Origin of the sequence: Pseudomonas sp. 8Z, assembly GCF_902506535.1 — a bacterium.
In the GTDB taxonomy this organism is placed as follows: Bacteria; Pseudomonadota; Gammaproteobacteria; order Pseudomonadales; family Pseudomonadaceae; genus Aquipseudomonas.
In genome coordinates, this window is the sequence record NZ_LR733827.1 from 788,133 (window position 1) to 897,628 (window position 109,496).

Annotated in this window: 126 protein-coding genes and 1 pseudogene (2 of these 127 cut by a window edge); 50 read left to right on the top strand and 77 right to left on the bottom strand. The window is 60.9% G+C overall.

Annotated features, from left to right (window positions below):
- From AERO9A_RS16355 to hemN, 4 genes are all read left to right on the top strand, one after another.
- On the top strand, positions 1-280 hold the end of the coding sequence (locus tag AERO9A_RS16355; protein WP_159972982.1) for a heavy metal translocating P-type ATPase. The gene continues 2,117 nt to the left of window position 1, outside the view; 280 of the gene's 2,397 nt are visible here — the last part of the coding sequence; its start codon lies off the left edge, out of view; the stop codon is at positions 278-280.
- A gap of 72 nt (positions 281-352) precedes the next feature.
- On the top strand, positions 353-559 hold the full coding sequence (gene ccoS, locus AERO9A_RS16360; protein ID WP_159972983.1) for a cbb3-type cytochrome oxidase assembly protein CcoS: 207 nt from the start codon (positions 353-355) through the stop codon (positions 557-559).
- Positions 552-1,235: a sulfite exporter TauE/SafE family protein gene (locus tag AERO9A_RS16365; protein ID WP_159972984.1), complete on the top strand. Its 684-nt coding sequence runs from the start codon at positions 552-554 to the stop codon at positions 1,233-1,235. Before ccoS ends, AERO9A_RS16365 begins: the two co-directional genes overlap by 8 nt.
- A gap of 213 nt (positions 1,236-1,448) precedes the next feature.
- Entirely contained in the window at positions 1,449-2,831 is a 1,383-nt protein-coding gene (gene hemN, locus AERO9A_RS16370; protein ID WP_159972985.1) for an oxygen-independent coproporphyrinogen III oxidase, read from the top strand.
- A gap of 39 nt (positions 2,832-2,870) precedes the next feature.
- Here hemN and AERO9A_RS16375 read toward each other — a convergent pair whose 3' ends face one another.
- Positions 2,871-3,317, bottom strand: a complete 447-nt coding sequence (locus tag AERO9A_RS16375; protein ID WP_159972986.1) for a hypothetical protein — start codon at positions 3,315-3,317, stop codon at positions 2,871-2,873.
- A gap of 151 nt (positions 3,318-3,468) precedes the next feature.
- On the opposite strand from AERO9A_RS16375, the gene fnr reads away from it, so the two are divergent.
- Positions 3,469-4,203, top strand: coding sequence for a fumarate/nitrate reduction transcriptional regulator Fnr (gene fnr / locus AERO9A_RS16380; RefSeq protein ID WP_159972987.1), 735 nt, complete (start codon positions 3,469-3,471; stop codon positions 4,201-4,203).
- Between the two features lie 92 nt (positions 4,204-4,295).
- Positions 4,296-4,844: an adenine phosphoribosyltransferase gene (locus AERO9A_RS16385; RefSeq protein WP_159972988.1), complete on the top strand. Its 549-nt coding sequence runs from the start codon at positions 4,296-4,298 to the stop codon at positions 4,842-4,844.
- Positions 4,845-5,061: 217 nt separating this feature from the next.
- Here AERO9A_RS16385 and AERO9A_RS16390 read toward each other — a convergent pair.
- Positions 5,062-5,240 (bottom strand): annotated as a pseudogene (locus AERO9A_RS16390) (IS30 family transposase); the annotation flags it as partial.
- Between the two features lie 262 nt (positions 5,241-5,502).
- Positions 5,503-6,204, bottom strand: a complete 702-nt coding sequence (locus AERO9A_RS16395) for a TetR/AcrR family transcriptional regulator (RefSeq protein ID WP_159972989.1) — start codon at positions 6,202-6,204, stop codon at positions 5,503-5,505.
- Here AERO9A_RS16395 and AERO9A_RS16400 point away from each other — a divergent pair, their 5' ends adjacent.
- Both AERO9A_RS16400 and AERO9A_RS16405 read left to right on the top strand, forming a co-directional pair.
- Positions 6,205-7,086 carry an SDR family oxidoreductase gene (locus AERO9A_RS16400; protein WP_159972990.1) on the top strand — a complete coding sequence of 294 codons (882 nt, stop codon included), beginning with the start codon at positions 6,205-6,207 and terminating at the stop codon, positions 7,084-7,086.
- Between the two features lie 230 nt (positions 7,087-7,316).
- A complete protein-coding gene (locus AERO9A_RS16405) occupies positions 7,317-7,709 on the top strand; it encodes an MAPEG family protein (RefSeq protein ID WP_159972991.1) in 393 nt (130 codons plus the stop codon).
- 548 nt (positions 7,710-8,257) lie between these two features.
- Here AERO9A_RS16405 and AERO9A_RS16410 read toward each other — a convergent pair.
- The 9 genes from AERO9A_RS16410 to AERO9A_RS16450 all read right to left on the bottom strand — a co-directional run bounded on the left by AERO9A_RS16410 (position 8,258) and on the right by AERO9A_RS16450 (position 14,328).
- A complete protein-coding gene (locus tag AERO9A_RS16410) occupies positions 8,258-9,022 on the bottom strand; it encodes an Imm52 family immunity protein (protein ID WP_159972992.1) in 765 nt (254 codons plus the stop codon).
- Between the two features lie 151 nt (positions 9,023-9,173).
- On the bottom strand, positions 9,174-9,935 hold the full coding sequence (locus AERO9A_RS16415) for an Imm52 family immunity protein (RefSeq protein WP_159972993.1): 762 nt from the start codon (positions 9,933-9,935) through the stop codon (positions 9,174-9,176).
- 35 nt (positions 9,936-9,970) lie between these two features.
- Positions 9,971-10,663, bottom strand: a complete 693-nt coding sequence (locus AERO9A_RS16420; RefSeq protein ID WP_256665984.1) for an Imm52 family immunity protein — start codon at positions 10,661-10,663, stop codon at positions 9,971-9,973.
- A 45-nt stretch (positions 10,664-10,708) separates the two neighbouring features.
- A complete protein-coding gene (locus tag AERO9A_RS16425; protein ID WP_256665985.1) occupies positions 10,709-11,476 on the bottom strand; it encodes an Imm52 family immunity protein in 768 nt (255 codons plus the stop codon).
- A gap of 11 nt (positions 11,477-11,487) precedes the next feature.
- Positions 11,488-12,063 carry a Tox-REase-5 domain-containing protein gene (locus tag AERO9A_RS16430; protein ID WP_306109806.1) on the bottom strand — a complete coding sequence of 192 codons (576 nt, stop codon included), beginning with the start codon at positions 12,061-12,063 and terminating at the stop codon, positions 11,488-11,490.
- 292 nt (positions 12,064-12,355) lie between these two features.
- Complete coding sequence (locus AERO9A_RS16435) at positions 12,356-12,721, bottom strand: hypothetical protein (protein WP_159972995.1); 366 nt, start codon at positions 12,719-12,721, stop codon at positions 12,356-12,358.
- Complete coding sequence (locus AERO9A_RS16440) at positions 12,714-13,226, bottom strand: DUF4123 domain-containing protein (protein ID WP_178111183.1); 513 nt, start codon at positions 13,224-13,226, stop codon at positions 12,714-12,716. Before AERO9A_RS16440 ends, AERO9A_RS16435 begins: the two co-directional genes overlap by 8 nt.
- A 47-nt stretch (positions 13,227-13,273) precedes the next feature.
- Positions 13,274-13,675, bottom strand: a complete 402-nt coding sequence (locus tag AERO9A_RS16445; RefSeq protein WP_159972997.1) for a PAAR domain-containing protein — start codon at positions 13,673-13,675, stop codon at positions 13,274-13,276.
- Positions 13,672-14,328, bottom strand: coding sequence for a hypothetical protein (locus AERO9A_RS16450; protein WP_159972998.1), 657 nt, complete (start codon positions 14,326-14,328; stop codon positions 13,672-13,674). Before AERO9A_RS16450 ends, AERO9A_RS16445 begins: the two co-directional genes overlap by 4 nt.
- A gap of 212 nt (positions 14,329-14,540) precedes the next feature.
- Between AERO9A_RS16450 and AERO9A_RS16455 the strand changes: the two genes are divergently transcribed.
- A complete protein-coding gene (locus AERO9A_RS16455; protein ID WP_159972999.1) occupies positions 14,541-15,329 on the top strand; it encodes a transporter substrate-binding domain-containing protein in 789 nt (262 codons plus the stop codon).
- Positions 15,330-15,499: 170 nt separating this feature from the next.
- Here AERO9A_RS16455 and AERO9A_RS16460 read toward each other — a convergent pair whose 3' ends face one another.
- Both AERO9A_RS16460 and AERO9A_RS16465 read right to left on the bottom strand, forming a co-directional pair.
- On the bottom strand, positions 15,500-15,694 hold the full coding sequence (locus AERO9A_RS16460; protein ID WP_159973000.1) for a DUF1289 domain-containing protein: 195 nt from the start codon (positions 15,692-15,694) through the stop codon (positions 15,500-15,502).
- The gene (locus AERO9A_RS16465) at positions 15,678-16,013 is read right to left on the bottom strand and encodes a hypothetical protein (RefSeq protein WP_159973001.1); all 336 of its coding nucleotides are present in this window, start codon (positions 16,011-16,013) and stop codon (positions 15,678-15,680) included. The genes AERO9A_RS16460 and AERO9A_RS16465 overlap by 17 nt, the downstream gene beginning before the upstream one ends.
- Before the next feature lie 362 nt (positions 16,014-16,375).
- Here AERO9A_RS16465 and codB point away from each other — a divergent pair, with 362 nt between their 5' ends.
- The 3 genes from codB to codA are packed head-to-tail and all read left to right on the top strand — an operon-like array spanning position 16,376 to position 20,114.
- Positions 16,376-17,647: a cytosine permease gene (gene codB / locus AERO9A_RS16470; protein WP_159973002.1), complete on the top strand. Its 1,272-nt coding sequence runs from the start codon at positions 16,376-16,378 to the stop codon at positions 17,645-17,647.
- Positions 17,644-18,867 (top strand): PucR family transcriptional regulator, encoded by a 1,224-nt coding sequence (locus AERO9A_RS16475; RefSeq protein WP_159973003.1) that lies wholly within the window; start codon positions 17,644-17,646, stop codon positions 18,865-18,867. The genes codB and AERO9A_RS16475 overlap by 4 nt, the downstream gene beginning before the upstream one ends.
- An 11-nt stretch (positions 18,868-18,878) precedes the next feature.
- Entirely contained in the window at positions 18,879-20,114 is a 1,236-nt protein-coding gene (gene codA / locus AERO9A_RS16480; RefSeq protein ID WP_159973004.1) for a cytosine deaminase, read from the top strand.
- Between the two features lie 196 nt (positions 20,115-20,310).
- On the opposite strand, the gene AERO9A_RS16485 is transcribed toward codA, so the two are convergent.
- The 3 genes from AERO9A_RS16485 to yegS form a co-directional block, all read right to left on the bottom strand.
- A complete protein-coding gene (locus AERO9A_RS16485) occupies positions 20,311-21,117 on the bottom strand; it encodes an MOSC domain-containing protein (protein ID WP_159973005.1) in 807 nt (268 codons plus the stop codon).
- Between the two features lie 62 nt (positions 21,118-21,179).
- Positions 21,180-22,112, bottom strand: coding sequence for a chemotaxis protein CheV (locus AERO9A_RS16490; RefSeq protein WP_159973006.1), 933 nt, complete (start codon positions 22,110-22,112; stop codon positions 21,180-21,182).
- A gap of 97 nt (positions 22,113-22,209) precedes the next feature.
- Entirely contained in the window at positions 22,210-23,124 is a 915-nt protein-coding gene (gene yegS / locus AERO9A_RS16495) for a lipid kinase YegS (RefSeq protein ID WP_159973007.1), read from the bottom strand.
- 174 nt (positions 23,125-23,298) lie between these two features.
- Between yegS and AERO9A_RS16500 the strand changes: the two genes are divergently transcribed.
- Together AERO9A_RS16500 and AERO9A_RS16505 are read left to right on the top strand one after the other, a co-directional pair.
- Entirely contained in the window at positions 23,299-23,997 is a 699-nt protein-coding gene (locus AERO9A_RS16500; protein WP_159973008.1) for a pirin family protein, read from the top strand.
- An 81-nt stretch (positions 23,998-24,078) separates the two neighbouring features.
- On the top strand, positions 24,079-25,116 hold the full coding sequence (locus AERO9A_RS16505) for an AraC family transcriptional regulator (protein WP_159973009.1): 1,038 nt from the start codon (positions 24,079-24,081) through the stop codon (positions 25,114-25,116).
- Positions 25,117-25,207: 91 nt separating this feature from the next.
- Here AERO9A_RS16505 and AERO9A_RS16510 read toward each other — a convergent pair whose 3' ends face one another.
- The 14 genes from AERO9A_RS16510 to AERO9A_RS16575 form a co-directional block, all read right to left on the bottom strand.
- Positions 25,208-25,879 (bottom strand): DNA-3-methyladenine glycosylase I, encoded by a 672-nt coding sequence (locus AERO9A_RS16510; RefSeq protein ID WP_159973010.1) that lies wholly within the window; start codon positions 25,877-25,879, stop codon positions 25,208-25,210.
- A 123-nt stretch (positions 25,880-26,002) separates the two neighbouring features.
- Positions 26,003-27,061 (bottom strand): 3-deoxy-7-phosphoheptulonate synthase, encoded by a 1,059-nt coding sequence (locus AERO9A_RS16515; protein WP_159973011.1) that lies wholly within the window; start codon positions 27,059-27,061, stop codon positions 26,003-26,005.
- Positions 27,062-27,529: 468 nt separating this feature from the next.
- Positions 27,530-28,510, bottom strand: a complete 981-nt coding sequence (gene argR / locus AERO9A_RS16520) for a transcriptional regulator ArgR (RefSeq protein WP_159973012.1) — start codon at positions 28,508-28,510, stop codon at positions 27,530-27,532.
- A 78-nt stretch (positions 28,511-28,588) separates the two neighbouring features.
- Positions 28,589-29,353, bottom strand: coding sequence for an ABC transporter ATP-binding protein (locus AERO9A_RS16525; RefSeq protein ID WP_159974078.1), 765 nt, complete (start codon positions 29,351-29,353; stop codon positions 28,589-28,591).
- Positions 29,354-29,381: 28 nt separating this feature from the next.
- Positions 29,382-30,080, bottom strand: a complete 699-nt coding sequence (locus AERO9A_RS16530) for an ABC transporter permease (RefSeq protein ID WP_159973013.1) — start codon at positions 30,078-30,080, stop codon at positions 29,382-29,384.
- On the bottom strand, positions 30,077-30,766 hold the full coding sequence (locus AERO9A_RS16535; protein ID WP_159973014.1) for an ABC transporter permease: 690 nt from the start codon (positions 30,764-30,766) through the stop codon (positions 30,077-30,079). Before AERO9A_RS16535 ends, AERO9A_RS16530 begins: the two co-directional genes overlap by 4 nt.
- Positions 30,767-30,907: 141 nt before the next feature.
- A complete protein-coding gene (locus tag AERO9A_RS16540; protein WP_159973015.1) occupies positions 30,908-31,681 on the bottom strand; it encodes an ABC transporter substrate-binding protein in 774 nt (257 codons plus the stop codon).
- Between the two features lie 541 nt (positions 31,682-32,222).
- Positions 32,223-33,542, bottom strand: a complete 1,320-nt coding sequence (locus AERO9A_RS16545) for a dicarboxylate/amino acid:cation symporter (protein WP_159973016.1) — start codon at positions 33,540-33,542, stop codon at positions 32,223-32,225.
- A 347-nt stretch (positions 33,543-33,889) separates the two neighbouring features.
- Positions 33,890-36,085, bottom strand: a complete 2,196-nt coding sequence (locus tag AERO9A_RS16550; protein WP_159973017.1) for an OsmC domain/YcaO domain-containing protein — start codon at positions 36,083-36,085, stop codon at positions 33,890-33,892.
- A gap of 176 nt (positions 36,086-36,261) precedes the next feature.
- The gene (locus AERO9A_RS16555) at positions 36,262-37,647 is read right to left on the bottom strand and encodes an ATP-binding protein (RefSeq protein ID WP_159973018.1); all 1,386 of its coding nucleotides are present in this window, start codon (positions 37,645-37,647) and stop codon (positions 36,262-36,264) included.
- Complete coding sequence (locus AERO9A_RS16560) at positions 37,644-38,321, bottom strand: response regulator transcription factor (protein ID WP_159973019.1); 678 nt, start codon at positions 38,319-38,321, stop codon at positions 37,644-37,646. The genes AERO9A_RS16555 and AERO9A_RS16560 overlap by 4 nt, the downstream gene beginning before the upstream one ends.
- A 132-nt stretch (positions 38,322-38,453) precedes the next feature.
- Entirely contained in the window at positions 38,454-38,771 is a 318-nt protein-coding gene (locus AERO9A_RS16565) for a hypothetical protein (RefSeq protein WP_159973020.1), read from the bottom strand.
- A 113-nt stretch (positions 38,772-38,884) separates the two neighbouring features.
- Positions 38,885-40,057 (bottom strand): MFS transporter, encoded by a 1,173-nt coding sequence (locus AERO9A_RS16570; protein WP_159973021.1) that lies wholly within the window; start codon positions 40,055-40,057, stop codon positions 38,885-38,887.
- Positions 40,058-40,147: 90 nt separating this feature from the next.
- Positions 40,148-40,612, bottom strand: a complete 465-nt coding sequence (locus AERO9A_RS16575; RefSeq protein WP_159973022.1) for a TlpA disulfide reductase family protein — start codon at positions 40,610-40,612, stop codon at positions 40,148-40,150.
- A gap of 30 nt (positions 40,613-40,642) precedes the next feature.
- Between AERO9A_RS16575 and AERO9A_RS16580 the strand changes: the two genes are divergently transcribed.
- Complete coding sequence (locus tag AERO9A_RS16580; protein ID WP_159973023.1) at positions 40,643-42,049, top strand: PilZ domain-containing protein; 1,407 nt, start codon at positions 40,643-40,645, stop codon at positions 42,047-42,049.
- 9 nt (positions 42,050-42,058) lie between these two features.
- On the opposite strand, the gene AERO9A_RS16585 is transcribed toward AERO9A_RS16580, so the two are convergent.
- Positions 42,059-43,294: a virulence factor BrkB family protein gene (locus AERO9A_RS16585; RefSeq protein ID WP_159973024.1), complete on the bottom strand. Its 1,236-nt coding sequence runs from the start codon at positions 43,292-43,294 to the stop codon at positions 42,059-42,061.
- Between the two features lie 203 nt (positions 43,295-43,497).
- Between AERO9A_RS16585 and arsC the strand changes: the two genes are divergently transcribed.
- From arsC to AERO9A_RS16605, 4 genes are read left to right on the top strand one after another with little or no spacing between them, the layout of a single operon-like run.
- Positions 43,498-43,851 carry an arsenate reductase (glutaredoxin) gene (gene arsC / locus AERO9A_RS16590; RefSeq protein WP_159973025.1) on the top strand — a complete coding sequence of 118 codons (354 nt, stop codon included), beginning with the start codon at positions 43,498-43,500 and terminating at the stop codon, positions 43,849-43,851.
- The gene (gene wrbA / locus AERO9A_RS16595) at positions 43,848-44,444 is read left to right on the top strand and encodes an NAD(P)H:quinone oxidoreductase (RefSeq protein WP_159973026.1); all 597 of its coding nucleotides are present in this window, start codon (positions 43,848-43,850) and stop codon (positions 44,442-44,444) included. Before arsC ends, wrbA begins: the two co-directional genes overlap by 4 nt.
- A 1-nt stretch (position 44,445) precedes the next feature.
- Positions 44,446-44,856 (top strand): DUF2069 domain-containing protein, encoded by a 411-nt coding sequence (locus AERO9A_RS16600; protein ID WP_159973027.1) that lies wholly within the window; start codon positions 44,446-44,448, stop codon positions 44,854-44,856.
- Positions 44,856-45,557, top strand: coding sequence for an alpha/beta fold hydrolase (locus tag AERO9A_RS16605; RefSeq protein WP_159973028.1), 702 nt, complete (start codon positions 44,856-44,858; stop codon positions 45,555-45,557). The genes AERO9A_RS16600 and AERO9A_RS16605 overlap by 1 nt, the downstream gene beginning before the upstream one ends.
- Positions 45,558-45,806: 249 nt before the next feature.
- On the opposite strand, the gene hda is transcribed toward AERO9A_RS16605, so the two are convergent.
- The 3 genes from hda to AERO9A_RS16620 form a co-directional block, all read right to left on the bottom strand.
- Positions 45,807-46,511: a DnaA regulatory inactivator Hda gene (gene hda / locus AERO9A_RS16610; RefSeq protein WP_159973029.1), complete on the bottom strand. Its 705-nt coding sequence runs from the start codon at positions 46,509-46,511 to the stop codon at positions 45,807-45,809.
- Positions 46,508-47,590, bottom strand: coding sequence for an AI-2E family transporter (locus AERO9A_RS16615; protein ID WP_159973030.1), 1,083 nt, complete (start codon positions 47,588-47,590; stop codon positions 46,508-46,510). The genes hda and AERO9A_RS16615 overlap by 4 nt, the downstream gene beginning before the upstream one ends.
- A gap of 65 nt (positions 47,591-47,655) precedes the next feature.
- Positions 47,656-48,705 carry a DUF2066 domain-containing protein gene (locus AERO9A_RS16620; protein WP_159973031.1) on the bottom strand — a complete coding sequence of 350 codons (1,050 nt, stop codon included), beginning with the start codon at positions 48,703-48,705 and terminating at the stop codon, positions 47,656-47,658.
- 240 nt (positions 48,706-48,945) lie between these two features.
- Between AERO9A_RS16620 and purM the strand changes: the two genes are divergently transcribed.
- From purM to AERO9A_RS16635, 3 genes are read left to right on the top strand one after another with little or no spacing between them, the layout of a single operon-like run.
- Positions 48,946-50,004, top strand: coding sequence for a phosphoribosylformylglycinamidine cyclo-ligase (gene purM / locus AERO9A_RS16625; protein ID WP_159973032.1), 1,059 nt, complete (start codon positions 48,946-48,948; stop codon positions 50,002-50,004).
- A complete protein-coding gene (purN, locus tag AERO9A_RS16630; protein WP_159973033.1) occupies positions 50,004-50,648 on the top strand; it encodes a phosphoribosylglycinamide formyltransferase in 645 nt (214 codons plus the stop codon). Before purM ends, purN begins: the two co-directional genes overlap by 1 nt.
- A gap of 8 nt (positions 50,649-50,656) precedes the next feature.
- Positions 50,657-51,373 carry a DUF3108 domain-containing protein gene (locus AERO9A_RS16635; RefSeq protein ID WP_159973034.1) on the top strand — a complete coding sequence of 239 codons (717 nt, stop codon included), beginning with the start codon at positions 50,657-50,659 and terminating at the stop codon, positions 51,371-51,373.
- A 58-nt stretch (positions 51,374-51,431) separates the two neighbouring features.
- Here the strand turns inward: AERO9A_RS16635 and AERO9A_RS16640 are convergent, their stop codons facing one another.
- Positions 51,432-52,640: an ammonium transporter gene (locus AERO9A_RS16640; RefSeq protein ID WP_159973035.1), complete on the bottom strand. Its 1,209-nt coding sequence runs from the start codon at positions 52,638-52,640 to the stop codon at positions 51,432-51,434.
- 353 nt (positions 52,641-52,993) lie between these two features.
- Here AERO9A_RS16640 and AERO9A_RS16645 point away from each other — a divergent pair, with 353 nt between their 5' ends.
- From AERO9A_RS16645 to AERO9A_RS16675, 7 genes are all read left to right on the top strand, one after another.
- A complete protein-coding gene (locus tag AERO9A_RS16645) occupies positions 52,994-53,311 on the top strand; it encodes a YqjD family protein (protein WP_159973036.1) in 318 nt (105 codons plus the stop codon).
- Positions 53,312-53,321: 10 nt separating this feature from the next.
- Positions 53,322-53,681: a phage holin family protein gene (locus AERO9A_RS16650; protein WP_159973037.1), complete on the top strand. Its 360-nt coding sequence runs from the start codon at positions 53,322-53,324 to the stop codon at positions 53,679-53,681.
- Entirely contained in the window at positions 53,678-54,007 is a 330-nt protein-coding gene (locus AERO9A_RS16655) for a hypothetical protein (RefSeq protein ID WP_159973038.1), read from the top strand. Before AERO9A_RS16650 ends, AERO9A_RS16655 begins: the two co-directional genes overlap by 4 nt.
- Before the next feature lie 98 nt (positions 54,008-54,105).
- Positions 54,106-55,269 carry an EAL domain-containing protein gene (locus AERO9A_RS16660; protein ID WP_159973039.1) on the top strand — a complete coding sequence of 388 codons (1,164 nt, stop codon included), beginning with the start codon at positions 54,106-54,108 and terminating at the stop codon, positions 55,267-55,269.
- Between the two features lie 69 nt (positions 55,270-55,338).
- On the top strand, positions 55,339-56,670 hold the full coding sequence (locus tag AERO9A_RS16665; RefSeq protein WP_159973040.1) for a deoxyguanosinetriphosphate triphosphohydrolase: 1,332 nt from the start codon (positions 55,339-55,341) through the stop codon (positions 56,668-56,670).
- A gap of 6 nt (positions 56,671-56,676) precedes the next feature.
- The gene (locus AERO9A_RS16670; RefSeq protein ID WP_159973041.1) at positions 56,677-57,741 is read left to right on the top strand and encodes an FUSC family protein; all 1,065 of its coding nucleotides are present in this window, start codon (positions 56,677-56,679) and stop codon (positions 57,739-57,741) included.
- Between the two features lie 98 nt (positions 57,742-57,839).
- Positions 57,840-60,791 carry an HD domain-containing phosphohydrolase gene (locus AERO9A_RS16675; RefSeq protein WP_159973042.1) on the top strand — a complete coding sequence of 984 codons (2,952 nt, stop codon included), beginning with the start codon at positions 57,840-57,842 and terminating at the stop codon, positions 60,789-60,791.
- Positions 60,792-60,834: 43 nt separating this feature from the next.
- Here AERO9A_RS16675 and AERO9A_RS16680 read toward each other — a convergent pair whose 3' ends face one another.
- Complete coding sequence (locus AERO9A_RS16680; RefSeq protein WP_159973043.1) at positions 60,835-61,176, bottom strand: YggL family protein; 342 nt, start codon at positions 61,174-61,176, stop codon at positions 60,835-60,837.
- Between the two features lie 145 nt (positions 61,177-61,321).
- Here AERO9A_RS16680 and dacB point away from each other — a divergent pair, with 145 nt between their 5' ends.
- The gene (dacB, locus tag AERO9A_RS16685; protein ID WP_159973044.1) at positions 61,322-62,761 is read left to right on the top strand and encodes a D-alanyl-D-alanine carboxypeptidase/D-alanyl-D-alanine-endopeptidase; all 1,440 of its coding nucleotides are present in this window, start codon (positions 61,322-61,324) and stop codon (positions 62,759-62,761) included.
- Positions 62,762-62,845: 84 nt separating this feature from the next.
- Here dacB and rlmKL read toward each other — a convergent pair whose 3' ends face one another.
- Positions 62,846-65,029 carry a bifunctional 23S rRNA (guanine(2069)-N(7))-methyltransferase RlmK/23S rRNA (guanine(2445)-N(2))-methyltransferase RlmL gene (gene rlmKL, locus AERO9A_RS16690; RefSeq protein WP_159973045.1) on the bottom strand — a complete coding sequence of 728 codons (2,184 nt, stop codon included), beginning with the start codon at positions 65,027-65,029 and terminating at the stop codon, positions 62,846-62,848.
- A gap of 411 nt (positions 65,030-65,440) precedes the next feature.
- Between rlmKL and rmf the strand changes: the two genes are divergently transcribed.
- The gene (gene rmf / locus AERO9A_RS16695) at positions 65,441-65,656 is read left to right on the top strand and encodes a ribosome modulation factor (protein WP_159973046.1); all 216 of its coding nucleotides are present in this window, start codon (positions 65,441-65,443) and stop codon (positions 65,654-65,656) included.
- A 116-nt stretch (positions 65,657-65,772) separates the two neighbouring features.
- On the opposite strand, the gene AERO9A_RS16700 is transcribed toward rmf, so the two are convergent.
- Positions 65,773-66,795 carry a quinone-dependent dihydroorotate dehydrogenase gene (locus tag AERO9A_RS16700; RefSeq protein WP_159973047.1) on the bottom strand — a complete coding sequence of 341 codons (1,023 nt, stop codon included), beginning with the start codon at positions 66,793-66,795 and terminating at the stop codon, positions 65,773-65,775.
- 80 nt (positions 66,796-66,875) lie between these two features.
- Complete coding sequence (locus AERO9A_RS16705; protein ID WP_159973048.1) at positions 66,876-67,097, bottom strand: DUF2835 domain-containing protein; 222 nt, start codon at positions 67,095-67,097, stop codon at positions 66,876-66,878.
- A 138-nt stretch (positions 67,098-67,235) separates the two neighbouring features.
- Here AERO9A_RS16705 and AERO9A_RS16710 point away from each other — a divergent pair, with 138 nt between their 5' ends.
- A complete protein-coding gene (locus AERO9A_RS16710; RefSeq protein ID WP_159973049.1) occupies positions 67,236-68,111 on the top strand; it encodes a DUF6685 family protein in 876 nt (291 codons plus the stop codon).
- Here the strand turns inward: AERO9A_RS16710 and recX are convergent.
- From recX to AERO9A_RS16745, 7 genes are all read right to left on the bottom strand, one after another.
- Positions 68,108-68,575, bottom strand: a complete 468-nt coding sequence (recX, locus tag AERO9A_RS16715; RefSeq protein WP_159973050.1) for a recombination regulator RecX — start codon at positions 68,573-68,575, stop codon at positions 68,108-68,110. The genes AERO9A_RS16710 and recX overlap by 4 nt on opposite strands.
- 6 nt (positions 68,576-68,581) lie before the next feature.
- On the bottom strand, positions 68,582-69,625 hold the full coding sequence (gene recA / locus AERO9A_RS16720) for a recombinase RecA (protein ID WP_159973051.1): 1,044 nt from the start codon (positions 69,623-69,625) through the stop codon (positions 68,582-68,584).
- 140 nt (positions 69,626-69,765) lie between these two features.
- Positions 69,766-70,266: a CinA family protein gene (locus AERO9A_RS16725; protein WP_159973052.1), complete on the bottom strand. Its 501-nt coding sequence runs from the start codon at positions 70,264-70,266 to the stop codon at positions 69,766-69,768.
- A gap of 460 nt (positions 70,267-70,726) precedes the next feature.
- Positions 70,727-71,530 carry a DNA adenine methylase gene (locus AERO9A_RS16730; protein ID WP_159973053.1) on the bottom strand — a complete coding sequence of 268 codons (804 nt, stop codon included), beginning with the start codon at positions 71,528-71,530 and terminating at the stop codon, positions 70,727-70,729.
- A gap of 162 nt (positions 71,531-71,692) precedes the next feature.
- A complete protein-coding gene (locus AERO9A_RS16735; RefSeq protein ID WP_159973054.1) occupies positions 71,693-71,959 on the bottom strand; it encodes a hypothetical protein in 267 nt (88 codons plus the stop codon).
- Positions 71,956-72,360 (bottom strand): hypothetical protein, encoded by a 405-nt coding sequence (locus AERO9A_RS16740; RefSeq protein WP_159973055.1) that lies wholly within the window; start codon positions 72,358-72,360, stop codon positions 71,956-71,958. Before AERO9A_RS16740 ends, AERO9A_RS16735 begins: the two co-directional genes overlap by 4 nt.
- Complete coding sequence (locus AERO9A_RS16745; RefSeq protein ID WP_159973056.1) at positions 72,357-72,809, bottom strand: structural protein P5; 453 nt, start codon at positions 72,807-72,809, stop codon at positions 72,357-72,359. Before AERO9A_RS16745 ends, AERO9A_RS16740 begins: the two co-directional genes overlap by 4 nt.
- Positions 72,810-73,017: 208 nt before the next feature.
- On the opposite strand from AERO9A_RS16745, the gene AERO9A_RS16750 reads away from it, so the two are divergent.
- Complete coding sequence (locus AERO9A_RS16750; RefSeq protein ID WP_159973057.1) at positions 73,018-74,106, top strand: acyltransferase; 1,089 nt, start codon at positions 73,018-73,020, stop codon at positions 74,104-74,106.
- Here the strand turns inward: AERO9A_RS16750 and AERO9A_RS22925 are convergent.
- From AERO9A_RS22925 to AERO9A_RS16800, 10 genes are all read right to left on the bottom strand, one after another.
- Positions 74,081-74,335 carry a hypothetical protein gene (locus AERO9A_RS22925; protein WP_372239702.1) on the bottom strand — a complete coding sequence of 85 codons (255 nt, stop codon included), beginning with the start codon at positions 74,333-74,335 and terminating at the stop codon, positions 74,081-74,083. The two genes, AERO9A_RS16750 and AERO9A_RS22925, sit on opposite strands and share 26 nt — an antisense overlap.
- A 107-nt stretch (positions 74,336-74,442) precedes the next feature.
- Positions 74,443-74,973, bottom strand: coding sequence for a hypothetical protein (locus AERO9A_RS16760; protein WP_159973059.1), 531 nt, complete (start codon positions 74,971-74,973; stop codon positions 74,443-74,445).
- A gap of 10 nt (positions 74,974-74,983) precedes the next feature.
- Positions 74,984-76,726, bottom strand: a complete 1,743-nt coding sequence (locus AERO9A_RS16765; RefSeq protein ID WP_159973060.1) for a hypothetical protein — start codon at positions 76,724-76,726, stop codon at positions 74,984-74,986.
- On the bottom strand, positions 76,723-77,400 hold the full coding sequence (locus AERO9A_RS16770; RefSeq protein WP_159973061.1) for a YmfQ family protein: 678 nt from the start codon (positions 77,398-77,400) through the stop codon (positions 76,723-76,725). Before AERO9A_RS16770 ends, AERO9A_RS16765 begins: the two co-directional genes overlap by 4 nt.
- The gene (locus AERO9A_RS16775; protein ID WP_218580146.1) at positions 77,391-78,437 is read right to left on the bottom strand and encodes a baseplate J/gp47 family protein; all 1,047 of its coding nucleotides are present in this window, start codon (positions 78,435-78,437) and stop codon (positions 77,391-77,393) included. The genes AERO9A_RS16770 and AERO9A_RS16775 overlap by 10 nt, the downstream gene beginning before the upstream one ends.
- Before the next feature lie 11 nt (positions 78,438-78,448).
- Positions 78,449-78,895, bottom strand: a complete 447-nt coding sequence (locus tag AERO9A_RS16780) for a phage GP46 family protein (protein ID WP_159973063.1) — start codon at positions 78,893-78,895, stop codon at positions 78,449-78,451.
- On the bottom strand, positions 78,895-79,440 hold the full coding sequence (locus AERO9A_RS16785; RefSeq protein WP_159973064.1) for a phage baseplate assembly protein V: 546 nt from the start codon (positions 79,438-79,440) through the stop codon (positions 78,895-78,897). The genes AERO9A_RS16780 and AERO9A_RS16785 overlap by 1 nt, the downstream gene beginning before the upstream one ends.
- Positions 79,427-80,464, bottom strand: a complete 1,038-nt coding sequence (locus AERO9A_RS16790; RefSeq protein WP_159973065.1) for a phage baseplate assembly protein — start codon at positions 80,462-80,464, stop codon at positions 79,427-79,429. Before AERO9A_RS16790 ends, AERO9A_RS16785 begins: the two co-directional genes overlap by 14 nt.
- Positions 80,457-81,683: a DNA circularization protein gene (locus AERO9A_RS16795; RefSeq protein WP_159973066.1), complete on the bottom strand. Its 1,227-nt coding sequence runs from the start codon at positions 81,681-81,683 to the stop codon at positions 80,457-80,459. Before AERO9A_RS16795 ends, AERO9A_RS16790 begins: the two co-directional genes overlap by 8 nt.
- Before the next feature lie 11 nt (positions 81,684-81,694).
- A complete protein-coding gene (locus AERO9A_RS16800; protein WP_159973067.1) occupies positions 81,695-83,545 on the bottom strand; it encodes a phage tail tape measure protein in 1,851 nt (616 codons plus the stop codon).
- Between AERO9A_RS16800 and AERO9A_RS16805 the strand changes: the two genes are divergently transcribed.
- Positions 83,544-83,810, top strand: coding sequence for a hypothetical protein (locus tag AERO9A_RS16805; RefSeq protein ID WP_159973068.1), 267 nt, complete (start codon positions 83,544-83,546; stop codon positions 83,808-83,810). The two genes, AERO9A_RS16800 and AERO9A_RS16805, sit on opposite strands and share 2 nt — an antisense overlap.
- A 165-nt stretch (positions 83,811-83,975) precedes the next feature.
- Here the strand turns inward: AERO9A_RS16805 and AERO9A_RS16810 are convergent, their stop codons facing one another.
- The 20 genes from AERO9A_RS16810 to AERO9A_RS16905 form a co-directional block, all read right to left on the bottom strand.
- A complete protein-coding gene (locus tag AERO9A_RS16810) occupies positions 83,976-84,263 on the bottom strand; it encodes a phage tail assembly protein (protein WP_159973069.1) in 288 nt (95 codons plus the stop codon).
- Complete coding sequence (locus AERO9A_RS16815; protein ID WP_159973070.1) at positions 84,263-84,628, bottom strand: phage tail tube protein; 366 nt, start codon at positions 84,626-84,628, stop codon at positions 84,263-84,265. The genes AERO9A_RS16810 and AERO9A_RS16815 overlap by 1 nt, the downstream gene beginning before the upstream one ends.
- A gap of 8 nt (positions 84,629-84,636) precedes the next feature.
- Positions 84,637-86,109: a phage tail sheath subtilisin-like domain-containing protein gene (locus AERO9A_RS16820; RefSeq protein WP_218580147.1), complete on the bottom strand. Its 1,473-nt coding sequence runs from the start codon at positions 86,107-86,109 to the stop codon at positions 84,637-84,639.
- Complete coding sequence (locus AERO9A_RS16825; protein ID WP_159973071.1) at positions 86,109-86,291, bottom strand: DUF2635 domain-containing protein; 183 nt, start codon at positions 86,289-86,291, stop codon at positions 86,109-86,111. Before AERO9A_RS16825 ends, AERO9A_RS16820 begins: the two co-directional genes overlap by 1 nt.
- A gap of 9 nt (positions 86,292-86,300) precedes the next feature.
- Positions 86,301-86,870, bottom strand: coding sequence for a hypothetical protein (locus AERO9A_RS16830; protein ID WP_159973072.1), 570 nt, complete (start codon positions 86,868-86,870; stop codon positions 86,301-86,303).
- Entirely contained in the window at positions 86,824-87,456 is a 633-nt protein-coding gene (locus AERO9A_RS16835; protein ID WP_159973073.1) for a phage tail protein, read from the bottom strand. Before AERO9A_RS16835 ends, AERO9A_RS16830 begins: the two co-directional genes overlap by 47 nt.
- 8 nt (positions 87,457-87,464) lie before the next feature.
- Positions 87,465-87,824, bottom strand: coding sequence for a hypothetical protein (locus AERO9A_RS16840; RefSeq protein WP_159973074.1), 360 nt, complete (start codon positions 87,822-87,824; stop codon positions 87,465-87,467).
- 10 nt (positions 87,825-87,834) lie between these two features.
- On the bottom strand, positions 87,835-88,170 hold the full coding sequence (locus AERO9A_RS16845) for a DUF2190 family protein (protein ID WP_159973075.1): 336 nt from the start codon (positions 88,168-88,170) through the stop codon (positions 87,835-87,837).
- A 69-nt stretch (positions 88,171-88,239) separates the two neighbouring features.
- Complete coding sequence (locus AERO9A_RS16850) at positions 88,240-90,303, bottom strand: ClpP-like prohead protease/major capsid protein fusion protein (protein ID WP_159973076.1); 2,064 nt, start codon at positions 90,301-90,303, stop codon at positions 88,240-88,242.
- Positions 90,287-91,765, bottom strand: coding sequence for a phage portal protein (locus AERO9A_RS16855; RefSeq protein ID WP_159973077.1), 1,479 nt, complete (start codon positions 91,763-91,765; stop codon positions 90,287-90,289). The genes AERO9A_RS16850 and AERO9A_RS16855 overlap by 17 nt, the downstream gene beginning before the upstream one ends.
- Positions 91,762-91,971 carry a hypothetical protein gene (locus tag AERO9A_RS16860; RefSeq protein WP_159973078.1) on the bottom strand — a complete coding sequence of 70 codons (210 nt, stop codon included), beginning with the start codon at positions 91,969-91,971 and terminating at the stop codon, positions 91,762-91,764. Before AERO9A_RS16860 ends, AERO9A_RS16855 begins: the two co-directional genes overlap by 4 nt.
- A gap of 3 nt (positions 91,972-91,974) precedes the next feature.
- Positions 91,975-94,005 carry a phage terminase large subunit family protein gene (locus AERO9A_RS16865; RefSeq protein ID WP_159973079.1) on the bottom strand — a complete coding sequence of 677 codons (2,031 nt, stop codon included), beginning with the start codon at positions 94,003-94,005 and terminating at the stop codon, positions 91,975-91,977.
- Positions 93,941-94,447, bottom strand: a complete 507-nt coding sequence (locus tag AERO9A_RS16870; RefSeq protein WP_159973080.1) for a terminase small subunit — start codon at positions 94,445-94,447, stop codon at positions 93,941-93,943. Before AERO9A_RS16870 ends, AERO9A_RS16865 begins: the two co-directional genes overlap by 65 nt.
- A gap of 186 nt (positions 94,448-94,633) precedes the next feature.
- Complete coding sequence (locus tag AERO9A_RS16875) at positions 94,634-94,996, bottom strand: phage holin, lambda family (protein ID WP_159973081.1); 363 nt, start codon at positions 94,994-94,996, stop codon at positions 94,634-94,636.
- A 232-nt stretch (positions 94,997-95,228) separates the two neighbouring features.
- A complete protein-coding gene (locus AERO9A_RS16880) occupies positions 95,229-95,819 on the bottom strand; it encodes a hypothetical protein (RefSeq protein ID WP_159973082.1) in 591 nt (196 codons plus the stop codon).
- A 342-nt stretch (positions 95,820-96,161) separates the two neighbouring features.
- Positions 96,162-98,879: a bifunctional DNA primase/polymerase gene (locus AERO9A_RS16885; protein ID WP_159973083.1), complete on the bottom strand. Its 2,718-nt coding sequence runs from the start codon at positions 98,877-98,879 to the stop codon at positions 96,162-96,164.
- Entirely contained in the window at positions 98,876-99,103 is a 228-nt protein-coding gene (locus AERO9A_RS16890; protein WP_159973084.1) for a hypothetical protein, read from the bottom strand. Before AERO9A_RS16890 ends, AERO9A_RS16885 begins: the two co-directional genes overlap by 4 nt.
- Positions 99,100-99,303 (bottom strand): TraR/DksA C4-type zinc finger protein, encoded by a 204-nt coding sequence (locus AERO9A_RS16895; RefSeq protein ID WP_159973085.1) that lies wholly within the window; start codon positions 99,301-99,303, stop codon positions 99,100-99,102. Before AERO9A_RS16895 ends, AERO9A_RS16890 begins: the two co-directional genes overlap by 4 nt.
- Positions 99,296-99,784: a phage regulatory CII family protein gene (locus AERO9A_RS16900; protein ID WP_159973086.1), complete on the bottom strand. Its 489-nt coding sequence runs from the start codon at positions 99,782-99,784 to the stop codon at positions 99,296-99,298. The genes AERO9A_RS16895 and AERO9A_RS16900 overlap by 8 nt, the downstream gene beginning before the upstream one ends.
- Before the next feature lie 166 nt (positions 99,785-99,950).
- Entirely contained in the window at positions 99,951-100,190 is a 240-nt protein-coding gene (locus tag AERO9A_RS16905; protein WP_159973087.1) for a YdaS family helix-turn-helix protein, read from the bottom strand.
- Positions 100,191-100,288: 98 nt separating this feature from the next.
- Here AERO9A_RS16905 and AERO9A_RS16910 point away from each other — a divergent pair, with 98 nt between their 5' ends.
- The 16 genes from AERO9A_RS16910 to AERO9A_RS16980 form a co-directional block, all read left to right on the top strand.
- Positions 100,289-100,975 carry a S24 family peptidase gene (locus AERO9A_RS16910; RefSeq protein ID WP_256665989.1) on the top strand — a complete coding sequence of 229 codons (687 nt, stop codon included), beginning with the start codon at positions 100,289-100,291 and terminating at the stop codon, positions 100,973-100,975.
- A gap of 219 nt (positions 100,976-101,194) precedes the next feature.
- The gene (locus AERO9A_RS16915; RefSeq protein WP_159973088.1) at positions 101,195-101,389 is read left to right on the top strand and encodes a hypothetical protein; all 195 of its coding nucleotides are present in this window, start codon (positions 101,195-101,197) and stop codon (positions 101,387-101,389) included.
- Entirely contained in the window at positions 101,386-101,952 is a 567-nt protein-coding gene (locus AERO9A_RS22525; RefSeq protein ID WP_256665990.1) for a deoxynucleotide monophosphate kinase, read from the top strand. The genes AERO9A_RS16915 and AERO9A_RS22525 overlap by 4 nt, the downstream gene beginning before the upstream one ends.
- A gap of 11 nt (positions 101,953-101,963) precedes the next feature.
- Positions 101,964-102,248: a phage antirepressor KilAC domain-containing protein gene (locus tag AERO9A_RS22530; protein ID WP_256665991.1), complete on the top strand. Its 285-nt coding sequence runs from the start codon at positions 101,964-101,966 to the stop codon at positions 102,246-102,248.
- Positions 102,245-102,613, top strand: coding sequence for a hypothetical protein (locus AERO9A_RS16925; protein WP_159973090.1), 369 nt, complete (start codon positions 102,245-102,247; stop codon positions 102,611-102,613). The genes AERO9A_RS22530 and AERO9A_RS16925 overlap by 4 nt, the downstream gene beginning before the upstream one ends.
- On the top strand, positions 102,610-102,846 hold the full coding sequence (locus AERO9A_RS16930; RefSeq protein ID WP_159973091.1) for a pyocin activator PrtN family protein: 237 nt from the start codon (positions 102,610-102,612) through the stop codon (positions 102,844-102,846). Before AERO9A_RS16925 ends, AERO9A_RS16930 begins: the two co-directional genes overlap by 4 nt.
- Before the next feature lie 39 nt (positions 102,847-102,885).
- Positions 102,886-103,230: a hypothetical protein gene (locus tag AERO9A_RS16935; RefSeq protein WP_159973092.1), complete on the top strand. Its 345-nt coding sequence runs from the start codon at positions 102,886-102,888 to the stop codon at positions 103,228-103,230.
- Positions 103,231-103,272: 42 nt separating this feature from the next.
- The gene (locus AERO9A_RS16940) at positions 103,273-104,094 is read left to right on the top strand and encodes a DUF2303 family protein (protein WP_159973093.1); all 822 of its coding nucleotides are present in this window, start codon (positions 103,273-103,275) and stop codon (positions 104,092-104,094) included.
- Positions 104,095-104,171: 77 nt separating this feature from the next.
- Entirely contained in the window at positions 104,172-104,918 is a 747-nt protein-coding gene (locus tag AERO9A_RS22535) for a hypothetical protein (protein ID WP_256665992.1), read from the top strand.
- The gene (locus tag AERO9A_RS16950) at positions 104,915-105,484 is read left to right on the top strand and encodes a 3'-5' exonuclease (protein WP_159973094.1); all 570 of its coding nucleotides are present in this window, start codon (positions 104,915-104,917) and stop codon (positions 105,482-105,484) included. The genes AERO9A_RS22535 and AERO9A_RS16950 overlap by 4 nt, the downstream gene beginning before the upstream one ends.
- Positions 105,481-106,053, top strand: coding sequence for a phosphohydrolase (locus AERO9A_RS16955; protein WP_159973095.1), 573 nt, complete (start codon positions 105,481-105,483; stop codon positions 106,051-106,053). The genes AERO9A_RS16950 and AERO9A_RS16955 overlap by 4 nt, the downstream gene beginning before the upstream one ends.
- 26 nt (positions 106,054-106,079) lie before the next feature.
- Positions 106,080-106,688: a DUF1566 domain-containing protein gene (locus AERO9A_RS16960; protein ID WP_159973096.1), complete on the top strand. Its 609-nt coding sequence runs from the start codon at positions 106,080-106,082 to the stop codon at positions 106,686-106,688.
- 64 nt (positions 106,689-106,752) lie between these two features.
- Positions 106,753-107,385: a DUF1566 domain-containing protein gene (locus tag AERO9A_RS16965; protein ID WP_159973097.1), complete on the top strand. Its 633-nt coding sequence runs from the start codon at positions 106,753-106,755 to the stop codon at positions 107,383-107,385.
- A gap of 47 nt (positions 107,386-107,432) precedes the next feature.
- The gene (locus tag AERO9A_RS16970) at positions 107,433-107,795 is read left to right on the top strand and encodes a four helix bundle protein (protein WP_159973098.1); all 363 of its coding nucleotides are present in this window, start codon (positions 107,433-107,435) and stop codon (positions 107,793-107,795) included.
- A 212-nt stretch (positions 107,796-108,007) separates the two neighbouring features.
- Positions 108,008-109,225, top strand: a complete 1,218-nt coding sequence (locus AERO9A_RS16975) for an RNA-directed DNA polymerase (protein ID WP_159973099.1) — start codon at positions 108,008-108,010, stop codon at positions 109,223-109,225.
- A 160-nt stretch (positions 109,226-109,385) separates the two neighbouring features.
- A protein-coding gene (locus AERO9A_RS16980) for a hypothetical protein (protein WP_159973100.1) crosses the window boundary here: on the top strand, positions 109,386-109,496 show its 5' end (the start). The gene runs 195 nt beyond the window's last position; only the first 111 of its 306 coding nucleotides appear in the window; the start codon lies at positions 109,386-109,388; the stop codon falls past the right edge of the window.

The following is a 109,496-nucleotide window of genomic DNA, read 5'->3' on the forward strand; positions in this document are numbered from 1 at the left end:
TGCCGATATCAGTGTGGCCATGGGCACCGCCTCCGACCTGGCCAAGACCAGCGCCGATGCGGTGCTGCTGTCCAACCGCCTGAGCAGCCTGGTGCAGGGATTGGCGATGGCCAAGCGTACGCGCCATATCATCATCGAGAACCTGGGCTGGGCGACGCTGTACAATGGCATGGTTCTGCCATTTGCCGCATTTGGCTGGATTACCCCGATTTGGGCAGCAGTCGGCATGTCGTTCAGCTCACTGCTGGTGGTGCTCAACGCCCTGCGCCTGAGCCGGTAATCTGCAAGCAAGCGAAGCCCAAACAGCTTCTTCGCGAGCAGAGCTCGCTCCTACAGCCACTATGGAGAGCGTATGCCCGCCCTGTACATCCTGATTCCCGTCGCCATCGCCCTGGTCGCTTTCGCCATCTGGCTGTTCTTCTGGGCCGTGGACAGCGGCCAGTACGACGACCTCGACAGCCCGGCGCACAGCATCCTCTTCGATGACGAGGATCCACTGCACAAGGCCGGTGTCGAGCAGGCTAAAGAGTCCAGCAAGCAGGACAAGCCTGATGCTTGAACTGCTGCCACTGCTGATCTCAGCGCTGATTCTCGGCTTACTTGGCGGCGGTCACTGCCTGGGCATGTGCGGCGGCCTAATGGGCGCCCTGACCCTGGCTATTGCTCCCGAGCAGCGTGGTCGACGCCTGCAATTACTGCTGGCCTACAACCTGGGGCGCATTCTTAGCTACAGCGCCGCGGGTCTCCTGCTGGGCCTGGCAGGCTGGGCAGTAACAGGAAGCGCGGCAGAAACCGCCCTGCGTACACTCGCGGCACTGTTGCTGATCGCCATGGGCCTGTACCTGGCTGGCTGGTGGAGCGGGCTGACACGCCTCGAAGCGCTCGGGCGCGGCATATGGCGACATATCCAGCCCCTGACGCGACGCTTCATGCCAATCACTAGCATCCCAAAGGCAATGATACTGGGTGGGCTATGGGGCTGGCTGCCCTGCGGCTTGGTCTACAGTACCCTGCTCTGGGCATCGAGCCAGGGCAATGCTCTGGACAGCGCTCTGCTGATGCTCGCGTTCGGCCTCGGCACCTCGCCGATCCTGCTGGCCACCGGGCTGGCAGCCGAGCGCGTCACCGCCCTGTTACGCCGTCGCGGCGTACGCGTCGCCGCAGGCCTGCTGGTGATCCTCTTCGGCCTCTGGACACTGCCCGGCCCGCACCAGCACTGGCTGATGGGGCACTAGAGCAGCTTCAGCGAACCTAGCCCGGATGCAAGCCTAAGCGGCACGTAGAAGCCATAAATCGAGCACGCGATGATGTTTTTCGCTCTTGCCTACAGCCTGAAGCCTGCCGCCTATAGCCTTTATCCCCTGCCTTGATCCCCGTTGATTCAGGTCAAGGCTCCTGAGCGCGTGCATCCCTAGACTGCCCACAAAGCCTGACCAGGATTATTTCCCATGTTCGACGCTATCCAGTGGGACGCCGACCTGATTCGTCGCTACGATCTCGCCGGCCCGCGCTACACCTCCTATCCAACCGCCGTGCAATTTCACGACGATATTGGCCCGTTCGACCTGCTGCATGCACTGCGTGACAGCCGCAAGGCGGGCCGTCCGCTCTCACTCTACGTGCACATCCCGTTCTGCGCGCACATTTGCTACTACTGCGCCTGCAACAAAGTCATCACCAAGGATCGCGGGCGCGCCTTGCCTTATTTAGAAAAGCTTGAGCGTGAAATCGAGATACTCAGCCGTCATGTCAGCAAGGGGCAGGTAATCGAGCAATTGCACTTCGGCGGCGGTACGCCGACCTTTCTTAGCCATGACGAACTGCGGCGGCTGATGCAACACCTGCGCAAGCACTTCAACCTGCTCGATGACGACTCGGGTGACTACAGCATCGAAATCGACCCGCGCGAGGCCGACTGGTCGACCATGGGACTACTGCGCGAGCTGGGCTTCAACCGCGTCAGCCTGGGTGTGCAGGATCTCGACCCGCAGGTGCAACGTGCGATCAATCGACTGCAAACCCTGGAAGAAACGCGCGCCATCATTGAAGCCGCACGCACACTGCAGTTCCGCTCGGTCAATATCGACCTGATCTACGGCTTGCCCAAGCAGACGCCTGAACGCTTCGCTCACACAGTCGCCGAAGTCATCGCCCTACAGCCAGATCGTCTCTCGGTGTTCAACTATGCACACTTGCCCGAACGCTTCATGCCACAACGGCGGATCAACAACGAGGATCTTCCAACTGCGGCAGAAAAACTGGCCATGCTAGAGGCCAGCATTGAACAATTGACCAAGGCAGGTTATCGCTACATCGGTATGGATCACTTCGCCCTACCGGACGACGAACTGGCAATAGCTCAAGAAGAAGGCACCCTGCAGCGCAACTTCCAAGGCTACACCACGCATGGACATTGCGACCTGATTGGCCTGGGGGTTTCAGCGATCAGCCAGATTGGCGACCTATACAGCCAGAACGACAGTGACATTAACAACTATCAGCAGAGCCTTGGCAACGCGCAACTGGCGACTCGCCGGGGCCTACACTGCAATGCAGACGATCGCCTGCGCCGTGCGGTCATCCAACAGTTGATCTGTCACTTCGAGCTAGACTTTCGCAGCATTGAACAGGCCTACGCTGTCGAGTTTCGTGACTACTTCTCGGCACTCTGGCCAGACCTGCAACGCCTGCACAGCGATGGTCTAATCGAGCTAAACGACCAAGGGATTGTCGTCCAACCTGCGGGCCGCCTGCTGGTACGCTCGCTGTGCATGCTCTTCGACCGCTACCTCAACGAGCAAGTGCGTCAGCGCTTCTCACGCGTGATCTGACAAACGCAGCCCCGGGCTGGCTCAGCCCTGGGCGGCCACTTAGCCCATCGCCAGCGAGGATGCAGTCTGCATCTGCTCGCCGCTCAGCCCCTGCTCGCGCATCTGCTTGATCAAGGTGGCATTGGCGGAGGTTAGCGCACCGTTCAAAGTGGCCAACTCGCTCTGCAACGCCTGCGCCTCGGCACGCTTGGTATCGGCATCCTTGCTCTGATCCGCCATCAACTCCCTGATCTCAGCCTGTTTGGCAGCAATCTCAGCCTTCAGTTTGCGGATCATCTTCAACAGATCTTTGATGTTATCCGGCAAACCGCTCTCGTCGATATCTTGGCTCTTTCCATTGGCACTGGCCGACAGGCTTTTGCTCAGCTCAGAGAGGCTGACTCGCAGGCCTTCTCGCGCCTGCTCAGGCGTTTGCTCGACTGCGCTATTTTGTCGCTGAAAGGACCTGCTCAGATTGCTCAATGGGGTGCTGGTTTCGACACGCATCTGGCGTCTCCTTGCTCAAGCTCATATCGGCCCCTGAATATCGGCCTCAATACTTCAGACTTGAGCGCCGGATCAACTTTCATGTGACTGGTCGCCCTGCTTCCCCTGCGGTACCCTTAGCCGCATTGCGTGTATATCAGGAAGCCGATCGATGTCTGAGAGCATCAAGCTGCGAACGCAGCACCAAGCCCATTGCAAGGATTGCAGCCTAGCCGCACTGTGCCTGCCAATCTCGCTGAACCTCGAAGACATGGACGCACTGGACGAAATCGTCAAGCGTGGCCGTCCATTGAAGAAGGGGGAGTTTCTGTTTCGTCAGGGCGACACCTTCGGCTCAGTTTTCGCCGTACGCTCCGGCGCGCTGAAGACCTTCGGCCTGAGCGACTCCGGCGAAGAGCAAATCACAGGTTTTCACCTGCCCAGCGAGCTGGTTGGTCTGTCCGGCGTGGATGGCGAGCGCTATCCGGTCTCCGCGCAAGCGCTGGAAACCACTTCGGTGTGCGAAATTCCCTTCGAGCGTCTTGATGACCTGGCTCTGCAACTGCCGCAATTGCGCCGTCAATTGATGCGGATTATGAGCCGCGAGATCCGCGACGATCAGCAGATGATGCTTCTGCTCTCGAAGAAAACCGCCGACGAGCGCATCGCCACCTTTCTGGTCAACCTCTCGGCACGTTTTCGCGCACGAGGCTTTTCCGCTAACCAGTTCCGCCTGGCCATGTCGCGTAACGAGATCGGCAACTACCTCGGTCTGGCCGTGGAAACCGTATCGCGCGTATTCACCCGCTTCCAGCAGAACAAGCTGCTCGAAGCCGAAGGCAAGGAAGTGCATATCCTCGACCCAATCGAGCTATGTGCCCTGGCAGGCGGCAACATCGACATCTGAGCCCGCCCGGCGCCTATCGGCGCCGACGGCTACTTTCATGATAGCGCCGCCCATGCGGCGCTTTCGTATGCCCGAAATACGCAGGAAATCTCATGATCTTCGACGAATTCAGCATCAAGACCCTGATCCGCCCGGTGGTGGACTTCCCCAAGCCTGGCGTGGTGTTCCGCGACATCACCCCGCTGTTTCAGTCACCACGCGCCCTGCGCCTGGTCGCCGACAGCTTTATCCAGCGTTACGTGGAGGCCGAATTCAGCCATATCGGTGCCATGGACGCCCGCGGCTTTCTGATCGGTTCGATCATCGCCTATGAGCTGAACAAGCCGCTTGTGCTATTCCGCAAACAAGGCAAGCTGCCGGCCGACGTGCTCTGCGAGGGCTACCAAACCGAATACGGCGAAGCCTTCTTGGAAGTGCACACCGACAGCCTATGCGAAGGCGACTCGGTGCTGATCTTCGATGACCTGATCGCCACTGGCGGCACCCTGATCGCTGCCGCCAACCTGGTGCAACGCATGCGCGCAAAAGTCTTCGAGGCCGCCGCAATCATCGACCTACCCGAGCTAGGAGGATCACAGAAACTGCAGGACGCAGGCATTTCCACCTTCACCCTCACCGCTTTCGCCCTCAACGAGCAGTAAACCAAAGTCACAAGCAGCCTGGGGCGCCCACTTTCTGTCAGCCAACCTCAACTAGGAGTTGGCTGTATCGATATCATGCTCATCTGGGCAACGCCTGATCCCATGAAAAACAGCATCGCCTCCTCGACAACCCGCTCCCCTCTCGTGTCGTTTCTGCGTAGCGCCGATGATGGATTGGACTGAAAAATGGCGGTTACAGGAGCTGAGTGCAACACGGTTATTGAATTGAAGCCAGTGCACCATGCTGCATAGCGATGTTTTTTCCATGACCTCGCACATGACCTCGATCAGGCACTTGAAGTCGAAGCGCTTACGCGGACGCATGTTCAGTGGTAGTGCAATGGCATTTAGCTCCTCCCGGCTGCGTACCGACAGGTCTGCAGCCTTGAGCAAGTACGGAACGCCGCGATCATGGACGCGACTCACCGCCAAGGCTCAGTGAGCGCCTGAGAAAAGATAAGCGATTGACCGCTCAAGAATACCCAGCTAGCCGAAAATGAAATCAACCATTTTATTGCCATGCCTGAACGGTGCGGCGCCTTAAAAAATAGCGGCCAAGCTGCGCGCTCCCCCTACGAGGCGGGTATTTCTGCGCAGCGTGAATCAAGCCTCTCCTCAGCCATTGGCAATGATTCAGGCTACTTACTGACAGGCACACTCATCCCAACATAGAAAATGCGATCGATAATATTTCCTTCACTGTCTGCGGATCCTCACCACGAGCAAGGTGTGACGAAGCACTACTTAGCTGTGCATCGATATAAATAGCTGCAAACTCCGATGACATGTCTGCAGAAAACTCACCTTTGGCCTTCGAACGCTCTACCCATTCTTTGAATGCGGCTAATCCTTGCCTTTCAAGGAAGTCAACTTGCGCCCGTGTTTCCTCACCCAAGTGAATACGTGATTCACGCATTTTGATAAAGAGACATCCCCTGGGGGATTCATGATTACAATTAGATGAAGCGGCAAATGACACGAGTCCATCAAGCGCGTCTCGAAACGAAGCATCGCCAGCCAACATCGCCTGCACAGGGCTTAGCACTTCCTCGTAATACCGAAGAACAACAGCCTTCATCAGGCCATCTTCATTCAAAAACTCCCGATACAAGCCGGGCTTCGATATATCACATCGCCTGCAAATTTCATTAAGAGACAGGTTGCCGATGTCCTCCTTCCAATAGGCCTCCATCGCGACATCCAAGATGCGGTCACGGCTCAAGGTCTTGGGTCGCCCTCTTGTAGGTTTAGCTGGATCCAAGCTCATTTTCGTACCACTCAGTATTTTATCTTGACACGGCATATGCGCCAGCTTATTGTACCGGTCGGTATTTAAATAGCAACCCAACAGGAAGAACACATGAACCACCCAGCGAAAACCGTAATTATCACCGGCAGCAGCAGTGGCTTTGGCTTGAAAGCAGCTAAGGCTTTTGCAGATAAAGGTTTCCAAGTATTCGCCACCATGCGGGGTCCAGAAGGCAAGAACGCTTCCGTCAAGAGCGAATTGGAAGCGTATAGTGACTTCATCCATGTTGTCGGCATGGATGTTACCAACGACGAGTCTGTCAAAAGCGTCATTGCAGGCGTACTTGATAAAGCGGGAAAAATTGACATCTTGATTAACAATGCTGGCGTAATGTACCTAGGCATTACGGAGGCATTTAGCATTGCCCAAGCCAGAGAACAGATGGAAACCAACTACTATGGTGCTATGCGTACTATACAGGCCGTGTTGCCAGCCATGCGCGAGGCCAAGTCCGGCCTAATCATCAACACATCATCCATGGTTGGCCAGATATCGGCACCGTACTTCTCTACCTACGCGGCGACCAAGCATGCACTGGAAGGCTACCTCCAAGGTTTACGCTACGAAGTGGCGCCATTCGGCATTGATATCGCCATAGTACAACCAGGCCCATTCCCTACCGGCCTGAGCGCAGCCGGACAAGAACCGAACCGTACAGACATCCTGGACAGCTACGGCACGCTAGCCCAAATTCCTCCCGCCATGTTTGAGGAATTCGGTAAATTTATGAAAAGTGATCAAGCACCTAATCCACAGATGGTCGTGGACGCGTATTTGGCACTCGCAGACATGCCTACGGGTAAGCGACCTACACGCACAGCTGTCGGTTTGGTTTGGGGTGTTGATGAGATCAACGCAGCGAAACAGCCTATCCAAGACCGCGTTTTGAAAGAGATGCAACTGGAAAATGTTTTAGGCGGCGCAGACGCGTAATTTTCGACATCAGGAGCAAACTACTTTTTGCTCCTGCTTCGACCATGCCGCGATTACACTCTTCGCCCAAGACGTCTAACTGCACTTCTTTACCCATTACTAAAACAACTCATTGAAATAACTAGCATCCAGTTACCATTCGCCGCCATGCTCACCGCATAACATCCCTTTAAAAACGGATTTTAAGCGAGCGACGGCACTGCCACCCCTGCCGGGGCAAGGACTACATGATGAGAGTCACACTTCTCTATAGCGGCCTGCTTACAATTTTTTTTATCGTACTAAGTGCCCGAGTAATTATTGAAAGAGCAGCACCTGGGAAAGCCAGCCTTGGGGATGGTGGTGATCCAGTCATGCTTCGGCGCATTAGAGGGCACGGCAACTTCGCTGAGTACGTGCCACTGGCGATTGTGCTAATGGGTTTTCTAGAATTAAGTGGCTCACCTCATTGGCAGCTACACACACTCGGCTTAGTACTACTTGCTGGGCGTATACTGCATGGTTATGCACTTTCGTTTACAAACAACAACCCATTTGCTCGTAGTGTCGGCATCATAACGACCAATTTAGTACTGTTTATTTCAGCAATGCTTTGCATTGGCAGATATTTAGGTTGGGCCTAAGGAAGGTCTGAACTAGGCCGCTATTTTGGGTCGACTTCGGCCATTACCGATTTTGAAAGAGGTGAATTGATCAGAAGGCGGTCAAATCACCTGTTTTTTTGCTGTATTCGGCCTCCGCAAGCGGCCTGCGGGGGCCAATTCCCACATTACAGGCGCACCTTTCCTGCGCGGCTCAACAAAAAAGGGGACCAAAAAAGGGGGTCGCGGTAGAGACGGTGGTTACCCACCGCCCCCCGCACAGATCCGTACGTGCAGCATTACCGCATACGGCTCCTGCCTCAGGTTTTGACGCGAAAACGTTCTGCCGGGTAGGGGTGTCGAGGTGCTCGTGACGGCCAAAAACGAAGCGCTGAGCGGACAACCTGACCGGTTTTGACTGGTCGGTGCGTTCAAAATCGGCAGAGGTCGAAGTCGGCCGGAAATGTCGGGCTATTTCAGACCATCCTTAGTAAAGATGTGAGCTTGGCCCGAGCATGCCCGTCGCAAAACAGGCATGCTCGGCGCTGATCAATGCAATGGTTACCTATGCTAACCCTCGGCTCCATAAATCAATGCCGAAACATCGGCAAATAACCAAACTCAACCAGCTTCGTATCGATATTCCCCACCCGCTCATAGTGCTCCTTGTTCTTCTCATCCATTACGCCAGGACAAGTAATCACTATCGTGCCGCGCTCAGGAATCGATATTAGATCCTCCGCCTCGGGAAGCATCTCCTTCGTCAATTCTTGCGGGCAGTAGCCAATCCAGCCGATGGTTTGCTGGTCATTGAAGACCCTATAATCCAGGTAGTAATTGCGAGGAGCAATTACGCCCCACTCGATTTCCGGCCATATTTCCACAACCGCACGCATCATGCCTATCAAAATATCGCGAGCATCAGGAATAGCTAACAGTAAAAAACCCACATCCTCAAACTTAATTGAGGGCCTACTTATAGTCATGTCATGACCATCGTATGAGATCGATAGCGCGCCCTTGAAGGGGTCAACCTGGCCATTCCACAAGACATATTTAGTTCGCTTGGGATTCACATGACCATCGTCATCACGCCAAGAGTCCGCCTCCTCACGTAGATACTCTGGATTCTCTACAACATTGAAGCGCAAACCTTCTTTGGGTGAACTACCACCTCTATACCAATTCTTCAGCAGCGGATGCAAATTCCCGATTCGCTCAAATAACTCTGTACTCCTCGCAAGCTGTTCTTCACGAGAAACCTGAACGATCTTTTTCTTATTGAAGTGCATCCCAAAAAAGAACCCTTTAAAAGACGCAGTCTTTCGCATATATTCTTCATTATAATCAACCATGACGACACCATACTCCAGACCAATTACTCAGGAACAGATCTGAAGCACTCACCACCATTCTTCTATTCCCCAAAAAAAGAAACTCGCCTTGCTGCCTATTTATACATAAAAATTAGCCCGAACAATCACCCTTACTACCATTCTACATAAATCACATTGGCAGATACCCAAGCTCCACCAATTTTGTATCTATATCTCCCACACGCTCATAGTGCTCTCTATTCTTTTCATTCATCACCTCCGAGCTACTGACGATGATACTGCCACGCCCTGGAATATCGACAATTTCTTCAGCATTTGAAAAATCCGCATTCTTTAGCGGGTACGGGCAATAACCGATCCAGCCAGCTGTCAACCTGTCAGTGAAAACCCTATACTTCAGGTAATAGTCTTCAGGCGCTACAACCCCCCATTCAATCTCAGGCCAAAATTCCACTGCAGCGCTCATCATTCCCACCAGCACGTCCTTGACGTCAGGCATAGCCATTACTAAAGCGCCTGCATCTTCAAACTCCATATAGGCAGGCATCATCTCGATATCATGCGCGAAGTAGCTAAGAGATAGGCCTCCCTTAAAAATATCTTCCTCGCCGTTCCATAGGCTGTATTGTATTGCACGGCTCATGTCTCCATCCTGATCGCTCACCCAGTCCATTACCTCCTTGCGCAGGTATTCGGGTTTATCAACAACATTGAAGCGCTTCGCTGACTCAGGCGAGTGGCCACAGAGATACCAGTCTTTCAAAATCGGGCTCAAGGCGCCTATCGCCTTGAGAAAGGAAACGCTACGTTCAACCTGCTCGTCGCGAGCAACCGATGCAATTCGAGCCTTATTGAACCGCATTCGAAATGTAAACTTCCTGAATGCCTTGGCCTTTTCCCTAAACTCTTCTGAGCTGTAGTAATCTCTCATGAACCGTCCAATTAAAGTTCCAAATTGCTCACCACTCAAGCATTGAACATCGGTAAATAACCAAGCTCAACCAGCTTCGTATCAATATCCCCCACCCGCTCATAATGCTCCTTGTTCTTCTCATCCATTACACCAGGGCAAGTAACCACTATCGTGCCGCGTTCAGGAATCGATATTAGATCCTCCGCCTCGGGAAGCATCTCCTTCGTCAACTTTTGCGGGCAGTAGCCAATCCAGCCGATGGTTTGTCGATCCTTGAAAACCTTACCCGCTTGGTAGTAGGCCGTTGGTGCAATGCTGACCCAGTCAATCTCAGGCCAAGTATTCACAGCTAGCTTGATGATCTCTACAAAAACTGAGCGAGCGTCAGGCAGCGTAGCGAGCAGAGCTCCAGCATCTTCAAAGCGCATTGCCGATACAGAATTCATATTGTGGGCACTGTAATGAAATGCCACGCCGCCCTTCAGCAAATCCTCTTCACCATTCCAGACAGAGAACTCCAGTAAATTAGGAAAACCAGGATCAAAGCTATCTTCCACCTTCTTTCTCAAAAAATCAGGTGTCAGCACCACATTTTTTGAAAGCGCATCCTTGACACTTCTCGCCTGCAAGTACCAGTTGCGTATGAGCGGCGATAGACTACCCAGATTTCCCAGAAATGAAATCGCCCTATCCACTTGCTCATTACGAGAGGCGTTCACAATGCAGCACTTATCAAAGCGCAGCAAGAAGACAAAACTCCTGAACATCAATAAACCCCGACATCATTGCCTTCAGCTTAAAAACATCGGCAAATATCCAAGCTCAACCAGTTCCGTATCGATATCCCCCACCCGCTCATAATGCTCCTTGTTCTTCTCATCCATTACGCCAGGGCAAGTAACCACTATCGTGCCGCGCTCAGGGAGCGATATTAGATCTTCCGCTTCGGGAAGCATCTCCTTCGTCAACTTATGCGGGCAGTAGCCAATCCATCCAACAGTCTGCCTGTCTTTGAAAATCCTGAAGTCCAAATAATAATTGAGTGGTGCAATAACACCCCATTCTATTTCCGGCCAGACTTCCACCGCAGCACGCATCATGCCTATCAGTACCTCACGAGCATCCGGAATGGCCAAAAGCAAAAAGCCCACATCTTCAAATTCAATCGAAGGCATGGTTATAGTCATGTCATGAGCATCATACAACATTGTCAATGCGCCATTTAAAGGGTCAACCTGGCCATTCCAAAGTACATATTTGGTTCGCCTGGCACTGACAGTTTCGCTATCATCGAGCCAAGAGTCTGCTTCCTCACGCAAATACGCGGGGTGCTCAACGACATTGAAACGCAGCCCTTCCTCAGGGGAATTACCACCGCGATACCAATTTTTCAGCAGCGGGTGCAGCTCTCCAATTCGGCTAAAAAAATCCACACTTCTCGCGAGCTGCCCTTCACGAGAAATCAAAGCAATCTTATTTTTATTGAAGCGCAGGCTAAAGTAGAAACTTCTGAACGACTTAGCCTTGCTCATATACTCGTCGCTGTACTCAGTCATCATATCAAGACGTCCTAGGCCAATTGCTCAGGGTTAGACTTATAGTATTCATCCATCTGCCGCTGTTCTTCCCGTCTCATCTCCTCATACTCCTGAGCATCTTCTCCACCCGGCATTGGATTCCAAAAAGCAAAGAGATTCGTCTTGCCCGAACGCCTATATCTTCCTGAACAGTACTCGTAGACCACTCGCTGTAAAAAGTGCCATTCAATCCTTACGGGTGGGGCCGGTACAGCTTGCTCCGCATGTTTAAAGGCCTTGTCAATCAAATCCCTTTCGACCGCTAAAATAAACCATGGCTTGGGTCTGTTGAACATCGGCACAAACATAAATGCATAATTCGCCTTCGCCTCCAACAAGGTGCAGCGGCTCTTATCGAATCCATCCCACCAAGTTCCGCTCCAAAACCACTCATGAGGATATGGAAAATTGGTCACCCACTGCTGATACTGCGCGGACAGCTCGGACATGCTGTGCCCTTTACCATTATTGGCAATGGCCATGACACCTTGCTCAGGTGGGCATTCGACGCAGTCCTTGTCCTCGGCCTTGCAGCTATCCTCACCTTCCCGCGTTTGCTCGCGCGTCATGGGTGGTGCATCGGTCTGTTGCTGGGTCTGTGGCTGCACCTGCGGTTGTGGTAACGGCTGAGGCAACGGCCTGGGCTGTGCTGAGGGGGCGGGCATAGGCCGAGGAGCGGGCGGAGCGACAGGTGCGGGCCTGGCCGGCGGCATCGGTAATCTCGTAGGGGGCACCCTCATCCCCTCTAGCGGCAAGCGGAAACCTCCCCGAGGCAGAGGGCCGCGAAACGCCAGTTGATCAGCCGAGCCAGTTCCACTTGACGGTTTGAATGGATTACTCATATTCGATCACTCCCTGTTCTCACTTGGCGCTGGGCCATTCCTTCAAGCCATGCAGGTACTGCATGATGCTGTCGTAGTCACGGAAACGCTGTTCGGGGCTATCCGCGACAGGTCGCTGCATCCACTTGATGAATTGTGGTTCCTTCTGAAAACCGGGCGTCATCAGGCTGTAGCGCATAAAAAGCTCGACCATCTCGGGATCTTTGATTCCAAAAGCCCAAGCCTCTTCGCGCTGCTCTTTGAGGTAACGATAAGCAGGCCACTCGCCCATTTTTTCGAGCCAGGCGGGATCATGCTCACGGACTTCGAGCAGTAGTTTTTCAATGACCTCATCCTCGCGCACCTTCTCCAGGCGTTCGAGTTGCTCCGCTGTGAACTCAAGCATCGCCAACCTCCATGGCTTGGGCGGACGCAAAGGTCAGGTAGTCGTTTTCCAATGGCTGCCAGACCTGCCAGTAAGCGATAGGCCGCATCAGCTCCGCCTCTTGCGCCTCGCTGAGTACACCTTGCAGAGCCCGGCGCACGGTCGGGTTGTAGTATCGAAACAAGGCTCTTCTGCCATCAGGCAGGCGAGTGAACAGGTTGCTGCGCAGGTGCTCGGCAAGGGGCTCGAAGGGCTGCACACTCCAAAGCCAGGACACCAACGGTGAGGTAACATCCCGGCTTATCAACCACTCCAGCAGTCCGTCGCTTCTTGCATTGTCTTCAGTGAATGCCACCAGGGCCGGGCCAGCATGCTTGATGCCATCGAGCTCCGTGCCTTCGAGCAGCCACTGCCATTGCAGCGCATCACCGGCGTTGGAGAATCGATTCCCCAAGGTCAGATAACTCGCTCCATCGACCAGGGCATAGTGCTTGAGCTGTGGGTTCTTGACGCGACGTTGCCGCATCGCCTGGTACAGGTTCTGCGTTTGGCCGTGCGCCTGAGCGACCGTATTCATTTGGAAGCCCCCAGATTTTCCAGGGGAACGAAGGTCGCGTTGCGCTTGGCGGCCAGCAATAGGCACGGCAAACAAAGGGCTGGCGCCTTGATGACAGGCGGAACGAACGCTGCACCACCGCCTGACATTCCAATGATGACGGTACCGGAACCACCGACCACCACGTTCCCATGACTTCCTACAGTGCCGATGGTGGTAGCCGGCAAGCCGTTGATCAGCACGTTGGGTACGACATTGCTGGCCAACGCACTTCCACAGGCCGTGCTATCGGTTTGCCGGGCAGCGCTCAGGCCGTCGAAAATCACATCCGGCGAGCCGCTGACGATTGGATTGGTGCCGTGCCCAGGTAATGGGCAGGCTGTCGGGTCGCTCACTCGGGCGGCGGGTTTTCCACTCATGACGATGCTCCTTGGGGTTGTATCCTGGTGTGCGACTCGTGCACATCCATGTTCGAGTTGGCAAAACACCAACGACACTCGACTGCATCGAACAACGCGAACTGAGAAGGCGTTTGCTGGGAGGAAAGAGGTGGCGGCATGGCATACAGGGCTTCATCTGTATGCCAACGCATCTCGGCAGCACAGACATCGTCCCATTCATTGAGCTGGGCGTTGTAATCGCGTAGCCCTACTCGGTCATAGCAGGCCTGCAGTTGCTGAGGCAGTTGCTGCCCCCAAGCCAAATAATGCGCTGAAGTCCATTGGCCGATATGCGCCTGAGCCAACCAGCCCATGGGAATCAAGCGCTGCTCCGCTTCCAGCAGGCGTCGGCTATGCGCCGCGAACCCACAGCAAATATGCAGGTTCAACCAGCCCTGGTGATGACGAAGATAGGCATTGGGATCGAAGCATTCGGATAGCAGGCGAGCCTTATATCCCTCTATGCCACAAGAGCTGATAACGATCTCGGCATCCAGACGCGAAACGAAAGCCCAAACGGCATCGCAGCCCTTGAGGTTGTGTACACACGCAATCTGGCCGGTCTGTTCACCTGAGCCAGTTCTGAACAGGCCATAGAGCCGAATAGAAGACTTGAACGTGGGAACACTCATCCTGACTCCCTAGCACGATCCTGTGGGCGCTGCTGCGTTCCGTTGCTGATCCTAGGCCAGAGTGTGTTGCACTTGCAGCAGGCATGTCCCGAACGCATGTCACAAAAAATGACGGCATGCACCGACGCGCCAAGCCAATCCCCCCTGTTGCACTCGGCAATTACAACCGCCACCCTTCGCCTCACCTTTCAAAACAAGAGCATCGACCCACCATGAACAATCTTGCACACAGCGCCATAGCCGCCCTGATGATCGGGCTGTCGAGTTTCGCCCAGGCTCAAGAACTGCCTTCGCATCTGGACAGGGTGTTGGAAAAAGGGGAGCTGGCGGTGTGTACCACCGGCGATTACAAGCCTTATACGTTCCTGCGTGAAGACGGTGAGCACGAAGGCATCGATATCGAGATGGCCCGTTCGCTCGCGCAAAGCCTCGGGGTGAAGGTGCAGTGGGTGCCGACCACCTGGAAAACCCTGCTGCCGGATGTAGTTGCCGATAAATGCGACATCGCCATGGGCGGTATCTCGGTAACGCTGGAGCGCCAGAAGAAGGCCTTTTACAGCAGCACGCTGGATGTCGACGGCAAGATCCCACTGGTGCGCTGTGAAGACGTTTCGCGCTATCAGACCATCGAGCAGATCAACCAGCCTTCAGTGCGCCTGATCGAGCCGGCGGGCGGCACCAACGAGGCCTTTGCGCGGGCATTCCTGCCGCGCGCTCAGTTGGCCTTCCACGATAACAAGACCATCTTCCAGCAACTGCTGGACAAGAAGGCCGACGTGATGATCACCGACTCGTCCGAAGCCCTGTATCAGCAGAAACGCATGCCCGGCCTGTGCGCGGTCAACCCGACGAACTACATGCAATATGGCGAGAAAGCCTACCTGCTGCCGCGCGGTGATGTGGTCTGGAAGAGCTATGTCAATCAGTGGCTGCATTTGAGCAAAGCCACCGGCGCCTATCAGAAAACCCTCGCCCACTGGCTGGCGGTGTCGGCGCAATAAGTGGATCGCGCCCGCGCAGTGCGTGGGCGTAATAGGTTGACGGGGGATGTATGCTCATCCTCCCGTTCGCCTCATGCCAAGTTCTACACAAAGCACCGGTTTGACGCCACGCGTGAGCTCACGCGGCGACTGTCTCACATACAGCCACACATGCTCAGGCCTGCCGCCGATTACTCGCGAACCTTGGCCTTTTTCTTGGCAATCGCCTTCACCCGCGCTGCAGCCTTCTGCACGGTGGCCATCTTCTCGGGGCGTTTCATGCCGCGCCATTTGCGGATTTCTTCGCGGGTGCGGCCGCAACTGACGCACAGCTCGCCGTTGAGCTGGCACAGTGAGACGCAGGGGTTCTCAATGTCCTTGGCCACGTGCGCCCCGCGTCTGCGCTTGCACGGCAAACACGACGTGCTTGTCGATATTGGCAACGCTGATGCCCACTTCAGCGAATGCAGCTAGCGTCAGCACCTGCATGCGCGCCTTGTCCGGGCTGGCCAGGGCCCGCGCCTTGTTCGCCTCGCTGTCGAACATCCACGTCACTACGAGGCTCTGTGGAAACTGCTCGTAGTCCACCTCATGGGTCAGCCATTGGAAGCCGACAATTTCGCTTTTGGCCGTTTCACAGGCGTTGGTCAAGGTACGGATCAGCTCACGTTCGATGCCTGAATATTTTCGTTTCGACGATGCCATAAAACCCTTTCACGTCTGAATCCGCTCGGCATAAGCGCCAGCCAGTGTTTGCTTGTAGACGGCCCACGTCACGGCAATGAATGCCGCCGCCGATGCCAGGCTGCAAAAGGTCGAGTCTACAGTGCTTGCAACGGCCTGGCCGCAATAAGGCCACTCGCTTAAAGCTGGTGCGCGCCTCATTGTCACGCACCATTTCTGTTCTAAACTCACAAACCCCAATAGCCTGAAGGCACTTTTAGTGCTTTTTATTGTGCGTTATGCACAAAACACGTTGAGCAACTCGCCTAGTCGAGCATGCTTTTTGAAGCTGGCACGCGCTCTGCTATTGGCAAGGCTTCATCAACCAAACCGGAGCCAGGCCCATGAGCAACGCCACCCCCGATAGCGATTACCCCCTGAGCGAGGTGCCCAACGGCGCACGCAAGGGGCTGTTTTCCACTGCCATTCTGCTGTTCGGTTTCACCTTCTTCACCGCCACCATGTTCGCTGGCGGCAAGATCGGCATGGCGTTCGATTTCACAACCCTGCTCTGGGCGGCGGTGATCGGTAATCTGCTGCTGGGCCTGTATGCCGCCGTGCTAGGCCTGATCGCCTGCCGCAGCGGGCTGAACTCGGTGCTGATGGGCCGTTTCTGCTTTGGCGAAGTGGGCAGCAAACTGTCCGACGTACTGCTGGGCTTCACCCAGATCGGCTGGTATGCCTGGGGCACGGCAACCATTGCCATCGTGCTGGTGAAGATTCTCGGCCTGCCCGAAAGCCTGACCATCCCGCTGATGGTGCTGTTCGGCTTCGGTTTCTGCCTCACCGCCTTCGTCGGCTACAAAGGGCTCGACCTGCTATCACGCGTCGCCGTACCAGCCATGCTGGTACTGTTGGTGGCGTCGTTGTGGATCGCCACCCGTGATATCGGCGGTTTGAGCGGCCTGCTGGCAGTGGAGCCCAAGGAGAGCATGAGCCTGAGCGTGGCCATCACGTTGGTGTTCGGTACCTTCGTCAGCGGCGCCACCCAGGCCACCAACTGGACGCGCTTCGCCAAGAGCGGCCGCGTTGCGGTGCTGGCCAGCCTGTTCGGTTTCTTTATCGGTAACGGCCTGATGATCATTGCCGGGGCCTATGGCGCCATCGTCTACCAGCAGCCGGACGTGGTCGAAGTGCTGGTGCTGCAGGGCTTGTCCATGGCCGCCGTGGTCATGTTGTTCCTCAACCTGTGGACGACGCAGGACAACACCATCTACAACTTCGCCGCCGCCGGCTGCAACCTGCTGCGCACCGGCAAGCGCAAGACCGTCACCCTTGTAGGTGCCGGCATTGGCACGCTGCTGGCCATCGGCGGCATGTACGAGATGCTGATTCCGTTTCTGATCCTGCTCGGCTCGATCATCCCGCCGATTGGCGGCGTGATCATGGCCGACTTCTTCTACGGCCACCGCGCGCGCTACCCGAAACTGGCCGATGTACGCCTTCCCGCATTCAACTGGGTTGGTTTAGGCGCCTACCTGATCGGGGCGCTGAGCGCCTACTTCTCGCCCTGGGTCGCGCCGCTGGTGGGCATCGCCGTGGGCGCCCTGGCCTACGTCGCGCTGTTTCAGTTGAATAAGGCGCTGACCACTAACCAGCAGGTCGCCGGCGCGTGAGTCTGACCGTCGCCGATGTACTCGCCCTGCCCGGCCTGGCCAGCATGCACCTGCGGGCAGGGCAGGCCGGGCGCGACAATGCCGTGCGCTGGCCCTACGTGGCCGAAAACGAAGGCATTGCCGACTGGGTGATGGGCGGCGAGTTGATCTTCGTCACCGGCATCAACCACCCGCGTGACGAAGCCAACTTGCTGCGTCTGGTGCGCGAGGGCCATGAGCGCGTGGTCGCCGGTATGGTCATCCTCACTGGCGCCGAGTTCATCCAGACCATTCCGCCCAGCGTCATCACCGAGGCCGAGCGCCTGAATCTGCCGCTGATCGAGCAGCCCTACGCGCTGAAGATGGTGGTGGTCACCCAGGCCATCGGTACTGCGCTGGTGCAGGCGCAGCAACTCGGGCGCTCGCGCCAGCACGTGCTGGAACAGGTGCTCGACGGCGATTACCAGTCGCTCGACGTGCTGCTGCAACGCGGCGACAGCCTCGGCCTGGCCCTGCACGTGCCGCGTCAGGTGGCATTGCTGCGCCTCGACGGCAGCGAGCAACTGTTCGGTGATCTGCCCGACGAAGACGCCGAACGCCAGCTACAGAGCCGCCAGCAACTGCTGCAAAGGCGACTGGAGCAAAGCCTCGGCGAGCTCGGTGACGCGCTACCGCTGGTCAGCCAAGGTCGTCACTGGATCGCCCTGCTGCCCTGCCCCGATGCCCACGCCGAAGCGCGCAACCGCCAGGCCATGACCGTACTGCTCGACGAACTGCGCCCGCAGCTCGACCCACTACGGCTGTTCCTCGGCCAGGGCAGCGCCGCCTGTGACGCCCCGCGCTTCGCCCAGGGCCTGGGTGAAGCACGCCAGGCCCTGGCCGTGGCGCAGCGCTTTCCCGAGCGCCTGGGTCTGTGCAGTTTCAACGAATTGGGCGTGCTGGAGTTGCTCGGCGCGATCCGCGACCGCAGCCTGCTTGATCGCTTCGTCGAACGCGTGCTAGGCCCATTGATCGGCGACGACTCGCGCCACCAACCGGTGCTGATGCCGACGCTGGAAGCCTGGTTCGCCGAGAACGGCAACCTGGCTCTGGCCGCGCAACGCCTGAACGTCCACCGCAATACCCTGAGCTACCGACTACAGCGCATCGAAGCGCTGACCGGTTGCTCGTTCGAAGACCCGCACGAGCGCCTGAACATCAGCGTCGCGCTGTTGATCCGGCGCCTGTCGTCGCCTGCCTGAGAGGAACCCCAATGATCATTCACAACGCCCGCCTGCGTGGCCGCGACGGCCTGCACGGCATCACCCTGAACGGCGAGCGCATCGCCGCCATCGACGCCCAGCACGCCCTGCATCCCATCGCTGAGGGCGACCTGGACGCTGCTGGCAATCTCGTGGTACCACCTTTCGTCGAGCCACATATCCACCTCGACGCTACCCTCACCGCCGGCGAGCCGGCCTGGAACATGAGCGGCACGCTGTTCGAGGGCATCGAGCGCTGGGCCGAGCGCAAGGCACTGGTCACCCATGAGGACACCAAAACCCGCGCCAAGAAGACCATCGACATGCTGGTCGACCATGGCATCCAGCACGTACGCACCCACGTCGACGTCACCGACCCAACCCTGGCCGCGCTCAAGGCCATGCTCGAAGTGCGCGAGGAGACCCGCCACCTGATCGACCTGCAGATCGTCGCCTTCCCGCAGGAGGGCATCGAGTCCTACACCAACGGTCGCGCGCTGATGGAGCAGGCCATCGAACTGGGCGCCGACGTGGTGGGCGGCATCCCGCATTTCGAGAACACCCGTGACCAGGGCGTATCGTCGATCAAGTTCCTCATGGATCTGGCCGAGCGCACGGGCTGCCTGGTGGACGTGCACTGCGACGAAACCGACGACCCGCAGTCGCGCTTTCTCGAAGTGCTGGCCGAAGAAGCCCGCGTGCGCGGCATGGGCGCGCGGGTCACCGCCAGCCACACCACCGCCATGGGCTCCTACGACAACGCTTATTGCTCCAAGCTGTTCCGCCTGCTGAAGATGAGCGGCATTAGCTTCATCTCCTGCCCCACCGAGAGCATCCACCTGCAGGGCCGCTTCGACACCTACCCGAAGCGCCGCGGCCTGACCCGCGTGGCGGAGATCGACCGCGCCGGGATGAACGTCTGCTTCGGCCAGGACTCCATCGTCGACCCCTGGTATCCGCTGGGTAACGGCAACATCCTGCGCATCCTCGAAGCCGGCCTGCATATCTGCCACATGCTCGGCTACGAGGACATCAAGCGCAGCCTGGATCTGATCACCGACAACTCAGCGCATGCGCTGAACCTGGGCGAGCGTTACGGGCTGGAGGTGGGGCGCCCGGCGAACCTGCTAATTCTTTCGGCGCCGGACGATTACGAGATGGTGCGCAGCCAGGGCCACGCGCTGGTGTCGGTGCGCCACGGCAAGGTGTTGATGCGCCGCACGCCAGCACAGATCGAGCGTGCCTGAAGCTAGCGCTGGAGCGAAGGACGCGCCCGATAGCTTTTGCTCAGTGCCCGGACATGATCGCGAATAAATTCGCTCCTACAAAAGCATCGATCCTGCGTCTGAGTGCCAGGGCGTACGGCCATGTAGGAGCGGATTTATCCGCGATAAGGGTTGGCGCCAGCCACATGCATGACTGGGTGCCCTCCCCTGGCCAACCTTATTCGAGCACTTCCACCGGCATGCCCACCTGCAGCTCACCTATGCCGCGCGGCAACAGGTTCTGCCCGAAGTACACCTCGCCTTCACGCTCCCGGTAAGTCTTGAGGGTAGTCAGGGGCTCACGGTCGGCGCTGCGTTCTCCGCTTTGCGGGTCGACCGTGGTGAGGATGCAACGGGTGCAACCTTTGGCCACGTCGAACTCCACCTCGCCGATGCGGATACGCTTCCAGCCATCCTCGGCGTAGGGTTGACTGCCGACCACCACCAGGTTGGGACGAAAGCGCAACATCGACAGTGGCTGGCCCACACGCTGCGCCAGATCATCCAGCGAAGCCTGGCCGATCAGCAGCAAGGGGAATCCATCGGCGAACGCCACGCGGTCGCCCGGCTGGGCATAGGCCGTGTCCACCTGGCGGGTACGCGCCTCGGGCACTTGCACCAGACGGCAGGCCCGCCCCAACAGCTCACTGAGCCAGGCAGCGGCCTCGTCACCGGCATCCGGTACTTGCAGGCTGTCGCGCCAGACGGTCACACTGCGCAAATTCTGCTCAGGCTCAGGCAGGGCGACATCCAGTCGGCCATGACCAGCAGCACTCAGGGTCAGGCCACCACGTGGGTTGTACAGCGCCGAGAGCTGGCTCATCTGCGGTAGCAGGCGTTGGCTGATAAAGCGACCGTTCGCCGCTTCGACCACCATCCAGCGACGATCACCCACCAGCCCCAGGCCGTTAACGGCGCTACGCTGTAGCGACTCGGCCTGCCCTGACTTGAGTGGGTAACGGTATAACTGCGAAAGACTCAACATGCCCCAATTCCCTGCGTCGGCAAAACGTCCTTATACGAGTTGCCGAGGGGCATCACAAGCGGTTAGGCGGGCTCGTCGAGAGCAAGGCGAGTGCGAATGACCTCGACCAGTTTGTCTGGCTGGAACTTGGACAGGAAGCCGTCGCAACCGACTTTCTTCACCATGGCTTCGTTGAAGCTGCCGGACAGCGAGGTGTGCAGCACCACGTAGAGATCCTTCAGGCGTGGGTCGCTGCGGATTTCACTGGTCAGACGATAGCCGTCCATTTCCGGCATCTCGGCATCGGTGAAGACCATCAGCAGTTTGTCGGTCATCACTTCGCCGGTATCTGCCCACTTCTTCAAGAGATTGAGGGCCTTGAGACCATCACCGGCCATGTGCAGACGAATACCGAGTTGAGTCAGGGTGTCACGCAACTGGCTGAGGGCGACGCTGGAGTCGTCCACCAGCAGCACCTCACGACCACGGGCTTTTTCCAGCAGCGGGTCGGCAAGCTTCTCGGCCGATACCTTGGCGCTCATCGGCACGATTTCCGCCAGCACCTTCTCCACGTCGATGACTTCGACGATCTGATCATCGACCTTGGTGATGGCCGTCAGGTAATGCTGGCGACCTGCGCCACCAGGCGGCGGCTGGATCGACTCCCAGTTGAGGTTGAGGATACGGTCGACGCTGCCGACCAAAAAGGCCTGCACGGAGCGGTTGTATTCGGTGACGATGATGGTGCTGCGCTCATCCGGCACCAGCGGGCGCATACCGATGGCCTGGGACAGATCGATGACCGGTAAGGTCTGGCCACGCAGATTGACCACACCACAGACGAAGCGGTGACGCTGCGGCATCAGCGTCAGCTTGGGCATCTGCAGGACTTCCTGCACCTTGAACACGTTGATGGCGAATAGCTGTCGGCCGCTCAGACGGAACATGAGAATTTCGAGGCGGTTTTCGCCAACCAATTGTGTACGTTGATCTACTGAATCAAGAATGCCGGCCATCATGCGCTCCCGTGGTGTGTAGTGAGTCTAGCCTGCCTTTTCCGTTATCGGCAGACTGTCGGCAGACTAAAGATTGCTAGCGCTAGGCCATCATGCCTCAGCCCCGTACACCTGACCAGTGATGCAACAACGGCGAACGCTTCGGCAAATGCAGGCGCAAGGCGCCCGGTTTGGCCATGAAACGCAGGCTGTGGCTCTCCAATGGCTCACCGTCGAGGTTGAGATCGAGGCCCTCTGGGGCGTCGACTTCCAGCCAAGGCAAGCGGGCACTGATCGCAACGCTCTGCAAGCCACGGATGCCACCCGATAGCAGCGTACCAAGCGTACCGACTGCATCGTGCGCCGCCGGTACGATGCAAACATCCAGCAAGCCATCGTCGACCGTTGCCTCGGGGCACAGTACATGCCCGCCACCGGCCTGACGGCCATTGCCGATACCCAGCGCCAGAAACTCCCCCTGCCACTGGAAGCCCGGCCCGCGGAAATGCCCGACCGCCGGACGCACCTCGGAAAAGCGGCTAAGCCCGGTGAGCAGATAGGCGGCACCACCGAGGATTTTCTTAAGCTCCTCCGGCGTATTGGCTGTCACATTGGAGCCAAAGCCGCCTGTGGCCATATTAAGGAAGGCGCGCTCACCGGCCAGGCCGATATCCACCGGCACCGGAGCGACATCGAGCAATTGCAGCGCTTCATGCGGATTCAGGGCAATACCGGCAGCATGGGCGAAGTCATTGGCGGTACCCAAGGGTAACAGCGCCAGACTGGCTTGCGCGTCGGCCTGGATCATCGCCTCGACCACATCGCGCAAGGTGCCATCCCCACCGCCGGCGATCAGGGTCGGATAGCCCGCCGCCAGCCCCTCCTCAACCAGGCGCTCGGCGTCTCCGGCCTCCCAGGTCAGACGCACCGCCAGTTCCCAGCCGCGCTCGCGCAAGGTATGCACGGCGGCCCTTACTTCAGCGTTCAGCGCCTGCTTGCCATGCAGAATGAGCCAGGCCTTGCGTGCGTTCATCGTCCGTCTCCTTGATTGCCCCACGAAAGCCTAGTGCTTAGGCCCTGGCAAACTAATCGAATGTATAGATATTTTTAAGGCTAAAAATCCGCTTTTAAATCGCACCAAGCGAAAAGATCATAGCGCCATCAACACTGCACGGGACTGACCCCGCGCACGACTGGAGGATTGACCATGATCGATGTACGTCCGTTCGAACAACTCGGTGGCGCTCACCATGGCTGGCTCAACGCCCGTCATCACTTTTCCTTCGCCGAATATTACGACCCACAACGCATGAACTGGGGCAGCCTGCGCGTCTGGAACGATGACGAGATCGCTGCGCAATCGGGTTTCCCACCTCATCCGCACCGCGACATGGAGATCATTACCTACGTCCGTGAGGGTGCCATCAGCCACCAGGACAACCTCGGCAACAAAGGCCGGACCGAAGCTGGCGACGTGCAGGTGATGAGCGCCGGTACCGGTATCGCACACAGTGAATACAACCTGGAAAGCGAAACCACCAAAATTTTCCAGATATGGATTCAGCCCAACCAGGCTGGCTTGCCGCCGTCCTGGGGCGCCAAGCCGTTCCCCAAAGGCGACCGTGCCGGTGCCTTCGTCACCCTGGCCAGCGGTTATGAAGAAGACGCCGATGCCCTGCGCATCCGCACCGACGCACGCCTGGTCGCAGCGACGGTCAAGGCAGGGCAAAACGCCGAGTACAATCTGCTGCCAGGGCGCAAGGCTTATCTGGTGGGCGCCACCGGCACCTTCACAGTTAACGGTGTAAGCGCCAAGGCGCGTGACGGTGTGGCCATCGCCGATGAGGCAAAAATCCGCATCGAAGCACAAGAAGACAGCGAGATCGTGCTGGTCGATGTAGCCTGAGAACGGCGAGGAGCGGGCCCTGCCCCTCCTCACGCACCAAGCACGCGCGGCACCGTTAGCCACACAGAACAAGACGACCGCATGGAAAACCTCGGCTATACCTCGGCTACGGCCCTGCTCAAGTATCTGCGCCTGGCCGACCATCTCGGCCTCGACAGCGCATGCGCGCTACAAGCTGCCGATATCAGCGCGCAGGACCTGGCCGACAACAGCAAGCGCATCCCCAGCGCAGCCCATGAACGCCTGCTGGCCCACTTTATCGAGATATCGGGCGACCCATTGTTCGGCCTGCATGCTGCACACTTCGTGCAACCGGGTTCGTGGAGCGTGCTCGGCTATATCACCATGAACTGCGCCACGCTGGGCGAGGCCATGAGCCGCATCGCGCCCTACGAAAAGCTGGTCGGTGATATGGGGACCAGCCATATCGAGGCAGCCGCCGACCACGTCCGGCTGATCTGGAGCTGCCGCCACCAGGCGCCAGAGGTGCGCCGCCATATGGTGGAAAACGTACTCGCGTCCTGGCTGCTGTACGCCCGCTGGATCGCCGACATCGAGCATTCGCCACGTGAGGTCTGGTTCGAACACGCACAACCAGCCGCCACTGATATCGCCGAATATCAGCAACTATTCGGTTGCCCAGTCCTCTTCGAGCAAGCGTGCAACGCCCTGCTGGTGCCGCCGCAGCACCTCGCCCTGCCACTGCGCCAGGCCGATGCCAACCTGCTGCGTACACTGGAAGAACACGCCGCTGCGCTGCTGGCTAAGCACAATGATGACGAGCCACTTGTACGCCGAGTAAAAGCCGCCCTGCGTCTACTGCTCAAGGACGGCCTGCCGCGCAAGGAGCGTGTAGCCGAGCAGTTCGGCATGACCGTTCGCACCCTGCAGCGCCACCTGCAACAAGCGGGTAGCGGCTACCAGCAGATCCTTGATGAGTTGCGCCGGGAACTGGCCGAACACTACCTGCTGCACAGCGACCTGGCGATACAGGACATCGCCTGCTACCTGGGTTTCACCGACGCGCGCTCGTTCCACCGTAGTTTCAAGGCCTGGACAAGCCAGACACCGGGCGAATTTCGCGGCGCGCGGCGCGGCCACGAAGGGCTGCTGCCGTAGCCGGGATGAAATTCAGGCTACGAGCGAGCGCCCCAAAGCGTCTCCCCCAGGGGACGCAGGTAGCCGCGACCGCAGGCCGTCAGAGCGAGGCTTAGTGATTGACCGTATGCGCCAACATCACCGATAGCTGGCACAGCGGTCGGCCACTCTCGACTTGCCACTGATTGAAGGCTGCCTGCACGGCGGCCAGGTCTTTCAAGCTGGTCGGCGCCTTATCGATCACACCCTGCGCCTTGAGCGCCGCGACCATGTCATCGGTGGGAATAAAGGTGTCCTTACCGACCATACGCAGAAAGCGCGGCGCCGACAGCCCGCCAAGCTGGCTGCCATGCTTGGCCAGGTACTTCCACAAACCGACGATATCGGTCACCGGCCAGTCGGCGATCAATGCGCCGAAACTGCCCTTATCGCGGCGCACGTCGAGGATGAACTGGGCGTTGCGCGGCACGCTTTTCAGCTTGCCCAGATGGCGGATCAAGCGCGCATCCTGCATCAGGTTTTCCAGGCGCTCGGCCCCCATCAGCACCACCTTTTCCGGGTCAAAGCCGAAGAACGCCTGCTCGAAGGCTGGCCACTTGGCGTCTACCAGGCTGTGCTTCAGACCCGCGCGGAAGATACGCAGGCTGATCAACGACAAGTAGCGGTCATCGGCAAGCGCGCGCAGCTCAGCAGCGCTGCACGGCTGTGGCAGCATGGCCTCCAGCGCCGTGGCCGAGCCGAAGCGGTTGAGGCAGAACGCGTGCAGCCACTTGTAATCACGCATGAATCGAATCCTTCACGAAATGGATGACGAAGCCTGCATGCAATAAGCCGAACACCGCAACCCCCGTAAACACCCGTAGGGCGGGTCAAACCCGCCAGTCTCGGGGCAGCGGGTTGCCCCGCCCTACTTGCGCAAACGCTCGGCGGCCTGACGCAGGGCCGCCTCGGTGCCGCTCCAGCCCAGGCAGCCATCGGTGATGGATACGCCATAGCGCAGCTCGCCGGTCAGCGCCTGGCAGCCGTCGAACAGATGGCTCTCCAGCATTACCCCACGCAGACTTTCATCACCCACCAAACGCTGGTCAATCACGCTGTCCAGCACCGCTGGCTGGCGCAGCGGATCCTTGCCGCTATTGGCATGGCTGCAGTCAACCAGAATGCGCGGCGTGATGCCCTGGCGCTGCAGCGCCTCACGCGCGGCGGCGACGCTGGCGACATCATGGTTCGGCGCGCCATGGCCGCCGCGCAGCACCAGATGCGTGTCCGGGTTGCCAGCGCTATGCAGCAACGCTGGGTGGCCAAGGTCATCGATGCCAAAGTGCTGGTGCGGGTGCGCCGCCGAACGCATGGCATCGCAGGCAATGCCGATACTGCCGTCAGTGCCATTCTTGAAGCCCACCGGCAGATCCAGACCGCTGACCATCTCGCGATGCACTTGCGACTCGCTGGTACGCGCGCCAATGGCGGCCCAAGCGAGCAGATCATCGAAGTAACCGGCGGCCATCGGTTGTAGCAGCTCAGTGGCCAGCGGCAGGCCACGCTCGAGAATCTCCAGCATCAGTTGCCGCGATTGACGCAGCCCCTCGGCCATATCGCCGCTACCGTCCAGGTGCGGGTCGTACAGCAGCCCTTTCCAGCCCACGGTAGTACGCGGTTTTTCCACATAGGCGCGCATCACCAGCAGCAGTTGATCATCGACCTGTGGCGCCAGCTCGGCCAGGCGTTCGGCGTATTCGAGCGCCGAGGTGCGGTCATGCAGGGAACAGGGGCCGACGACGACCAGCAGGCGCTGATCTGCGCCATCGAGCACGGCGCGGATAGCGTCGCGGTCAGCGGCGATACGTTCGGCAAGTGCGGCGGATAGCGGCAGGCGCTGGCGCAATACGGCGGGGCTGGGCAGCGGCTGAGCACTGCGGCGGGCGATGGTGGTGGCGGGGCAAACGAGTTGAGCGGAGCTGTTCATGATCTGGCGGTTCCTTGGCTGGCGCGGTCAATGCCGCGGCGGCGCTAACTGAGTGTTCGTGGCAAAGGTGTCAGGGCGGTGGTGAAGCAGCTAAATCGCCAGTCGTAGCGGTAGTTGCGGTAATAACGGTTCATCTGTAAGTCCTCAATGCTTGGCCACTTTGGGCCGGAAAAAACAAAACCCCCGGTCGGGTTGCCGACCGGGGGTTTTCTGGAAAACGTCTCTGGTGGCGACCCTGTCATCTCAGGCCGCCTGTGGGGTATCAGGCGCGCCTATGGCTAAACCAATACCCAAAGAAATAATACGCCGTTGCCACACCCGACTGCGCACGCGCCAGCGCAGTGCGAGTAGCACCGGCTTGCAGCAGAGACAGAAGGTTGAGGCAGGTAGGCATGCAATTCTCCGTAACAGTGGCCGAACCATACTCCAGGCCCTTACCGCCTGGCAAGCATGCGCTGCCGAGGTGTCCTAGCCTCGCTCCACAGGCGTTGAGCTGAGTTCGAAGGGGCTGTTGCTGCGGCGCTGGTTGCGGTCATCGCGCGGCGTGGCACCAAAGAAGTTGCGGTAAGCGCTGGAGAAATGCGGGCCGGAAGAGAAGCCGCAGGACAGGCCGATCTGGATGATCGACTTGCTGGTCTGCATCAGCAGTTGCCGCGCCTTGTTCAGGCGCAGCTCCAGGTAATACTGGCTGGGCACGCGATTGAGGTACTGCTTGAAGATGCGCTCCAACTGACGCCGTGATACGCAGACATGCTGGGCGATTTCGTCGGTGGTCAGCGGCTCTTCGATATTGGCCTCCATCAGCAGCACCGCTTGAGTCAGCTTGGGGTGGCTGGAGCCAAGGCGATTCTGCAGCGGAATGCGCTGGCGTTCGCCGCCCTCACGGATACGCTCGACCACCAATTCCTCGCTCACCGCACCGGCCAGTTCGGCGCCGTGATCGCGTGCCAGCACCGCCAGCAGCAGATCGAGCACCGCCAGGCCACCGCAGGCGGTGAGACGGTCACGATCCCAGTCGAACAGATGGCTGGTGGCGATGACCTTGGGGAAGCGCTCGGCGAAATCGTCCTGCCAACGCCAGTGCACCGCCGCGCGGTAGCCATCGAGCAGACCGAGCTGCGCCAGCGGGTACACACCCGCCGACAGCCCGCCGATCATGCAGCCACTGCGCACCAGTTGCTTGAGCGCGGCGGCCAAGGCCGCAGACACCTGCGCAGGCGGCGCATCGGCCAGTAGAAACAGCTTGTGCAGGCCATCAAGATGACCGGTCCAAGGCTCGCCCGGCAGGCGCCAGTCGCCTGCCGCCAGCGGCTCGGCCTGGAGGAATACCAACTCGTAGAGCACCTCGGGGTGCACCCGCTGCGCCACGCGCAGGGCTTCCTCGGCCAGGGAAAGCGTCAGGGCCTTGGTGCCGGGCCAGTAGAGAAAGCCGATTCGATGGAGGGTCATGAAAACCTGTTCACATTCTGCTGCGCCTTGAGCCTACTGCGTTAAAAAGCAGGCATTGCTGCGCAGTCTAGCTTCTTATTATTTGAGACTGCCGCGAAGGAACTGCTTGAGCCGCTCGGATTGCGGATTGGCCAGCACTTCACGCGGGCAACCACGCTCTTCGACCAATCCCTGGTGCAGAAACATCAACTGGTTCGACACTTCACGGGCGAAGCCCATTTCATGGGTCACCACCACCATGGTACGCCCCTCACTGGCCAGGTCCTGCATAACCTTGAGCACCTCACCGACCAGCTCCGGGTCGAGCGCCGAGGTCGGCTCGTCGAACAGCATCACCTCCGGCTCCATTGCCAGAGCGCGGGCAATGGCTACACGCTGCTGCTCGCCACCGCTCATGTGCGCCGGGTAAGCGTCCTTGCGGTGCGCCACGCCAACCTTGCTCAGGTAATGCTCGGCCTTGTCACGGGCTTCGGCCTTGCTCACGCCAAGCACATGCACCGGCGCTTCCATCACGTTTTCCTGGGCGCTCATGTGCGACCACAGGTTGAAGTGCTGAAAAACCATGGCCAGGCGCGCGCGCATGCGCTGCAGTTGCTTGGTATCGGCGGCGCGCAGCGAGCCGTCCTTGGCCGGCACCAGCTTCAACGCTTCGTTGTTGAGCAAGATCTTGCCGGCATGCGGCTGTTCCAGCAGATTCAGGCAACGCAAAAAAGTGCTCTTGCCTGAGCCACTGGAGCCGATGACGCTAATGACGTCGCCCGCCCTGGCTGCCATCGACACACCCTTGATCACCTCATGGCTGCCGTAGCGTTTGTGCAAGTCCTGAACTTCGAGTTTGTACATGCTCGGGGTCTCTTGAATCGACATGGCATCACACCTTGCGCGGGGCCATGTAGGCCAGCCAGCGGCGCTCGGCCCGCTTGAACAGGCGCACCAGGATAAAGGTCAGTACCAGGTAGAACAGGCCGGCAGTGATGAAGGCCTCGAACGGCAGGTAGTACTGCGAATAGACCGTGCGCGCCGCGCCGGTGATGTCCACCAGGGTGACAATGGATGCCAGCGAGGTGGTGTGCAGCATCATGATCACCTCGTTGCTGTACTGCGGCAGCGCCCGGCGCAGGGCAGACGGCAGGAGGATGCGGCGATACAGCTTGCTGCGTGACATGCCCATGGCCTTGGCCGCCTCGATCTCACCCGGCGGCGTGGCCTTGAGGCTGCCCGCCAGGATTTCAGCGGTGTAGGCACTGGTGTTGATGGCGAAAGCCAGGCAGGCGCAGAAGGTAGCGCTGGAGAAATACGGCCAGAGAAAACTGTCGCGAATGACATCGAACTGCGCCAGACCGTAGTAGATCAGGAACAACTGCACCAGCATCGGCGTGCCGCGAATCACGTAGGTGTAAAGCCAGGCCGGGAAGTTGATCCATGGCGACTTCGACACACGCATCAGCGCCAACGGCAAAGCCAGCGCCAGGCCGACGCTCAGGGAGATGGCCAACAACTTGAGCGTGACCAGCACACCGCTGAAATACAGCGGCAGGTTCTCCCAGATCACTTGATAGTCGAAGATCATAGCTCGGCCACCTTGGAGCCTAGGGAGTAACGCTTCTCCAGCAGACGCAAGGCCAGCAGCGACACGCTGGTCAGCAGCAGATACAGGCCCGCCACCGCCAGGTAAAAGGTGAACGGCTCGCGCGTGGCGTCAGCGGCGTTCTTGGCCTTGAACATCATGTCCTGCAGGCCGACCACGGAAATCAGCGCAGTGGCCTTGGTCAGCACCAGCCAGTTGTTGGTGAAGCCGGGAATGGCGAAGCGGATCATCTGCGGCACGAGTATGCGAAAAAACACCTGCGAGCTACTCATGCCATAAGCCGCACCGGCCTCCGCCTGGCCTTTGGCAATGGCCATGAACGCGCCACGAAAGGTTTCCGATAGGTAGGCGCCGAAGATGAAACCCAGGGTGAATACACCGGCAACAAAGGGATTGATGTCGATGTAATCCTCATAACCCACCAACGGCGCGAGGCTATTCACCAGGCTCTGACCGCCGTAGAAGATCAGCAGAATCAGCACCAGGTCGGGAATGCCGCGAATCACCGTGGCATAGATTTCGCCCAGCATGGCCAACCACCTGACAGGCGACAGGCGCGACGCCGCACCGATCAGGCCAAGGACGATCGCCAGCGCCATCGACGTCAGCGCCAGGAGCAAAGTGAGCCAGGCACCATCGAGAATGGTCGAGCCGTAGCCTTGAAGCATGCGCTAAACCCTCATCAGGCACCGCCTCGGCGCCACATAGCACAATCGAAAATACAGAGGGGCAGCACAAGCGCTACCCCAAGGGCTCATCAATAGTGGCGCGCCCAATGCTGGCGCTACCACTGCATCGTGCTTGGGGGCTTACTCGCCGTAGACGTCGAAGTCGAAGTACTTGTCCTGCACACGCTTGTAGGTGCCATTGGCGCGAATCGCTGCGATGGCCGCGTTGATCTTGTCGGCCAAGGCCTTGTCGCCCTTGCGTACGGCGATCCCCTGCCCTTCACCGAAATACTTCACATCGGTGAAATCGGGGCCTACGAAGGCAAAACCCTTGCCGGCGTCGGTCTTGAGGAAGCCGTCATCGATGTTCACCGAATCGGCCAGAGTGGCATCCAGACGTCCAGCCTGCAGGTCTAGGAAAACCTCGTTCTGCGAGCCGTAACGCACCACCTCGGCACCTGCCGGGGCGAAGATATCGGTGGCGTAGCGGTCATACACGGAGGAGCGCTGCACGCCGATTTTCTTGCCTTTGAGGTCGACCAGCGGGTCTTTCAGCTCAGTACCCGCCTTCATCGCCAGCTTGGCCGGGGTGGCGTAATACTTGCCGGTGAAGTCCACCGACTTCTTGCGATCTTCGGTAATCGACATCGACGACAGCACAGCGTCGAACTTGCGCACTTTCAGCGCGGGGATCAGGCCGTCGAACTCCTGCTCGATCCATTGGCACTTGACCTTCATTTCTTCGCACAGGGCGTTGCCGATGTCGTAATCGAAGCCGGTGATCTGGCCATCGGGAGTCTTGGAAGCGAACGGCGGATAGGCCGCCTCGATACCCATGCGCAGCGGCTTGTCAGCCATGGCCAGAGGCGACAACAGGGAAAGCGCCAGGGCGCCAAACAGGACGATCTTCTTCATTGCATGCTCCGTCGAATTGGGTAGGGCATCGATGGCAGTGAGGGGCCGAGCCTTTATGGGTTACATAAGGCAGCGTTACGCTGTCGTGCTGGGTAGACGACAAAGGGCCTTGGCTGGGTGTGCGGCATTCTAGCGGCAGGCAATGAGGCGATATTTCCTCAATGCGACAACTAATTACAGAAGCGCAGAGCGCGCGGACGGCAGATATTGACAGCGAAAAAAAGAGCTGATCAACAGAAAAAGAAAAATCGAAAACTACAGCAAAAACCACACCACATAGCGCTCAATCCCTCTACTACGCACCTCTGCGCGCTGCGACTCGTATTCGCCAGGCACCGAAAGGCACCAAAACGGCGCAACAGCGTTTCCGCTACACCCAACGCAGGGCGGTCGCGTTACGGAAAACATGCCCTGTAGGCGAGCAATAAAAAGCCCACCCTAAACAGACCGCGTAAAAACCACTGCACTCGGTCATGCGGCGTTTTCACAGGGTCTGAAAAAAGTGGGCTTGGACGCTCCCGCAGGTAGCAGGAGCGCACACTCAGGCAGTTTCGCGCTGACCGACCGGTGCCTCGACAGGCGCGACACTACGCCCACCATCGGCCAGCTCACGCTGCAGCGTGCCCTCATCAAGCTCCTTGCACCACTTGGCAACCACGATGGTGGCCACGCCATTGCCGATCAGGTTGGTCAGGGCGCGCGCCTCGGACATGAAGCGGTCAATGCCCAGGATCAGCGCCAGGCCAGCCACCGGCAGATGCCCTACCGCCGACAGGGTCGCGGCCAGCACGATAAAGCCGCTACCGGTCACCCCCGCCGCGCCCTTGGAGGCCACCAGCAGCACCAGCAACAGGGTGATTTGGTGGGTAATGTCCATCGGCGTATCGGTGGCCTGAGCAATAAACACTGCGGCCATGGTCAGGTAGATGGAGGTGCCGTCGAGATTGAAGGAATAACCGGTAGGAATTACCAGACCCACCACCGACTTGTTGGCCCCAAGCTTCTCCATCTTGCTCAGCATGCGCGGCAGAGCCGACTCGGAGGACGAGGTGCCAAGCACGATCATCAGTTCCTCGCGGATATAGCGAATAAAACGCAGGATGCTGAAACCATGAGCACGGGCGATGCCGCCCAGCACCACCAGCACGAAGAACACGCAGGTGATGTAGAAGCACATCATCAGTTGGCCCAACTGCACCAGCGAACCGACACCGTACTGGCCGATGGTGAACGCCATGGCGCCAAAGGCACCGAGCGGCGCGAGCTTCATGATCATATTGATCACGCCGAACATCACGTGGGCAATACGATCGATGAATTCCAGCACCGGCTTGCCGTAGTCACCCATGCGCTGCAGGGCGAAGGCGAACAGCACGGAGAAGAACAGCACCTGAAGAATGTCGCCATTGGCGAAGGCGCCGACCACCGTGCTGGGAATCACGTTGAGCAAGAAGCCAATGGTGCTTTGCTGCTCGCCTGCCGAAGCGTAAGCGGCAATCTTGCTGGCATCCAGCGTACTGGGGTCAACATGCATACCAGCACCCGGCTGGGCCACATTGACCACCACCAGGCCAACGATCAGGGCGATGGTGGACACCACCTCGAAGTACAGCAGCGCATAGCCGCCGGTACGACCGACGGCCTTCATGTCCTGCATACCGGCGATACCGCTAACCACGGTGCAGAAGATGATGGGCGCGATGACCATTTTGATCAGCTTGACGAAACCATCGCCGAGCGGTTTCAGCGCAACACCCGTTTCCGGGTAGAAGTGGCCAAGCAAAATGCCTACGGCGATGGCGAACAGCACCTGCACGTAAAGCATCTTGTAGAAAGGTTGACGGGCTACAGCAGTCGTCATGGCAGTACCTCAATGACACTCATGGCGGCATCCGCAGCGCACCATGAAGCCTTGCATAAGCGATGGCCCTCCTTCTGGAGGGATTTATTGTCGAGGTGCGTCCTGCGCACCCTTGAGGGCCCTATCGCAAAGCTCATGCCACAGCTTTCAGAATATTAAAAACCTTTGATTTCATTGGCTTGCAGAGGATTTAAGGGATGCAAGCGCGGCCAGAGCTGGCGGTTTTCCGCACAGCCCTGCGAAGCGACTGGCGGATATCCCACGGCAGCACATGGCTACAGCGGCTTATCCACCAAGATCATCAGTAACGCCGCGCTCGGCGCCTGGAGAGGTAGGTCAGAGGCGATTCAGCTCAGGCCCGCAACGCGCGCACGGGCCGCGTGCAGCTTCTTGTAGCTGTCGATCAGGCGCAGGTGTTTGTCCAGCCCTTCGAGCTGCATGCTGGTTGGCGTCAGGCCATGGAAGCGCACGCGGCCATCCACCGACCCGATCACCGCGTCCATACGCTCGTTGCCGAACATGCGCCGCAGGTTGTGCTCGTAGTTGGCCAGCTCCAGCTCGTCGTCCAACTGGATTTCCAGCACGGCATTGACCGCCTGGTAGAACAGGCCGCGCTCGACGGTGTTGTCGTTGTACTGCAGGAAGGCCTCGACCAGTTCCTTGGCCTCGTCGTATTTCTTCAGTGCCAGGTTGATCAGCAGCTTCAGCTCAAGGATGGTCAACTGGCCCCACACCGTGTTGTCGTCGAACTCGACGCCGATCAGCGTGGTGATGTCGGTGTAGTCGTCGACCTCGGCGTTGTTGAGGTTGCGCAGCAGCGACTTCAGCTCGCGGTCGCTGAGGGCGTGCAGGTTGAGGACGTCCTTGCGAAACAGCAGCGCCTTGTTGGTGTTGTCCCAGATCAGGTCCTCGACCGGGTAGATCTCCGAGTAGCCCGGCACCAAGATGCGGCAGGCGTTGGCGCCGAGGTCATCAAAGGTGGCCACGTAGACCTCCTTGCCCAGGTCTTCGAGGATGCCGAACAGGGTCGCGGCTTCCTGCTCGTTGGAGTCGCTGCCCTCGCCGGAGAAATCCCACTCGACGAACTCGAAGTCTGCCTTGGCGCCGAAGAAGCGCCAGGACACCACACCGCTGGAGTCGATGAAGTGCTCGACGAAATTGTTCGGCTCGGTCAGCGCCAGGCTGTCGAAGGTCGGCTGCGGCAGGTCATTCAGGCCCTCGAAGCTGCGGCCCTGCAGCAGTTCGGTGAGGCTGCGCTCCAGCGCCACTTCCAGGCTCGGGTGGGCGCCGAAGGAGGCGAATACGCCGCCGGTACGCGGGTTCATCAAGGTCACGCACATCACCGGGAATTCACCGCCCAGCGAGGCATCCTTCACCAGCACCGGGAAGCCTTGCTCCTCCAGACCTTTAATACCGGCGACGATGCCCGGATACTTGGCCAGCACCTCCTGCGGTACATCCGGCAGGCACAGCTCGCCTTCGAGGATTTCGCGCTTGACCGCCCGTTCGAAGATTTCCGACAGGCACTGCACCTGGGCCTCGGCCAGGGTGTTGCCAGCGCTCATGCCGTTGGACAGGTACAGGTTCTCGATCAGGTTGGAGGGGAAGTACACCGTCTCGCCGTCACTCTGGCGCACGAAGGGCAGCGAGCAGATGCCGCGTAGGGTGTTGCCCGAGTTAGTGTCGTACAGGTGCGAGCCGCGCAGCTCGCCGTCCGGGTTGTAGATGGCCAGGCAATGCGCGTCGAGGATCTCTTCGGGCAGCGCGTCCTTCGGGCCCGGCTTGAACCAGCGCTCGTTGGGGTAATGGACGAACTCGGCGCTCGCGATGTCCTCGCCCCAGAACTGGTCGTTGTAGAAGAAGTTGCAGTTCAGCCGCTCGATGAACTCGCCCAGGGCCGAAGCCAGCGCGCTTTCCTTGGTCGCGCCCTTGCCGTTGGTGAAGCACATATTCGACTGCGCATCACGGATATGCAGCGACCAGACGTTGGGCACGATGTTGCGCCAGGAGGCAATCTCGATCTTCATGCCCAGATCCGCGAGGATGCCCGACATATTGGCGATGGTCTGCTCCAGCGGCAGATCCTTGCCTGGGATGTAAGTGGTGGTGTCACTCACCGGCATCAGCAGCGCCTGGGCGTCAGCATCGAGGTTTTCCACTTCTTCGATGATGAACTCGGGGCCCTGCTGCACCACCTTCTTCACCGTGCAGCGGTCGATGGAACGCAGAATCCCCAGGCGATCCTTCTCGGAAATGTCCGCTGGCAGCTCGACCTGGATTTTGAAGATCTGCGCGTAGCGGTTCTCCGGGTCGACGATGTTGTTCTGCGACAGGCGGATGTTCTCGGTGGGGATGCCGCGTGTCTGGCAGTACAGCTTGACGAAATAGGCTGCGCACAAGGCCGACGATGCCAGGAAATAGTCGAACGGCCCCGGCGCCGAGCCGTCGCCCTTGTAGCGAATCGGCTGATCGGCGATCACCGTGAAGTCATCGAATTTGGCTTCTAGGCGAAGGTTGTCGAGAAAGTTGACCTTGATTTCCATGGAGCGGCACCGGCAAGCGAAACGAAATGGCCGCCATTATCCGGGTTTTGCTTCGGATGTCTTGCGCCATGCGCCAAAGGGCGGGCAATCGGAGCGGTCGCGGCTGAAGCCCCTCCCGCATCGAACCGGCACCGTGGGAGGCGCTTCAGCGGCGACTCAGTGACAAGCGGCCCGCCTCAGTCGTACAGGCGCACGCGGAAGCAGGCCCCGCCGAGTTCGGAATCTTCCAGGCTCAGTTCGCCGTCGTAGCTCTCGACGATGTCCTCGACCACCGCCAGGCCAATCCCCTGCCCCGGATTCTGCACATCAAGCCGCTCGCCACGCTGCAGTACACGTGCGCGCTGGTCAGTCGGCACGCCGGGGCCATCGTCCTCGATGGTCAGCAGGCAGCCACCCGGCAGCAGCACCAGGCGCACCCGCACCTGGCGCAAACACAGGCGATAGGCGTTTTCCAGCAGATTGCCGAGCAACTCCATCAAGGCGCCGCGCTCCATGGTGATCTGACTGTGCTCGGGTACATCGAGGGTCGCCTCAACCTGCTTGTCGCGGTACACCTTGGCCAGCGAGCGGCACAGGCTGTCGAGCAACGGCCAGACCTGCTCGCGATGGCGCACCAAGCCGCTGCGGCGCAAGCTGGCGCGCTGCAACTGGTAACCAATCTGCTGGCTCATGCGTTCGATCTGCGCCTGCATCAGTTGCGCTTGCTCACGGTTTTCGGCCTGTCCGGTCAGGGTTTCACCGACACCCTGCAGCACACTGAGCGGCGTTTTCAGGCTATGTGCGAGGTCTTCCAGAGAGTCACGGTAACGCTCGCGCTGGCGCCGTTCGCTATCGAGCAGACGGTTGAGGGAATTGGTCAGGCGCAATAATTCGCGCGGATGATCGTCGCTCAGGCGCTGGCGCGTTCCCGCCTCAACACCATCGAGCTCATCACTCAGGCCGCGTAGGCTGCGAAAGCCCCAGGTCAGGCCGAACCACAGCAGCCCCAGCAGTACCACCAGCGCCAACCCCAGCCACAGACGTAATTGCCAGGCAAAGCCGTTGAACAGGCTCCGGTACTCACGCGTGGGCTGCATGGTGACGATGCTCAGCGCCGTTTCGTCGCCGCGCAGCAGATCCACCTCAATGTCGTAGACGAAGTACTCCTGGCCATTCTTCTCATCACGCACCCGCACGAACTCGTGCCCACGACCATCATAGTGCGGCAGGTATTGCACCAGTTCGTCCTGGGAGGAACGCGAGCGCCAGATCAGCTTGCCATCGCGGTCGAAGATAAAGCCGAGCAGGTGCGAATCGAGATTATCGAATTCCTCGTCCGGCATTTTCTCCGGCATGTGCAAGCGGCCATCATGGATGCGCGCCGCCGAGATAAGGGCCGCCGCATCGGAGGCCAGGCGTTTTTCCACCGTTTGCTCCAGAGCCATCATGAAAACGCCCTGCAGCACCGGCATCAGCAGCAGCATGAACACCACGGCCAGCGCCGTGGTGCCCAACATCAAGCGTAGGCGCAGCGAGCGAAAGCGCGCGCGCAACTGCCTCACGATGATGCGCGCACGCCTCACTTACAGCGCTCGTTGAACAGATAGCCCTGGCCGCGCACCGTCTCGATCAGCTTGTTATCGACCGCTCCGTCGAGCTTGCGGCGCAGGCGTCCGACCAAGACCTCGATGACGTTCGGATCACGCTCGTCATCGCCTGGATAAAGCTGCTCCATCAGGCGTTCTTTAGCGACCACCTGCTGATGATGCAGCATGAGGTATTCGAGGATGCGGTATTCATAGGCCGTCAGTTGCAGCGACTGCTCGTCGACGGTCGCCTGCTTGCGGTTGAGATCGAGCACCAGGTTGCCCGCTTCGATGGTGGACTTGGTGAACCCTGAAGATCGCCGCAACAAGGCGTTCAGACGCGCTTCCAACTCCTCGAACTGGAACGGTTTGACCAGGTAATCATCGGCGCCGCAGGACAAGCCTTCCACCTTGTCCTGCCAGTTGCCACGCGCGGTCAGAATCAGGATCGGAAACGTCTTGTCCTGGCTACGCAATTGGCGGATCAGCTCGATGCCATTCATGCCAGGCAGGCCGAGATCGACCAGGGCCAGATCGTGATTGAAGTTCTCCGTACGGTACAACGCCTCTTCGGCCGTACGCACGGCGTCAACCACATGGCCATTCTCACTGAGGCGAGTGAACAAATGGTGGCGCAGCAGCGCTTCATCCTCCACCACCAGCAATTTCATGACATGTACTCTCCTCTTTGCAGTTGGACGCAGGCGTGACGAGCAGGCCTGGCCCACCCGCGCAACGTCAATCGCCTTCGATCTAGGTATTCCGACTCAGTTCCTGCATGGATATCAACCGGCCCCTAGCGTTCAGCCATCGCGCCAGGGGCTTGAGGCCTGCGCTTCGACCCAGAGGTTCTGTGGACGCAGGTTATAACCGCTGTAGCGGTCGGCGAAACATTCATCACCAAGGCAGTTATGCCCTTCGGCAGCGCGCCGACCTACGCGCACACTCCAAACGCCATCGTCATCGATCACCTTGTCCAGGCGCGGATCTGCGGGCCTGACGCTAAACACATAGGGTTTCTGACTATTGCGCGTATCAGGAAGGTTGTCGTCGGCTTGGGCAGCGCCGGCGCCCAGGACCAGGCAGGTGCTCAACACAACACGGTTCAGGGTGATTTTCATGGAATCAGTCCTCTCGCTGCAGTGCGATCAACTCAGCCATGAGTTTGCGCGAAGACTACTGAATCCCCGCTGAACCCTCCTTGAACCAGCACTGAACAGCTCGCATTCGCGAGCTATAAACGCCGCACCAGCGTCGCAGCGAGCAGAAACATCGCAGCCAACACCGCCAGCAGCGCCAACCAGCCAGCATGCTCCCAGACGTACCCTCCCAGATAGCCGACCAGGCTTGAGCCCAGATAATAAGCGCATAAATACAGCGCCGAAGCCTGCGCCTTGGCCCCTTGAGCATGCGTGCCCACCTGCCCGCTGGCCACCGCATGGGCCGCGAAAAAGCCCAGGGTGAACAGCGCCAAACCCGCCACAGCGGCACTCAGCCAGGGCGTAGCGCAGAGAGCGACACCCAGCAGCATCAGACAGATCGACCCCAGCAACACTTGCCGCGCGCCGAAACGCGGCACCAAGCGTCCAGCCCAGCCGGCACTGAAGATCCCCAGCAAATAGACCACGAACAGCAGACCGATAACCGTGGCCGACAGATTGAACGGCGCCCCGGCCAGGCGAAAACCGACGTAATTGAACAGGGCTACGAAGCCCCCCATCAACAGAAATGCCAGAGCAAACAGCAGGCGTAAACGCGGGTTACTCAGGTGCATGGCGAAGTTGCGCAAAAGCCCGCGCAGCGACAGTGGCTGCGCGGTGAAATGCCGTGAGGGCGGCAGCAGCCAGATAAACAGCGCCAAAGCCAATAGCCCCAAGCCGGCGATGCCTCCAAGTGCCCAGGGCCAGCCACCAAGATCGCTGAGCAGACCGGCCAGCAGACGCCCCAGCAAGCCACCTAATGCGGTGCCACCGATATACAAGCCCATCGCCGCTGGCAACGACTGCGGTGCGAACTCCTCACCGACATAAGCCATGGCCAGCGCCGGCAGGCCACTCAGCGCCAATCCCAGCAACGCCCGCAGCACCAGCAGGCTGCCCCAGTCCTCGACCCAGGAACAGGCAATGCCCAGCAACGCGGCCAAGCCCAAGGCCGCAGCCATGACCGGCTTGCGCCCCCAGCTTTCGGCCAGAGCCCCGGAAACCAGCAGGCACAGCGCCAGGCTCAGGGTGGTCAGCGACAGCGCCAAACTGCTGCTGGCCGCGGACACGCGAAAGTGCGCCGCCAACAACGGCAGCAGCGGCTGAACGCAATAAAGCATGGCGAAAGTGGCGAAACCGGCGCAGAACAGCGCCAGAGTGGCACGCCGATAAGCGGCGGTACCACGTACGAGATGGCTGGTGGGCATCGAAGCGACTCTTGCAACTCGACTCAGGGATGGGCGAAAAATCTTAGCATGCTATCGATACCAGTGACGCCTGTGCCGATCTTTCTCCGCTCACTGCCCGCGCAGGCGCTGCAACTGCGCCAGCAGGCCGGCTGAGGTCTGCTCACCCATCAGGCGCTCACGCAACTTGCCCTCGGCATCGATGATGTAAGTCACAGGCAGCGCATCGTTGTGCGGCAAACCGAAGCGCGCGGCCGGATCCTGCGCCAATACGGTGAACTGGATATCGAAGGCATCCGTGGCCTGCTTGAGCTCCTCGCCTTGCAAGCCGTCGAAGTTGACTCCGATGACCTGCGCGCCTTGTCCTTGCAGCGTCTTGGCCAACACGTTGAGCTCAGGGATTTCGGTACGGCACGGCGCGCACCATTGCGCCCAATAATTGATGACTAGCCACTGGCCATCGAGGCTATCAGCCGTTACCTTTCGTCCATGCTGATCCGGCCCGAAGTCTTCGCTGCAAGCAGTCAACAGCAGACCCGCACAGATACCCATTACCACCTTGCAGAGTGAGCCCATGCCCTCGATCCTCGAACTTCCGGGGTTGATATGACGCTGGATGCCCTACGCCTGGAAGTTCCCGAGATTCGCGCAGACGGCAGCGGCGTGCCTGCGGATCTGCTCGAACAACTGGCCCAGGCGCGCCAGCAGGATCTGGGCAGCGCACTGCAACGGGTGTTAGGCCTGCTGTTCAATCTCAACCGCAGCGCGCTGACCTTACTGGAAAGGCAGCGTGCGCTGCAAAGTTTCAGTGACGAGTTCCGCCACTACGCCGCCCTCACCGACACTCGCAAGACTCCCGACACCCTCTTCGTACACCTGTGCAGCGAACTGGCCATTGGTTTCAAACGCCTGTTGCTGCAGATTCTCCAGGGCCGCCACCCGTCCCGCCCGCACCTGGCCTGGTGCCTGTACATGGCGCAACATTTTCTCGCCCAACACTTGCTGCGCAACTACCAGCTCTACCAGGAGCCACCTGCCGCCATCTGGCGCGACAGCCACCTGCTGTACTGGATTGGCGAGCACCAGCAATGCCTGGACGAGCCCATCGCCGCCGCCTTCCAACCAAGACCCGCCAATACCCTACGCGGCCTCTACCAGCAAAGCTTGCTGCTGGCGCTAAGCAATCCATTCCACCTGGCGGAAGGCGAATGCCTGCTGCTGTTCGTCGCACTATCGCCCTACGCAGACTTGGCGCGCCTGCTGGACTGGGACAAGGACGACAACGAGGACGGCCCGACCATCGATCTAAGCCAGCCCCAGGCCTACCTGAGCCAGGATCAACAACCAGAGGGCGATGTGCACAACCTGCGGCGCCTCGAACTGGGCGCCCTACTGGTCGCACTGAGCGAACCTGCCCCGCTGCAGAGCCAGGCAGAACATGAACTGCTGGCACGCGTGCATGCACACTGGCTTGGCCGCGAGCAGCGTCGACACGAGCGCGCCGAGCTTGTCGGCCAATGCAATCTGGTCATCGGCCTGAGCGCCATCCATGCCCAATTGCTCGACCAGTTGCCACCACGTACGACAGCCAACCTGCTCGATACCAGCGCAGGTGGTGCACGCCTGCTGTGCCACCGCGACGAAGGCGCACAACTAAGCGTCGGACAATTGGTGTTGCTACTCACCGACAGTACACCCAGCCTAGCCCTGGTACGCTGGCGGCATCTCAACCATGCAGGTCTACACCTAGGCCTGCGCTACCTAAAAGGCCTGCCTCGCCCCGTGTGGCTGCGGCGTACCCCGAGCGCCCAAACCCACCCTGGCGTACTGCAAAGCACCCCCGAACCGGGTAACGGCTGGCATCACGGTCTCTGGCTACCGAGCGGCCAGTTCGTCGAAGGCGAGCACCTGTGGCTGCAACTGCTCAACATTCATAACCAGGCGACCCTGCCTTTACCGGCCAGCAACCTGGACACCCCTCTGGTATCGCGCTACCCGCTGCGCCTGGGCTAAGCCGCGCGGTCAATTGTCCACTCGTGCCTCCTGACGCCCGGACAACCAGGCTGCCAGATTTTCGCCAAACAGTTCGTCCTGTTGCGCCTGCAAGGTCTGCAGGGCCTGGCGCATGGCCGGATACCAAGGCTCATCGAGGCGCTCGGGCAACTGGCGCACACTCGGCAGCGGCCAGGGACTGTTTGCTAGCAACTGCTGCAGGCTGAAGTGGTGCAAATCGCGACACAGCACCCAACCGCCGCCACTGGCACGACACGCCAAGTGCTCACGCTCCAGAAATGCCATCACCTCCCACCACTCATCCTCCGGCACTCGCCAGCCCGCCCCCTGCAGGTCGCCGTGCTGCAACGGCTCACCACGCTGCTGGCGCTCCAGCAACAAACGCAGAATACCGAGCAACACCAGCGAGCGCGGCAGCGGGCGCCGCCGCCAGTGTTTCGGCAGCGACAGGCTGCACACCAGCTCGGCGCCGAGCAGCACGATCAACCACGACAGATAGACCCACAGCAGAAACAGCGGCACGCTGGCAAAGGCGCCATAGATCAGGTGGTAACCGGGAAACAGGCGCACATAAAGCCCGAACAGCGCCTTGGCGATTTCAAACAGCACAGCGGCGAACAGCCCGCCCTGCAAGGCATGACGCAAGGGCACCCGCGTATTGGGCACCGCGGCATAGAGCAACGTGAATGCCGCCACACTCGACAGCAAGGGCATGAAGCGCAATATCGTCTTGGCGCCCAGCACCGCGTCCGGCCCGGAGATCAGCGATAAGGAGGTGATATAGGTACTCACGGCGAAACCAGCACCAAGCAACAGCGGGCCAAGGCTGAGAATCGCCCAATACAGCAGGAAGCTGGACATGCCGCGCCGCGGCTGCCGCACGCGCCAGATGGCGTTGAAGCTTTTCTCGATGCTCACCAGCATCAGAAACGCCGTCACCGCCAGCACGGCGACACCTATCCAGGTCAGTTGCCGCGCCTGGCCAGTGAACTCGCGCAGGTACTGCTGCACAGTCTCACCGGTAGACGGCACGAAGTTATGGAAGATAAACGTCTGGATGTCTTCACCGACACCCTGGAAAGCCGGGATGGCCGAGAGCATGGCGAAGGTGACTGTCATCATCGGCACCACCGCGAACAACGTGGTATAGGTCAGGGCCGCCGCACTGCTGGTGCCGCGATCATCGACGAAGCGCTGCAACAGGGCACGCCAGAAGTCCAACCAATCGCGCAGTCGATGCTGCATGCCTTCTCCTAAATGCACTGCGTTGATCGACCCACGGATGCCGATGGGACTCCTTTCACGGTAAGCGCGTCATAACGCAATTGCCGACGCTCAATGGACAGCTCACCGCGCGAAAAGGTCGCATGAGCGTCACCGGCAGTTTTCGCGCTGGCAGGCGTGAGGCGGTTAGAATAGCCAGCACCTCAAACCAAATACAGCCCACCATGACCGACCTGACCCTCTACCACAACCCACGCTGCTCGAAATCCCGTGGCGCGCTGGAATTGCTCGAAGCGCGCGGCCTGCAACCAACGGTCGTGCGTTACCTGGAAACGCCGCCAAGCGCCAACGAGCTGCGCGAGCTGCTCGGCAAACTGGGCATCAGCGCCCGGCAACTGCTGCGTAGCGGCGAAGATGACTACAAGGCACTGGGCCTGGCCGATACCAGCCTGAGCGAGGCACAACTGATCGACGCCATGACCAGCCATCCCAAGCTGATCGAACGCCCCATCCTGGTGGCAGGCAACAAAGCCGTGATCGGTCGGCCACCGGAGATGATTCTGGAGCTGCTGGCATGAGCGCACCCTACATTCTGGTTCTCTACTACAGCCGCCATGGCGCCACCGCACAGATGGCCACGCAAATTGCCCGCGGCATCGAACTCGGCGGGCTCGAAGCGCGCTTGCGCACGGTGCCCGCGGTGTCCAGCGAATGCGAGGCCGTAGCGCCGAGCATCCCCGATGAAGGCGCGCCCTACGCCACCCTCGATGACCTGAAGAACTGCGCCGGCCTGGCGCTCGGCAGTCCGACACGGTTCGGCAACATGGCCGCGCCGCTCAAATACTTCCTCGATGGCACCAGCAACCTGTGGCTGACTGGTGAGCTGGTCGGCAAACCAGCCGGCGTGTTCACCTCCACTGCCAGCCTGCATGGCGGCCAGGAAAGCACCCTGCTGTCGATGCTGCTGCCCTTGCTGCACCACGGCATGCTGCTGTGCGGCCTGCCCTACAGCGAATCGGCGCTGCTGCAGACTCAGGGAGGCGGCACACCCTATGGCCCCAGCCATCACGCGGGTGGCGACGGCAAACGCCCGCTTGATGAGCATGAAATCGCCCTATGCCGCGCCCTAGGCACACGCCTGGCACGCATCGCGCAAAAACTGGAAAGCTGACATGGCCCGCACCCAGAAACCACTGCCCAGCCTGCAATGGCTGGAGCCACGCATGAAACTGAGTCGCTCCCTGAGCCTGTTCAGTTTCATTGCGCTGGTTGCCCTGCTACTGATCTGGAACCTGGCCTTCGCCGACCTGCACGGCGCCCGCATCGGCGTGGTGCTGGCCATCCAGCTAATCCCCCTGGCGCTGCTGGCCCCAGGCCTGATCATGGGCAGCGCGCGCGCGCATGCCTGGATCTGCTTCGTGGTCAACATCTACTTCATCCAGGGCGTACTCGCCGCCATCGACCCGCAACGCGCCCTGTTCGGCGCGCTGGAGGCGGTGATCAGCTTAGGTCTGTTCTGCTGCGCCCTGCTCTACACGCGCTGGCGCTTCCAGTACGACCGCAAACTGGCCGGAGAAGCCTGATGCGCCTGGTGCTGCTGCCCGGCATGAACGGCAGCAGCGCCCTCTTCAGCCCCTTGCTCGACGCGCTCACAGGTTTCGATTGCATGGTTCTGAACCTGCCGCCACAAGGGCCGCAGGACTATCACAGCCTGAGCGAAGCACTCTATCCGCAGCTTGGCAGCACGCCCTTCGTGTTGCTGGCTGAGTCGTTTTCCAGCCCACTCGCTTACCAGCTCGCCCTGCGCCAGCCAACGGGATTGCGCGGCGTGATCTTCGCCGCCTCGTTCCTGACTCGCCCCAATGCCGCGCTACCACTGCTCAGACACCTGCCCATGCCGCTGACGTTCGCCACACGGCCCTGGCTGCTGCGCGCGCTGTGCCTGGGCAAAGCCGCAGATGAAGAGGCCCTGCAAGGAGTGCAGCGGGAAATTCGTCGGTTGGATCAGAAACTACTACATGCGCGTCTCGCCACTCTGGCCAGCCTGCAAGCACCGACTCTGGCCCTGGATCTACCCAGCCTACACCTCTGGCCACAACAGGATCGCCTGGTCGCCAGCGCTGCCGCTGAACGACTGCCACAGTTTTGCCGCGACATCCGCCAGATGCGCCTGGACGGCCCGCACTTTATTTTGCAGACACAGCCAGAGGTCTGCGCCAAAGCAATCGTTGAGTTCATAGAAGCAGCTTCAAGCTGCAAGAAGGAGCACTCCCCCTCTGACTGACGGCTTGCAAGCAGCCCGAGCAGCCTCCGGGCCATGTCCTGATGTAGGAGCGAATTTATTCGCGATTCTGGTCAGGCACGAAGCTAAACCCTATCGCGAATGAATTCGCGCCTACAGTGGCAAGCCTTATCTGATCGGCATTAGCCCGTAGCCCAGATGAAATCCGGGATGGTGCAGGAAGACTCCCGGATTGCATCCGGGCGACGCTCTCGCTTGTAGCCTGGGCCTGCAGCTTGAAGCATGCAGCCTTCACCAGCCCAGGGTTTCCTTGAGAAAAGGAATGGTCAGCTTGCGCTGGGCCTGCAACGAGGCCTGATCGAGACGTTCGAGCAGCTCGAACAAGGCGCTCATGCTGCGTTCGCCACGAGTGAGGATGAACCGGCCAACCTCATCGCTCATCTGCAGGCCGCGGCGTGAGGCTCGCAGTTGCAGCGCGCGTAGTTTGTCTTCGTCAGATAGCTCGTGGAGCTGGAAGATCAGCGCCAGAGTCAGCCGCGATTTCAGGTCAGGCAACTTGATCGGCAACTCACGTGGCGACATGGTGCCAGCCAACAACAGGCGTCGGCCGCTGTCACGCAGGCGGTTAAACAGATGGAACAAGCCTTCTTCCCAATCACTGCGGCCAGCGATTGCGTCCAGATCATCGAGGCAAACCAGCTCGCACTGCTCCAGATTGTCGAGCAGCTCCGGGCCGTGCTGCACCACCTCACCGAGGGGCAGATACACCACAGCTTCACCACGCTGTTCGAAGCGCAAACAGGCAGCCTGCAGTAAATGACTGCGACCAACGCCTTCGGCGCCCCATAGGTAGATCAGGCTCTCCGTCCAGCCGGCATCGGCCTCGCACAGACGCTCGACATAGCCCAAGGCAGCGGCATTGGCGCCGGGGTAGTAGTTGGCGAAGGTGGCGTCATCGCGCAGACGCACCCCCAGGGGAAGCTGGATGGGTTTCATGCTGGGGGCTCGTGGGAACCGCTGTTCTCTCCGTAAAGGCCGGAAAGTTTATACAAATCATGAGCATGGCGCAGCAGAACCATGATCACGGCGGCAACCGGCAGGGCCAGCAGCACGCCAGTGAAGCCGAACAACTGACCACCGGCGAGGATGGCGAAGATCACCGCCACCGGATGCAGGCCGATGCGATCGCCGACCAGCAGCGGGGTCAACACCATGCCTTCGAGCAGTTGGCCAATCATGAACACCACACCAATACCGATCAGCGGATAAGGGTCGAGGCCGAACTGGAACAGCGCAGCCGTCAACGCCGCGCCGATGCCGACGATAAAGCCCATGTACGGCACGATGCTCGCCAAGCCGGCCAGCACGCCGATCAGCAGTCCCAGTTCCAGGCCCACGAACATCAGGCCGACGGCATAGATGACGCTCAGCGCCAGCATCACCATCAGTTGCCCACGCAAGAAGGCACCTAGCACCTCATGACACTCGCCCACCAGCTTGACCACCAGCCCTTCGCGCTGACGCGGCAGCAGGCGGCGTATGCGCTCGACCAGCAAATCCCAGTCACGCATCAGGTAGAAGCTGACCACCGGGATCAGCAGCAGGTTACCCAGCCAGGCCAGCAGCGCCAGGCCAGACGAAGTAGCCTGCGCCAGCACCGTTTTGAGCACGTCTGTGGTCTTGCCAAGGTTGTCGGAGAACACCTGCTTGAGCTGATCGACCTGCAATACGTCATTGCTCAGACCAAGATGCGATTGCGACCAGGGCAAGGCCGTGCCCTGCAGCCAGTCGAGCATTTCCGGCGCCAGTTGATAGAGGCTCACCAGTTGCCGCCCGAGCATCGGCACCAACACCAACAGCAGAATCAGCAAGGCCAGGGTGAACAGGGCGAAGACCACCACCACGCCACCAGTACGCGACAGGCGATGGCGTTCCAAGCGATCGACCATTGGATCGCCCATATAGGCCAGCAGGATGCCGACCAGAAAAGGCGAGAGAATCGGGTGCAGCAGATACAGCAACCAGCCGAGCAGAAACAGCCCAGCCATCCATAGCCAGCGAGTGGAATCAGTCATGCTCGGTCCTCGGAATCGGGGCGCGCCAAACAGGCGCTCTGGCCGGGCGACCAGAGCAACGCAGTCTACCAGCGAAAATACAGGGCGTTGTTGCTCGGCTGCACAGGCGCAGAGAGCGGCGCGCCAGGAGCCTGGCCAGCGGCGGCAGGTGCAGGTGCGGGTTCAGGTTTTGGCGCTGGCTCTTCCTGCAACTGGCCCAGGGCCAATTGGGCGCGCAGTTGATCAGCACTGGCGCTGACCTGATAGGTCAATTGCTTGCCGTTGACTGCCACCAGACGCGGGGCGAAAGGCTCAAGCAGACGCTCAACGGCCGCGAAACGGCTCAGATCGGCGCCATCCAGAACCAGAGTCAGGCTTTGTGCCGCACCCGGTTTGATCACGAAACGCGGCGCCAGACGTTCGTTGACCGCCAGCATCACAGCATCGGCCAGAGCCGCCTGATTAGCTGCTTCGACACTGCCTTGCTCACGCTCCTGACCAATCCACAAGCGCCATTGCGCCTGCCATTTACCATCACGCTCGCTGGCGCGCACCGCCAACAAGGCATCGGCGCCATAACGCTCGGAGGCGTCGCGCAGAGCCTGCGGATCATTAGCCGCAAGACCTTCCGGGGTGGCCACCAGTTGTTCGCTGAGATCAGCCATCGGCAGACGCAGCGGCAGCCCGCGATGCTGAGCAGCGTCGCGTAACTGGGCAGCCTCCGCCTGGCTCTCACCGATTAACTGGCTACCCACGTTCGTCTCGCTGAGCCACCAAGTGAGAATGGCGGGTCGATTGGCGCCCCACAGCGACAGCCCAGCACCACGCAACAGACGCTCGGTACTTGCGGGGTCGAACTCCACCGTCAATGCATCACCCTCATAGCCGAACTGACTGACGATCTGCTGAGGATCCTTGCGCAGCCCGTCAAGCCCCGGATTATTCACCGCCTTGGCGTCGCCGGTCAGGCGCTGCACCAGCGTCTGCAATGCCCGCTGCATGGCCTCGTCGCGGCTGGCAGGCTCCTGATCGGCAAGCGGCTCACGCACCTGATACAAGCCACTGACCGGCGCAGCCAGGACAGGCAGACAAAGCAGCGACAGGCAGAACAGTAACGGACGGAAGAACGGACGCATGATGGGCTCTCGCAGAAGAAACAACGGCGCGGGGCCGTGAGGGGCCTATACCTTAAACAGCCGTTGACGGCCGGGCAACCGGCGCCACGAGCGCGACGAAGCGCATGCGCGTGAGTGGCCGCTACCGGGCAAGCCTGATAAAATCGCGCGCCTTCGCCAGCCGGTAGGCGCGCCGGGCTCCGTGGATGAGCCTGCGCCATGTCGGCGCCACCCGAACTCCCTATTCAAAGGCCCGGATCTATGAGCAAGCAACCCTCCATCAGCTACAAGGACGCAGGCGTCGATATCGATGCCGGTGAAGCCCTGGTCGAGCGCATCAAAGGCGTGGCCAAGCGCACCGCACGTCCCGAGGTCATGGGTGGCCTGGGTGGCTTCGGCGCCCTCTGCGAGATTCCGGCTGGCTACAAGCAGCCGGTGCTGGTATCCGGTACTGACGGCGTCGGCACCAAGCTGCGCCTGGCGCTGAATCTGAACAAACACGACAGCATCGGCCAGGATCTGGTCGCCATGTGCGTCAACGACCTGGTGGTCTGCGGCGCCGAGCCGCTGTTCTTCCTCGACTACTACGCCACCGGCAAGCTCAACGTCGACGTAGCGGCCACCGTAGTCACCGGTATCGGCGCCGGTTGCGAGTTAGCCGGCTGCTCCCTGGTCGGTGGTGAAACCGCCGAGATGCCAGGCATGTACGAAGGTGAAGACTACGACCTGGCCGGTTTCTGCGTTGGCGTGGTGGAAAAAGCCGAGATCATCGACGGCTCCAAGGTTGCCACCGGCGACGCCCTGATCGCCCTACCTTCCTCCGGCCCGCATTCCAACGGCTACTCGCTGATCCGCAAGATCATCGAAGTCTCCGGCGCCGATATCGAGCAGGTGCAACTGAACGGCAAGGCTCTGGCTGACCTGCTGATGGCACCGACACGCATCTACGTCAAACCGTTGCTCAAGCTGATCAAGGACACCGGCGCGGTCAAAGCCATGGCCCACATCACCGGCGGCGGCCTGCTGGACAACATCCCGCGCGTACTGCCGCAAGGCGCTCAGGCGGTGATCGATGTCGCCAGTTGGGAGCGCCCAGCGGTGTTCGATTGGTTGCAGGAAAAAGGCAACGTCGACGAGCACGAAATGCACCGCGTACTGAACTGCGGCGTCGGCATGGTCATCTGCGTTGCTCAGGATCAGGTCGAAGCGGCTCTGGCCAGCCTGCGTGCAAGCGGCGAGCAACCTTGGGTCATCGGCCAGATTGCCGTAGCTGCCGAGGGCGCCGAGCAAGTCGTGCTGAATAATCTGAAAGCCCACTGATGGTCTGCAACGTCGTCGTCCTGATCTCCGGCTCAGGTAGCAACCTGCAAGCCTTGATCGACAGTTGCGCCCATGACGACAACCCGGCACGCATCGTCGCGGTGATCTCCAACCGCGACGATGCCTATGGCCTGCAGCGTGCGCAGCAGGCCGGTATCGCCAGCCGCGTACTCGACCACAAGCCGTACGCCGGGCGCGAAGCCTTCGATGCCGCGCTAATCGAAACCATCGATGCCCACCAGCCAGACCTGGTGGTGCTGGCTGGATTCATGCGTATCCTCTCCCCCGGCTTCGTCAAGCACTACAACGGACGTCTGATCAACATTCATCCCTCCCTGCTGCCTCGTCACAAAGGCCTGCACACCCATCAGCGCGCGCTGGAAGCTGGCGATCATGAACACGGCTGCAGCGTGCACTTCGTAACCGAGGAACTCGATGGTGGCCCACTGGTCGTACAGGCAGTGTTGCCAATCACGCCAGCGGACACACCTGAGCACCTAGCCGACCGTGTTCACCTGCTGGAACACCGCATCTATCCACTAGCAGTACGCTGGTTTGCCGAAGGCCGCTTGCGTCTGAGCGCGCAAGGCGCAATGCTGGATGGCCAGCCGCTGCCAGCCTGCGGCCACGTGATTCGAACCTAGGAGACTTTATGCGTCGTGCCCTGTTGTTCGCTCTAACTCTTTTCAGCCTGCCAGCCTTCTCGACAGAGCTGGAGCCCTTCTCCGCCAGCTACACCGCCGACTGGAAGCAACTGCCGGTCAGCGGCAGCGCCGAACGTACGCTCGAAAAAGTCGATGGTGAACGCTGGAAGCTGGACTTCGAAGCCTCGATGCTGGTCGCCGGCCTGACCGAACAAAGCACCTTCAAGCTCGACAACGGTACGCTACTGCCGCTGAGCTACCGCTTCGACCGTAGCGGCCTGGGCAAGAGCAAGAAAGTCGAGCAGGACTTCGACTGGCAGCAGAAGCAAGTCATCGGTAGCGACCGCGACAACGCCGTGCGCCTGCCGCTCAACCGTGGCCTGCTGGACAAATCCAGCTACCAGATCGCCCTGCAGCTCGACGTTGCCGACGGCAAGCAGAGCATGAGCTATCAGGTGGTCGATGGTGACGAGATCGAGACTTACGACTTCCGCGTACTGGGCGAGGAAGTGGTTCGCACCCGCGCCGGGCTGATCGACGCAGTCAAGGTCGAACGCGTGCGTGACCCCACCCAAAGCAGCCGTAAAACCATCCTCTGGTTCGCCAAGGACTGGGGCTACTTGCTGGTTCGCCTGCATCAGGTGGAAACCGACGGTAAGGAATACCAGATCATGCTGCAGGAAGGCACGGTCAACGGTAAGCAGGTCGAAGGCCGCAAAGACTGATCCTCAACAATGAAAAAGCCGGGAGACATTCCCGGCTTTTTCATGCCTGCAACACACCTCAGTCGTGGCTCACCGCACCGATCTTGTGAATCGACAAGTCGGCGCCATTGAACTCCTCTTCCTTGCCCAGGCGAATCCCTACTGTCGCCTTCAGCAAGCCGTAGACAGCAAAGCCACCCAGCAGAGCCACCAGCACTCCGACAGCCGTGCCGATCAATTGGCTGACCAGGCTCACACCACCCAGACCACCAAAACTTTCCTGGGCGAAGATGCCACACGCGATCCCGCCCCAGACGCCGCACAGGCCGTGCAGCGGCCATACGCCGAGTACGTCGTCGATCTTCCATTTCACCTGTGTGGCGGTGAAGGCCCAGACGAACAGAGCACCAGCGATCACCCCCGTGAGCAAGGCCCCCACCGGATGCATCAAATCTGAGCCTGCACAGACCGCAACCAACCCCGCCAACGGGCCGTTATGCAGAAAGCCGGGGTCGTTGCGCCCAACCAGCAAGGCGGCCATGGTACCCCCGACCATGGCCATCAGCGAATTGACCGCCACCAGGCCACTGATGTTTTCCAGATTCTGCGCACTCATGACGTTAAAGCCGAACCAGCCGATAATCAGAATCCATGAGCCCAGCGCCAGAAACGGAATATTCGACGGCGCCATCGCCACCAGACGCCCATCGCGATAACGACCATTGCGCTGCCCGAGCAGCATCACCGCACCGAAGGCCAGCCAGCCACCTACACCGTGTACCACCACCGATCCGGCGAAATCATGAAAACCTACGCCAAAATGCGCCTCCAGCCAGGCCTGGAAGCCATGATTGCCATTCCAGATCAGCCCTTCGAAAAAGGGATAGACGAACGCCACGATCAAAACGGTCGCGCACAACTGCGGAGCAAACTTGGCCCGCTCAGCAATACCACCGGAGATGATCGCCGGGATGGCCGCCGCGAAAGTCAGTAGAAAAAAGAACTTCACCAAGCCATAGCCATGGTTCTCGGTGAGCACCGCAGCCGGCTCAAGAAAGGTGATGCCATAAGCGACCCAGTAACCGACAAAAAAGTAGGCCAGTGCCGAAACTGCGAAGTCCGAGAGGATCTTCGACAATGCATTGACCTGATTCTTTTGCCTGACGGTGCCCACTTCGAGAAAAGCGAAACCGGCGTGCATGGCCAACACCATGATCGCGCCCAGCAGGATGAACAGCGTATTGGAACCGTGCACCAAAGAGGCGACGGCACTGTTGAGGTTTTCCATCTAAGACAAAGGCTCCGAAAATGGAAAAGCACCAAACGAAAGCATCAAGAGACATTCGTGCACCGCGAAGTGGCAAGACATGACTCAGCAGCCGAAAGAAGCGCAACAAAGCGCCGCAAAAATGGCATCGCACTTTTCTTTCAGAAAGGCACTTATTTTTATTTATCAATGAGTTATATGCGATATGGCCATCCTGAGCCAATCTGAAACAGCCCCATGAAAGGGCAATCTCAAGACATTGCGCACCAACTAAATGCAAACGATGTACCAGTGCGGCCTTTGCTAATCTGACTGAACCCTAAAGGCCACTCTGTACTCACACGCATACATTCATCACGCAAAGGATGCTCGATATGCCCCGCAAAACTGCCGCTTCATCCCAACAGGACAGCCTGCTCGAAGAGTTCCAGGCACTGGTCAATGACACCGAGAAACTGCTGCAGCATTCGGCCAGCCTGGCTGGCGAGCAAGCCGATAGCCTGCGCGAAGATATTCGCGGCAGCCTGTCCCGCGCTCGCGACACCCTGCAGCAGGCTGAGAGCAGCCTACGTGAACAGGGCAAGATCGCCGTGGATGCCACCGAAGACTACGTGCACAAGCACCCCTGGCAGGCATTGGGCCTTTCGGCGGCCATCGGTATGCTGGTCGGCCTACTCCTAAGCCGCCGTTGATTGCGCAAATATGAGCGAAAGCCCCTCCCCACGACGGCTCGGCGGCGCCCTACTCGGGTGGCTGCAGAGCCACCTAGAGCTGGTCGGCCACGAGCTGGAAGAACAACGCAGCCAGGCACTGCGCTTATTGTTACTGGGCGGATTGTGCCTGGGCTTCGCCCTGCTGCTGTTGATTGGCTTGTCGGCATTGCTGCTGATCCTCTATTGGGATACTCACCGCCTGAGCGTAGCCATCGGACTCTGCGCATTTTACGGCGTCGGCCTGCTGCTCTGCGCTGGCTGGCTGCTGGCCAGCCTGTTGCGCGCACCGCCGCCCTTCAGCGCGAGCCTAGAAGAACTGCAACGTGATCGGGAGCAACTGCTGCCATGACCCAGCCCACACTGCCCCGGCACACATCGCGTCGCGAGCTGCGCAAAGCCATGCTGCGCATGCGCCTGGAAATGCGTCGCCAGGAAATCCGTCATGAGGCGCTATTGCTGACACAACCACTGCGTCAGGTGAAAGACTTCAGCCTAAACCTGCGCAGCGGCAGCGCACCAATATGGCTCACAACAGGCGTACTCACATTCGTCGGCATCATCGGCGGAAAACGCGGCTGGCGCCGCTGGCTGCGCCTGGCACTGCTACTGGCGCCACTGCTCAGGCGTCGTAATTCCGGCACCCACCCTCCTGAGAACGACGTTACAAAAAGATAAATTACCGCTGCACTATAGCGCGCCTGGCCGCGATCTTGCTTAGTCGATGCGACTGCTATCCAATAGCCATAACACAGCCCATCACTAAGGATGCCCCGTTGATCGAAGGACAGCCCTTCGCCGTCTTCCAGCCCTTTATAGACACCGCCACTGGCCGCATCGCCGGTGTCGAGGCGCTGGCGCGGCTTCGTGATGAGCACGGACAGGAACACTCGGCCGGCCCACTATTCGCCGACCCCAAAACCCCTCCAACCGCTCTGCGCAGACTTGATCGCCAGGTTCGCGAGGACGCCTTGATGCGTTTTCACGAAGCGCCCAAAGACTGGTTTCTCAGCCTCAACATCTCACCGCGCTGGATCAGCCGTTTGCGGCCTGCGCAGCCTCTACCCAGCCTGATTCAACTGCAGCGCAGCGGGATCGACCCCACGCGCATCGTTTTCGAAATCACCGAACTCGGCGGAGCCAGCCAGCGCCTGCCACAAGTAGTGGCCCGCTACCGTGAAGCGGGCGCGCGCATCGCCATCGATGACTTCGGCGCAGGCTACTCGCAGCTCGACCGCGTTCTGGCGCTGCAGCCTGACATTCTCAAACTGGACATGCGCCTGTTTCAAGAAGCCGCTCGCGGCGGCCCAAGTGGAGAAGTGGTCAAGGCACTGGCACAAATGGCCGAGAAAACCGGCTGCTGGATCATCGCCGAAGGTGTGGAAACCGATGCCGAGCTGAATTTCGCCTTGGAATGCGGCGCACGTTATGTGCAGGGTTTTCTGTTCGCTCGCCCAGAGCGCGAACTGTTTGCCAGTGATGCCTTTGTCGGTCGCGTCGCCCGCCTGCGTGAAAACTATGTGCATCACAAGCTAAGCGAGCGGGCACGCCTGGTCAGCCTGCGCCAGCAACTGGCCGAGCTGATGGGCGAACTCAAGAACTGGGCTGAAAGTGGCGCCGCGGCTGATAGCTTGCGTGCGCCGGATAACTACCCCTGGTTACTGCGTATCTACCAATGCGACCGCCACGGCACGCAAATCACCCCCAACCTGGAATGGCACGACCAGCACTGGCAAACCGATGGTCGCTACCTGGGCCACAACTGGTCTTGGCGTCCTTACTTCTATCAACTGTTGGCCGAAGGCTGGGAGGAACGACGACTGACACTCTCCAGCACCTATCGAGACGCCACCAGCAACCAGTATTGCCTGACCGCTGGCCAGTTCATCGACAATGGCCGCCGTCTGCTGCTGGTCGATATCGACGCCGCAGGCCTGTAATCACAGGCTTGCAGCCAATCGCCCAAACACCCAAGCTAGTGGCCTGGATCAACCCGGCGAGGATCGGCCTTGGATTGGCATACCCTGCTCACCCGCGAACGTCTCGGCAAACCCGCCCCTAGCTCAGCCGAGCTGGGGCGCAGTCCGTTTCACAAGGATCACGACCGCATCATCTTCTCCGGCGCCTTCCGCCGCCTGGGACGCAAGACGCAAGTGCACCCGGTTTCAAGCAACGACCACATCCATACCCGCCTGACCCACTCGCTGGAAGTTAGCTGCGTGGGCCGCTCGCTGGCCATGCGCGTCGGCGAGATGCTCCGCAGCGAGCTGCCGGACTGGTGCGAGCCGAGCGATCTAGGCATGGTCGTGCAGTCAGCCTGCCTGGCCCATGACATCGGCAACCCACCGTTCGGCCACTCCGGCGAGGATGCCATCCGTCACTGGTTCCAGCAGGCCGCAGGCAAGGGCTGGCTGGACGCCATGAGTGACGCCGAGCGCGGCGACTTTCTCAACTTCGAGGGCAATGCCCAGGGCTTTCGCGTCCTGACCCAGCTCGAATATCACCAGTTCGACGGCGGCACACGCCTGACCTACGCCACCCTCGGCACGTACCTCAAGTACCCCTGGACGGCTCGCCACGCAGAAGCACTGGGCTACAAGAAGCACAAATTCGGCTGTTACCAGAGCGAGTTGCCGCTACTCGAACAGATTGCCAGCAAGCTGGAGCTGCCACAGCTAGAAAGCCAGCGCTGGGCACGCCACCCGTTGGTCTATCTGATGGAGGCCGCAGACGACATCTGCTATGGGCTAATCGACCTCGAAGATGGCGTGGAGATGGAACTGCTCGACTACAGCGAGGTAGAGGCCCTGCTGCTCGACCTGGTCGGTGATGACCTGCCGGAAACCTATCGCCAACTCGGCCCGCGTGACTCGCGCAGGCGCAAGCTGGCGATCCTGCGTGGCAAGGCCATCGAGCACCTGACCAACGCCGCAGCCGGCGCTTTCGTCGAGCAACAGCAAGACCTGCTGCGTGGCGCCCTGCAAGGCGATCTGGTCGAACACATGCACGGCTCAGCCAAACGCTGCGTACAACGCGCCAAGGCTCTGGCACGCGAAAAAATCTTCCACGACAAGCGCAAGACCCTGCACGAGATCGGCGCCTACACCACCCTGGAGATCCTGCTCAACGCTTTCTGTGGTGCAGCACTGGAGCAGCACAGCGGTTGCCCGCTGTCGTTCAAGCATCAACGCATCCTTGACCTGCTCAGTTACTATGCCCCCGAGCCAGGCTGGCCGCTGTATCGCTCGTTCATGCGAGTAATCGACTTTATCGCGGGCATGACCGATAGCTACGCAACTGAAATGGCCCGGGAAATGACCGGTCGCTCCAGCCCTCTCTAGCCCTCGATGAACAATCTGACTCGCAACCGTCTTAATTGGCATGCCGGGCCACCCGCCTGGGGCCCCGCCCTGATTGCCGGTATCGGCTGCGCTCTGCCGTTGCTACTTGGCCTATTCACCTCGCATACGGGCTTTCTCTGGGCCTCTCTAGGCGCGTTTCAGGCCGCTCAAGCCAATGCACTGCATCGCTTCGGCATGCTGCGCATGCTACTGCTCACGGCTTTCGGGGCCTGCAGCGCTGGCCTGGGGTTCTGGGCTGGCAGCCATCCGCTGCTCGGTCTGGCCCTGTTCGCCGCATTCGGTCTGCTACTGGCCTGGCTGCAACGCTTCGGCAGTGAGGCAGGCAAACTCGGTATTGGCCTGTCGATCTGCCTATGCATCGGCCAGGGCCAATTCGGTATAGGTAATCTGCACAACCCCTACGCTGTAGCCACGCTGTTCAGCCTCGGCGGCTTGTGGGTGATGCTCCTGGCCTTCGGCTTACGAGGCCTGCATGGGCTGCGTACATGGCCACACATGCCACGCGTAATCAGCCTGCTCAAGGTGCTGCGGCGGCATGCTCAGCGCCTGCCTCGTCGCCAATGGCGCCTGCACGCCCTGGCCTGCATGCTAGCTTTCGCCACGGCTGGACTGGTGGTCAGTCTCTCCGGGCTTTCGCGCGGCTATTGGTTGACCCTGGCGGTGATTACCACGCTGCAATTGGAGTTTCACAACAGCCTGGTTCGTGCGGTACAGGCCAGTCTCGCCAGCCTGGCGGCGGCAGGATTGCTGATACTGCTCGGCTACAGCCTGCAAAGCCCAGCGATGATGGTGATGACACTCCTGCCGCTGATCGTCCTCAGTCGCGTCCTGCAGGCCAATCATTATGGTCTGTTCGTTCTACAGAGCACTCTATGCTTCGTGCTGCTGACCGAAAGTTTTTCCGGGGACTGGCATCTACCTGAGGCGCGCCTATTCAACGCGCTGATCGGCACAACGCTGGCGCTCGCGGTGGCCCTGCTGATCCATGGCGTGCAATTGCGCCTGAGCAAAAAAACATCTACTGCACAGATCAATAACACTTCGCAATAAAGAGCCTGCAGATACGCTAATGTTTCACTACTCTTGACCAAGCCCCTCTAATAATCGCTAGCCCGCCCCCAGCAGCACGACCAATGGAGTGAAGTGCGATGCTCAAGACCACCACTTCGCGCGAGCGCCGATTCCCCCTGCACGTGCATATCAGCGTGTTGTTCACACTGCTTCTGCTCTTCACCGGTGTCGTGCTCGGTCTATTCAACTATCAACAGACCAGCCGCCTAATCTTCTCCAGCAGCAACACCCTGTTCCAACGCATCGAACTCGACGTACAGAAAGATCTGGACAGCACCTACCGCCCCATCCGCCACCTGCTCAGCCTGCTGGCACTCAATCCGTCCGCACAAGCCGACAGGCTTGATCAACGCCTTACCCTGCTGCCGTTGTTCGTCCAGGCTCTGCGTGACAATCCCAAACTGGCGTCGATCTATCTGGGCTACGAGGATGGCGATTTTTTCATGGTGCGCCCGCTGCGCGACAACGCCCTCAAGCAGCGTTTCGACGCCCCGGACAAGGCGGCCTTTCAGGTATGGGCCATTGAACGTAGCAGCATTGGCACGGCCAGCAACTACCTCTTCTATGATGGCTCGCTGAACCTGCTGAGCCGTCGGCAGATCCTCACCGAACACTACGATCCCCGCAAACGCGACTGGTTCAAACGCGCCCGCAGCGACGGAGGGCAGATCACCACAGCGCCCTATCTGTTCTTCTCAACACAGGAGATCGGCACCACTCTGGCTCGCCGTGCCGGGCTGACCACCGTACTGGCAGCCGACCTCACCCTCAACGATCTATCCAACACCCTCGCAGCCCATCGCGTGACGCCCCACAGCGAAGTGGTGCTGGCAGACAGCGAGGGTAATGCAGTCGCTTATTCGGACAGCAGCCGTCTACTGACAGAAAAAGACGGCCACCCAAGCCAAGTCAAGGTACGCGACCTCAACCCCGCCCTGGGCGAATTACTCGAACGCAGCCCAGACCGACAAGGCCAGGGCGTCATCGAGCTGGCCCAACAGCGCTGGGTCACGGCCCTTAGCCATATCCGCGAAGGCGGGCCACAGGGCCTGAACCTGGCTCTGCTGGTGCCCGAGCAGGAACTACTGGCAGACGCCTATCGCATCCGCTGGCAAGGTGCCCTGATTACACTGACCACGCTGTTGCTGTGCCTGCCACTGGGATGGCTGACCTCACGCTTGGTGGTCAAGTCACTCAGCGCCCTGGTCGAAAAGGCCGAGGCCATTCGTCGCTTCGACTTCAGCCACCCGAACAGCGGCCGTTCGCCAATTCTCGAAGTCGATCAACTCGCGCTGTCCATGTCTCACATGAAAGACACCCTGTCTCGTTTTCTTGATATTGCCGCGAGCCTATCGGCAGAGACCCGCTTCGACATGCTGCTCAAAAGGGTGATGGACTCGACCGTGGCCATTAGCGAGGCCGAGGGGGGGCTGCTCTATCTGCTCGATAGCGACAGCGCACGCCTGGAGCCTCAAGGCGTACTGATCGACGGCAACAGCCAGTCCGCACAGACGCTCGGCATCCAAGCCCTGCAGCGCGATGATGCCAACCTGCCCGACTGGCTCAGCGGCCCTGCCAACGGTGGCGCCAGCGTCGCCACCTCGATCGGCTTCGACCAGGCAGGCGACTTCAGCGGCCTACTATCGGCGATGGACAGCCCGCGCCTGCACCTGATCGCTGCTGGCCTGCATAACCGCCAGGGCGAAACGGTCGGTGTGCTAGTACTGCTGCAACGCGACAGCGGCGAGAATGGCGAAAGCATGCTCAGCCCAGAGCGCGCGGCATTCGTCGACGCAGTCTCCGGTAGCGCCGCATTGTGTATCGAAAGTCAACGCCTGCTGGCCAGGCAGAAACAACTGCTCGATGCCTTCATTCAACTGATCGCTGGCGCTATCGATGCCAAGAGCCCCTACACTGGCGGCCACTGCCAGCGCGTGCCGGAAATCACCCTGATGCTCGCCGAAGCTGCAGCCAGTAGCGATGCACCGCCTTTTAACGACTATCAACCAACGGAGGAAGACTGGGAAACACTGCACATTGCCGCCTGGCTGCATGACTGCGGTAAAGTCACCACCCCCGAGTACGTGGTCGACAAAGCCACCAAGCTGGAAACCCTATACGACCGCATTCATGAAATACGCATGCGCTTCGAAGTGCTCAAACGTGATGCCTGGATCACCTACTGGCAAGGTCGTGCCGAAGGCGGCGATGAGCAGGTACTGACCGACCAGCGCGAAGCCTTGCTAAAGCAACTGGACGAGGAATTTGCCTTCGTTGCCCGCACCAACCTGGGAGCTGAAAGCATGGCCGAGAGCGACCTCGCACGTCTCACGCAGATCGCCCAGCGCCGCTGGCTGCGCACACTCGACAATCGCCTCGGTGTTTCCTGGGAAGAAGCCAAACGCCTGGAGCGCACCCCAGCGGCCGACCTGCCGGTCGCCGAGCCACTATTGGCTGATCGTCCTGAGCACCTGATCGAACGTAATGCACAAGAGCGCATCGAAGCGGACAACCCCTGGGGTTTGCAACTGGATGAACCGGCCTACAAGTTCAATCGCGGCGAGCTGCACAACCTCGGTGTCAGACGGGGCACGTTGACGGCTGAAGAACGCTACATCATCAACCACCACATCGTGCAGACCATTCTCATGCTTAGCCGTCTGCCATTCCCACAACACCTGCAGAACGTAGCCGAAATCGCCGGTGGCCACCATGAAAAAATGGATGGCAGCGGCTATCCCAAGCGCCTGAAACGCGAGCAGATGAGCCTACCTGCGAGAATGATGGCCATTGCCGATATATTCGAAGCCCTGACCGCAGCGGATCGCCCTTACAAGAAAGGCAAGACGCTATCGGAGGCGTTGAACATCATGGCCGGCATGTGTCGAGATGCACATATCGACCCGGATCTGTTCGCCCTGTTCATCAGCTCAGGCGTCGCGGCACGCTATGCCGAACGCTTCATGGACAAACAGCAGATCGATACACTGAACGAACAGGCCATCCTGGCAAAGGCAGGGCTGGCCTGAACGTCAACTAGATGAGCGCCGGGAGTCCGGCACTCCAGCAAACTTACGCCTGGTTGATCGGGTTTCCCGGGTACCAGACATCGAGCAGCGGGCTGATCTCATAGCCTTCCAGCTCATCACGGCCTTTGAGCCAGGCCTCGACGGCAGAACGCTGTTCTTCGCTGACCGAACCACGTTTGGCCAGGCACACCAGGCCGTAGTCTTCGCCACCGACATAGTCCAGACCATTGCCGGCGATGGCATCGTCCAGGAACTGATCGATGAAGCTGTCGATCACCTGATCGCTCAGATCAGCCTTGAAGTTCAGGGTCAGCTCGAAGCCCAATTCCTGGAATTCATCGACACAGAGCTTCTTGCGCAGACGGCGGGAACGATTGGTCGCCATGTAACTTTCCTCATAGGTGATAACGCGCGGCACTCTAGCAGTTTCCACGCCCGATAGCCCGTCTTGATCGCGTGCAAAAACACAGCCGTGCGGCATAATGGGCGCGCCCATCTATCGTTGCTCCGCGTTGCGGAAGGTTTTCTCGATGATTCAACGGTTTCGCCAACTGGCGCTCGGCGCCCTCCTGCTACCCCTCGCTCTAACCGCTCACGCCGCCAACTCGATCAACCTACCGGCCAATGTCGAAAAAGCCTTACGGGCGAACAAGATTTCCACCCAGTCACTGTCCGTGGTGACGCTGCCTCTAAGTGGCCAACCTGGCGGCTTGCAGTTCAACGCGGATGTGTCGGTCAACCCAGCATCGACCATGAAGCTGGTCACCACCTTCGCCGCTCTTGAACTGCTAGGGCCGACCCACCACTGGGAAACCGAGTTCTATACCGACGGCCCGCTGCAAAACGGCGTATTGCAGGGCAATCTCTACCTCAAGGGCGGCGGCGATCCCAAACTGAACATGGAGAAGCTCTGGCTGCTACTGCGTGATCTGCGGCTCAATGGCGTGCAACAAGTGCAGGGCGATCTGGTGCTCGATCGCAGCTTCTTCGTCACCCCACAGCTACCCGCGTTCAATGACGACGGCGGCGATGAGAACAAGCCCTTTCTGGTCAAACCCGACTCGCTACTGGTCAACCTCAAGGCTCAGCGCTTCGTTGCTCGCGCCGCCGAGGGCAAGGTAAAGATCGCCATGGATCCGCCCATTGCCTCAATTCGCATCGATAACCAAGTCAAGCTACTCAAGGCCGCGGCCTGCCCGTCCTGGCCAGACGTACGCTACAACCCGGTGCAACAAAACGATGGCCTCACTCTGATCGTCAGCGGTCAACTGCCTGAGGGCTGCACGGCACAAACCTACCTATCACTGCTTGATCATCCGAGCTATGCAGCCGGTGCAGTACGCGGCATCTGGCAGGAATTGGGAGGCACGATTCTCGGCGCCGATCGCCAGGGCCAGGTGCCGGAGAAAGCACGCCTGCTGGTACGTGCACAATCGCCAGATCTGGTAGAAGTGATCCGCGACATCAACAAATACAGCAACAACACCATGGCCAAGCAACTATTCCTCAGCATTGGCGCACAGTTTCGTACCAGTGCCGACAAGGATGACGGCCTGGCTGCCCAGCGTGTGATCCGCAATTGGCTGGCTCGCAAAGGCATCACGGCCTCACGCCTGGTCATGGAAAACGGCTCCGGCCTGTCACGAGACGAGCGCATCAGCGCACGGGAAATGGCAGCGATACTGCAGGCCGCATGGCGCAGCCCTTACAGCGCAGAATTTCGCAGTTCCCTACCTCTGGTAGCAATGGACGGCACCATGCGTAAACGCCTGCGCCGCACGCCCTTGGCAGGTGAGGCACACATCAAAACCGGGACACTGAATAACGTACGCGCCATCGCCGGCTATAGCCGCGACAGCAACGGCCAGGACTGGGCCGTGGTGGCCATACTCAACGATCCAAAACCCTGGGGCGCCAGCTCCATTCTGGATCAAGTGCTGCTGGATCTGTACAAACAGCCGAAGCGCTGAGCCTCCGAGGTAAGCGCAGGGCGGGTGGATGATGTTTTTTACATTCACCCGCCCTGTACTCAATCGAGTAAGACACACGCCTACCTAGCGCGCAGTGAAACGCCAGGCTCGGTGAATCTTGGCGTTGCGCGCGAAATCCGCATCCAGCGTTTGCGCGCTGATTTCCTCGACCTGATAACGCGCCGCCAGCCCTTCATCGAGCTGGAACTTACGGAAGTTGTTGGAGAAATACAGCACACCGCCACGCGCCAGACGCGCCATGGCCAGGTCGATCAGCTCGATATGATCTCGCTGCACGTCGAACACACCTTCCATGCGCTTGGAGTTGGAGAAGGTTGGCGGATCGATGAAGACCAGGTCGTATTCCTGGCGGTCGGCCTGCAACCATTCCATGACGTTGGCCTGCTCCAGGCGGTGTTTGTCGGAAAAGCCGTTGAGCGAGAGATTACGCCGTGCCCAGTCCAGATAAGTCTTCGACAGATCCACACTAGTGGTGCTGCGCGCACCGCCCTTGGCGGCATGCACGGTGGCCGTCGCGGTGTAGCAGAACAGGTTGAGGAAGCGCTTGCCTGCGGCTTCTCTCTGCAGACGCAGGCGCAGCGGACGATGATCGAGGAACAGGCCGGTATCGAGGTAGTCGGTCAGGTTGACCAGCAGTTTCACCCCGCCTTCGGCCACCTCCATGAACTGGCCCTGAGCCGCCTGGCGCTGATACTGCTTGGTACCAGCCTGACGCTCACGACGCTTGATCACTACACGGTTCTGAGCAACGCCCAGCGCCTGCGGAATCGCCGCCAGGGCATCGAGCAGACGCGCCTGTGCCTTCTCCGGATCGATCGAACGCGGCGCGGCGTACTCCTGCACGTGCACCCAATCGCGGTACAGATCCACCGCCAAGGCATATTCGGGCATATCGGCATCGTACAGGCGATAGCATTCCACACCCTCGCGACGCGCCCACTTGCCCAATTGCTTGAGGTTCTTCTGCAGGCGATTGGCAAACATTTGCCCGCCCTCGGACAGGCGCGCCGACGTCGCCGCTTCGGCGGCTGCGGGCACATCTTCCTCGTTGCGCACCTTGCGCTCACCGGTGACGAACTGTTCGGTCTGTACCTTGATCAGCAACAGCTTGCAGGGCAGCGCTCCGTTCCAGAAGGCATATTGCTTGTGGCTGCGCAGCCCCATGCGCTTGCCCAGCTCCGGCGCCCCAGTAAACACCGCAGCCTCCCAGCCCAGACAGGCCTGACGCAGGCGCTCGCCGAGATTTTGGTAGAGATACAGCAGACTGGCCTCGTCGCCTAGACGCTCGCCGTAAGGTGGGTTGCTGATCACCAGACCTTTCTGGTTCTGATCAGGACGCGGCTCGAAGGTACCGAGTTCACCCTGATAGATCTTCACCCAGTCGGCCAATCCGGCGCGCTCGACGTTATTGCGCCCCGGCTGGATCAGCCGTGGATCGGCCTCGTAGCCCCGAATCCACAGCGGCGGTTTGGCTAAACCTGCGGCAGCACGCTGCTCGGCCTCGGCATGCAGTTTTTTCCAAAGAGCCGGCACATGGCCGAGCCAGTTGGAAAAACCCCAGCGCTCGCGCTTGAGATTGGGGGCGATATCGGCCGCCATCAGCGCCGCCTCGACGAGGAAGGTACCCACACCGCACATGGGGTCGGCCAAGGCGCCGCCCTCGGCGGCGATACGCGGCCAACCGGCACGGATCAGCACGGCCGCGGCGAGGTTCTCCTTGAGAGGCGCGGCGCCCTGCTGCAGACGATAACCACGCTGATGCAGGCTATGGCCGGACAGATCGAGCGACAACACGGCTTCGCCCCGGTCGAGGCGCAGGTGCACACGCAGGTCAGGATTGAGCTTATCGATGCTTGGTCGCTCACCGGTACGAGTACGCAAACGATCAACAATGGCGTCCTTGACCTTCAGTGCGCCGAAGTGCGTGTTGTCGATACCGGAACCATGGCCACTGAACTCGACAGCCAAACTACCGAACGGCTCAAGGTGGTCACGCCAATCCACGGCCTGGACACCATCATATAACTGCTCGGCGCTACCCATGCTGAAGCGCGACAACACCAGCAACACGCGATTGGCCAGACGCGACCAGAGACACAAGCGATAAGCCACCTCCAAATCGCCCTGCCCTCTTACCGCTGCAGTCTGTTCGCGAGCTTCTTCAAGCCCGAGACTGCGAGCCTCCTCCAATAGCAGACCTTCGATCCCCTTGGGGCAGGTAAGCACGATTTCGTAACGCTCGGACATGAACCATCCAATGCCAGTGGCAGATAAAAAGGTGCGGCGCACCTCGACTTACAGTAAGTGACAAAGCGCCGCAGCGCGACCCTTCGTCGGAATAATCAGCAATCTCATTTGCGCCATCACCGTGACAGCGCCGTGGCTACATCCCAGGCCCCACGCTACCTAGCTGAAGGCAACTGGACGCATGACCAGTCTACTTATGGCCTGACCCTCAATTAGGTTACGCCCTTATGACAAATCGATCATTCACAGGCCGTGAGGCATTCGTTAGAACTCTACCCATGGCTTCACCGCAACGGTGAACGCACAGGAGACTCGCCACGCCGGCAGCGACCTCCGCAGGCAGACATTCAACTGCCAGGCCTCGCCACGAGGCCAACGGGACATAACAGTCAACAGTGAGGGCAACACCCTATGAGAAGACTTAAGCGTGATCCGTTAGAACGAGCTTTTCTGCGCGGTTATCAATACGGCATCAATGGTAAATCCCGCGAACTTTGCCCATTCACCCTGCCATCGGTACGCCAAGCCTGGATTAACGGCTGGCGTGAGGGCCGTGGCGACAACTGGGACGGGCTCACCGGCACAGCCGGTATTCATCGACTCAACGAACTTCACGCCGTCGGCTGATTCAGGAGCCTGGCTTCGCTACTTAGCTAGCCAGGCTCCGAGACTCTTCAGACTTCACCATGCCGACCCCATCCGGGCGGCGGGCGCAAGCCCAGGGGCTCCAATGGAGCCCCTTTTCATTTACGCAAAGCGGCAATCGCATCCACCGCTTCGCGGATTAGCGCTGGGCCCTTGTAGATGAAACCCGAATAAATCTGCACCAAACTCGCTCCAGCAGCGATCTTCTCTGCGGCGTGCTTGCCTTCGGTAATGCCGCCAACGGCGATAATCGGCAGACGACCACCTAACTCCCCTGCCAGCACCTTGACCACGTGGGTACTCTTGTCACGTACCGGCGCCCCAGAAAGCCCCCCCGCCTCATCGCTATGCGCCAGACCTTCGACGCCCTCGCGGCTCAAGGTCGTATTGGTGGCGATCACCGCATCCATGCCAGCTTCAACCAATGCAGCCGCCACCAGTGCAGTCTCTTCATCACTCATGTCAGGGGCAATCTTGATAGCCAGTGGCACACGTTTGCCGTGCAACTGAGCCAAATCTTCCTGCCGCAAACGTAGAGCCTCGAGCAGGGCCTTGAGCTGATCACCGAACTGCAGGCTGCGCAGCCCAGGCGTGTTGGGCGAGCTGACGTTCACCGTCACGTAGCTGGCATGTGCGTAAACCTTGTCCAGACAAGCCAAGTAATCGTCTACCGCGCGCTCAACGGGCGTATCGAAATTCTTGCCGATATTGATGCCCAGAACGCCTTTGAACTTCGCCGCCCGCACCCGCTGCAGCAAATGATCGACACCCAGGTTGTTAAAACCCATGCGGTTAATCACGGCATCGGCTTCCGGCAGACGAAATAGGCGCGGCTTGGGATTGCCCGGCTGCGGGCGCGGCGTGACGGTACCAATCTCAACAAAGCCGAAGCCAAGCTGGGCGAAGCCATCGATGGCATCACCATTCTTATCCAGACCAGCCGCCAGACCAACCGGGTTAGCGAACTGCAAGCCCATCACCTGAGTCGGCAGCCTCGTCGGCGACTTGGTCAGGAGCGCGTTTAGCCCCAAGCGACCGCCCGCGCCGATCAAATCGATCGACAATTCGTGGGAGGTTTCAGGGGACAGCTTAAATAGTAGCTCGCGGGCCAGGGAGTACATGAACAGGCTCAGCTCGGCAAAAGATGGAAGGCGGCGATTATAGCCGCCGATACACCAACGGCGCGAGGCGCATGCTCACATCAGGACAATCTGCGCAAACTCAGCAGCTCACCTTCAGAACTGAACTCCAACTCGAAGGAGCCATGGATACCGGAATGAGTCAGAAAGGGCCGGAAATGATGTGCGGGTAAACTAACCCGGCGGCCATCGCGGCTTTGCGCCATAATCCGGTTGGCATGGCCGCGATAGATGGCCTGCACCCGCTCTGTCGATAACGCGATATCCAGCACCAGGCTGGGCATGGAGGCACCCTCGCAAATGACTGCTTCTATTGTGCCACAGTCCATGCCCCGCGTTTTTTGCCGAAACAGCTACATACAGACAAGAGCTAGCGCTGCCTGCAACACTGTAGCCAACCAATCTGGAGCAGTAAGCTGGTCATGAATCTGCCCGAGTCTCAGACTTTTAGCGCCAGGCTGACCTCGCTAGCCCAACGCCTGGGATTGATCGGACGCACAGCGCGTCAGATATTCCTGCGCGCAAGCACCCTGCATCTTCCGTTCAAGCCACTGCCAATACCTGGCAATAGTATTGCCTGGCAAGATGGCCCACCACTTTATCGCCTAGTCGATCTACCCCGCGATGCACTCTCCGGCCCCGTGCAGGAGGATAAAGCTCAAGCGCATGCCGCACTGGCTGGCGTGGTATCCATCGAGCAACAGATGTTACCGGCCTTCGACCTACGCTTGATCGACGGTTTCGCCAGCCCCCTTATCAGCGGTACGACCTATCGAACCTTCGAGGATTACACCACGAGCGAACACTGCAAACAGGTTCGCATCATCAGCTACAAGGACTTCATCCGCACATTCAGCCTGGCCTTACCTCGTTACCTGGCAGGCGAGCGTATCGAATTGCGCCAGGCTAGTTGGCTCGCCTCACGCACCTTCTGGGCAGGAGATCAGCAAGGTGCGAGCTTCGCTGGGGCTGTCGTCTATGCACGTCGCCGCGGGCTAGAAGTGGTACTACCGGCAAACCTGACGCATTACCACCTCAACACCCAGGCGCTGAAAAGCCTGGGGCAGCGTTATCACGTACTGGCAATGCCCTGCGAGGCCTGGAACGACGCAGCATTCATGGCCTTACTCCTGGATAGTGGGATGCCTTACGCACGCCTGTCGCTCTGGAAAAGCGCTGGGACGCCCGAACTACTATTGCTGCCTAAAGATCATTCGCAAGCCACCGCGCTGGGCGAAGGTCTGCGACAGGCAGGCGCGCCGGACATGCTGGCCTACATGAACGATCTGAACAGTTAATCCCACTCGCCACGTCCGCTCAACAAGCGAGCGATCATATCCATGGCGTAACCACGATAAGCCAAGAAACGCCCCTGCTGAGCGCGTTCGCGAGCATCGCTCGGCAAGTGCCCAGCAAACTTGCGCTGCCAGGTATCGCGCAACTGAGCAAACCAGTCGATACCGCAATCGCGCAGCGCTTGCTCAACCTGCGCACGCGCGAGGCCTCGCTGAACCAGTTCTTCACGGATACGCAGTGGACCATGGCCAGAACGCGCTCGTGCGGAGACGAAACTTTCCAAATAGCGCGCTTCAGAGAGCAGCCCCTCTTCGGTAAGACGATCAAGTACCGACTCGATCAATTCATCCGAGGCACCGCGTCGCCGTAACTTACCGGCCAGCTCAACACGACCATGCTCTCGCCGGGCCAGCAAGTCCATGGCCGCCCGGCGCACAGCGGCCGGGCTGTCCAACACAACAGGCATGATCGATTAGAAATCGACTTCGGCGTCTTCAGTCTCGGGCGCAGCGGCTTTTGTCGGCGAGCTGCTGACCAGCAGCTTGTCACGAATCAGGCCTTCGATCTCTCGCGCAACGGCCGGGTTGTCCTCGAGGTACTTGGCGGCATTGGCCTTACCCTGGCCAATCTTATTACCCTGGTAGCTGTACCAAGCACCGGATTTCTCCACCAGGCCCTGCTGCACACCGAGATCGATGATCTCACCATTACGGTAGATGCCCTTGCCATAGAGAATCTGGAATTCAGCTTGACGGAACGGCGGTGCAACCTTGTTCTTGACGATTTTCACCCGGGTTTCGCTGCCGACTACCTCATCACCTTCCTTGACTGCGCCTGTGCGACGAATATCAAGGCGAACCGAGGAGTAGAACTTCAAGGCGTTACCACCGGTGGTGGTTTCCGGGCTGCCAAACATCACACCGATTTTCATACGGATCTGGTTGATGAAGATGACCAAGCAATTAGCAGTCTTGATATTGCCGGTAATTTTACGCAACGCCTGGGACATCAGACGCGCCTGAAGGCCCACATGCTGATCACCCATTTCGCCCTCGATCTCAGCCTTGGGCACCAGAGCTGCCACGGAGTCGACGATGATCACATCAACGGCATTGGAGCGTACCAACATGTCGGTAATCTCCAGCGCCTGCTCGCCGGTATCCGGCTGAGAAACCAGCAGATCGTCGACATTCACACCGAGCTTGCCAGCATAATCTGGATCTAGAGCATGCTCGGCATCGACGAAGGCACATGTCGCACCCAGCTTCTGGGCTTCGGCAATAACCGAGAGCGTCAAGGTGGTTTTACCCGACGATTCCGGACCGTAGATTTCTACGATACGACCTTTTGGCAAGCCACCAATGCCAAGCGCGATGTCCAGCCCAAGCGAGCCAGTGGAAATAGCAGGAATAGCCTGGCGGTCGTGATCGCCCATACGCATCACTGCACCCTTGCCGAATTGCTTTTCAATCTGACCCAGGGCTGCGGCCAAGGCGCGCTTCTTGTTCTCGTCCATATCATCCTCACGTGTTCAAGAGGGCCTTAGAGCCCGAATCCAAGTTGCAGGAATCCTCCCGCGCTTGGATGCACAAGCTCTTGTCAGCCACGAATAACTGTATAAGTAGACAGTATTATTCCACAGGGCAAGCCGTACGCCTACCCCGCCCCGGGATTTTCCTCGTTAAGCATCCGCAAAAGCCCATGCAGCGCGGCCTCGACCGTCTGTCGGCGCACACTGTCACGATTTCCAGCGAAGTGATGTTGCACTGCATACAAATGATTGCCGTCCCCCCAGGCCATCCAGACCGTGCCAACGGGCTTCTCGATCGAGCCACCATCAGGCCCAGCGATACCACTAACCGCAACGGCATAGCGAGCGCCGCTTTGAGCCTGAGCCCCTGACACCATAGCTTCGACCACTTCTCGACTAACCGCCCCGACACTGCCAAACAGCGTCTCAGGCACTTGCAACTGACGCACCTTCTGGCGATTGGAATAGGTCACGTAGCCCGCCTCGAACCAAGCCGAGCTGCCCGGAATACGAGTAATGGCCTCTGCAATTCCGCCTCCTGTACAGGACTCAGCGGTAGTGACCTGCGCACCAGAATGCAGCAACGCACGCCCCAAGGATCCGGCCAATTCTGTGATTTTATCCACGCCTCTCTCACTCCAACGAAAATAGCCTATTGACCAAGCCTGGCACCAAGCGCTTATCCGGGAAACACTTGCGATATAACGCAGCAAGCGCTCACGCCCTCACCTGTAGAGAGGTACCTCACGGGGCTGCAAGCTACAGGCAACGAGCAGACCACGACAAACTAATTGCGTCGGATTCGCACCCCACGCCGATGGCGAAGTGTGGGAAAATTCTTGGCTTCGTCACACCCACCGCACGTAAGGCCAGGCATGACCGATCTCTCCGCACACACCCCGATGATGCAACACCAGCGGGAAAAACAGGCATAAGCTATTGATTATAAAAGGCTTTATAGAAAATTCGTCTAAGAACTAACGCTTACGAATGACGCCGGAACGCCACGAGCTACGCGGCGAAATCCGAGAGTTATAGACACAAAAAAGGCCTCACGGAGCGATCCGCGAGGCCTTTTCTTTACCGTCAAATTGAGTCGAACAACCCGCCCAGTTCGGCCGGTATCCAGTTCATGATCACCAGCTCGCCGGTGACGTCAGCCGTGCCTTGCCTCTGGTTGGTGTTGCTGTAGCGGATATCGATGCGCTCCATGTGGAAGCCTTCGAATGCAACGCGGATATCCGGGTGGTCGTTGATGCTGACCATCACCTTGCCTTTGCAGCGGCGCATGAAATCGGCCATCGCCAGGTACTGGTCAAAAGGGAAGTCCACCCCATAGCCCTCGGTCTGCCAGTACGGCGGGTCCATGTAGAGGAAGGTGTGCGCCCGGTCATAGCGCTCGGCGCACTCCAGCCAGGACAGGTTCTCGACATACACCCCGGCCAGGCGCTGCCATGCTGCCGAGAGGTTCTCCTCGATGCGCATGATGTTGGGCGCTGGCCCGGTGGTGGCCGTACCGAAGTTCTGCCCCGACACTTTGGCGCCGAAGGCATGATGCTGCAGGTAGAAGAAGCGCGCGGCGCGCTGGATATCTGTGAGGGTCTCCGGCCGGGTGATCTTCTGCCACTCGAATAGCTGCCGGCTGGACAGCGCCCACTTGAACTGGCGCACGAACTCCTCGACGTGGTTCTGCACCACGCGATAGAGCGACACCAGGTCGCCGTTGATATCGTTCAGCACCTCGACGGGCGCCGGCTGCGGACGCAGGAAGAAGAGCGCGGCGCCCCCAGCGAAGACCTCGACGTAGCACTCATGGGGCGGGAACAGGGGAATGAGGCGGTCGGCCAGGCGGCGCTTGCCGCCCATCCAAGGAATGATGGGTTGGGTCATTTGCAAACCTTTTACTGTATGGATTAACAGTGCTAGGCTCTCGCCGCTTCGTGCACGAGGCGAGGGCCTAGGCTGGGCTTGCAGGGATGGTCTGCGGTCTGGCGGCCGTCACGGGTGTTGGCGCACCCAGGGCGGTCGCCCTCTTTTGATTCGGTGGAATACCTACTGGCAGGCAGCCACGGCGCCTTCGAGCCTGGCTTCGTACCCTTTTCGCTGCAGCCGCTCTGCTCGCAGCGCACGCATCTGTTCGGCAATTGAGGCACCGATGGGTAGCGAGTCGACAGCGAACGCGGGCCGCGGCACGCGCTCAATGCGGCAAGGGATCTGCACGGGCACCTCGACTCGAACCACCAGAGGCTCTGGCTGCTCAGCAACCTGGCCAGCGCAGCCCGCCAGGGCCAGGCATAGAACGGCGATCAGTCGCTTCATTGACCACGCTCCCGTCTCAGTTCATCGTCGAAGGCCTGGCTTGCGGCGGCACAGGCATCAACGCCGGCCGGCGTGCGCTCCTGCAATACCAGCTGCGCCTGCTGATCTGCCTGCTGCGCCCTGCCCTCGGCCTGCTGCTGCACATCCCGGACACGGGCGGCGCGCTCCTGCTCGGCGGCGCGCAGTTCCGCCAGGGCGCCGTTCTGCTCAATGACCTGGCCGAGCAACGTCGTGCGCGTAGTGCGGCAGGCGCCGAGCTTGCCGGCGTCATCGAGCCGGGCTTGGCGCTCGGTCTCCAGCTCGGTCTGCAGGAGGCTGACACGGATCTGCTGCCCCGCCACCAGCAACAGACCGAGTAGCAGCGCCCAAGCCCAGGCCGGAATCAGTTTCAGCCAGGTCATGCCAGCGCTCTCCGCACGCCTTCATCGATCACTTCCGCTTTGTAGGGCTGACCGCCGTTCTCGTGCTTGATGATCTCGACAACCAGCGCACGCAGCACCGGGCGCTGGCGGACGTCGATGACGGTATCGGATTTGACGCCGAGCGCCCTGGCGACGGCGGAAATGTAGGCCTCGGTATCGTTTTCGTTACCTGGCGCCCAGCGGTTAATGGTTTCGCGCACAGTGTCGATACCTGGCCCGCCTACGCCCGGCATACCGTCTTTGCCGCGGTAGTTGAGCAGCAACTTGCCCAGTGCGCGGATGCCATTCTCCGGCGTGTCGAAGCGGGCAAAGCGCGGGCGCGGCACACCCAGCTCCAGGCCGAGCTGCCCTTGCCAGTTGTTGCGCGGGTTGAAGTCGATGTTGCCGGGGTTGTTGTTGCGAACGCCGCGAGGGGTGGAGGGCGACATAGGTTTCTCCAGGCGAAAAAAAAGCCCGCATGTGCGCGAGCGTTGGCATGACGTGGAGTAGCTGAACCAAGGATTCATACTCCCTGCGGATCTGAATCAGCTAAGCAGCTACTGGCCTTGATCCGAGGATTCCACTAAAGTCCCGTCTTTTGATGGAGCGCTGCCAGACAGGCAGGTACAGCGGCGCGATTCACTAGAGTGGGCGCAAATGGATAAAAAACTTGAATCGATACAGATTCTTCGAGCAATTGCTGCTCTTACCGTGGTTATTTTCCACTCTCACTTCGCGGTCGCGAGCTTTCCCGCCGAGTACAAGTTCAATGTTCCATTTATAGGAAAGTATGGATACCTAGGCGTTGACCTGTTCTTTGTCATAAGCGGATTCATCATCGCGCATATCACCAGCGGCAAGCAATTTAGCCTTTCCGACTTTGCAGCCAGACGATTCTTCCGAATCTACCCAATATACTGGGTCTTCTGTTTATTATCTTTTTACCTCTACTCGAGTTCCGGCCTGCATTTCGGCCCCAAGGAACTGACTCTAGAAAACCTCCTAGCGTCACTTGCGATTCTCCCAATCAATGGATCACCAGCATACGGCGTTGGCTGGAGCTTGGAGCACGAAATTATTTTCTATGTCACGAGCGCGCTAGTTCTGTGCTTTGGAAGCGTTCGACACCTAGCAATAGTTGTTGGCTTATTAGGAATAGCGGGATTAGTAAAGGAGGCACTTTTTGCAACTGGAACGGTGATTAAGTTCTGGGACTTTCACTTGGTATCACCATTCAACCTGTGTTTCCTAGGCGGAATACTCGCCCACAGCATGCGCGAACGCCTTTCATTTATAAATCCAGCCTTTGCACTCTCAGCATCAGCCCTTGTAATTTGGGCTTCTATCACACTAATGAAGAGCGCGACGCCTGAAATACGCATTATTGCTCGCTATCTGGGCGTCGCGATCGGCTTCACGCTGACTGTGATAGGGGCACTGAACATTGAAACAGCGGCGCAGAAGGTTAGCTCCCTCTTCAAACGCGCTTTGGTAGAAATAGGAAATGCCTCCTACTCGCTCTATCTGGTTCACTGGGTAATCCTGATTAACATGGGCCGGATAAAGTACAAGCTCATGTTCGGTGTGCCAGATTGGGCTGCGGAGCTGTGGCGCTACTCTTGGATTATGGTGTGCATAGTCATCGCCATCGCGATGTATCACCTGTTGGAAAAGCCCCTAATCAGGCTGGGCTCCACGATGATCAGGACAGCACGCCTGGCTAAGTCTGAGGCAGTGGGAATCTGAGTTTGATTTCTTCAACCTTAGCAAGCCAGGCCGTGTAGTCTGGCACGCCACCTGAAACCAAGGCGTCATGCTCAGCCTCTAGTTTCAGAGGATCGGACTCAATTCGATATGCCTCAAGTCGCATCCAGCGAACCTGATCACAATTCAAAACAGGCTTAGAGGGTGCAACCTCTGTGGGCACACCGTTGCTATCAGGAATGATGACATTCCCGCGCCCTGACGCCCCCATAAGCTCCACCCAACGCTCGTGGCTGACCTCAGCAAATCCAGGCCTACTGTAGTCATGAAAAAAACCAGTGACAGCATCGTAGAACATGGTCATATATCTATCCTTCATTAAACGCCAAACGAGAACCACAAGACAGAAAATGTGCCGGTCGCATCGGTAGGGCTGATAGTGATGGTACCGAGAGTTGGCGAGTGCACGGCAAACGATCCTTTTGAACTAACGCCCCCTGAAAATGCCGCGGAACCCCACTGGGCAAATCCTTTGTTAAATACCGTGCAGGCAATCGGTAGCGTGACTGTCAGCGGACTTCCACCTGTAATAGAGGCAACTCCAAACTGAAAAATAAGCTCTCGACGAGATCCGGTTGCTTTGTCCTTGAATGGAATCTTCACGTAGTCGTTCGTGGCGATGCCACCCGCCCCAAGGCTAATCGTGGACAAAGCCTGGATTGCGCCGAGTAGCTGCCCAAAGTCCCCCTTCACCAGCTCAATCCCAGCGGCTTCGACAACCTCCGCGATGTTTCCTTGAACATCGTTCAGCCAATCGGCTGTAACTGTGGTCGCCGGTACACCGCCAGCAGGGCTGCCCTCGGTAAATTGGTTACCGGCTGCAGCCGACGGCACATCAATTCTATGCATCTTGTAGCTCCTATAGGCGATCGCCAAAAAATTGCAGGTGCATGCGCTGCGGGTCGAAGTCGCCCCATGTTGAGTCCCCTGTTTTACGCCTGACCTCAATAAATTCACCACCCGTAGTACTACCGGTGTGGACGACTTTTATAGGGTCGGTGTTGTTCAGGTTGGTTATGCCACCGCCAACACTGCGTGACTTACCGGCCGGCATCGAGTAGGCCCACTGCACAGTGAACCGACCCACCGCGGTTTTGAGCACTCCGCCAATGTTCGAGGACTTGGAAATAATCGTGCATTGAGCGCCCACGGCTATGGAACTAGCGTCAAACACAACCCAGCCTAAGGCTGCCGATTGCCCTTTATCGGGATAGGTGATTTGAGGCTGCATACCAGCACTGGCCGGGATCACGCTCCCGTTTGCATTGTTCTTGACGTGATTTGCAGCACCGTTAGTCAACGAGTTCCGAACGTTAAGCGTGCCTGTCCAGGTTGAACCCAATGTCACCAGAGAACCAACGACTCCGTTAGATGAGCCCGTAATAGTGTCAATGCTCACCGAGCCAGCGCCGCTTGAAACCACGCAGTCCGCACAGGCCTCAAAATGAAGCCCCCGCCCAACGAATGTGTCGTTGACCAGACTGATACCGACAGGCAACTGGTAAGGTGTTGCTGCACCTGGTGGAGATCCCGCGATAGTTGCCCCATCCACAGATAAGACAAAACCACCAACTAGGCTCACTTGGTTGATACGGATTCCAGCGGCTGGGGTAGTGCCCATCCCTCCCGCAAAAATCTCTACATCCTTGAGCGGTACATACGCCGCGCCACCATAGCCACTGCTGTATTCCATCCCGTACTTGTTGAAGTTCATCAACAGTACCCGCTCAAGTCCGCAGGTTTCTTGCATGGCCACTGTGTAGATGCAGCGACCGTCTGGCCCGCCCTGAGCGCGCATGTCGAGCCATAGGTCGACCAGTCGGCTGCCGAACATGCTGGATGTTCCGTTGTTACCATCAATCATGCAGTCGTCGACGAATCCATCCAGCGCCTGAATGATGGTGCCTCGACCGTTCGCACCATGGATTGCCACGCGGTTGGGCTGAACTATTTTTCTTGAGATTCCAATCTTCCCCCGAGGGAGATTGATACGCATACCTTGTGCGCCACTCACTGCCAGCGAAGCTTCGCCAACGGCATCCTCCAATGCATTTGCGTAGTCCTGACCATTGGCCACGATTCCGAACTGCTCACCATCAATAAAGTGGTCGCGGTATAGCCTCACCCACCGACCTACGGGTACTCCAGTAACCTGAAAGACCGTGCCGTTGTTGTCGCCAATATTGCTGGTTGCGTCCCACACGAGCTGTCCGCCACCAACGCCATAGGTATTGACGCTATAGCTGGCGAGCATGGCGGTATCGCCGTCATAGCGTCCAGGAACTGCCCTTGCAACAGATACATCTCTAAACCACAGGACGGATCGGCCGAGAACGTAAGCGCCCTTCAGAGGATCAACCTCAGACTCAAGATCCTGCTGGTACAGCTTCAACCCCTCAACATCGGTCTGTAGCTGAGGAACATTGCCCAAGGCATCACCATGCTGGGCCAGAAACTCCGCAAGGCTTGGTAGTGGCCCTGATTCCGTCGGAATCAATGTTCCGGCCGGGTCGTTAGCGAACCGGCGGATGATCTCGGATCCGCTCTCGGCCTTTTCAGCAGCAGCTACATAGCGATCATTGATGTCGGCTGGCAGGCTCATACTGACTCCAAATTAGAGGGCAGCGTATAGTTCGCTGCGAAGAACAATTGATCTGCGGACTGGTAGATGCCTTCTGCTTCAGCGGCACCATAGCCCGTAAGCAAGATGGTTTGGGCTGGCTTAAGCTGGTTTAGCTTGCACTCCAAAACATCGTTGCCCCACGACTGCAAAGACTCGCCAGCCGCAGAGCGGCCCGCGCGGAACGAAATCACCGTGGTCTCCGGAGCATTGACCCGCCAGGCATAGACCCAGTCGCCATTGGTCAGCGGATCACCGGCCGCAGAGCGGCCCGCGCGAAACGGACGGAACTCGCTGATGGTCACGTCGAAGCCGAGCGAAAGGCCTACGCCCAGAAAGAACGCCACCGACTGGCCACCAGTAGCAAAGAGCTTGGCCACCAAGGCGTTACGGCGCCCTTGCAGGGTGGTTTCCAGCGCGCCTGAACATTTGTCCGGCAGCCCCAGGGCGGCCTCCCAGCGATCCAGTATCTCGTGAGTCGTCGAGGGATCAATCTCCCGATCCAAGTCGTCAGCACGACGATGGGCACGGGCCAAGACCTCACCGAAGGCTCGCAGCAAACGCTGCAACTGGCTGGCCGGATCGGTAGTCCAGGCGAGCCCCGGTGGCAGCAGTTGACCGAGCTGCCGGCCGTAGTCTTCTCCGTTCACAGCCATGTAATGCTCCCAAATACCGCCATCTCTCCGGCAGCGTGGACAACATTGGCAACCGGCGACTGCAGCACGTGATCGGTCTCGCCGACAGTGGTGCTAATGGCCTCAGCAATATGCGTACGTAGGATGGTGCCGCCGGGCTCTGCCTCACGGCGGAGCAGATCCTGCAGGGCGCTGGCCACTAGAGCGCGAAGAGCCGCTGTATCTGGCGTGAGCTGTATCTCGAAATTGAGCGGCACCGCGATCGGGGGAACTACAAAGACCTCGGCCGTCACGGGACGCTTGACGTTTATATAGGCGAGCACCGTATCCAGAACTGGTGCAGTTGGGATCAGGTCGGCTTCATTATCAGTGACCACCCGCACGACCACCGTATTGGCGCCCTGCTCCAGCGGCGAGACCCAAGCTCGAGTTACAGCGGCGTGCCCCTCCAGCGCCCAGGTCTCATAGTCCGCCGCACTGCCACCCATCGGCGGCTGACGCAGGCGCGACAGGACGCGGGCGCGCAACGCATCCAGACTCTCCTGATCAGCACCACCAGTCAGCCCACTGCCGGCTACGGTCAGGGTAGAACTGATACCAACAACTGGGCTAAGCAGGGTCAGCTTGGCTCCGACTGGCAGGTTGCCAGCCGCGCCAAAAACTTGCGCTTCGACCGGCACAGTGCCAGTCGTGCCAGTCAGAGTCAGGTCGACCGTTGTGGCGTATTCGGTGCCGTCACTGTATTGCAGGCGGGTACCGGCACTCAGCACCGCACCGACGCTGCCGGTCACGGTCAGCGGCCCAGCGGCCGCATTAGCGTCCAGGTACCAGTACCCGAGTAGCGTCGCCCAACGCTCTACGCCCTCAGCTTCGGCCCTATCATCCGGAAGGAAGTTTCGCTCGCGGGCCTGAATGTTAGCGTGCAGCCCCTGGGCCGCACCCGCTATGGCATGCCCGAGCACGCCGGTGACGGTGCGCCTAGTGCGGGCGTCGCTGCCCGGGAGGAAGGTTTCGATATCGGCCGCAGCTTGGTCTCGCAGCTCGACCAGAGTTGGCATTATGAAGGTCATCAGAGTGCGTCCCAGATGAATTCGTATTGAAAGTTTTCGATGTTGCCATCAAGCTTATGGATCGCCACGGACAGCCCGAGCATGCCGCGCCGCGGTACGCTGGCGGTTACATCGACGCGGGCGGCGATGCCATCCTTGATCATCCAGGCCAGTCCTTCCTCAGCGTACTCACGAGCACGCCGCACGGTTTCGGGTAGTTCCTTCTCGCGGCCGAGCAGCCAGAGGCGCGACCCGAGTTGATCGCCCGGCACCACTGCCCAGGCGTCCCCCCAGAAACCACGGCGGTCTCGCCCACCTTCGGGCAATTGGTCATCTGCCCGGGCTCGACGATCGGACATCAGGCTGATGATGGTGGCAGTCAGCAGGCTGTCATCAGTCGCCAGGTCGCCGCCCTCGAAAACCAGGTCGGCGCCGGAATCAGTCCACGCAAGCGCAAGGTCGCCCATCAGCCACCTCCCGCTATTGGAGCGCCACTCTGGCCCGACCCCGGCTGCACATTGCGATGTGGGTGCTGGATCAGGCTGACGTTTGCTGCCACGACATCCTGTTGCGCAACGATCTGGCCGGTCTGGGTGATGAGGGGAGTCTCGAAATTCACCGAGTCCGCCGCCTTGATGTTGAGCGTATGCGTCTCGACTTCGATGACCCGGCCACGCTTGAGATGGATCTTGTCCTTCTCGTCGGTGTAGATGGCCACCTCGCCGCCTTGCATGCCGGTGAGGCGGTAGCGGCGATCACCGCAGGAGACCACCACGCTGTGCGCACGGTGACCACCAACCGCCAGCACCAGGGCCTCGGCACCGCCCAGGGGATGGGCACTGAATCCATAGGGCTGCCAGTGCTCGACGTCGTCCAGCACTTCGTCGGCCATGACCCGCACCTGCAGCGCCTGCATCTTGGCTGCATCGTTGACCAGCATCACCACGCCCCGGGCAACTACGCTGGCCAGGCCACGCCGCAGGGGGCGCAGCAGCCGTTCAATTCCACGCATCGGTTGTCTCCGGCTCAGGTTGGCGGATAAGGTCAAAGGCTTCGCGCGGCATGACGGTCGCGCTTACGCGCTCGCCCTGATCATCGAGCGAGTAGCCGACATCGGTGATGAGTCGCTCGGCGCCGCGCAGGTATTGGTAGGCGTCATCGACAGCTACCAGCAGATTGGGCCGCCAGAGTTTTCCCGAACGCTGGCGGGCACCGCTGAGCAGGTAGGTGATTGCCTGCGACCGCCCCCAGCGCACATTCCGCTCCCACTCGACACGGTCACGGGCGCCCTGCGCATCGAGCGGCCCTTCGGCGATCACGGTCAGCGGTCGGTGACGCTTCACACGGTTGTCGCTGGCCGACGCCAGTACGCTGGTGGACTCACCGAAGTTAAAGTCACTGCCCTGTGTCTGCCCCTTCAGGGTGTACTTGCTGAAAACGTCGCGGCGGTCACGGCGGCCGTTGGCGGTGAGAATGTTCTCGCCGAGCACCAGGCGATCATCTGCCCTTCCGACGCCGGCACGAGTGATCACCAGGTTGCCGCGACCATCAGTAATCAGCATTACGCCGCGAATGCGCGCAGCCTGATCCAGCATCTCGAAGACAGTCTCGCCATCGGTCGGCTTCAGGCTTTTGAATGGAGCGTTGGCACCGGCCTCGTCGACCACACCAATGCCATAGGGCTTGAGCAGCTCACGAGCGACATCCGCCAGGCTGCGGCCAATCCACTGCGTGGGCGGAGCCGAGCAATCCACCAGGTCGCCCGTCTTGTCGCGCCCGGTCACCGTGACCGAGTGCGACTGCGAGTCATAGGTCGGATCCACCGAATCGATGTAGCCGGTAATCAGCACCTCGCCGTCATAGTGCAGGGCGCAGGGTTCGCCCTCCGGGATTTCTCGGCGGGTCGCCTGCCCTGGCCAACGCTCGGTGAGCTGCAGAGTGAACCCACCGGCAAGCTGTTGAATCCCAACGTTGACCTGGTAGCCCTTCCATCCGCCCCACTCAGTACGCCCGACCTCGAGCACGACTTCAGGCATTCTTGAGCACCTCCAGCACCTGGCCACCCGGCACGAAGCCCGGATGCTTGATCTTGTTGCGGGCAATGATGTCGCTGGCTCTGCTCGCATCACCATAGAGCCTATGAGCGATGAGCAAGGCTGGCTGCGTATCCAACAACTGGTATTCAGCCAGCGGCGCCAGAGAAGCCGATCTGCGGTTCATATCTGCGACCACGGCCGCACAAAGAGCAGCCAGGCTGCGGTAACGCTCCGGGCGAGCGGCGAGCTGTAGGCGATCCAACTCGATCACAAGCTGGTCTCGAACTTGCACTGCATCGTCACGGCTTTCAAAAACGACGCCTGGCGCAACCTGACCGTCTGGAGTCACCGGCCGCCCCGTGGCCAGCCGCGATGCCTCGACAGCGGCGGCACGTTCAATCAAGCGATATACGGCCTGCTGATTGTTTGCGACCTGCATGCGTCCGGGAGTGCTGTACCCTTGCGGCACTGGCACCTTGGGTCGGCTTCCCAAGTTGAACAATGACATCTGCGCCTTGAGCGCCGAGATTGGGTCGGTGCCTGACCCAAGCCCCCTAACCAGTCCCAGCAGGCTTGCGGCGAGATTGCCGGGCGCCAGGATAAGCTGCGCCAGGCTGCCCGTCAGCCGGTTATAGAGGCCGGATAGCTGGGCGCCTCCGCCCATGACCCCGCCAGCCTGATATACCCAAGCGGTAGCTTCCTGCAACATGGTGACTGCCTCTTCACCAACGAAACTGGCGTAGTCGGCCACATTCCAATCCTGCGCGAACTCTTCCACCGCTTCTTGTTGTACAAGGTCGGCCCTAGCATTTACCTCAACGCCAGGAACCGGACTCCCGTCGGGGCGGGGTTCCTCGCCCGCTTCGGCGAAGGTTTGGGTAATCCGTGCCAGGCCGCCCTCACGGGTGGACTCGACCACCCGGTACTCGCCGTAGGTGATCACCTGCAGCTCGCCGCGATAAGGATGCATCAGCGTGCCGGGGCCAGCCCCTTCGAGCGCCTCGATCAACTTGTCGCGCGCAGCCATGTAGTCCGCGCCGATCACGTACATGTCGAGCACGTACTGCCGCGCCTTGCGGCCCATGTCCTGGGTCGACGGCAAATCGCGCAGCGGGAATTCGTCGAGGATCGAGCGGCGACCGCCGGACTGATCGGAACCTTCTATGTAAAACGGAACGCCACGGAACGATCCGGGGCGCATCTCATCTCGCCAGGCCATTACTCACCTCTTCACGGGCCCATCATGGCTCCGCTGTAAACGTCGATATCGACCTGCCCTTTCTTTTCGACGGACTGGACGCGGGCGCGCCCCTCGGAGTCGACCTTGATGTTGATGGTGCCCCCGACCTCGGCCGCCATCTGCTCGGCCATCTTGTTGTTAGCGATGGCCTGGCGGGCTTCTTCGCTGAATGGCGAAAGTGCGTAGGCGACTGCCTCGCCGATGGCTTCGCCAATGGCCTGGCCGGTCTTGGTACCGAGTGCCCCCTGGTCGGTGAGCAGGTTGTCACTGATCAATGTGCCGACACCGTAGCCAGCGGCGCCGGCTGCACCCACCGCCCCAGCGCTGGTAGCCAGGGCACCTGCCCCAAAGGACGGCAGCGCACTCAGCGAGGAGCCACCCAACAGGGCCGCCGTGGTGCGCAGCTTGCCGAATATCTTGGGGGCCTTGCCCATGGCCTGGGCCAGGTCTGCCGCACCTCCTAGCGCCCCCGCCATGCCAGTGTCTGGCATGTTGGTCACGAATACCGGAGTGACACCCGTAGCAGCTTCGATGGCTTTGCCCTTGGCGATGCCGGCGGCGTCACCACCCACGCCCTTGAGGGCCTTCAGCATCTTCATGCCGGAGCCGGTGCCTTTGGCGATCTGGTACGCGCCATAGGCAAGGCCACCAGCAGCCGCAGCCAAGCCGGCGTAGGAGGCACCCTGCGCGAGCATTTCGTTCTGCTGGGCCGCTTCACCGAGCGCGCCTGTCCACTCGTTGGTCTTGGCAATCAGCGCCGTGAGCGGATCAAGCGCTGGGGTGAACAACGTCGCGATAGTGGACTTGCCCGTACCCTTGAGGCTTTCCAGCTGGGCATTGAAGCCCTTCATGCGCTCTTCCATCTTCTGCTGAAGTGGCAGCGCCTTAGCCATCTGCTCGACGATATCCTGATAGCTGCCCGCTCCCTCCCGCATCAGGTTGAGCGCAACCCGGGCGCCCTCGTCGCCGAACAGCTTGTTCAGCTTCGCCAGCCGGTCTGCCTCACCCAACCCGCCCAGCTTCTGCTTCAGGGTGTCGATGATCTCGGTGGTGGACTTCAGGTTGCCGTTGGCATCCTTCAGCGCATCGATCTTCACCGCCTGGCGGAAGAACGCTGCGATGCTCGTGCCAGCCGAGGAACCCTGGATACCGCCCTGCGCCAGGGTACCCACCAGGGCAAACAACTCGTCGGTGTCCCGCCCCAAAGAGGCCATCGGTCCGGCTGCATATTTGGCCGCTTCGACGATCTCCGCAGCGCCCGTGGTCGATGCCGAGGACGCGGCGGCGATGGAGTTGGACAGGTTCATGAAGCCGTCGGCAGCCACATTGAACGGTGTGGCGATACCGATCAGGCCTTTGCCGGTCTGCGCTGCGTCCATGCCCTCATACGCGGCAAGCGCGGCAGCGGCAGCCGCTGCGCCCTGCTTGCCCACGATCTGCGAAACCTTGGCGCCGGATTTGATCAGCTCCTTTTCCAGGTTGACGATCTGCGCCTGGTCGAATGGCGTGTAGGACTGAACCTGGAAGGCCGTCGATGAGATGTCGCTCATCGCCTTGGCCATCTCATCGGCGCCGTCGACAGCGCCCATCAGCTCAGTCTTGACCCCCAGCAGACTCTCCTGCAGGTCAGCCGCCGCATTGATGCCAGGCTTGATCTTGTTGGCCATGTACAGTCCGACCGCCGCCTGGGCGAACGAGCCGGTCATGTCCGCGAAGTGTTTCTTGACCTCTTGACTGGCCAGACCGAGGCCCTGAACATCCCGTTTGGTCTTATTGATCAACCCCCCGGTCTGATCCTTGGCACCCAGGGTCATCGCCAACTTGAGGCTTTCTGTCGTCATGGGATTCGCTCTGTTGATTCTGCTTATCGTCGCCCTGGCCATTCCGGCGGCGGCACGCGGCAACCGCCCAGCCACCACGCTGTTGTGGTTAGGGGGGTCGTTCCTGTGGTTGATGGGCGCGCTAGCGATGTCGCTGGTATGCGCCCTTATGCTTGGAATGGCGGGCCTGGGCGATGACTACCTGGCTCCAGTCGGCCTTGGGGTCGGGGGGACAGTTATGGCCCTGGTTACCATCGCGGGTTACCGAGCAGGCTCATCGAGCTGACACCAGCCTCCGCCAGATCAAGCTAGCTGCCCGACCTGGACAAAAGAGCCGTGCAGTAGAACTCAAGCTCCTCCAGGGAAAGCCCGCGGATTTCCGCGAGCGTCCACCCTGTTTTCACGCCGAGGAGCAGGAACTTGGCCATGAGCGGTTCCATCGCCTTGGCCTTCACTTTCCCTGTTTCTGCACCTCTTCCGACTTGTCGATGAGGATTTTGATGTCCTCGGGGTGCAGCTTGCGCAGCTCATCCAGCCCCAGTGCCCCTTCCAGCGTGCCGAGCCGCACGACCTTCAAGCCAGCCAGCAGAGCGTTGTAGGTCATGGGCTGGCGGTGCGGGTTCACCTCCAGCTCAGCGTCGAACATATCGCCGGCCAGGTGGGCGCGCATCTCGAACTCCTTGTGGAGCTCCTCGCCCACCTTGAGGCCGTGCTTCAGGGTTCCCTTGACCTTGACCATTACACCAACTCCGCAGGTTGACCGATCAGCTTGATAGGAACCTTGCCGCCGTCACCGCCCTCGGTCATTTTGGGCGGTACCGAGGAGAACGCCTGGCGGACGGAGTAGGTCTGCCCGCTGTCGCACTCGAAGGTCACGGTGGCATCGACGATGCGGTTATGCAGGCCGACAGGATCATCACCCGCCGCGATGGCCACCTCGCAGTCGATGGTCGCCGGGGTGATGGAACCGCTGAAGCCATGCACCTCGTTGCTGCCCACCACGGGCTGGCGATCCTCGCCGCCCGCCTCCAGGCTGGCACCCTTGAGGGTGCGCAGCGTTTGCCCATCCACACGGATGTAGGCCTTTCCAAACATTCGCGCCATAGGGCACCTCAGACGATGAATGCGGCCTTCATGGCCATGATGTTGAAGCCGTTGACCAGGTTCGGTCGGCCGTGGACGTTGAGGCGGTTCGGATCGTTCTCGTCGATCCAGACCAGCAGGCTCTCCGCGTAGTCGTCGTAGTTGCTCACCAGGCCAGCCCACTCCAGCTCACGGTAGAGAGCCAGCAGCTCGGCGCGCACTACCTTGGGCGTGACGATTGGCTGGCCCGGCGCGTAGCGGGTGCCATCCGGCGCGAGCTTGCAGCGCGGAAACTTCTGCGTGATACGCACACGGTTGGCATAGCGGAAGTAGCCCAGGGTCGCCGGGGTGGTGACGTCCAGGTAACTCGGGTCAGGCAGGCCGGCGGCGTTGTCCTGGTAAGTGGTGATCTGCCGCTCGATCAGCACCTTGCCTTCGCGGTCGACGGTGTGGGTGCTGATGCCGTCGTAGAGCAGCAGGTTGCGCTCCTCCAGCGTCCACTGTTTCTCCTTCGGCGCCGGCAGCAGGCCAGGCAGGGGCAGCGTCTTCAGCGGCCGCGCCGGGTCGTTGTTCAGCGCCTGGGTCGCCACGATGGCATCGACGGCGGCCCACAGGTAGGGCGGCGTCAGCGCCTCGTTACAGCCCATGACCGTCAGCAACTGGTTGTTATGCAGGTTGCCGAATGTGCCGGTCGAGGCGTGCGTGCCGCGGAACGCGGCGTAGGCCAGGCCATCCAGCGCGCGCAGCGGCCCCCAACGGTCGAGCAGCTCCTGCTTCAGCACCGCCAGGTTGGCAGCGTCGGTGTAGGGCATGGCGACGGCGTTCCACCATTCGTCACCCATCACCGCGATGGCCTCGCCTACATCCGGGTTGCCACTGCCGCCGGTGGGCTGAACCACGGTCAGAGCCAGGCCCGGCGGCAGTACCTCACCCACGTAGTAGTTGGCCTGCACATGAATCGTGTTGCCCGTCTCGCCCTTCCAGCGGCAAGTCAGGTCAACCTTGGCGTCGTCCACACCATTGACCGCTGCGATCAGGGGCTGGCGGGTGTTGGCGTTGATACCGGCGACGATGGCGGCAGCCAGCTCGGCAGGGGTCTTGCCGGCCTGGATGCCGATCTGCAGGCGCTCGCCTGCGATGTACAGCGCGAGCGTCCCGGCCGAGGTGGCAGCAGCAGCCACCGTGATAGAGCCAGCCGCAGCCGCGCCGGCTGCCAGTTCCTGCTGACCGATGGCCCACACTTCGAGGAAGCTGTTGGCCTTGCGCGCGTAGCGCAGCATCTCGGCCAGCATCGAACCGCGGCCAAACAGCGCCTCGCCCTGGTTCTCGCTGGTGATGCGGTGCGCGGTCAGGGGCTCGACGGAAGCCGTCGGCAGCATCTGGCCGATGACCAGCAACTTGTACAGCAGCCCAGGCGTACCGGTAACGGCGCCCGAGTTGTCGAACTCGATGGCGACAATCGGAACCCGGATGTTGTCGGGGATATCGTTGAAGGCGCCCATCAGCGCTCACCTCTCTTCTGTCGGGTTTTGGGTTTTTCGCTGATCAGCTCGACGATGACATCGCCATCTTCGCGCCGCCGGCGCCAGTAGCTGCTCAGCGGCTCGACAATGCCGGCGGCTGGCAATAGGGTTCCGTCCGGCTGGCGAACACGTCGCTCCGGCGCGGGCTTGATGCGGTACATGGGGTGCTCCTACTGTGGGAGGTGAATCTCATCCACAAGCTCAGGCGTGGAAGGCCCACCGAGCTGCACGCGGACGTTGCAGACCTCGAACGGGTTCACGCCCTGCTCGCCTGGCGGGACCTCGGGTTCCTCCTCCAGATAAACCACCTGCTCCCAGGTGACCGACCAGGACTCGTAACCCTTGGCACCCGGTCTGAACTCCGCCGCTCCCGCCGAAATGGCCGTGGGCGCATCGACGTATGCCAGACCCCAGGTATTGCGGCGCACCAACCTGACAACCTCGGCGGCAAACTGGCGGCACTCCACCTCGACGCGCGGCGTCTCGTTGGAAAGCATGCAGTGCAGCGCGAAGCGGCAACTGATGGCGGTCTCGCCGTCACCGATATCGGCGCCTTCGTCGAAGCCTTCCAGGTCGAGCAAGGCGGCCGGCGTGTTAACGCTGCCGCCCTGCACCGTGGCGGTGTATTCAGCCACGGTATCCAACTGAGGAAGCCGTGCTCGGACTGCCTCCACAATGGCGTCATGCAAGGCTTTAAGCTCGGCGCCGACGTGGCCGGAAGGGCTCGACGTTGAGGGCATAGTTCAGTTCCTGTCGGAGGATCTGTTGATAACGCTGGCGGGCGCCGGCCCGGTGCCGGGCGAAGACCGCCGCGGCAGCCTCATAGACCGGCACCTTCATCAGCTCCAGAGGGAAGCGGCCAGCGAGCTCCTCGTTGCGCAGCATCCGCCGCGTTGCAGCGGTAGAGCCCTTGCCACGCACCTTTCGCCGCCACACCTTCTGCTCGGCCCGACCGCTGTTACCGAAGTCAGCAGCGGCCAGGAACGCGCTCTCGAAGCGGTGCCCCAGGCCAACCGAGACACCGGCACGGGTCTGCCGAGCACGCCCGACACGGTGCGCTTCCATCGGGTCCAGGCCGAACCAGACGTTGGCATAGAGCGACTTCTCCAGCACGGTGATACGCGCCCGTGGCTTCAATGCCTTTTGGTTGATGCCCGTGGCCTGCTGAATCTCACGCATGATCTGCCGGAAGTACCACTGCGCCGTTTTGCGTAGCGCTCGGCGCACCGCCTTGCGGGCAACCTCAGCACGGTTGTCGATCCAATCGACGTAGACCGAGGTGATGTCGGAAACGTCGAGGTTCAGGCTAAGGCCTTGCTGGCTCATGGTTCACCTCAACGCCAGGTGGTGCCCGGAGCCGGATCGCCGGCTTGCGCCGGCACCAGGTCAAGCCGAGTCATCCCGCCGCCATCCGGCAGCACATCCTCAACCCGGTACCGGCCTTCCGGAACGGTGAGCATATGCCCCTTGCCGATGCCGACCAGATGCGGGGTCTCCGCCACAAAACAGGGCTTCTCCAGCGGGATTATCAGGCCAGGCGCCGAGCGCTCGGGGCGGTTCAGCTCCTGCAGGCCCGTGGGGTGCTCGAACAGGCCGAGCACCTCGCGGCCGCCGTCGAACACTGCCAGCACCTGGCCCACGCGTTCCAGCGCCCGGCGGTTGACCCGGGCGACTCGATCATGGAAAGACCGCATCACCGGTCACCTAGGCGGTGGCTTTCGGGAGCAGGCGCACCTTGACGGTATCCGTGCCTGCACCGGCAGCCTCGACCACGTAGCCGACGGCAGGGTTGTCGGTGGCGTCGCTGGTGATGAACAGGGTGTTATCGGCATAGGCCGTATCACCTACGCCCAGGTTGTCGGCGGTGACCTTGTCCAGCTCCCACACTTCCTCGGTGGCGATCTGGAACTCGGTATTGGCCGGCGCGCTGTCGAGCACCACGCCGATGATGGCGCCCTTCTGGAACAGGCTGCCGGCGGTAACGGCGGCAGTGTGAACCATGGTCAACACCGAGCCTTTCTGCACTTTGTTCTTGGCCATGACAGGCCTCCTTCGATCTGGATGGGGAAACGAAAAGCCCCGCGAGGCAGGGCTGATCAGAGGGGCCTATCAGGCGCCGGGGTTCTTCTGCATGGTGCGGAAGTCCAGCGGGGCCGCGGTGGCGTCGATGCGCACCTTGAACTCTACGCCGTCGATACCCCAGCCGGTCTGTTGCTCCATGGTCGGCTGCGCTACGCCGTCGAGGAAGTTGACCTCGATGGTGTCGTAGGCCATACCGGCCAGCACGTACCAGGCGGTAGCCGATACCAGGTCCAGTTCGGCGTCGGTGATCACTTCGGCCATGTTGCGGATCGGGTTGGGCGCCTTGGCTGCCAGATCCACATCCGGGTTGTACTCGGCACCCAGGATGGTGGTGAACAGGTCTTCCAGGGCGACCGGCGCCAGGATGAAGCCTGGGCGGATGTTCAGCACCGACTTGGCCGAGTCCACCTGCTTACGCATGGCAGAGCGCGCCGCACTCAGGGCGGCGGCAGACGGTGCCGCACCGGTCAGCAGGTTGTTGTGGTCGGCATGGAACAGCGCCTTGCCATCGGCCATCTTCGGGTTGCCAGTGAGAATGGCGAACACCAACTTGTTGACGGTGCGCATGGCCGCCGCGCCCATCTTCTGCGGCAGGCGGGTGAAGGCGCGCAAGTCATCGTTGATGATGGCCTGGCGGGTGATGCTGAACAGCTTGCCGTAGGTGGCCAGTTGCACGCGCTCACCACGCTCGCCAACGGTGGCGTACTTGTACTCGCCGCCCTCGGGTACCTTGTCCAGGGTCGGGAAACCTTCCAGGTCGAGGCGCTCTGCGGCCTTGAAGTCGGTCAGCTCGCCGATGCTGCAGAACTTCTGGAAGCTGGTCTCTGCCTCCTCGTAGCCCTTGAGCATGGACTTGTTGGCGACGTTGCCGAGCAGGCGGCCGAAGTCGCCGGAGGTGTGGGTGAAGGCCTGACCGACCATGTTCATCTTGTCCAGGCCGCCGGTGGCGATGTTGTGGCTGGCCAGCATGGCGCGCGCCATCTCGCCCAGGGTGAAGCCGCGCAGACCGTTGCCCTCGGTGGCCTTGGCCAGGCCCAGGCGGGCCAGCAGCGCGTTCTCGGCGTCGGCCATCAGGCGGTCGGTGCTGCTGAACACCTGGATGCTGACGGTCTTGTCGCTCGGCTGCGAGCTGGAACCCAGCGCGGCCAGCAGCTTCTCGGCAGCAGCGGCCGGGGTGCAGTTGATATCGTCCTGGCACTGACGCAGCAGATCGCCATGGGCGCTGGCAAAGGTGCCGAAGCGCTCGGCGATTTGGCTGCGGCGAGTGCCGTCCTGAGCCAGGATCTGCGCACGCACAGCGGCGTCATCCTGGGGTGCGGCGGCAACCGGCGCTGCAGGCGCAGCAGGGTTTGCCGGAGCGGGGGTCGGTTGAGCCGGGGCCGAGGGTTGGTTGCCTTGGGCGCGCGGCTGCATCAGTGCTTTGACTGCATCGGGCATGTTGGAATACTCCGTGTAACGGTTGGAAGTGAGAGCAGCGGCCGCGGCAAGCGGCTCCAGCAGTTCATCGGCGAAGCCGGCCTCGACAGCCTCTTTGCCGGTGAGCCAGGTGTCGGGCTTGAGCAGCGGAGTGATCTCCTCCGCCGTCTTGCCTGTCTTGCGGCTGTAGGCAGCCACCAGGTTCTTTTCGTTGCGGTCGAGAAAATCGGCGTACTCGCGCATGTCGTCCGCGTCGCCGATCTGCCCGCCCCAGGGCTTGTGGATCATCATCCAGGCGTTCTCGGGCATGGACAGGCGGGTGCAGGCCATGGCCACTACCGAGGCCATCGAGCAGGCCACTCCATCGACGTAGCCGTGCAGTTCGCCGGGCAGGCCGCGCAGCAGGTTGTAGATGACGAAGCCGTCCATCACATCGCCGCCGTAGGAGTGAATGCGCAGGTCAACGCGCTTGGCATCGAAGGCGCCCTTGGCGCGCAGCTCCTCGGAAAACTGGCGTGCGGTGATGCCCCAGGCACCGATGTCGTCGTAGATTTTGATCTCCACCACGCCACCACCAAGGGCATTGATGCTGTACCAGGATTCAGCCGGCGCAGCGGTGGGCGCAGCAGCGCTGGCCCGAGGGGCGATCAGCCCCAGGCTATGACTTTTGTTCATTGGGTTTCTCCGGCTTGAGCGGTTCCTTCACCGCAGAGCTAGTGGAGAACACCAGCCCTTCGGCGCGGTTCTCGCGCTCGTCTTGGACGATCTGTTGCTTGATGGCATCCGGATTCTTGCCGCGGGCCCGGATGATGTTCTGCGTGCTCTCGAAGCCCGCTTTGCGCAGTTCGCGATTGGCCGCCGCTTCCTTGAGTGGGTCGATCCAGATCATGGCCGGCGCCTGGTAGCTGGCATCGAGGATGCTGGCCCAGTCGATTCCAGCGGGTACCTTCACCAGGCCTGCGGTGATCGCCATCTGAGCGAACTGCCGATAGGTCGGGCGCACGAAGCGCGAGATCCACAGCGCCGAAAGCACCTGGTAACCCTGGTAGCCCTCGACCAGTTCCTGCCGCTGCGAGCTGTAGCTGCCCTCGTAGAGCTTGGCCAGGCTGCTGAAAGTGGTGCCAGTACCGGCGGCCACCGCACGCAGCATGGCGTCGCGGAACGGCTGCAGCAGAACCGAGGGGCGGTTGCTCTCGATGGTGCCGATATCCTCGCCGGGCTTCAGGTCATCGATGACCATGCCGGGCGCCATCTGGATCAGCCGCGGCTTGCTGCCGTCGCCGCCTTCGTAGTCGCCCTCCTTCTTGATGTAGGCGGCCAGCACCGCCGACACCCGGGCAGCAACCCGTTCCGACTCCTCGTATTCCTTCAGGTCGTTCAGGCGCACCAGGACGTTGGCAAACACACTGACGCCGCGCGCCTGGTGCAGCCGCTTGACCAGCTTGGCGTGGATCATGCGATCCGCCGGCACCGTCTTCAGGTCACGCGTCGATTGCCAGCGGCCCTCGCCCGGGTGCGTCTTGTAGACCTTGAAGGCCTTGGGCTTGCCCCAGGCATCGCGCTGGATGCCCTGGACGATGTTGTCCGCCGGACGATCCAGGTCGGTCGGCACGAAGTCAGGCTCTAGCAGCTCGATGCTGAAGGGCACGGCGCTGCTGTGCGTGAGCCCTGGCACGCGACCGGACAGCAGTTGGCTGAAAACCTCGCCATCACGGAACAGCGTGCGACCGGCCAGGTGCTGGGTCTGGATCCAGTCCAGTTCGCCAGTCACCTCGGGGGCCAGCCCCCAGCGCTGCCAGAGCTGGCCCAGCTCCCAGGCCAGATCGGTGGCAAACGTGCCATCGAGCATCATGGGCTGCGGCTCGACCACGATGCCGTTGGGGCCTATCGCGTACTTCACCAGGGTGTCGAGCACGCCGCTGGCCAGGTCATGGCTCTCGTCCAAGTAGCGGGCCTGCTCGCGCAGCGACACGCTTGCGCCACCAGCCTGCAGCGTGCCGCTGCCGGAGACGCGCTTGGCGGCATGGGTTCGGGTCGGCTTCGCTGCCTCGTAGGCCTGCAGGGCCAGCTTGGCCCGGGCACGAGACAGCCCCCACTGTGGCGCCACCGCGCCAATGGTTCGCTCGAGCCAGTTCATTGCGTGAAGCTCGCCAGGGAGAAGAGGCTGCCGCCATTGGTGCGCGTGCGAATACGCCGCTCCCATTCCTGCCGGCCGGCGCGGATCTCCTTGAGGTTCTCGTGGCCGATCTGGCGGCCCATGAAGGTGATGGTCTTGCCTTCGAGAATCTCGGCCTCGGCTTCCATGTAGAGGGCAACCATCTCCTCAGGGGTCTTGTTAGCCATGGATCAATTCCCCTTTATCCAGTTGGCGTGCGTGCTCAACCAGCCGCCGCCCTGCGTGGGCTGCTGCTCGGTGGGCTGCGCGTCGGTTATGGTTTCAACCGGCTCCTCGCGGAACAGGTCGTTCTGAATCAGCCGGTGTTCCAGGTCTTGCCACTCGGAGTCCTTCATCAGGTGCGTCCGCTTGGCACGGGCGGCGTGCAGGCTGTACACCTCGCAGTCGAGCGCCTCGTTGCGGCGCCCGGCCTTCTTCTGCCAGACCTTGATCGTCGGGTTGCGCGGGTGCGGCGCCAGTACCTCGTTGGTGAGCTGCTCGAAGTAGCCTTGCCCCACGCCCTCGTACCAGTGCATCCGGCCCGGGCCGGCGCCCTCCAGCTTGAGGCGCCCATCGATCAGGCTCTTGGCCTTGTGGGTGCCAACCAGGTAGGGGCGCAGCCCGTACTTCTCCGCCTTGGTGTGGCGCTTGTTGCTGTCCACCGACTGGCGCGGCTTGCTGAAGATCTCGCGCTCCCGGTTGTCCAGGGAGGCGCCCTTGATCGCCATCACGCCGTGCTTCTGCCGGGTGCGGACATAGCTGTACACCGCGTCCGATGTGGTGCCGTCCGAGCTGTCGATGCTCATCGCAGCGATGCCCAGCCGAGCCCCGCTGGCATGCGGGTAGGCCGCATAGAACAGCGAGTCCAGTTCGCTCCATACCGGGTCGTTCTTGTCGCCCGGGTTGCCGTGCAGCTCGCCCCACCAGAGCAGCCAGGATTCCTCGCCACGCCCCCATGCCCTGATCACCACGGCCAGCCGGTCGTGCTGAACGTCCACGCCCATTGTGATGAGCAGGCCGCCAGGCGGCACGACCTTCGGCAGGTACTGCTCGCAGCGCTTCTCCAGCACCTCGATCTCGGGCGCGTCGGACTTGTAGGCCCAGGTCTGCCCCATCTGCGAGTTGGTGAAGCTGATCAGCTTGGAGATGTCGCCGGTGTCCGCGTAGTGCTGGGCGGTGAGTTGCTTCTCCTTGAGGATGGCGAAGGTCGAGCCTGGGAAGGAGCTGTAGAGCTCGTTCAGGTAGAAGCCGGCGGTACCGTGGAACTCGGCGGTGGCCTGCCAGCGACCGCGGTGCAGCACGTTGTCGTTCTTCTGCGCGTCGTCCCACACCTCGCCGCAGTGCGGGCAGCTGTAGAACGCGGTCTCCGGACGGAAGCGACCGAAGATCGGGTGGTGGTAGTTCGGGTCCTCGTTGCAATGCAGGTTGTCGAAGCTGAGCTGATGCTCTTCACCGCAACCGTGGCAGGCGACCAGGCCGATGCGTTTGTCGGACTTCTCCATCTCGTTGGCGATGGCCGACAGGCCTTCAATCGTCGGCGAGCCGCCGATGATCGCCTTACGACGGTAGAAGGACTTCATCCGCTCCTTGGCGAGCTGGATGCTGTCCCCCTGCCCCTTCAGGTTCAGGTTGCAGTCGTCCGGCTCCTCCACCGCCACCCATGGGATGGGAGAGGACTTCACCGAGGCCGGCGAGTTGGAACCCACCAGCTTGAGGAAGCCCCCCGGAAAGCGCTTGAAGGTCTGCCGCTGCTGCAGCTTGCGCGAGCGGGTATCGACCCGGGCGCGCAGCCGCGGCGTGGCTTCCACCATCGGCTCGAACTTCTCGGCCATGTACTCCTTGGCCGAGCCGTCCTTCGGGAACAGGACCAGCATCGGGCCCGGGTCGACATCGATCTTGCGGGCGATGCCGTTGCCCAGCACGCCGGAAGTCCAGGCCACCTGGGCCGACTTCTGGCAGGCCACCACTTCCACGCGCGGATCGTCCAGCGCATCCAGCGGGCCGTTCTCCCAGGCGAGGTACGGCACCACATCGGTGTCGTAGCGACCTGGGCGGGCAGCCTCGAGCGGCGAAAGCCGGCGATAGCGGTTAGCCCAGTCCTTGGTGCTGATGCGCTCTGGCGGCGCCCACTTCTTCTGCGCCCGGCGCAGCGCGGCGTTAGCCGTCCGCCTCATCCGACGATTCATCGTCGGGCTCGTCAAAATCGTCGTCTTGAAGCTCATGCTCTACCAGCTCCTTCAGAGCCTGGTCGACCGGGGCCTGGAGCAGCAGCAGGTCTACCTTGAGGCCGTACTTGGTTTCGATCTGCACGGCCAGTTGGTCGACCAGCAGCAGGAGCCGGGAGCGCGCGGCCAGAATGTGCTCCTCCCACACGCGCTCGAAGTCGACGGCCGGTGCCACTTCGTCCAGCTCGCGGGCCAGGGCCAGCTCCTCGCGGTCAGCGCGCACACGTGCCAGGCGCTCGCTCTGCGTTTCGCGGCTGGCCCCGGCCTTGGCGCGCTGGATCATCCAGTCGATCACCTGGGCGGTGTCGTATTCGTTGGAAGCGCCTCGGCCTGCGTTAACCAGCATCGGCATGCCGGAGGCCTGCCAGTCGGTCAGGCTGCGTTCGGAGACACCGAGGATCTCGGAGAGCTCGCGCTTGTTGACGATCTTGCCAGCCATGCAGAAGCGCCCCTGCACCAACCGAGCAAAGAACCCTCAAGCGGTGCTAAGTGATTGAAAAAGAAAGGAAGTCCCTACACACCCCACAGCTGCAGAGATTCCGCGGCTCCGTTGCCCGTACTCCCCCGATTTCCAGGGAGGACCCGCGGCCCCGGAGGGGGTGTTGGCAGGGGTGTCGAGGCCCGCTCAACCCGGCCCTTCCAGGTCTGTCAGCTTGATGCGCAGCAGCTTGATAGCCAGCCGGCGCACCGCCTCGACACCGAAGAAACCAAGGGCGCCGCCGATGGCCACAGCCAGGCGGCCAAGTGGCGCCTCGAACTCTGGCCAGAAGAAGCCCAACACCAGGGCGGCCAGTGCAGTGCCGGCCACAGCCAGCACACCGCACAGCAAGCCCTCCAGCATGATCCGCTGCCAGGCCTTCTCCTTGCGGTCGTACATCACCCGAAGTACTGCAATCACCATTGCCATGAGAAACCCCTGAACCGTCGGCGACGGTTGCCCGAGCCAATCGAGGATCGCATTCCAGTTGCCGGGATCTTCCGCGCTCATCGACCACCTCGAATGCCAAGAAGAAAACGCCCGCTGCCACGGGCAGAGCCTGCCCGCATTCGGCGCGCAGGGAATCGGAAAAAGAAAACCCCGCCGGAGCGGGGTTTGCAGGTGCCCAGGCGGGGTGGCCTGGGGCTTTCGGCACAGCACTGTGCGCTCTGTTGCTCGGTAGGCGTACCTATCGAATCGTGGGGACTTTGTACCGGCGAAAGGACAAACCGAAAACCCCCTATTAACGGTTGTTCCTGACGGGGGCTTGCCGGGGCGCTACGGCGCCGACCGGCGCCGAGTCACCCGACGAACGGTCGCGCTTGTGCAGCTCAGCACCACGCGCCGCATGCGCCTTGGCCGCCTGCTGCAAGGACGCCTTGCGCATACGATCACCCGCCCGCTTGGCCTCGCGCTGCTGGTTCACTGTGCGCCCGTTGCGGGCCTGCAACTCAGCCTGCACCGCTTGATGCAGGCGCTGCACCAGGCGGGTGTAGGCCTTCAACCCCGCCTCACCGTGGCCCAGGTTCAAGTCCCGCACCTGCACCGCCTTCGCCAACGCGGGCTCGTAGGTGTAGCGCAGCCTGGCCAGTGTCCCGAGCACTTCGCCGCCCTCGCCACGTTCGATGGCAGCCAGCGCCGCACCAACCTCATCGGCCAGCACATCCGGCCCAGCACCGGCCAGCAGCATGCGCGATCCAGCAGCGCCAGTGCGCGGCGGGCAGCCCTTCCACTCCACCAATGTCCCGGCCGGGCTACCCAGGCCGCCGCTTGGCGCGCCGCAGCGCACGAACTCGCCCCAATGCTTCAGCACCGCTTCAATCGCCTCAATCATGGCCCGTTTCCCCCTCGCCAGAACCAACCCAACACAAAAACGCCCAACCCAACACACACCCAACACACTTAAAACCCAGCAAAATCAATGCTTTCAAAGCATCTGTGTTAGGTGTGTTGGGTTTGTTGGGGTTTTCAGTCCTCGCGTGAGAGAAAAAAACGCCTACGTCCTGAGTCGCTGTAGCTGATGAAAATGAATACGCGCACGCCTGCGCGCGCGGGTAAACCCAACACACCCAACACAGCACGCCAGAAACCGCGCCACACAAGGCTTGCACCTGTGTAGGGTTGCCGGAATCGACCCGACACAGACCCAACACACCCAACACAACCCAAGGCGCACTCATGCCGCACCTGCCTTGACGTGATCCCACGAATCCACCGCCCAGCCGCCCAAGCGCGCCCGTTCCCGCCATTCCTCGACGTGCTTGCCCAGCGCGGCCGCCGTCGTGGATGGTGGCAGGAAGGCCCCCTCATCAGATGGGAAGAAGAACGCCCCGAACCGTCGCCCAAGGCCAGCTGACCAGGGGATCGCCCGTGTCTTCTCCATCCCCGGCGCCGTGCTGATGAACAGCGAGAACTTCGTCTGGCTCATCGAGTGCTCCTTGTTCCGGTGGCACCACTCCAAGAACAGCGCGTAGATGTCCGTACTCAGGCACGCACCCCACAGCCCGCGCCCAAGCTCGCCCGCCTGCCACAGGTGCAGGAACGTCTGCCAGCTCGCCCGACTGAGTGCCACCAGGCGCTCACGCGCTGGCGTCACCGGCGGTTTGGTCTGCGGATCGAAGTCGCCTAGGTCAACGCCCAGCAGCCAGCCATACAGCGCCTCTACGCCACCGTTGGCCAGCTCATGCTTGATTGCCTTCTGCCGGTCGGCCGGCAACTTTTCCTCGGGCCACATCACCAGGAAGCGCCGGTCGCTGTCGCTGATCGGCCACGGCATGATCTCGTTCGAGAGGAACACCGCGTTCATATGGCTGGCTTCCTCCCAGCCGTTCACGAACTTGCTCTCGATGCGCACCGTCTGGCCGGTGATCAACTGCTTGATCTTGCCCACCTGGTTGTAGCGCTGGTCGCGGCTGACAACTTCCTCGAACACCGCCCACAGCTTGCCGCTCTGCCAGGCGTTGAAGTTGCCTTCCAGCTGGGTCTGCCCCACCGTGGCCGAGTACTGCCCGTAGAGCATCCCCATCACCACCGAGAACAACAGCGACTTGCCCGAGCCCTCGATAATCGAGTGCATCAAAACCGCCGTGTCCATCTTGGCGCCCGTGTGCTGCAGCGGGTACGCCAGCCACCGGGTCAGCCAGTCCACCGCGTTTTCCTCGTGGTTGCAGAGGAAGGCGATCAGCCAGCGCAGGTTCTCGCACGCCGCCAGGTTGTTCGCAGGCTCCAGCGGCAGCCCCTCGAAGGTGTTGATGTACACCGCCGGGTCATGCGTCATCGTCGGGTCGAACACGATGTGGTTCATATCCACCACGCGGCGCTCCGGGCTGTTCAGCCACAGGCTGTACGCATCGCCCAGCGACATCTTCACCGCGCCCTCGGCAATGCGCCGCTTCTTCGCGTAGTCCCATACATCCTTGGTGCCATCGATGTACACGTACCGCACCAGAGGCGGCATGGTGATATCGCCCACCGCCTTGCCGGCCATCGTCCGGGCCTGCTCGATATCGCGCACCCACTCCTCGCTGACCCGCTTCTTCGTCGAGTCAGTGACCGCGCTCCACTCCTTGAACTTGTCCTTGCCCACGTGCGCCTCGAAGGCCGCCCGCTTCATCTTCTTCGCCTTGTCGATATCCCACACATGGGTGGTGCCTTCGATCAACGCATACCGGCGCAGCAGCGCCTTGAGGCTCAGCCCCTCCCCCGCCCCCCCGTTGTCGGAGCTGCCGGGCTCGCCGCTCGCCTCAGTCCCGGTTGGGGCCGGGGGAAGGTCGCCCACGGGTGGTGGCTCTGGCGGCCTGGGCGCCGAGCGCTTGTGCTCCATACCCAGCTCACGCGCAGCGGCCTTGATCGCCGCCCCCGTGTCGCCGTTGTGCTCGAGGATGCAGAACACATCGAACGCGTCGTTCATGTGCCCGTTGGCCAGCGGGTCGGAGCCGTGGTGCGAATACAGGCGCTGCTCGCCCTGCTCATCCACCACGCTCACCCCAGGCAGGCCCGTGGAACTCTGCGGCGCGAGCCACTTGCGCCCGCGCTTGATGTAGCCGTGGCGCTGCAGCAGCGTCTCGATATCCGTGGCCCGGTTGAAGCTGTCGATCACCGAAGGGTGGTCTCCGGCCTCCTTGCGAGGCGGCGAGCTCTTCTTCACCTTGGCCGGCGGCTTGGGCGCGGCCGGCGCCCACGGGCAGGCCTCCAGCGCCGTGCGCTTGAAGATGTCCCACAACTGCCACGTCTTCACCAGGTCGCTCGGCAATTCCGGCAGCCCATCGGTGGGCGGGTTGCGCCAGGTGTAGGGCTGGCCGGTGTCCGGGTGGATCGAAGGCGGCAACACATCCTGCACCGCCCCGGCCCGCAGCTCGAACACCGTCACCGGCGCGAACTCCTTCTGCCGCGCCTGCATGGCCTCGATCTGATCCTTGTTGCCCGTCTCCCGCGCCTGCTTCAGCGCCGCAGTGGCCAGCTTGTGCTTGCTGCCGTCCGGGTCGAGCGGGTTCGGCCAGCTCAGCGAGTGGCGGTTGAACTCCAGCCCCTCGGGCAGCCTGAACATGATGCGGAATCGCGCCGGGTTGCCGACCAGCGTCGGATTCGCCGCCGCCAGGTCATCCAGATTGATGCCCAGCACGTCGCTGAACACCTGGCGGCAGTACTCCACATGGTCGACGTCCAGCGAGCACACCCGGCTCGGGCCCAGCACCACGCCCATATTGTGGTTCGGATGCTTCGTCCACCAGGCCTCGGCCTGATCGGCATCGGTGATGTACCCGCCCGGCTTGTTCCAGCCGTTACCCTTGGGCGCCTTCTCGCCCGGGTCGATCGACACCAGCGCGAGGTTGAACACTTCGATATAGCGCCGCGCCCAGGCGGCCATGTTCTTCGGGGTGGCCAGCTTGGTCATTCACCAGCCCCCTGCTCCTTGCCCTGATGGGCGATCTGATTGCGGTGGACTACGCGGCCGCCAAAGACGCTGACGAGGTTGGCGGCCGACCAATAGTCCATCCAGTAGGTGTGCTCTCCATTTGGATACTCCGCACGGAAGTTCCCATGGCAGGTCAGTTCGCGCAGCGGCAGCCGCGAGTACTTATCACGTAGGCGCTCAAGCCAAAGGAGAAAGCGTTTCATCGCCGCACCTCCTGCAGCCCCTGGCAATCCACACACAGTTGGCAGCCTGGCACCGCCAGGCGGCGAGCCTGGGGAATCTCCACGTCGCAGGTGGCGCAGAACTCAGCGCTCTCGCCCTGGTACTGCACGCGGCTGGCGAGCGACTGCTGGAGTTGAGCCTCCTGCAGGCGCTGGGCCATCTCGAAGTGAGCCTCATCCATCCTGGCGGCCCTCCATCGCGGCGCGGGCGCCGGCCATGATGCCGAGCACGGCGCGGATCACCTCATTGCCGTGGTGCTCCAGCAGTGCCACCTCGTGCGGCTCCCATTTGTTGTCGGCAGCGCCGCCATGCAGGCTGCCCACGAACTCGCCCTCTTTCTGCAGCAGCTCGCCCACCGCCTTCAGCGCGTCGCGGGTGGCCGGTACCGGCGTCGGCCTGAACCACACCGCTCCGGCCGGCCGCATCAGCGCGTCCAGCAGGCGAGGGTCTTGGGTGGCGCCGATGACCTCCTCCAGCTCATCCGGCGTTGGCCAGCGTGCCTCGAAGTCGAACTTCAGCTTCTTCTGCAGGGCATCCAGGTCCATGCCCAGATCGAGGGCGAGGCGGGTAAGCCCGCCTCGGTAGTCGCGCCCAGCGCGGTAGAGCGCCTGGCGGATGGTGAGTACCGGACCCGCGTCCGGCAAAAGGTCTGTGCGACTCATAACCGTAAATGACTCCTTTACGGCCTAGTCACAGCGCAGGGCAAGCCCTACTCTATAACCACGACCGATGCAGTGCTGTGTCGTCGTAAGCCGAAGCAAGGAGGTGAGAGTCCTTGCCCGGCACCCCGCCGGCGTGGGAGGTGAGAGTCCCGCGCCGGCAATTTCTTCAAGCTGCCTCTAAGCCACCAGCCGATCCACGCAAATACCCCCAATCGATATCCGGCCGGAGTACCTCACAAGGCACTTTGCCGCCTGAGTGGCGGTCGATGGAAATTGCCAAGGCGGCACCGGCGCGCCGATGACCATAGGCAATCTGCTTCAGCTGGCCTGTTGAGGTATCGCATGCCTCTGCGAAAGCATCGAGCTCTGCCTTGTTGAGCGGTTTCATGTAGTCGAGCAAGTTCATAGGCACCTCCAAACAGAGGCGAGATTAGCAACTGCTAACAGGCATGGCAACAGCAAACGCTAATTTACAGTTTGCTAACGGGCCGCCAAGATCCAGGGATGAATATGAATCAGCTACGTGTCGAAGCCCTACTCCGCATCATGAGCGGCCACAGCCAGGCCGATTTCGCGGAAAAGCACGACCTCAATCCCTCATACCTATCTCAGATTCTGAGCGGGCATCGTTCATTCGGTGAACGAGCCGCCATCAATATGGAGCGGAAAATCGGCCTGGAGCCAGGGACGCTGTCACGCCCCCCACTAGATGCGCCTGCTGCCGGGCTGCCCGCGCTACAACAGAACGTCCAAGGTGACCCAATTTCACTCAGGGAAGGAAAGGTGCCTGTGGTTGGAATGGCTAAACTCGGCGCCCAAGGCTACTTCGACGCCATCGATTACCCCGTTGGCCAAGGCGACGGCTTTGTCCTTATCAGCAGTGCAGACCCAAACGCTTATGCACTTCGCGTTGTGGGCGACAGCATGGAGCCAAGGATTCGGAACGGCGAGTACGTCCTGATCGAGCCAAATAGAAATTATTGCGCGGGCGATGAGGTGCTGGTGCAAGTGGTAGATGGTGTGCTCACTCAGTCGATGATCAAGGTGTTCATGTACGAACGCGACGGCTACGTCCGGCTGCTGAGCGTCAATGACCAACACCCGCCGATGACTATCGAAAAGCTCAGAATCCTCAAGATTCACCCTGTAGGCGCCATTCTCAAGCCATCGAGATACATCTCTGAGGGCTAGCCAGTGATCAACTGGTTCAGATTCTTCGACCGAGTTGCAAGCGGCGACCGCAGGGCCTTGCGGGCGCTGCTCGCCTGGGTCTGTTTCGTATTACTTTTTGCTATTGGAGCATCCGTATTCCTGTGAGATTTGCAGAAATTTAGCAAATGCTATTGCCTTGCTGATTAGCTATTGCTAACTTTGCTCGCGTACCCACTCTCACATCACGGAGTACGCGACATGCAATCGACACAGCACGCCCGTTGCCCGGTGCTACTGCACCCGGCCTGCACCACCAACCCTGACGCCATCCGCGCCGTACAGCAGGCCACCGGCCGCTTTGTGGTGCTCGCTGGTGGCCGCCCCATGCTCAAGCAACCCACCACCCTGCCCGCTTTTGAGGACTTCAGCGGCTTCGGCGGAGGCGCAGCATGAGCCAGCTCCTGATCGGCCTCTCCGGCCATGCCCGCGTGGGCAAGGACACCGTCGCCCGATACCTGGCGGCGCACCTCACCCTGATCAGCTACGCCTTTGCCGACCCGCTCAAGCAGGCCCTGGCCGGCATGTTCCACCTCACCGCCGCCCAACTGGAAGGCGCCGAGAAGGAGCAGCCCCTGCCCTGGCTGGGCAAGTCCCCGCGCGAGCTCATGCAACTGCTCGGCACCGAATGGGGCCGCGACCTGGTGCACCCGCAGCTCTGGCTGCTGCTCGCCGAGCAGAACCTCCAGCTACTTGCCGAGCACGACCAGGCCATGAAGGGCGTGGTGATCCGCGATGTGCGCTTCGACAACGAGGCGGACTGGGTGCGCAGCAAGGGCGGCGTCATCTTCCACATCAGCCGCCGCGGCATCCGGCCAGCCAACGGTCACGTCAGCGAGTACGGCGTGCGCCACTACCCGGGCGACTACGTGATCGACAACGACGGCACCCTGCCCGAGCTGTACGACCAGGTAGACCGCGCGATCTCGCACCTCATGCGCAGCAAGCGCGCAGCCTGAGGGCCGCAGCCATGAACCGCACCCTGCCCCAGGCTGCCCAGGTGCTGGGCATCCGTGAGAACGCGCTGCGCGCCTGGCTGCGCGACAACGGCCACCTGAACAAGGACGGCACCCTCGCCGCCAAGCACGTCGGCGCCGGCAACCTGTTCATGGAGCCCCGAGTCACCCAGCCCAAGCACCTCGGGTACCGCAAGCACTACGCGGTGCTCAAGGTGACGGAGCGCGGTATCGACTGGCTGGCCCAGCAGATGGGCATCGAGATCAAGGAAATCCCGCAGAAGGACACCGCCGCATGAGCAAGCCCAACCCCATCACCGACGCCATTGGCGTGGTCAAGCTGGCCGGCATGCACTTCCAGAACCCCACCGCCGTACCGGCCAACGTGGTGCGCGACGCCTCCACCGAGGTGCTGCAGCGCCTGGAGGCCATCCAGCCGGAGGCCTTGCAACTGGTAACGCTCTATACCGACCTGCTGGCGATCACCCCGGCCGGCTGGCTGCCGCACGTCACCCTCACCACCGACCCGCTGCGCCCCTTCGGCGCCGTGATCACCGACGAAGCCGGCAACGTCGCTGCCCACGACAAGGGCAAGACTGTCGACAGTCTGGTCGCGCTGTTGCGGCTCCGGCTTCCGGCGGGGTGTGGGGAGGCGCTGGCATGACGACGCTGGAATTGCTGCAACAGCGCTGGAAGGCCAACAGCTTGTCGCTGGAACAGGTGCGCGAGCACTACTTCCCGCACATCAAGACGGAGAAGCGCCTGCGTGCGCTGATCCGCGCCAAGGAGGTGAGCCTCCCGACGTTCAAGTACACCGATTCCCGCCTGGCGCCGCTGTACGTGCGCCTGACGGACTTGGCCGCCTACCTCGACTCCAGGGCCGAGGCAGCGGCTTAACCCGGGCAACCGCCCACCACAACCCAAGAGGCACAGCACATGAAAGCCACCGACGCATCTGACTTCATCCAATCCCTCAACGCCGGGGTCTTTGCCCAGCAACTGGGCAAGGCCCTCTCTGACGTCGCCGCCGGCTGCGTGGAGTTCGGCAAGCAGGGCCAGGTAACCGTCACCTTCAAGCTCAAGCAGATCGCGCAGAGCCACCAGGTGAACGTGACCCACACCCTGGACTACGTCGAGCCCACCAAACGCGGCAAGCGCCGCGAGGACACCACCCTCGACACCCCGCTCTATGTCACCCAGGACGGCCTCAAGCTGTTTCTGGACAACCCCACCGGCCAGTTGTTCCGCAAGGACGAAACACCCGTCCACGCGCGCACCTGACCACACCCTGCGTTCCCCTCTCACACCACAAGGAACTGATCCATGTTCGACAAAGACGCACTGCAACTCCTGATCGCCACCGCCCTGGCCGGTGCCAACCAGACCATCGAAACCAGCGGCCACAAACTGGCCTTGCTGCCCGAGACCATTCGCCCGCTCAACCTCGAGCAGTACCAGGCGCAGCGTGACCGCTTCCGCGGCGCATTGCGCACCCACTCCCTGGCCGACTTCGCCAACTACGTGGAGCGCCACAGCACCGACGAGAACAAGCCGGCCGGCTTCGTCGATCAGGACGGCATGAGCGCCACCGTGCTGTTCAACCTGGGCACCGCCACCGAGCCGGGCCACGGCGACGACACCGCCACGCTCACCCTCAAGCCCACCGCCGCCTACGTCGCCCTGCAGGCCATCGTCGGCAAGGCCATGAGCCAGCAGGCCCTGGCCGAGTTCCTCGAAGACTGGATGCCGTACCTGATGGCCGGCGCTGGTGACGAAACCCTGCCCATGCCGGCGGCGATCAACGCCGTGCGCCGCATGAGCATCAAGGCCACCAGCACGCAGAACAGCGAAGTGGGCGACCTCTCCGCTCGCCGCAGCGCCATGGACGAGATCGAGGCCCGCAGCCTGGAAACCATGCCGACCACCTTCATCTTCACCACCCGCCCGTATGAGCCGCTGGAGCCGGCGAGCATCACCCTGCGCGTCTCGGTCATCACCGGCCGCGACGAACCGCTGCTGAAACTGCGCTGGGTGGGCGAGGAGGCACAGCGCGAAGGCTTCGCCGACGAGTTCAAGCGCGTGCTGGAGGCCGCCGTGGGTGGCCTGGTACCGCTGACCATCGGCACCTACCAGCAAGGCAAGTAACCACAACCCCGTTGCAACACCCCGCCGCCGGACTCTCACAACCATTCCCGGCGGCGGGCTCTACGAGGACACAGCACATGCAAACCACCACCATGCTTACCCTAATCATCGCCGCCCTGGTGCTGGCCCTGATCGGCCTGGCCGTCTACACCCGCCACTCGGCAGGCAGCGCACGCGCCAATGGCTATGACCAAGGCTATGACGACGCCAAGCGCAGCCACGATGACCGCATTGCCGCGCTGCACGAGGACATCGAGCACCTTCACCGCACGCGCACCAACTTGGTAGCCGAACACCGCCTGGAGCGTGACGCGATCATGCAGGACTGCGACGCGCGCATTGCCATCTATGCCGCCCGCTCGCTCACCGCTGAAGACATCCTCACCCTGCGCGTCGTCAACAGCCAGCTGCTGCTGGCCGTGCAGACCTACACCAACCTCAAGCTGCTCGACCAGGCACGCTTCGCCAACACCGCCGTGCAGCGCTTCGGCCAGGTGATCGACCGTATTGCCGAGGCCCTGCCCGCAATGCCGAAACAGCCTGACTACATTCTCGACGTGGCCGCGAACTCGGTACCGAACGGCAAGAGCTGGCTGGTGCATGGACCGCAGGCCTGCGGCAAAACCCGCAACGCCCGAGCCATCGCAGACGCCCTCGGCCTGCCCGATATCCTCGACGACTGGCAGCCCGGCATGCCGGTACCGACCACTAAAACCCTGGTGCTGACCAACGCCGAAGGCCCCTTCCAGCCGTTCACCCGCCGCGTCCTGTCGTTCGAGCAGGCTATGAGCCTAGTGGCTTCCAAGCAGGGGGCCGCAGCATGATCAACGATACCCACTACGTGCTCGACCTGGAGACCATGGGCAAGGGCCCGCGGGCCGCCATCGTCGCCATCGGCTGCGTGCGCATCGAGCAAGGCACCATCACCGGCAGCCTCTACCGCAGAGTCAGCCTGGAAACCTCCCTGCAGGCAGGCCTACAGGTGGATGCCAGCACTATCGAGTGGTGGCTGCAGCAGCGCGAAGCCGCCCGGGAAGAGATCTACCAGCCCGGCGCGATCCGCCTCGAATCGGCCCTGGCCCAACTGGCAGAGTTCATGGGCTGCAACCACCTCCACAGGCCAAAGCCGAAGGCAATGCTGTGGGGCAACGGCAGCAGCTTCGACAACGTCATCGTCGGCAACGCCTTCGACGCCTGCGGCATCCAGCGCCCCTGGCTGTTCTGGAATGACCGCGACCTGCGCACACTGCTGGCCCTCTACCCCGAGGCCAAGGCACTGCCGTTCGAGGGCACCAAGCACCATGCCCACGACGACGCCATGCACGAGGCCAAGCAACTGCTGATGGCGCTGAATCTCCACCAGACCCTGCAGGTAGGAGCACTGGTATGAGCTGGATTCTCACCCGCAGCGGCCGCAAGTTCGACCTGGCCAACCCCACCGCCGACATGGTGGATCCGACCGATATCGCCCACAGCCTGAGCATGCAGTGCCGCTTCAACGGCCACACCCGCCACTACTACAGCGTTGCCCAGCACTGCTATCTGGTGTCCGACCTGGTGCCGACCGAGTATCGCCTGGAAGCGCTGCTGCACGACGCCACCGAGGCCTACGTGGGCGACCTGGTGCGCCCGCTCAAGGAGGGCATGCGCGACTTCGCCAACAGCCACAGCGACGAGTGCCTGTACGACCTCACCGAGCGCCGTGTCTGGATCGCCATCTGCCAGCGCTTCGACCTCGAACCCGTTCTGCCGGACTGTGTGAGGCACGCCGACCTGGTAGCGCTGGCCACCGAGAAGCGCGACCTGATGCCCGAGCACCCGGAGCCCTGGCCGTGCCTTGAGGGCGTCGAGCCCAACGCTGTCCCCATCGATCCCTGGCAACCGAGCCAGGCCGCCATCCACTACCACGGCCGCCTGCTCGAACTGCTGGCTACCACTCACCGCCGTCGCAGCGCCTGACCGATTTCATATTCGAGGACACCACCATGAACGCAATCACCCGCAACACCCTCCCCGTCATCGGCACCCAGTTTGAGGGCGGTTACTTCGCCGGCCTGTTCGCCCTGAACGGTGAAACCTACGGCTTGATCGTAGCCCCACGTGCGCAGGGCGAGCTGGAAGGAGCCACCTGGGGCGAGTACGGCAAAGACCTGCCCGCCGCCCGCCACTTCAATGACGGCCTGGCCAATACCCAGGCTATGGCCGAGGCCGGCTCAGACCTCGCCAGCTGGATGCTCGCGCTAGACATCAACGGCTTCGCCGACTGGTACCTGCCCAGCCGCGACGAGCTGGAACTGCTCTACCGCCACTTCAAGCCCACCAACGAGACCAACTGGGTTTACCGCCATGGCGAGAACCCCAGCAGCATCCCCATGGGCTACCCGTATACCGCCGAGGAGCCGGCACAGACCAAGCTGGACGGTTTCCAGGCAGATGCTGCCGAAGCCTTCGCGGATGAGTGGTACTGGAGCAGCACGCAGTACAGCCCGAACAGCGCGTGGAGTCAGAACTTCTGCGATGGCAGCCAGTTCAACTTCCGCAAGGTCTTCGAGCTTCGCGCGCGCGCCGTCCGCAGATTCAAGGTCACCCCTTGAACACTTCAACCCTTTGAAGCCGCGCGCGCAGCGCGCGGTTGACGCCAATTTTCAGGACATCGACATGAACACCATCACGATTGAAGTGGGCGACACCCGAATCGAAACCCCCAACGCCATCCTGGCGCGCCACGTACTGGAGCAGGCCACTGGCCTCGTACCGCGAGCGCCGGAACCGTTCGCCTGCACCGTCGAAACCATGCGGCTGACACCTACGCCCGGCATCGGCGAATTCTGGAGCGGCCAGGGCGGTATCTACGCAGGTCTGATGCGCGGAGAGAACGGGCACCCGGACTACCACCTGGTGGTCTCGCCCGCCGAGCGGGGCGAGGCGGAGGCAATCACCTGGGGCTCAGCCGGCAAATCTGAGCCAGGCGCCACCAACGAATGGGATGGTCTTGCCAACACCCGCGCCCTTGCGGAATCCGAGCACAGCCACCCCGCTGCCGAATGGGCCGCTGGCTTGGAGATTAACGGCCACCGCGATTTCTACCTGCCCAGCCGGCGCGAACTGCGCCTGTGCTGGGTCAACGCGCCCGAGCTGTTCGCCGAGAAGTGGTACTGGAGCAGCACGCAGTACAGCCCGAACGACGCGTGGCTTCAGGACTTCGGCGATGGCTACCAGACCACCATCCACAAGTTCAGCGAGCTTCGCGCGCGCGCCGTCCGCAGAGTGCTCAGCACTTCAACCCTTTAACCCTTTGACTCCGCGCGCGTAGCGCGCGGTTTTGCGAGTTTTCCAGCATGGCTATCACTCAACACCTGCCGATCTACCAACTGACTCGAGAGCTAACGGAGCTAGCGATTCGCCTCGCGGCGAACATGCCCCGCAATCTCACGCGCCTACTCGGTGATCGCCTTCTGAACGAGTGTTTCGACATAGGGCTACTGATCTTCCGGGCCAACGTGGCGCAGGGGGCTGACCGTCTGGGCCATATCCAGCAATTGCTGGAACGCACCCAGGTGGCCGAGCTGCTGCTGCGCCAGTGCGTAGACCTCAAGGCGATCAGCCACAAGCAGTACGCCCAGGCAGTCGAGATCACCGACCGGATAGGCAAGCAGGCAACCGGGTGGAAGAAACACACAGCCGCAGCGCCTGCAGCGTGAGTGTCAAGGTGCTCACGCCAGAGCGTTATGAATCTGGTCGTGCCGCTGGCCCACAAGGCCACCGCCATGCGCACCAGGGGAACCGCCGGGCACGTCCTGGCAGGCCTCGCGCAGTTTCGCCGCTGATCGGCCCAGGCCCTCGGCAACGAAACGTAGATAGCACGACTTGGCGCAGTACAGCCCGAACAACGCGTGGAATCAGAACTTCGACGATGGCAACCAGAACAACAACCACAAGAACAACGAGCTTCGCGCGCGCGCCGTCCGCAGCTTCAACCGGCTTTCAGCAAAGCCATGCTGGCTTTTCTTTCGAGGCCCTGGCGCAGGCGTACTTCGACTGCCGCCGCAGCAAGCGCAACAGCAAAAGCGCCCTGGCCTTCGAACTCAACTTGGAGCGCAACCTCATGCACCTGCACACCGAGCTGAACAACGGCACCTACCAGCCCGGCCCCTCCACCTGCTTCGTCGTCACCCGCCCGAAGCACCGCGAGGTATGGGCCGCCGACTTCCGCGACCGAATCGTCCACCACTTACTCTACAACCAGGTCGGCCCGCGCATCGAGCGCACGTTCATTGCCGACTCCTGCGCCTGCATCCCCGGGCGTGGCACGCTCTACGCCGCCCAGCGCCTGGAGCACAAGGTGCGCAGCATCACCCGCAACTGGCAGCGCCCGGCGCACTATCTCAAGTGCGACCTGGCCAACTTCTTCGTCACCATCGACAAGCGCGTGCTCGGCCAGCAACTGCTCGCCGCCATTCCTGAGCAACCCTGGCAGGCGCTGGCGCAGCAGATCCTCTGGCACGACCCTCGGGAGAGCTACTTCCTACGCAGCCCTTACCGCCTGGTCAACCGCGTGCCCCAGCACAAACGCCTGGACGCCCAGCCGGCCTACCGCGGGTTGCCCATCGGCAATCTGTCGTCGCAGTTCTTCGCAAACGTCTACCTAAACGCCCTGGACCAGTTCGTCAAACACCAACTGCGCGCGCGCCACTACGTGCGCTACGTCGACGACTTCGTGCTGCTGCACGAAAGCCCCCATAAGCTGAACGCCTGGCGGGAACAGATCGAGGCCTTCCTCGCCGACCGCTTGCACGCTCGCCTCAACCCCAGCAAGACCATCCTGCAACCGGTGACGCGCGGTATCGACTTCGTAGGCCAGGTGATCAAGCCACATCGCCGCATCACCCGCCGCCGCACAGTTGACAACGCCCTGCGAGCTGCAGCGCATCAGCCCGGCGACAGGCTGCGCGAAACCGCCAACAGCTACTTCGGCCTGCTACGCCAGGCCAGCCACAGCCACACAGACCGGCGCCACCTGACCAAAGCCCTGCTGCTGCGCGGGCGGACGGTGGACTACGGCATGACCAAAATTTTCAAAGGCGCCCGCGCCAACCCGGTGAAACAGCAGCGGAGCGAGGTGGAGTCATGAGCAACCTAAGGCGCATTACCACACCGAACGGCGCCCCGCTGCAGAACCTTGAACTGCCGTCTCGCTGCGATCAGTGCGGAAACCCTCGCAACAAGGGCAACCACCAGCGCTGCTCGCAACGCCGGCAGGCACTCAACAAGCACAAATGGATGGGCAGGCCATGAGTTGCACCATCACATACATCACCAACGCCCAGCCCGGGCAGGATGACCGCGCTCACAAGCGCGGTCGGATCCCGCGCAAGCCGGTGCAGTGGCAGGCTAGCGTCTGG

Excerpts from the sequence above, each read along its gene's own strand:
- purN (WP_159973033.1), top strand. The coding sequence starts at position 50,004 with ATGGTCTGCAACGTCGTCGTCCTGATCTCCGGCTCAGGTAGCAACCTG.
- AERO9A_RS16385 (WP_159972988.1), top strand. The coding sequence starts at position 4,296 with ATGATCTTCGACGAATTCAGCATCAAGACCCTGATCCGCCCGGTGGTG.
- AERO9A_RS16780 (WP_159973063.1), bottom strand. The coding sequence starts at position 78,895 with ATGGGCGACCTTGCGCTTGCGTGGACTGATTCCGGCGCCGACCTGGTT.
- AERO9A_RS16930 (WP_159973091.1), top strand. The coding sequence starts at position 102,610 with ATGACGACGCTGGAATTGCTGCAACAGCGCTGGAAGGCCAACAGCTTG.
- AERO9A_RS16730 (WP_159973053.1), bottom strand. The coding sequence starts at position 71,530 with ATGACCCAACCCATCATTCCTTGGATGGGCGGCAAGCGCCGCCTGGCC.
- AERO9A_RS16410 (WP_159972992.1), bottom strand. The coding sequence starts at position 9,022 with ATGGTTGATTATAATGAAGAATATATGCGAAAGACTGCGTCTTTTAAA.
- AERO9A_RS16405 (WP_159972991.1), top strand. The coding sequence starts at position 7,317 with ATGAGAGTCACACTTCTCTATAGCGGCCTGCTTACAATTTTTTTTATC.
- AERO9A_RS16620 (WP_159973031.1), bottom strand. The coding sequence starts at position 48,705 with ATGCGTCCGTTCTTCCGTCCGTTACTGTTCTGCCTGTCGCTGCTTTGT.
- AERO9A_RS16840 (WP_159973074.1), bottom strand. The coding sequence starts at position 87,824 with ATGCGGTCTTTCCATGATCGAGTCGCCCGGGTCAACCGCCGGGCGCTG.
- AERO9A_RS16505 (WP_159973009.1), top strand. The coding sequence starts at position 24,079 with ATGGAAAACCTCGGCTATACCTCGGCTACGGCCCTGCTCAAGTATCTG.
- purM (WP_159973032.1), top strand. The coding sequence starts at position 48,946 with ATGAGCAAGCAACCCTCCATCAGCTACAAGGACGCAGGCGTCGATATC.
- AERO9A_RS16615 (WP_159973030.1), bottom strand. The coding sequence starts at position 47,590 with ATGACTGATTCCACTCGCTGGCTATGGATGGCTGGGCTGTTTCTGCTC.
- AERO9A_RS16525 (WP_159974078.1), bottom strand. The coding sequence starts at position 29,353 with ATGTACAAACTCGAAGTTCAGGACTTGCACAAACGCTACGGCAGCCAT.
- AERO9A_RS22525 (WP_256665990.1), top strand. The coding sequence starts at position 101,386 with ATGAGCCAGCTCCTGATCGGCCTCTCCGGCCATGCCCGCGTGGGCAAG.
- AERO9A_RS16765 (WP_159973060.1), bottom strand. The coding sequence starts at position 76,726 with ATGAGCCTGCCAGCCGACATCAATGATCGCTATGTAGCTGCTGCTGAA.
- AERO9A_RS16450 (WP_159972998.1), bottom strand. The coding sequence starts at position 14,328 with ATGAGTGTTCCCACGTTCAAGTCTTCTATTCGGCTCTATGGCCTGTTC.
- AERO9A_RS16585 (WP_159973024.1), bottom strand. The coding sequence starts at position 43,294 with ATGCAGCATCGACTGCGCGATTGGTTGGACTTCTGGCGTGCCCTGTTG.
- AERO9A_RS16655 (WP_159973038.1), top strand. The coding sequence starts at position 53,678 with ATGACCCAGCCCACACTGCCCCGGCACACATCGCGTCGCGAGCTGCGC.
- AERO9A_RS16600 (WP_159973027.1), top strand. The coding sequence starts at position 44,446 with ATGGCCCGCACCCAGAAACCACTGCCCAGCCTGCAATGGCTGGAGCCA.
- AERO9A_RS16885 (WP_159973083.1), bottom strand. The coding sequence starts at position 98,879 with ATGACCAAGCTGGCCACCCCGAAGAACATGGCCGCCTGGGCGCGGCGC.
- yegS (WP_159973007.1), bottom strand. The coding sequence starts at position 23,124 with ATGAACGCACGCAAGGCCTGGCTCATTCTGCATGGCAAGCAGGCGCTG.
- AERO9A_RS16900 (WP_159973086.1), bottom strand. The coding sequence starts at position 99,784 with ATGAGTCGCACAGACCTTTTGCCGGACGCGGGTCCGGTACTCACCATC.
- dacB (WP_159973044.1), top strand. The coding sequence starts at position 61,322 with ATGATTCAACGGTTTCGCCAACTGGCGCTCGGCGCCCTCCTGCTACCC.
- hemN (WP_159972985.1), top strand. The coding sequence starts at position 1,449 with ATGTTCGACGCTATCCAGTGGGACGCCGACCTGATTCGTCGCTACGAT.
- AERO9A_RS16365 (WP_159972984.1), top strand. The coding sequence starts at position 552 with ATGCTTGAACTGCTGCCACTGCTGATCTCAGCGCTGATTCTCGGCTTA.
- AERO9A_RS16680 (WP_159973043.1), bottom strand. The coding sequence starts at position 61,176 with ATGGCGACCAATCGTTCCCGCCGTCTGCGCAAGAAGCTCTGTGTCGAT.
- AERO9A_RS16485 (WP_159973005.1), bottom strand. The coding sequence starts at position 21,117 with ATGTTGAGTCTTTCGCAGTTATACCGTTACCCACTCAAGTCAGGGCAG.
- AERO9A_RS16650 (WP_159973037.1), top strand. The coding sequence starts at position 53,322 with ATGAGCGAAAGCCCCTCCCCACGACGGCTCGGCGGCGCCCTACTCGGG.
- AERO9A_RS16550 (WP_159973017.1), bottom strand. The coding sequence starts at position 36,085 with ATGGAAATCAAGGTCAACTTTCTCGACAACCTTCGCCTAGAAGCCAAA.
- AERO9A_RS16425 (WP_256665985.1), bottom strand. The coding sequence starts at position 11,476 with ATGATGACTGAGTACAGCGACGAGTATATGAGCAAGGCTAAGTCGTTC.
- AERO9A_RS16835 (WP_159973073.1), bottom strand. The coding sequence starts at position 87,456 with ATGAGCCAGCAAGGCCTTAGCCTGAACCTCGACGTTTCCGACATCACC.
- AERO9A_RS16915 (WP_159973088.1), top strand. The coding sequence starts at position 101,195 with ATGCAATCGACACAGCACGCCCGTTGCCCGGTGCTACTGCACCCGGCC.
- AERO9A_RS16895 (WP_159973085.1), bottom strand. The coding sequence starts at position 99,303 with ATGGATGAGGCTCACTTCGAGATGGCCCAGCGCCTGCAGGAGGCTCAA.
- AERO9A_RS16435 (WP_159972995.1), bottom strand. The coding sequence starts at position 12,721 with ATGCTTGAGTTCACAGCGGAGCAACTCGAACGCCTGGAGAAGGTGCGC.
- AERO9A_RS16530 (WP_159973013.1), bottom strand. The coding sequence starts at position 30,080 with ATGATCTTCGACTATCAAGTGATCTGGGAGAACCTGCCGCTGTATTTC.
- rlmKL (WP_159973045.1), bottom strand. The coding sequence starts at position 65,029 with ATGTCCGAGCGTTACGAAATCGTGCTTACCTGCCCCAAGGGGATCGAA.
- AERO9A_RS16955 (WP_159973095.1), top strand. The coding sequence starts at position 105,481 with ATGAGCTGGATTCTCACCCGCAGCGGCCGCAAGTTCGACCTGGCCAAC.
- codA (WP_159973004.1), top strand. The coding sequence starts at position 18,879 with ATGATCATTCACAACGCCCGCCTGCGTGGCCGCGACGGCCTGCACGGC.
- AERO9A_RS16510 (WP_159973010.1), bottom strand. The coding sequence starts at position 25,879 with ATGCGTGATTACAAGTGGCTGCACGCGTTCTGCCTCAACCGCTTCGGC.
- AERO9A_RS16830 (WP_159973072.1), bottom strand. The coding sequence starts at position 86,870 with ATGCCCTCAACGTCGAGCCCTTCCGGCCACGTCGGCGCCGAGCTTAAA.
- AERO9A_RS16700 (WP_159973047.1), bottom strand. The coding sequence starts at position 66,795 with ATGTACTCCCTGGCCCGCGAGCTACTATTTAAGCTGTCCCCTGAAACC.
- AERO9A_RS16490 (WP_159973006.1), bottom strand. The coding sequence starts at position 22,112 with ATGGCCGGCATTCTTGATTCAGTAGATCAACGTACACAATTGGTTGGC.
- wrbA (WP_159973026.1), top strand. The coding sequence starts at position 43,848 with ATGAGCGCACCCTACATTCTGGTTCTCTACTACAGCCGCCATGGCGCC.
- AERO9A_RS16635 (WP_159973034.1), top strand. The coding sequence starts at position 50,657 with ATGCGTCGTGCCCTGTTGTTCGCTCTAACTCTTTTCAGCCTGCCAGCC.
- AERO9A_RS16400 (WP_159972990.1), top strand. The coding sequence starts at position 6,205 with ATGAACCACCCAGCGAAAACCGTAATTATCACCGGCAGCAGCAGTGGC.
- AERO9A_RS16785 (WP_159973064.1), bottom strand. The coding sequence starts at position 79,440 with ATGCGTGGAATTGAACGGCTGCTGCGCCCCCTGCGGCGTGGCCTGGCC.
- AERO9A_RS16805 (WP_159973068.1), top strand. The coding sequence starts at position 83,544 with ATGGGATTCGCTCTGTTGATTCTGCTTATCGTCGCCCTGGCCATTCCG.
- AERO9A_RS16430 (WP_306109806.1), bottom strand. The coding sequence starts at position 12,063 with ATGACGCGCGAGCAAACGCGGGAAGGTGAGGATAGCTGCAAGGCCGAG.
- AERO9A_RS16850 (WP_159973076.1), bottom strand. The coding sequence starts at position 90,303 with ATGAACAAAAGTCATAGCCTGGGGCTGATCGCCCCTCGGGCCAGCGCT.
- AERO9A_RS16745 (WP_159973056.1), bottom strand. The coding sequence starts at position 72,809 with ATGTCGCCCTCCACCCCTCGCGGCGTTCGCAACAACAACCCCGGCAAC.
- AERO9A_RS16820 (WP_218580147.1), bottom strand. The coding sequence starts at position 86,109 with ATGGGCGCCTTCAACGATATCCCCGACAACATCCGGGTTCCGATTGTC.
- AERO9A_RS16940 (WP_159973093.1), top strand. The coding sequence starts at position 103,273 with ATGTTCGACAAAGACGCACTGCAACTCCTGATCGCCACCGCCCTGGCC.
- AERO9A_RS16545 (WP_159973016.1), bottom strand. The coding sequence starts at position 33,542 with ATGACGACTGCTGTAGCCCGTCAACCTTTCTACAAGATGCTTTACGTG.
- AERO9A_RS16440 (WP_178111183.1), bottom strand. The coding sequence starts at position 13,226 with ATGCGGCAACGTCGCGTCAAGAACCCACAGCTCAAGCACTATGCCCTG.
- AERO9A_RS16800 (WP_159973067.1), bottom strand. The coding sequence starts at position 83,545 with ATGACGACAGAAAGCCTCAAGTTGGCGATGACCCTGGGTGCCAAGGAT.
- AERO9A_RS16710 (WP_159973049.1), top strand. The coding sequence starts at position 67,236 with ATGAATCTGCCCGAGTCTCAGACTTTTAGCGCCAGGCTGACCTCGCTA.
- AERO9A_RS16575 (WP_159973022.1), bottom strand. The coding sequence starts at position 40,612 with ATGGGCTCACTCTGCAAGGTGGTAATGGGTATCTGTGCGGGTCTGCTG.
- AERO9A_RS16540 (WP_159973015.1), bottom strand. The coding sequence starts at position 31,681 with ATGAAGAAGATCGTCCTGTTTGGCGCCCTGGCGCTTTCCCTGTTGTCG.
- AERO9A_RS16670 (WP_159973041.1), top strand. The coding sequence starts at position 56,677 with ATGAACAATCTGACTCGCAACCGTCTTAATTGGCATGCCGGGCCACCC.
- AERO9A_RS16775 (WP_218580146.1), bottom strand. The coding sequence starts at position 78,437 with ATGCCAACTCTGGTCGAGCTGCGAGACCAAGCTGCGGCCGATATCGAA.
- AERO9A_RS16640 (WP_159973035.1), bottom strand. The coding sequence starts at position 52,640 with ATGGAAAACCTCAACAGTGCCGTCGCCTCTTTGGTGCACGGTTCCAAT.
- AERO9A_RS16975 (WP_159973099.1), top strand. The coding sequence starts at position 108,008 with ATGGCAACCAGAACAACAACCACAAGAACAACGAGCTTCGCGCGCGCG.
- AERO9A_RS16535 (WP_159973014.1), bottom strand. The coding sequence starts at position 30,766 with ATGCTTCAAGGCTACGGCTCGACCATTCTCGATGGTGCCTGGCTCACT.
- AERO9A_RS16415 (WP_159972993.1), bottom strand. The coding sequence starts at position 9,935 with ATGAGAGATTACTACAGCTCAGAAGAGTTTAGGGAAAAGGCCAAGGCA.
- AERO9A_RS16705 (WP_159973048.1), bottom strand. The coding sequence starts at position 67,097 with ATGCCCAGCCTGGTGCTGGATATCGCGTTATCGACAGAGCGGGTGCAG.
- AERO9A_RS22530 (WP_256665991.1), top strand. The coding sequence starts at position 101,964 with ATGAACCGCACCCTGCCCCAGGCTGCCCAGGTGCTGGGCATCCGTGAG.
- AERO9A_RS16560 (WP_159973019.1), bottom strand. The coding sequence starts at position 38,321 with ATGAAATTGCTGGTGGTGGAGGATGAAGCGCTGCTGCGCCACCATTTG.
- AERO9A_RS22535 (WP_256665992.1), top strand. The coding sequence starts at position 104,172 with ATGCAAACCACCACCATGCTTACCCTAATCATCGCCGCCCTGGTGCTG.
- AERO9A_RS16950 (WP_159973094.1), top strand. The coding sequence starts at position 104,915 with ATGATCAACGATACCCACTACGTGCTCGACCTGGAGACCATGGGCAAG.
- AERO9A_RS16870 (WP_159973080.1), bottom strand. The coding sequence starts at position 94,447 with ATGGCTGGCAAGATCGTCAACAAGCGCGAGCTCTCCGAGATCCTCGGT.
- AERO9A_RS16845 (WP_159973075.1), bottom strand. The coding sequence starts at position 88,170 with ATGGCCAAGAACAAAGTGCAGAAAGGCTCGGTGTTGACCATGGTTCAC.
- arsC (WP_159973025.1), top strand. The coding sequence starts at position 43,498 with ATGACCGACCTGACCCTCTACCACAACCCACGCTGCTCGAAATCCCGT.
- AERO9A_RS16860 (WP_159973078.1), bottom strand. The coding sequence starts at position 91,971 with ATGGCTAACAAGACCCCTGAGGAGATGGTTGCCCTCTACATGGAAGCC.
- hda (WP_159973029.1), bottom strand. The coding sequence starts at position 46,511 with ATGAAACCCATCCAGCTTCCCCTGGGGGTGCGTCTGCGCGATGACGCC.
- AERO9A_RS16445 (WP_159972997.1), bottom strand. The coding sequence starts at position 13,675 with ATGAGTGGAAAACCCGCCGCCCGAGTGAGCGACCCGACAGCCTGCCCA.
- AERO9A_RS16865 (WP_159973079.1), bottom strand. The coding sequence starts at position 94,005 with ATGAGCTTCAAGACGACGATTTTGACGAGCCCGACGATGAATCGTCGG.
- recA (WP_159973051.1), bottom strand. The coding sequence starts at position 69,625 with ATGGACGAGAACAAGAAGCGCGCCTTGGCCGCAGCCCTGGGTCAGATT.
- AERO9A_RS16455 (WP_159972999.1), top strand. The coding sequence starts at position 14,541 with ATGAACAATCTTGCACACAGCGCCATAGCCGCCCTGATGATCGGGCTG.
- AERO9A_RS16515 (WP_159973011.1), bottom strand. The coding sequence starts at position 27,061 with ATGAACAGCTCCGCTCAACTCGTTTGCCCCGCCACCACCATCGCCCGC.
- AERO9A_RS16825 (WP_159973071.1), bottom strand. The coding sequence starts at position 86,291 with ATGTACCGCATCAAGCCCGCGCCGGAGCGACGTGTTCGCCAGCCGGAC.
- AERO9A_RS16880 (WP_159973082.1), bottom strand. The coding sequence starts at position 95,819 with ATGATTGAGGCGATTGAAGCGGTGCTGAAGCATTGGGGCGAGTTCGTG.
- AERO9A_RS16580 (WP_159973023.1), top strand. The coding sequence starts at position 40,643 with ATGACGCTGGATGCCCTACGCCTGGAAGTTCCCGAGATTCGCGCAGAC.
- AERO9A_RS16875 (WP_159973081.1), bottom strand. The coding sequence starts at position 94,996 with ATGAGCGCGGAAGATCCCGGCAACTGGAATGCGATCCTCGATTGGCTC.
- AERO9A_RS16790 (WP_159973065.1), bottom strand. The coding sequence starts at position 80,464 with ATGCCTGAAGTCGTGCTCGAGGTCGGGCGTACTGAGTGGGGCGGATGG.
- AERO9A_RS16750 (WP_159973057.1), top strand. The coding sequence starts at position 73,018 with ATGGATAAAAAACTTGAATCGATACAGATTCTTCGAGCAATTGCTGCT.
- AERO9A_RS16970 (WP_159973098.1), top strand. The coding sequence starts at position 107,433 with ATGGCTATCACTCAACACCTGCCGATCTACCAACTGACTCGAGAGCTA.
- AERO9A_RS16925 (WP_159973090.1), top strand. The coding sequence starts at position 102,245 with ATGAGCAAGCCCAACCCCATCACCGACGCCATTGGCGTGGTCAAGCTG.
- AERO9A_RS16645 (WP_159973036.1), top strand. The coding sequence starts at position 52,994 with ATGCCCCGCAAAACTGCCGCTTCATCCCAACAGGACAGCCTGCTCGAA.
- AERO9A_RS16500 (WP_159973008.1), top strand. The coding sequence starts at position 23,299 with ATGATCGATGTACGTCCGTTCGAACAACTCGGTGGCGCTCACCATGGC.
- codB (WP_159973002.1), top strand. The coding sequence starts at position 16,376 with ATGAGCAACGCCACCCCCGATAGCGATTACCCCCTGAGCGAGGTGCCC.
- AERO9A_RS16375 (WP_159972986.1), bottom strand. The coding sequence starts at position 3,317 with ATGCGTGTCGAAACCAGCACCCCATTGAGCAATCTGAGCAGGTCCTTT.
- rmf (WP_159973046.1), top strand. The coding sequence starts at position 65,441 with ATGAGAAGACTTAAGCGTGATCCGTTAGAACGAGCTTTTCTGCGCGGT.
- AERO9A_RS16960 (WP_159973096.1), top strand. The coding sequence starts at position 106,080 with ATGAACGCAATCACCCGCAACACCCTCCCCGTCATCGGCACCCAGTTT.
- AERO9A_RS16760 (WP_159973059.1), bottom strand. The coding sequence starts at position 74,973 with ATGCATAGAATTGATGTGCCGTCGGCTGCAGCCGGTAACCAATTTACC.
- argR (WP_159973012.1), bottom strand. The coding sequence starts at position 28,510 with ATGACCCTCCATCGAATCGGCTTTCTCTACTGGCCCGGCACCAAGGCC.
- AERO9A_RS16565 (WP_159973020.1), bottom strand. The coding sequence starts at position 38,771 with ATGAAAATCACCCTGAACCGTGTTGTGTTGAGCACCTGCCTGGTCCTG.
- AERO9A_RS16795 (WP_159973066.1), bottom strand. The coding sequence starts at position 81,683 with ATGGCCTGGCGAGATGAGATGCGCCCCGGATCGTTCCGTGGCGTTCCG.
- AERO9A_RS22925 (WP_372239702.1), bottom strand. The coding sequence starts at position 74,335 with ATGGGGGCGTCAGGGCGCGGGAATGTCATCATTCCTGATAGCAACGGT.
- AERO9A_RS16570 (WP_159973021.1), bottom strand. The coding sequence starts at position 40,057 with ATGCCCACCAGCCATCTCGTACGTGGTACCGCCGCTTATCGGCGTGCC.
- AERO9A_RS16735 (WP_159973054.1), bottom strand. The coding sequence starts at position 71,959 with ATGAAGCGACTGATCGCCGTTCTATGCCTGGCCCTGGCGGGCTGCGCT.
- fnr (WP_159972987.1), top strand. The coding sequence starts at position 3,469 with ATGTCTGAGAGCATCAAGCTGCGAACGCAGCACCAAGCCCATTGCAAG.
- AERO9A_RS16675 (WP_159973042.1), top strand. The coding sequence starts at position 57,840 with ATGCTCAAGACCACCACTTCGCGCGAGCGCCGATTCCCCCTGCACGTG.
- recX (WP_159973050.1), bottom strand. The coding sequence starts at position 68,575 with ATGCCTGTTGTGTTGGACAGCCCGGCCGCTGTGCGCCGGGCGGCCATG.
- AERO9A_RS16465 (WP_159973001.1), bottom strand. The coding sequence starts at position 16,013 with ATGGCATCGTCGAAACGAAAATATTCAGGCATCGAACGTGAGCTGATC.
- AERO9A_RS16965 (WP_159973097.1), top strand. The coding sequence starts at position 106,753 with ATGAACACCATCACGATTGAAGTGGGCGACACCCGAATCGAAACCCCC.
- AERO9A_RS16605 (WP_159973028.1), top strand. The coding sequence starts at position 44,856 with ATGCGCCTGGTGCTGCTGCCCGGCATGAACGGCAGCAGCGCCCTCTTC.
- ccoS (WP_159972983.1), top strand. The coding sequence starts at position 353 with ATGCCCGCCCTGTACATCCTGATTCCCGTCGCCATCGCCCTGGTCGCT.
- AERO9A_RS16815 (WP_159973070.1), bottom strand. The coding sequence starts at position 84,628 with ATGGCGCGAATGTTTGGAAAGGCCTACATCCGTGTGGATGGGCAAACG.
- AERO9A_RS16855 (WP_159973077.1), bottom strand. The coding sequence starts at position 91,765 with ATGAACTGGCTCGAGCGAACCATTGGCGCGGTGGCGCCACAGTGGGGG.
- AERO9A_RS16935 (WP_159973092.1), top strand. The coding sequence starts at position 102,886 with ATGAAAGCCACCGACGCATCTGACTTCATCCAATCCCTCAACGCCGGG.
- AERO9A_RS16740 (WP_159973055.1), bottom strand. The coding sequence starts at position 72,360 with ATGACCTGGCTGAAACTGATTCCGGCCTGGGCTTGGGCGCTGCTACTC.
- AERO9A_RS16770 (WP_159973061.1), bottom strand. The coding sequence starts at position 77,400 with ATGGCTGTGAACGGAGAAGACTACGGCCGGCAGCTCGGTCAACTGCTG.
- AERO9A_RS16905 (WP_159973087.1), bottom strand. The coding sequence starts at position 100,190 with ATGAACTTGCTCGACTACATGAAACCGCTCAACAAGGCAGAGCTCGAT.
- AERO9A_RS16910 (WP_256665989.1), top strand. The coding sequence starts at position 100,289 with ATGAATATGAATCAGCTACGTGTCGAAGCCCTACTCCGCATCATGAGC.
- AERO9A_RS16810 (WP_159973069.1), bottom strand. The coding sequence starts at position 84,263 with ATGGTCAAGGTCAAGGGAACCCTGAAGCACGGCCTCAAGGTGGGCGAG.
- AERO9A_RS16890 (WP_159973084.1), bottom strand. The coding sequence starts at position 99,103 with ATGAAACGCTTTCTCCTTTGGCTTGAGCGCCTACGTGATAAGTACTCG.